The sequence below is a fragment of the Alloyangia pacifica genome, assembly GCF_900116195.1.
Lineage (GTDB): Bacteria > Pseudomonadota > Alphaproteobacteria > Rhodobacterales > Rhodobacteraceae > Salipiger > Salipiger pacificus.
This window is the reverse complement of record NZ_FOZW01000003.1, coordinates 282952-394296: the sequence shown is the minus strand read 5'-3', so window position 1 is coordinate 394296 and position 111345 is coordinate 282952. Positions and strand designations below refer to the sequence as shown.

Sequence of the window (111345 nt, the reverse complement as noted above, 5' to 3'; positions counted from 1 at the left end):
CGAGCGATGAGTCGTAAAAGGTGACGGGCATGCCCGAGGGCACTGCCACGGCGCTCTCCTCCTGCGCCGTGGCCAGGCCCGGCGTCATGGCAAATGCCAGAGCCAGAATCCCGTTGTTCCTCACCCTCGTCCGGTCGACAGCCACAAGGACCTCCCCTTCCTCATCTCGCTCGGCGGATCAGGCCGCCCAAGTCACCCAGCGCGCCCGGTTGGCGCGGTCTTCCAGAACCTCGGCAATGCGCGCCTCGACCGCCTTTCGCGGCAGCGCCCCGGCCACCTCTCCGCCAGCTTCCACGATCACCCCGCCGGCGCAGGGTTTCACCCGCACCACTGGCGCAAAGCCGCGCAGGTCGCGCAGCGCCCGCCACATGTCCTGCCGCACCTGATGCGCAAGCCGCTCCAGTCGGCCCACCGGCGGCAGCAGCGTCTCGACCCGCAGGTCGAAGCGCGCCGGGTTGCGCCGGGCGAGCGTCACCGCCCCGTCCTCGCGCGCCATGTGCCATCCCTTCACCTGCATCGGAGCCTCCGGGTCAGAGCGGAATGTTGTCGTGCTTCTTCCACGGGTTGCTGAGCTGCTTGTTTCTCAGCATCGCGAAAGCCCGGCTGACCCGGCGGCGGGTGGACCGGGGCTGAATCACCTCATCGATGAAGCCACGCTCCGCCGCCACGAAGGGATTGGCGAAGCGGTCTTCGTAATCCGCCGTATGCTTGGCGATCTTCTCCGCGTCGCCGAGGTCGGCACGGTGGATGATCTCGGTCGCCCCCTTGGCCCCCATCACCGCGATCTCGGCGGTGGGCCAGGCGTAGTTCACGTCGCCGCGCAGGTGCTTGGAGCTCATCACGTCATAGGCACCGCCATAGGCCTTGCGGGTGATCACCGTGACTTTGGGCACCGTCGCCTCGCCAAAAGCAAAGAGCAGCTTGGCGCCGTGCTTGATGACGCCGCCGTATTCTTGGCTCGTGCCCGGAAGGAAGCCCGGCACGTCGACGAAGGTCAGGATCGGGATCTCGAAACAGTCGCAGAAGCGCACGAACCGCGCGGCCTTCTTCGAGCTGTCGATGTCGAGGCAGCCCGCCAGCACCATCGGCTGGTTCGCCACCACGCCGACCGTCTGCCCCTCGAGGCGGATGAAGCCGGTGATGATATTCTTCGCGTGCTCTTCCTGGATCTCGTAGAAATCGCCCTCATCGGCGACCTTCACGATCAGCTCCTTCATGTCGTAGGGCTGGTTCGCGTTTTCCGGAATGATCGTATCGAGCGAGCCCTCGACCCGCTCTACATCGTCGAAGAACGGCCGCACCGGCGGCTTCTCACGGTTGTTGAGCGGCAGGAAATCCACCAGCCGGCGCACTTCTGCCAGCGCCTCGACGTCGTTCTCGAAGGCGCCGTCGGCGACCGAGGATTTGCGGGTGTGGGTGGTCGCACCGCCGAGTTCCTCTGCGGTGACCACCTCGTTGGTCACCGTCTTCACCACGTCGGGGCCGGTGACGAACATGTAAGAGGTGTCCTTCACCATGAAGATGAAGTCGGTCATCGCGGGCGAGTAGACCGCACCGCCGGCGCAGGGCCCCATGATGACGGAAATCTGCGGGATCACCCCCGAGGCCATGATGTTGCGCTGGAAGATCTCGGCATAGCCCGCGAGGCTGTCGACCCCCTCTTGGATGCGCGCGCCGCCGGAGTCGTTTAGGCCGATCACCGGCGCGCCGTTCTGCATCGCCATGTCCATGATCTTGCAGATCTTCATCGCGTGGGTGGCGGAGACCGAGCCGCCGAGGACGGTGAAGTCCTGCGAAAAGACATAGACCATGCGACCGTTGATCGTGCCCCAACCGGTGATCACCCCGTCGCCGCTGGGACGGTTGTTCTCCATGCCGAAGTCGGTGCAGCGGTGCGAGACGAACATGTCGTATTCTTCGAAACTGCCCTCGTCGAGCAGCAACTCGATGCGTTCGCGCGCGGTCAGCTTGCCCTTGGCGTGCTGCCCGTCGATCCGTCGCTGGCCGCCTCCGAGGCGTGCGTCGGCGCGGCGCGCCTCCAGTTCGTGAAGAATGTCTTTCATGGCCAATCCTCTCCGTTTGCCCGGGACCATACAGTGGAGGCCCTTTCGCTCAAGTCAAATTCGGCAAATTTGCAAAGTCTGAAAACACCTCGCCCAGCAAATAGCAAATCGGCAAAAATTGTCTCAAAGAAGTGTTACGCGTGGACTTTGAGGTGATCCCGACATACGGGAATTTCATGAGCACATCTTCGCGCGGGCGCTTTCTCGACCCCTCGACTCCACCTCACCTTGTCACGCTTGTCCTGCTTGCGGGACTCTCGGCACTGGCGATGAACGTCTTCCTGCCGTCGCTGCCGCAGATGACCGCGTATTTCGACACCGAGTACCGGCTGATGCAGCTTTCTGTGGCGATCTACCTCGGGGTCAACGCGGCGCTGCAAGTGGTCATCGGACCGATCTCGGACAAGCTCGGCCGCCGGCCGGTGATTCTCTGGGGCATTGCGCTGTTCCTGCTGGCGACGCTGGGCTGCATCTTCGCGACGGACGTCACGATCTTCCTGCTGTTCCGCATGTGCCAGGCGGTGATCGTCACGGCCATGGTGCTGAGCCGCGCGGTGGTGCGCGACATGGTCGGCCAGGAAGAGGCCGCTTCGATGATCGCCTATGTCACCATGGGCGTGGCCGTGGTGCCGATGGTCGGCCCGGTGATCGGCGGCGCGCTCGGCGAGCTGCTGGGCTGGAAGTCGATCTTCTGGATGCTGTTCCTCCTCGGCGGCGCGGTGTTCTGGCTGAGCTGGCGTGATCTGGGCGAGACCTCGACCGCCAGCGGCCTGTCGCTGGCCGCGCAGTTCCGCGAGTACCCCGAACTGCTGAAAAGCCCGCGTTTCTGGGGGTATGCCCTGGCCTGCGCGCTCTCCTCGGGGGCCTTCTTCTCCTATCTCGGCGGGGCGCCCTTCGTCGGCTCCGAAGTCTACGGGTTGAGCCCGGCGTCGCTGGGCGTGCACTTCGGCGCCCCCGCCGTCGGCTATTTCCTCGGCAATTGGATTTCGGGGAAATTCTCGGCCCGCGTCGGGCTCAACCGCATGATCCTCTGGGGTTCGCTGATCCTGGCGACCGGACTCGCGGCGGCGCTGCTCACCTTCGCGCTGACCGACGGCGGCTCGGCGCTGATCTTCTTCGGCTTCATGAGCCTCGTTGGCCTCGGCAACGGCATGACCATCCCCAACGCCACGGCGGGCACCCTGTCGGTGCGCCCGCATCTGGCCGGCACCGCGTCGGGCCTCGGTGGGGCGATCATGATCGGCGGCGGCGCGGCGCTCTCGGCGCTGGCAGGCGCGCTGCTGCAACCCGGCACCGGCGCCTGGCCGCTGCTCTGGCTCATGCTGTCCACTTCCCTGGGTTCGGTGATCTCGATCCTGCTGGTGATCCGGCGCGAGCGCCGCCTCGCGGGGCTGGACGCGGACAACTGAGTTTGCAAAATTGCCTCGACGCGGGGCAAAGGTGCAAACATGGCGACACGCAAACTCTACGCAGGCGCGAAACTGCGCGACCTGCGCGGGCGACTGGGGCTGACGCAGAAGGATTTCGCAGCGAAACTCGGTGTCTCGCTGCCCTATCTGAACCAGATGGAAAACAACAACCGCCCGGTCTCGACCACGGTGGTTCTGGCGCTGGCGCAAGAGTTCGGCTTCGACGTTACCGAGCTGGGACAGGGCGACTCGGAACGGCTGATCTCGGACATGCGCGAAGCGCTGGCCGATCCGGTGTTCGGTGAACACGCGCCGCCGCTGGCGGACCTGCGGCTCACCGCCTCCAACGCCCCTGCCCTCGCCCGGGCCTTTCTCGAACTGCACCGCGCCTACCGGCAGACGCACGAGCGGCTCGCCTCGCTCGACGAGGCGCTGGGGCGCGAGGGCACGCAGATGCAGCCCTCGCCCTGGGAGGAGGTGCGCGACTTCTTCCACTATTGCGACAATTACATCGACGCGGTGGACCGCGCCGCCGAGCATTACGCCCACGGGCTCGGACAGGGCGGCGCCGACCTGCGCGCCGCGGTGATCGCCCATCTGCGCGAGCGAGGGATCACGGTGGAATTCTCGCAATCAGCCCCGCTGCGCAGCTATGACGCCGAGCGCCGGGTGCTGACCATGTCCTCGCTGGCGCAGCCCGAGACGCTGACCTTCCAGATGCTGATCCAGGTGGCGCTGCTGCGGCAGGAGAAGCTGCTCGAGGCGACGCTCGATCTGGCCCGCTTCCAGTCCGACACCGCCCGCGCCATCGCCAAGCTCGGGCTGGCAAACTACTTCGCCGGGGCGGTGATGATGCCCTATATGCGCCTGCTCGAGGCGGCGCAGGAGACCCGGCATGACCTCGAACTGCTGGCGGCGCGCTTCGGCGCCTCGGTCGAGCAGGTGGCGCACCGGCTCTCGACGCTGCAACGGCCGGGGGCCAAGGGCATCCCCTTCTTCTTTGCCCGCGTCGATCAGGCCGGAACGATCACCAAGCGCCATTCGGCCACCCGCCTGCAGTTCGCCCGCTTCGGCGGCGCCTGCCCGCTGTGGAACGTGCACCAGGCCTTCGAGACGCCGAACCAGTTCCTGCGCCAGCTGGCCGAAACTCCCGACGGGGTCCGCTACGTGCTGCTGGCCCGCGACGTGACCAAGCCGGCGGGCCGCTTCGGCGCGCCGGTGCGGCGCTTTGCCATCGCGCTGGGGTGCGAGGTGAAACACGCGGGCGCGCTGGTCTATGCCGACGGACTGGACCTCGGGCGCGACCGCGCCTTCGAGCCGATCGGCATCTCCTGCCGGATCTGCGAGCGCACCGATTGCCACCAGCGCTCTGTCCCGCCGCTCGAGAAGCGGATTTCCATCCACCCCGAGCGCCGGGATATCCTGCCCTACTCGCTGGAGTAGGCCTCAGCCCTCCTGGAGACGCAGCGCGCGTTTGGTGGCGAAGACCTCCTGCCGCTCGACCCAGGGGTACTTGTGGTCATCGACCACCGGCCCCCAGTAGAGCTCGCCGCCGAAGCGCCACGGATCGAGCACGATGCCCTCTTTCATCGTGCCGCCCTTCTGGCTGACGATGACCGAGCTGTGCTCGATGCGGAAGGTCTTCAGCGCGTTGGCAATGCCGCGGTGCAGGTCGAGTGTCTGGAAATTCTCCTGCTCCAGCCGCGCCTGCAGGTCATCGGCCCACTGGTAGCACAAGCCGCGCGGGCGGGTGCCGTTGTTGACCTTGATGTTGTGGATGTAGGCCGGGTCGGTGACGTTCCACGCGACGGCCAGCTCGCGCGGGTAGTCGATCGAGATGCGCGCCATCCGCTGCGCCTCTTCCGGGTCGACGTTCGGGCCGAGGCCCTGGATCGACTGCGCCAGTGCGGCATATTCCGACGGCGGCGGGGCGGGCACATGCGGATCGCGGGCGCCAGCACAGGCCGAGAGAAGCGAGGCGGCCAGCAGCAGCGGCAGCAGCGAGAGACGGGAGAGGATCTTGGGCACGGCTCGGGAGGTCTTGTTGCTGGAAAACGGAACTGAACCTGACCTAGCGCGCGGGAGGGGGGCTGTCGAGCATCGCGTTACAATGCAATGCTCCGCCTGGAATCAACGCGAAGCCGCCGGGCTGGCGCTTTGGGGCACGGAGCGTGACGCTCGAATGCTGTCCGGACTTGGCCGGGATAAAGTGCATTGCTCGAATGTCGAAACGCCATCCCACGGACCGGCGCCCACCCGGCTCGCGTTGGACCATTGCCGTCCCTCCCCCTTACCGCGCCTTGCGGGGCACGGCGCAGGGGGGTAAAGGCAACGGGACTTTGACGGACATTCACGGACAGGGGGAACCCATGTCGATCGACATTCAGACGGCGGCACGTGTCGCCAAGCTGGCACGCATCCGCGTGGAAGACGAGGCGCTCCCGGCGCTGGCACAGGAATTCAGCAATATCCTCGATTTCATCGAGCAGCTGAACGAGGTGGACGTGGAGGGCGTCGAGCCGATGGTCTCGGTGACCCCGATGCGCCTGAAGCGCCGCGCCGACGGCGTGACCGACGGCGGCATGCAGGACAAGATCCTCGCCAACGCCCCCGATGCCCGCGAGGGCTTCTTTGCCGTGCCGAAGGTGGTGGAATGACCGAGCTGACCAAGATGAAACTGGCCGAGGCCCGCGACGCGCTGCGCAAGGGCGACGTGACCTCGGTGGAGCTGACCGAAGCCTGCCTGAAGGCGATCGAGGGCGCGGACGCGCTCGGCGCCTTCGTGCACAAGACACCCGAGATCGCGCTGGAGCAGGCCAAGGCCGCCGACGCACGCATCAAGGCGGGCGACGCGCCGGCCATGTGCGGCCTGCCGATCGGCGTGAAGGATCTCTTCTGCACCAAGGGCGTGCCGTCGCAGGCGGCCTCGGCGATCCTCGAGGGTTTCACCCCCGAGTACGAGTCGACCGTCACCAGCCAGCTCTTCGGTGCCGGCGCGGTCATGCTGGGCAAGCTCAACATGGACGAGTTCGCCATGGGCAGCTCGAACGAGAACACCTGCTACGGCCCCGCGGTGAACCCGTGGAAGCGGACCGGCGATGACGCCAAGCTGACCCCCGGCGGCTCGTCGGGCGGCTCGGCCTCGGCGGTTGCAGCGGACCTCTGCCTTGCAGCGACCGGCACCGACACCGGCGGCTCGATCCGCCAGCCCGCCGCCTTCACCGGCATCACCGGCATCAAGCCGACCTACGGGCGCTGCTCGCGCTGGGGCATCGTTGCCTACGCCAGCTCGCTCGATCAGGCCGGCCCGATGACCAAGGACGTGCGCGACGCGGCGATCATGCTGCAGGCGATGTGCGGCCACGACCCCAAGGATTCGACCTCGGCCGACCTGCCCGTGCCCGACTTCGAGGCGATGCTGACCGGCGACATCCGCGGCAAGACTATCGGCATTCCCAAGGAATATCGCGTCGAGGGCATGCCCGAGGAGATCTCGAAGCTCTGGGACGACGGCGCGAAGATGCTGGCGGATGCAGGCGCGAAGATCGTCGAGATCTCGCTGCCGCACACCAAATACGCGCTGCCGGCCTACTACGTGATCGCCCCGGCGGAAGCCTCGTCGAACCTCGCCCGCTATGACGGGGTGCGCTACGGCCACCGCGCCAAGCTCAGCCAGGGCGAAGGCATCAACGACATGTACGAGAAGACCCGCGCCGAGGGCTTTGGCCTCGAGGTGCAGCGCCGCATCATGGTCGGCACCTACGTGCTGTCGGCAGGCTTCTACGACGCCTACTACAACCGCGCCCGCAAGGTCCGCACGCTGATCAAGAAGGACTTCGAGGATGCCTTCGCCGCAGGGGTCGATGCGATCCTCGCGCCGGCAACCCCCTCGTCGGCCTTCGGCATCGGCGAGATGAAGACCGCGGACCCGGTGCAGATGTACCTGCAGGACGTTTTCACCGTCACGCTGAACCTTGCCGGGCTTCCGGGCGTTGCAGTTCCGACCGGGCTGGACTCCAAGGGCCTGCCGCTCGGTCTGCAGCTGATCGGCCGTCCGTGGGAGGAAGGCGATCTGCTGAACACTGCCTACGCGCTGGAACAAGCCGCCGGGTTTGTGGCAAAACCGGCAAAATGGTGGTAAAGGCCCTTTTAAAAAAGGCGCCAAAAAAGGACTAGGGCAGCGGTTATGACACGCATTCTCCTCGGTGGCGCGGCCTTGCTGGCCCTCGCCGCCTGCACCACGCCGATCCCCGACAGCGGGGCCGGCTTCAACGACTACGACAGCTACCAGGCCGAGCGCGCGCAGCGCGATGCCGTCCTGCAGGGAAGCCCGGCGGTCACCTCTTCGGAACTGCCCGCGGCAGGCGGCAGCGACGATCCCGCGGTGGCCGCGGCAACGTCCGTTCTCGACGGCCCGCAGGCGAGTGAAGGGGCCCCGCTGCCCACCGCAGCCGGGACTCCCGCGCCGCAGTCGGTGAGCGGCTCGGCGGGCCTGTCGGAAGAAAACAGCTTCGACGCGGTTTCGGCCGAACGCACGATCGAAGACGACAAGACGCTGATCCAGCAGAACCGCGCGCAATACGAGGTGGTCGCCCCGACCGACCTGCCGCCGCGCCCGGATTCGGATGCGCCGAACATCGTCGCCTACGCGCTGCAGACCAACAACCCGGTCGGCACGCCGCTCTACGGTCGCTCGGCCTTCGCCTCCGAGGAAAAGGGCCTGCGCAACTGCGCCAAGTACGAGACCAGCGACCGCGCGCAGGAAGCCTTTCTCGCCGGCGGCGGCCCCGAGAAGGACCGCAACGGGCTCGACCCCGATGGCGACGGCTTTGCCTGCAGCTGGGATCCCGCGCCCTTCCGCGCGGTGCGCGGCTACTGATCCGGGCCTTGGATCCGATCTGGCACCCGTCTGACAATTTCGGGCCGCGACGCCTCGGCGCGCGGCCCGATCTCGTTGTGCTGCACTACACCGCCATGAAGAGCGCCGAGGCGGCGCGCGACTGGCTGTGCAACCCTGAGGCCGGCGTCTCCGCCCACTACGTGCTCGGCTACGACGGCACCTGCTGGCAGCTGGTGACCGAGGAGATGCGCGCCTGGCATGCCGGGCTGGGCGCCTGGGGATCGGTGGAGGAGGTCAATTCCCGCTCCATCGGCATCGAGATCGCCAATACTGGCGACGAGCCCTTCCCCGAGGCGCAGATGGCCGCGCTCGAGGTGTTGCTTTCCGGCATCCTCGCGCGCTGGTCGATTCCGCCGGAGCGGGTCATCGGTCATGCCTGCATGGCGCCAGGGCGCAAGATCGACCCCGGCCCGCTGTTCGACTGGCCACGGCTGGTGTCCAAGGGGCTGGCGGTGAGCGCCGAGCCCGCATCCCCTGGCGACTTTCTCGAAGATGCCCATCGCTTCGGCTACCGCACCGGCCCCGAGCAACAGCCAGCGCTTCTGAAATCCTTCCGCGACCGATTCCGCCCCGGCGCCGAGGGTCCGCTCTGTGATGCCGACCGGGCGCTCATGGCCGGTCTCGCGGCGCGCTGGCCCGCCGCCTGACGCCTCACGTCATTCTTTTGCCCCCTGCACGCGATCAGCCCCTGCCGCGCGCTGGGAGAAGGCGCGCGTGTGCAGGGGCGGCGGGTACTTCCCGGTGCAAGTCCGGGCGCACCGTGCCGGTCCGGCGTGGCCCAAAGCATACGTCCTGCCGGAAGCCGGATCGTCCGGGACGGGGACAATCCGGGTGGAGACGAACGACACACCTTGAGAGTACCCCCGTGGCGCCCCGAACGCAGGTCAGGAATACCCGACCTGAGCATTCCCGCCCACGGCGCAGTCCGCGACGCCGCCCCCGCTCCGCGTCCCGGAGCCCAAAAGGCAAGAGGGGGGTGCGACAATTAATTTTGATCTGGATCAAAGGAGATGATTGCCCGGTCGTTGGTCGGCAACTAAAAGGATTGTCAGACGAGGGGCGTGGAGGAGTATGTGCGCGCCCTTGCGAGGGACGTACCTATAAAGACCAACAGGAGGCACGCAATGGCAGATGCAGCCATTCACGGCCACGAGCACGAGGACGACCGCGGGTTCTTTACCCGTTGGTTCATGTCCACGAATCACAAGGATATCGGGATTCTCTACCTGATTACCGCTGCATTCGTGGGCCTCATCTCGGTGGCCTTCACCGTCTACATGCGCCTGGAGCTCATGAGCCCCGGCGTTCAGTTCATGTGCATGGAGGGCGCGCGCCTCTTCCCGACTTCGGTCGAGAATTGTACCCCCAACGGGCACCTGTGGAACGTGATGATCACCGGCCACGGGATCCTCATGATGTTCTTCGTGGTCATCCCGGCCCTGTTCGGCGGCTTCGGCAACTACTTCATGCCGCTGCAGATCGGCGCGCCGGACATGGCCTTCCCGCGAATGAACAACCTCAGCTACTGGCTCTACGTCACCGGCTCGACGCTGGCGGTGTGCTCGGTCTTCGCGCCCGGCGGCAACGGCCAGCTCGGCTCGGGCATCGGCTGGGTGCTCTACCCGCCGCTCTCGACCAGCGAGGCAGGCATGTCGACGGATCTGGCGATCTTCGCGGTGCACGTCTCGGGTGCCAGCTCGATCCTCGGCGCGATCAACATGATCACCACCTTCCTGAACATGCGTGCCCCGGGCATGACCCTGTTCAAGGTGCCGCTGTTCTCCTGGTCGATCTTCGTGACCTCCTGGCTGATCCTGCTGTCGCTGCCGGTTCTGGCCGGCGCGATCACCATGCTGCTGACCGACCGCAACTTCGGGACGACCTTCTTCAACCCGGCAGGCGGCGGCGATCCGATCCTCTACCAGCACATCCTGTGGTTCTTCGGCCACCCGGAAGTGTACATCGTGATCCTGCCCGGCTTCGGCATCATCAGCCACGTCATCGCGACCTTCTCGCGCAAGCCGGTCTTCGGCTACCTGCCGATGGTCTGGGCGATCATCGCGATCGGCGCACTCGGCTTCGTCGTGTGGGCACACCACATGTACACCGTCGGCATGTCGCTGACCCAGCAGAGCTACTTCATGCTGGCCACGATGGTCATCGCGGTGCCGACAGGGGTGAAGGTGTTCAGCTGGATCGCCACGATGTGGGGCGGCTCGCTCGAATTCAAGACGCCGATGCTCTGGGCAATCGGCTTCCTGATCCTCTTCACCATGGGCGGCGTGACCGGCGTGGTGCTGAGCCAGGCGGGCGTCGACCGCGCCTACCACGACACCTACTACGTCGTTGCGCACTTCCACTACGTGATGTCGCTGGGCGCCGTGTTCGCGATCTTCGCGGGGATCTACTTCTACTTCCCCAAGATGACCGGCAAGATGTACCCCGAATGGGCTGGCAAGCTGCACTTCTACGTCATGTTCGTCGGCGCGAACCTGACCTTCTTCCCGCAGCACTTCCTGGGCCGCCAGGGCATGCCGCGCCGCTACATCGACTATCCCGAGGCCTTCGCCCTGTGGAACCACGTGTCGAGCTGGGGCGCGATCATCTCCTTTGCCTCGTTCCTGTTCTTCTTCTGGATCATGTGGCACTCGCTGCGCAAAGGCGCCGCCTGCACCGCCGCAAACCCGTGGAACGAATACGCGGACACGCTGGAGTGGACCCTGCCGTCGCCGCCGCCGGAGCACACCTTCGAGCAGCTGCCGAAGCGCGAGGACTGGGACAAGCATCACGCCCATTGAGCGCCTGACGCTTACGACGGATGATCGTCAGAAGAATTGACAAGCACCGGCCCCGGGGGAACCCTCGGGGCCGGTTCTCTTTTGTGCGGACCGCTGCAAGGAGAGCGCCATGACCCTGCCCGACCGCTTCGCCGCGATCGCCGACATCCACGGCAATGCGGATGCGCTGCGCGCCGTGCTGGCGCGGATCGACGCAATGGGCATCGGCATGGTGGTCAACCTCGGCGACATGTTCAGCGGCCCGCTCGCGGCAGCGGAGACTTGGGAGCTGCTGCGTGACCGCCCCATGCCCACGGTGCGCGGCAACCATGACCGCTACCTGATCTCTCAGCCGCCCGGAGACATGGGCCCCTCGGACCGCGTCGCCCACGACCAGCTGCCGCCCGCGGCGCTGGACTGGCTGCGCTCGCTGCCGATGACCCTGGAACGCGACGGCACGTTTCTCTGCCACGCAACCCCCGGCGCAGACGAGACCTACTGGCTGCACGCCGTCGACCGGCACGGCACGGTGCACCCCGCCGGCGCGGCTGACGTGGCGGCGCATCTCGATAGGGTGGCGCAGGGGCTTGTGCTCTGCGGTCACACCCACCTGCCGCGCGTCGTCTGCTGGAAAGGGCAGACCCTGGTGAACCCGGGCAGCGTCGGCTGCCCCGGCTACACCGACACCCGCCCGGTGCCGCATGTGGTCGAGACCGGCACGCCGGCGGCCTGCTTCGCCGTGATTGCGCGGCACTCTAGTGGTTGGCAGGTGACCCATCACCACGTGCCCTACGATCCCTCGCGCATGGTCGCCCTCGCCCGCAAGCACGGCCGCGACGACTGGGCCGAAGCGCTGGCGACCGGCTGGATCAGTCGCTGAGCACACCCTTCGACACCTGCCGCAGCAATGCTAGAGTTCGCCCCATGCCCTACACCTGGAAGACCGTGACCAAGGATCAAGCCGCCGAGCTTACGCTCTGGCCGCACCAGTCGCTGTCGGCCAAGGGCTTCGTCACCTTCATCGGCATCTTCTTCTTCATGGCGCTGATCCCCTTCTACGGGCTCCTGGGCACGCATCTGCTCTGGGGTCTGCTGCCCTTCATGCTCGCCGCGCTCTGGGGCATCTGGTACGCGCTGCGCCGCAACGAGAGGGACCGGCAAATCGTCGAGGTGCTGACCCTCTCGCCAGACACGACGCATCTGCTTCGGCAGAATCCCCGCGGCCCGGCGCAGGACTGGCAATGCAACACCTATTGGGTCACCGCCCAGATGCACGAGGCGGGCGGGCCGGTGCCCTATTATGTCACGCTCAAGGGCGCGGGACGCGAGGTTGAGATCGGCGCCTTTCTGAGCGAAGAGGAGCGCAAGACGCTCTATCTCGAGCTTTCCGACCGGCTGCGGCTCCTTGCGCGGCCCTGACCGCCCGCGAAAGGTTCCCATGGCCCAGGTCCCTGCCACCAAGAAGATGAAGCGCCGCGCGCTGCGGCTCGCCGCCATGCTGAGCCCGGCGCTGGCCGAGAAGCTTTCCCCCGTCACCTCGGAGCGCGCCGCCCTGGCACTTCGGGCGGCGACCGCGGGCACGCCCCGCCTCCGCGCCGAAGAGGTGATTTTCCTGATCCCGCTGGTCGGCCCGCATCACGTCGGCGACTGGCAGGCGGTGGTCGCACGGCTCGCGCAGACGCTGGAGAGCTTCCGGCGCCAGGAGGGGGCCTGGCGGGCGGTGATCTGCTGCCAGGAGCGCCCACCGCTGCCCGAGGGGCTGGCCGAAGACAAGCGCATCAGCTGGCTGCCCTTCGACGATCCCACCCCCGGCAATGACAAATGGCGCAAACTGGCGGCGCTCTGCGATCACCTCGGCGCCATCGCGAGCCGCCCGGCCTACGTGATGAGCTTCGACGCCGACGACCTGCTGCGCGACGACATGGTCCAAGAGATGCTGGAACGGCAGGAGGCGGGCTATCTCGTCGAGCAGGGCTACGTCATGGATCATGCCACCGGCGACGTCGCCCTGGCTGGCGCGCCAACCGCGGCGATGCCCCTGCGCAAACCCTTCTGGAAGCTCTGCGGCTCCTGCCTCGCGCTGCTCCACGACCCGGCGCTGCCGCAGAGCGCCGCCTTCCTGCGCGCGATGACCCAGCACGAGCACCGGATGTTTCCCTACCTCGCGGCGCTCGCCGGGCGAGCGCCGGCCCGGTTCCGCAAGCCAGCAGTGCTCTACGTGCTCAATCACGGGGAAAACTTCGGCGCGCGGCGCGGGCGCGTGGGGTTCAAGACCCGCTTCGTGCAGCGCTTCCGGATCACCGACCCGGAGGAATTGTCACAGGTGGCGCAGGACTTCCCCGCCCCCTGATGTTCTGCTTCCGAGATCGGACCAACTCTCTTCGAAGAGAGTTGCAAGTTCCTTCGAAGGAACTTGCTGCGCCGTGATCAGCCCGCCGCGGCGAGCCGGTCCTTGACCATCGGACCCACGGCTCCGAAATCCATCTGACCCTGATAGCGCGTCTTCAGCACGCCCATCACCCGGCCCATGTCGCGGATCGAGCTGGCGCCCACTTCCTTGACTGCCGCGTCCACCGCCTTCGTCACGTCCTCGTCGCTCAGCGGCTTGGGCAGGAACTCCTCGATCACCGGAATCTCGGCCAGTTCCGCCTCGGCGAGGTCGAGACGACCACCCTCTTCGTAGGTGCGCGCGCTCTCGCGGCGCTGCTTCACCATCTTGGCGAGGATCGAGAGCAGTTCCGCATCCTCGACCCCGTCATCATTGCCCTCGGCCCGGGCCGCGATGTCGCGATCCTTCACGGCGGCGCTGATCAGCCGCAGCGTCGAGAGCCGCGCGGAGTCCTTGTCTTTCATGGCCTGTTTGGTGGCGGCCTTGATGCGTTCGCGCAATTCCATCGGAAAGGATATCCCCTGACGTTTCCAAACCCTGACACTACAGAAAGGGTCACAAGGGCGCAATCCCGCCCTATACCAATGCAACCCATTGATTTTGCTATATTTCTATATGAAAATCAGCGCTTGACGCTTCCGGCGGCTTCCCTTAGGCATGGCGCGATTTGCTTCCCGCCGAGATCGTACAGGAGTCGCGCCATGTCGCTCGCCACCCCCCAGAAGCCCACTGCATGCCTCGCGCTCGCCGATGGGACACTGTTTTACGGACAGGGGTTCGGAGCTACCGGCGAGGCCCAGGCCGAGCTCTGCTTCAACACCTCGATGTCCGGCTACCAGGAAATCATGACCGACCCGTCCTACGCCGGGCAAATCGTGACCTTCACCTTCCCGCACATCGGCAACACCGGTGTGAACCCCGAGGATGACGAGACCGGCGATCCGGTCGCCGCGGGCATGGTGGTGAAATGGATGCCGACCCAGTCGTCGAACTGGCGTGCCGTGCAGGAACTGTCGGAATGGCTGGCCGCGCGCGGCCGCATCGCCATCGGCGGCATCGACACCCGCCGGCTGACCCGGGCGATCCGCCAGCAGGGCGCGCCGCACGTGGCCATCGCGCACAACCCCGAGGGCGTCTTCGACGTCGAGGCGCTGGTCGCCTCCGCGCGCGCCTTCCCGGGGCTCACCGGGCTCGACCTTGCCAAGGACGTGACCTGCGCGCAGAGCTACCGCTGGGACGAGATGCGGTGGGCCTGGCCCGACGGCTACCAGCCGCAGACCAACCCGCGCAAGAAGGTGGTCGCCATCGACTACGGCGCCAAGCGCAACATCCTGCGCTGCCTGGCCTCGGCCGGCTGCGAGGTGACCGTGCTGCCCGCCACCGCCACGAAAGAAGACGTGCTGGCGCACAGCCCTGACGGCGTGTTCCTGTCGAACGGCCCGGGCGACCCCGCCGCCACCGGCGTCTACGCCGTGCCGATGATCAAGGGCATCCTCGACGAGACCGATCTGCCGATCTTCGGCATCTGCCTCGGCCACCAGATGCTGGCGCTGGCACTTGGCGCCAAGACCATCAAGATGAACCACGGCCACCACGGTGCGAACCACCCGGTCAAGGAACTCGAGACCGGCAAGGTCGAGATCACCTCGATGAACCACGGCTTCGCGGTCGACGGCCAGACCCTGCCCGCCGGCGTCGTCGAAAGCCACGTGAGCCTCTTCGACGGGTCGAACTGCGGGATTCGCATGACCGACCGCCCGGTGTTCTCGGTGCAGCACCACCCCGAGGCCAGCCCCGGCCCGCAGGACAGCTTCTACCTGTTCGAACGGTTCGTGAACAACATGTGATCTTTCCGCGAATTGTTTCGCGGAGGGTCGCAATTTAAGACTCAATTTACCGACTTGCCCTGAACTCCCTGCATTCGCAGAGTTCAGGAGCTTGTCATGTCAGGCGCGCCTCCGACGTTTCAGACCCGCCGGCGCGCCGGCGGGGTGGCCGATTTCGGCCGTCCGCTCGCCACGCTTCTCACGGAAGCGGGCGCGCTCGACCCACCTCAGGCACTGGAGGCGCTGACACGCAGTCGCCACCAACGCAGCCCCTTGTCCCGCTTGCTGCGCTCCGAGGGCCGCGTTTCCCCCGAGCAGCTGCGCAACGCTCTGGCGCGCAGTCACGGCGTCGCTTCTCTTGACCGCCAACTCACCCCGCCCTCACCGACCCTGGACGGGCTTCTGCCTCCGGAAATTTGCCTGCGCCATGCCGCGCTGCCCTGGACGAGGCACGAGGACGGGCTGGTGCTCGCGATGGCGCATCCCGAAGGATTTGACCGGGTCCGTTCCCTGCTGCCCGCGACCGAAACCCGCGTGGTGCTCGCCCTCGCCACCGAGGAGGACATCATCGCCGAGGTCGTCGAGCGGCATGGCGCGACCATGGCCGAACGGGCCGAATCCGAGCTGCCCGCCGACCTCAGCTGCCGCGATCTGAACCAGCTGACCGGCAGCCGCAGGGCGCTGCTGCTCCTCGCGGCCCTGTCACTCCTATGGCTGTTGTTCTCCGCCCCTGCGCTGTTCTTTTCCGGCGCCTTGGCGCTGACCGCCGCCACGCTCGCCTTTGGCCAGATCGCCAAGCTTGCCGCCTTTTTCGCGGGGTTGCCGCCCCTGCCCCCCGGCCCGCGCGGAGGTATCGAGACTCCGCCGGTCTCCTTGCTCATCCCGCTGCACCGCGAGGAGAACATCGCCTCGACGCTGGTCCGGCGGCTGGAGCGGATCGACTACCCGCGCGCGCAGCTGCAGGTGCTGCTGGTGCTCGAGGCCGGTGACAGGATCACCCGTGCCGCGCTGCGGGTCGCCGCGCTGCCGCCCTGGATGCGGATCGTCGAGGTTCCCCCCGGCACGGTCACCACCAAGCCCCGCGCGTTGAATTACGCCCTGAACTTTGCCCGCGGCGAGATCATCGGCATCTACGACGCCGAGGACAGCCCCGCCTCCGACCAACTCCGCCGCCTTGCCGCGCATTTCGGCCGCGCGCCACCGGAGGAGGCCTGCGTGCAGGGCATCCTCGATTTTTACAACCCGCAGGCCAACTGGATGTCCCGCTGCTTCACCATCGAATACGCCTCCTGGTTCCGGGTGCTCCTGCCCGGCTTCGCCCGGCTGGGCTTTGCGATCCCGCTTGGCGGCACGACCGTCTTCTTCCGCCGCGAGGCGCTCGACCGGGTCGGCGGCTGGGACGCGCACAATGTCACAGAGGACGCCGATCTCGGCATACGTCTGGCCCGCTTCGGCTATCGCACCGCCCTGCTGCCGCTGGTCACGCGCGAAGAGGCCAACTGCCATCCCTGGCTCTGGGTGCGCCAGCGCTCGCGATGGCTCAAGGGCTACCTCATCACCTGGCTGGTCCACATGCGGCAACCCCGCCGGCTTTTGCGCGAGCTGGGCGCCTGGCGGGTGCTGGGGCTGCAGGTGATCTTCCTCACCGCGCTGTTGCAGTTCCTGCTGGCACCGCTGCTCTGGTCGCTCTGGCTGATCCCGCTCGGCTTGCCGCATCCGCTGGCCGGCGACGGCGCCGCCCCGTTGCTTTCCCTGGTCACGCTGGCGCTGCTGAGCGCGGAGGCGGTCTCGCTCCTGGTCGGGCTCGGCGGCGTGGCGCGCAGCCCGCATCCGCGGCTGCTGCCCTGGGTGCCGACCCTGTTCCTCTACTTCCCGCTGGCCACCATCGCGCTCTACAAGGCGCTGTGGGAACTGCTGCGCCGCCCGTTCTACTGGGACAAGACCAGCCACGGTCGCTCCGCGCCCGACCACGCGGGGGCGGACATCCCGACCGACGATCTATAGCGGCTCAGGCGGTTTTGCGGCTGTCGAGCTTGAGGCGGGTGACGAAGGCCACCGAGATATGCTCGCGCAGCGCCTTGTCCGCCGCCTCCTCGTCGCGCTTGGCGATCGCGTCGACGATGGCCGCATGCTCGGCCAGCGCATTGGTGCCGCGCCCCTCGGCGGCCAGCGAGGTCGTCGCCATCAACGCCATCGAGCGGTGCACCAGGTCGAGCTGCTGCACGAGATAGCGGTTGTGCGAGGCAAGCTGGATCATCCGGTGGAAGCGGCGGTTCGCCCGGGCCAGCGCCGCTGGATCGTTGAGCAGCGCGCGGTCTTCCTCGATCATGTCGCGCAGCACCTTCACCTCTTCCTCGGTGGCATGGCGCGCCGCCAGTCGCGCCGCCAGCCCCTCGAGCTCGGTGCGCACCACGTAGAGTTCGGCCATCTGGTTGTGATCCAGCGAGGCGACGATCAGCGAGCGCCCGTCGCGGGCCAGAAGCGACTGCGTCTCGAGCCGCTGCAGCGCCTCGCGGATCGGCGTGCGCGAGACGCCGAATCGCTCGGCCAGCTCGCTTTCCACCAGCCGGTCGCCGGGGCGGTAGACCCCTTGGTCGATGGCCTCGAGGATCAGCGTGTAAGCGTCCTTGTTCGGCGTCCGGATCTGGCTCATCTGGGGCGGTCCTTCGTAAGTGATGCAGCAAGATAGCGGTAGCGGGGGGGCGGGATCAACGCCCCGCTTCGTCGTATGCGCCGGGCTGCGTCCCCGAGGCCGCGCCGCCCATTGCCGCCCGCCGCGCTCGGGCGTAGGTTGCGGCCATGGTAAAGCAGCATTTCTCCCACGTACGCCACTGGGTCTTCGACCTCGACAACACGCTGTATCCGCCGGCCGTGCGCCTGTTCGACCAGATCGAACGCAAGATGACCGATGTCGTCATGCGCGTCACCGGCACCGATCACGCCGAGGCCAACACCCTGCGCAAGCGCTGGTGGATGGACCATGGCACGACCCTGGCCGGGCTGATGGCAAACCACCAGCTCGATCCCGACGCCTATCTGACCGAGGTGCACGACATCTCCTTCGATGCGCTCGAGGCGGATCCGCACCTTGCCGAGCTGATCTCGAACCTGCCGGGACGCAAGATCGTCTACACCAACGGCAGCGCACCCTATGCGGCGCGGGTGCTGGAAGCGCGCGGACTGGAGGCCGCCTTCGACGCGATCTACGGCGTCGAACACGCGAACTACCGCCCCAAGCCCGAGCCGCAGGCCTTCGAGACGGTCTTCTCCCTCTCGGGCACCGACGCGGCCACCGCCGCGATGTTCGAGGACGATCCGCGTAATCTTGCCGCACCCCACGCCATGGGGATGCGCACCGTGCACGTGGCTCCGGAGCGCGCAGAAGGTGAGCATATCCAGCATCATACCGATGACCTGACCGAATTCCTCGCGCGGCTCTCCTGAGCCGCCGCGGCCCCCGCAGCCCTGCGGCGCGGGGGCTGCGACACTTTTGGCCATGGGAGCAAAGCCGCTCCCTGCCTATCTCCTGCCCGGCCCCACACAGGAGATTCCGATGACCGCAGCCGATATCACCACCCTTCAGGACACCCACGCCCCCGCCACCCGCAAGATCCGCGGCGAGGCCGTGCTCTTTCTCGTGGCGGCGCTGCTGCTGGTGATCGCCGCGGTCAACACCGTTGCCTTCGGCCTTGCGGGCCTGTCGATGACCGCGCTGGCGCTGGTGCCGGTGTGCTACTTCATGATCCTCTGGATCACCGTCGGCAAGTAAGCCGCATGGTCATGCCCGCCCGCCTGCCCTAGATAGGGGCGCAAAGGAGAGCGGTCATGGACTACGACATTCTCATCTCGGGCGGCGGGATCGCCGGGCTCACCGCGGCCGCCGCCTTTGGCAACGCAGGCTTCTCCGTGCTCTGCGTCGACCCGGCGCCGCCGGTGACCGAGCGCGAGGCGCAGGGCGCCGACCTGCGCAGCACCGCCTTCCTGCAACCCGCGCAAGCGTTTCTCGCCGAGGCGGGCCTCTGGGAGCGCCTCGCCCCGCATGCGATGCCGCTGCAGGTGATGCGCATCGTCGACGCCGGCGGCGAGCTGCCCGAGCCGCGCATCGTCAAGGATTTCGACAGCGCCGAGATCTCCGAGCTGCCCTTCGGCTGGAACCTTCCCAATTGGCTGCTGCGGCGCGAGCTGTCCGCGCATCTGCAAGGGATGGAGCGCGTCACCTTCCTGCCCGGCACCGCCACCACCGCGCTCTTCACTCGCGAGGCCGAGGCCCGCGTGACCCTGAGCGACGGCCGCCGCATCCGCACGCGGCTGGTGATCGCCGCCGACGGGCGCAACTCGCCAATGCGGCAGGCGGCGGGGATCGGCGTGAAGACCACGCGCTTCGGGCAGAAGGCGCTGGCCTTCGCCACCACCCACCCGATTCCTCACGGCAACGTCTCGACGGAAATCCACCGCACCGGCGGGCCCTTCACGCTGGTGCCGCTGCCCGATTTCGAGGGGCGGCCGTCGTCGGCCGTGGTCTGGATGGAAGAAGGGCCGAAGGCCGAAGCGCTGATGGCGCTGGACGAGGAGGCCTTCGAGGCCGCCATGTCCGAACGCTCGTGCCACCACTTCGGGCCGCTGAAGCTGGCCTCGCGCCGCACCATCTGGCCGATCATTGCCCAGCATGCCGAGAGCCTGACCGGCCAGCGCCTGGCGCTGGTGGCCGAGGCAGCGCATGTGGTGCCGCCGATCGGCGCGCAGGGGCTGAACATGTCTCTGGCCGACATGAAGGTGCTGCACGATCTGGCCGTCGCGCGTCCGGAGGCGCTTGGCGAGGCATCCATGCTGGACGCCTACGCCCGCAAGCGGATGCCCGACATCCGCGCCCGGGTCGCCGGGATCACCGCGCTGAACCGCGCCTCGATGCTCTCGACCCCGCTGCTGCGCGATGCCCGCGCAACGGCGCTGGACGCGCTCTATGGGGTGAAGTCGGTGCGCAAGACGCTCATGCAGATGGGCCTCGGCGCAAAGGGCTGAGGCCCGGCAAGGTCGCCGGGCGTCTCCCTTACTGCCGCACCCGCAACGTGTGCCCGGTCAGCTCTTCGCTGAACGGCACCGGATGCGGGTTCAGCCCCAGGCGGGCGCGATAGATCGGCAGGCTCTCGGTCACCCGCATCACGTAGTTGCGGGTCTCGTTGAAGGGGATCATCTCGATCCAGTCGATCATGTCGGTCTCGCCCTTCAGCGGGTTGCCGAAGATCTCCATCCAGCTCACCGGGCGCGACGGCCCCGCGTTGTAGCCCGCCGCCATCATCACCGGATTGCCGTCGAACTGCTCGGACAGGCTCTGCAGGTAGCGCGCGCCGAGCTTGGCGTTGTAGCCCGGGTTGTCCAGCAGGCCTTCGAAACTGTAGGTGACGCCGAGCCAGCCCGCGACTTCCTTGGCGGTGCCGGGCATCAGCTGCATCAACCCGCGCGCACCCGCGCCCGAGACGACGCGCGGATCGAACTCCGACTCGCGCCGCGCAATCGACAGCACCATCTCGCGCGGGACCGGGAAGTCGGTCTTCAGCAGGTCCGGGTGCAGCGCATAATAGGGACCGGCAAGCTCCATGCCGTATTGCGCCGCGCGCTTGCCCACCATGACCTCGACGTGCGGGCGCTGCATCTGAGCCAGCATCTGCCCGAGCTGGCCGACCTGCTGCCGGTCCAGCCCCTCGGAGAGATGGGTCAGAAAGCGCTCACCCAGAGAGATCTCGCCGGAAGCCAGCAACAGGATCGCGGCGCTGTAGACGCTGCTCTTGGTGAAGGGCGCCTCGCGCCAGTCGGGAAAACGCTCGGTGCCGGCCAGCTTGGTGTCGAAGGCGACACCTCCACGCTCCGCCGCCAGCAGCCCGTAGAAGGACGTCTGATAGCGCGCGCCCTGCGCGTAGGCCTGCGCCGCCCCCGCGGGATCGTCCAGCTCTTCCAGAGCCCGGCCCATCCAGTAGCCCGCGCGTCCCTTGGAGATCGGCGAGGTCACCGCGCCGTCGTGGTTGCGGAAGTGGCGCAGGGCCGTCTGCGGGTCGTCGAGGAAACGCAGCGCGATGAAGCCCGACAGCCATTCCAGCGCGGCGTATTGGTCGCCTTCGGTCAGCCCGTGGCGCGAAGCGATGGCATAGGCGGTCTCGGGATCTCCGCGGCGCATCTTCTGATGCGCGAGATCGTCGCGGCGCTCTGCCCAGGCCCAGGGCTCGCCAAGCGACTCGGCGCTGCCGGAGCGCTCCAGCATGAGCGAGATGGCGTCATCGTCGCGGCCCTTGCGGACGCGCCAGAGGTAGCGCTCGTAGGCAAGTCCCGGATCGTTCGCCAGTGCCGCCGGCACCGCCTCGATCCGCGTGTCGACCCCCGGCTCCATTCCGCGCAGCGCCAGCCGCGCCTCCGCCAGCTTCCGCCAGCCGTCCGAGACCAGTGGCAGCAGCGCCCGCGCATTGTCCTCCCAGCCCTGCCAGAGCGCCATGTCGAGCCGCGCCTGATGGTGCGGCTTCAGGATTTCCGACCAGTCGCGCAGGAAGGTCGCGCGCTCCTCGGAGCTGAGCGGCAGGGTGCGCCAGGCCAGCACGATCTCGGCCTCCGCCGCGCCGCGCTCGCCCTGCGCCATATGCGCCCGTGCCAGCGCCAGCGCGCCCGCGCCGGTCTGCGGCATGTAGCCGGTGAAGAACTCGCGGATCGTGCCGAGATCGGATTCGGAAATGGCGATCTCGGACTTCTCGCGCAGGTAGGGCATGCCCGGCCAGTCCGGGTTGCGGCGGATGAACTCCATCACCTGGGCCGCATTGCCCCGGCTGGCGCGCAGATAGTGCCAGAGCACCACGTCGAGCGCGGCCTGGCCATCGCCGCGGGATTCAATGAGGGCGGACGCCCAGTTGCCCGAGCGCATGTCGGCCATCGCCTTGGCGAGCGGACGGTCCTGCGGCAGCGCCGGCGTGGCAATCAGGGCAAGAAGGATGAAGAGAGCGGCGCGGAGGCGCGACATGAGCTTGCAATTTCCTTGACGAAAAGGAATAGACACGCCGCGGAGATTACCGCGTGGCGGGGGGCGATCCAATTCACATTCCCTCCAGCCCGGGGCTCTGCAGCGACGAAGCGAACACATCAACATTCAAGGAGCGTGTCATGTTCAAAGGTTCGATGCCAGCACTGGTCACGCCGTTCAAGGACGGCGTCGTGGATTTCGACGCGCTCAAGAAACTCGTGGACTGGCACGTGGCCGAGGGCAGCTCGGCGCTGGTGCCCGTGGGGACGACCGGCGAGAGCCCGACCCTGAGCTACGAGGAACACGAGGCGGTCATCGACTGCGTGGTGAAGACCGCCGCGGGCCGCATCCCGGTGATCGCCGGCGCGGGCTCGAACTCGACCGCCGAGGCGATCCACTTCATGCAGTTCGCCGAGAAGGTCGGCGCGCAGGCGGCGCTCGTGGTGACGCCCTACTACAACAAGCCGACCCAGGCCGGGCTGATCGCGCATTTCACCGCCGTGCATGATGCCGCGGACCTGCCGATCATCATCTACAACATCCCCGGCCGCTCGGTGGTCGACATGACCCCGGCGACCATGGGCGAGCTGGCCAAGCTGCCGCGCATCGTCGGCGTCAAGGACGCCACCGGCGATCTGGCGCGGGTCTGCCAGCAGCGCATCACCTGCGGGCCGGACTTCCTGCAGATCTCGGGCGAGGACGCCACGGCGCACGGCTTCAACGCCCAGGGCGGCGTTGGCTGCATCTCGGTGACCGCGAACGTCGCCCCGGCGCTCTGCGCGCAAATGCAGGCGGCGACCGCGGCGGGCGACTACGCCAAGGCGCTGGAACTGCAGGACAAGCTCATGCCGCTGCACCAGGCGATCTTTGCCGAGCCCGGCGTCTGCGGCGCCAAATACGCCATGAGCCGCCTCGGCCTCTGCGCCGAGGAAATGCGCCTGCCGCTGCTGCCGGTGACCGAGCAGGTGCGTGCGCGCATCGACGCGGCGCTGCGCCACGCGGGCCTGCCGGCCTGAACCACACGGCGGGACGCCGGTCCCGCCAGTTCGGCCGCACGGGGGCTCTTTCCCTGCACCGCCGGGACATTCCCACCATGTGGAATCAACCATGTGGAAGCCGATGTAACGAGAAAGAGGCGGGTCCTGCATGGACCCGCCTCTTTCTTTTTCCGCCCGGAGAGAAACGCGCGCTCAGCCGGCGTCGTCGCTCTCGACGCCCTCGGGCTGGCCGACCACCACAAAGCGCAGCGCATCGGGCTGCAGCACGCGGGCCGCGACGCGCTTCACGTCGTCCAGGGTCACCGCCTCGATCTTGTCGTTCCGAGTGGCGATGTAATCGGGGGTCAGCCCGTCCATCTGCATGCCCACGAGGATGCCCGCGATCGGCCCGTTGCCGTCAAAGCGCAAGGGGTAGGCGCCGGTCAGGTAGGTCTTGGCCTGCTCGAGCTCCGCCTCGGTGCAGCCATTCTCGGCCAGTTTCGCCCATTCCTCCCGGATGACCTGCATCGCCTCGCCGATCCGGTCATTGGCCGAAGCGACGTGACCAAGGTAGAGCTCGGCATGGTCCATCGGCACGAGGTAGGAGTAGATGCCGTAGGTCAGGCCGCGCTTTTCGCGAACCTCGTTCATCAGCCGCGCCTCGAAGCCGCCACCGCCGAGGATGGTGTTCATCACGTAGGCGGCGAAGAAATCGGGATCGTCCCGCTTCAGGCCCTTATGCCCGAAGAGTGCCACCGACTGCGGCGTGTCAAAGGGCACGACGGTCACGCCCGCCGAGGTCTCGACATCGACATCCTCGGGCATCGGCGCGCCGGTCTCGGGCAGGTCGCCCAGCAGATTGTCGATCAGCGTCGAGAGCTCCTCGGCGGAAATGTCGCCAGTGGCGGCGATATAGACCCGGTCCTTGGCCATCGCGCCCTTCCAGGCGTCGACGATGTCGTCACGGCTCAGCGCGCTGACGCTCTCCACCGTACCCGAGGGATCGGTGCCATAGGGGTGATCGCCGAAGACCTCGGCGTCGAAGGTGGCGCTGGCGATGGAGTCGGGGTCCTTGGCATCGCTGCGGATGCCCGAGAGCACCTGTGCACGCACGCGCTCGATCGCCGTCTCGGAGAAGCTCGGCTCGATCAGGCTCTGGCGCAGCAGTTCGGTGGCCTCATCGCGGTTCTCGGTCAGGAAGCGGGCCGAGACCGACACCATGTCCTGGCTGGAGCTGTAGCCAAAGCTGGCGGCGAGGGATTCGGATTCGGCCGCGAAGCCCTGCGCGTCATAGCCGCCGGCGCCCTCTTCGAGCAGCCCGACCATGAGGTTGGTCGCGCCGCGCTTGCCGGGCGCGTCCAGCGCTTCGCCCCCCTTGAAGCGGATCTCCAGCGCGGTGAAGGGAATCGAGGGTTCTTCGACCAGCCAGGCCTTGAAGCCCATCGGCGTCTCGACCTGCTGGATGTCGACCTCGGCGGCGGCGGGCAGCGCCAACCAGAGCGAGGCCGCGGCGGCGATCAGCGGTCCGGTGAGGAAGCGCCCCGGTGCGAAGTTCAGGGTCATTGGGTCACCTCCTCGGCGGCGGGTTGCGGCAGCGTCATGGCGGCGGGCTCTGCGGCGGCCTCTGCCTCTGCGGGGGCGGTCAGGTAGCCGGTGACCGAATGGCGCTTGTCGAGCACCTTGCGCGCAGCGGCGATGATCTGCTCGCTGGTGACGGTCTGCACCAACCCGGGCCAGGCCTGCACGTCCTCGACCGTCAGGCCGGAGGTCAGCGCATTGCCGTAGCGCTGCGCCACGCTGGCAACATTGTCGCGGTCGTAGGTTTCCGAGGCACGGGCCTGGAACTTGATCCGGTCAAGCTGCTCCTGGTCGCAGCCCCTTTCGATGAAGGCCGCCAGCTCCGCGTCAAGCGCCGCCTCGGCCTCTTCCAGTGTCACACCGGGGGCGGGGACGATGCCGAAGCCGAAGCTGCCGTCGTCGTAGGAGGTGCCATCGTAGAAGGCACCGACGTAGATCGCCTTGTGCTGCTCGAACTGCAGCTTCTGGTTCAGCACCGAGGTCTGGCCGCCGCCGAGGATCTCTGCGAGCAGGGTCAGCGCCGCGGCTTCCTCCTGGTCACCGGGGTTGCGCTCGGGGGCGAGGTAACGGCGCATCACGTAGGGCTGGGCAACGCGCGGATCCTCGAGCCGCAGGCGGCGCTCGGCCATCTGGCGCGGCTCCTGCGGGCGCAGGCGCGGCGCGCCGACCTCGGGGTTGGCGGGCAGCTTGCCGTAGGTCTCTTCGGCCAGCTTGCGCACCTCATCGGGGGTGGTGTCGCCGGCCACGACGAGGATCGCGTTGTTGGGCGCGTAGTTGCGGCGGTAGAACGCCAGCGCATCGTCGAGATCGAGCTGCTCCATCTCCTCGCGCCAGCCGATCACCGGCACGCCGTATCGGCTGTTGAGGTAGAGCGAAGCGCCCATCTGCTCGCGCAGCAGCGCACCGGGATCGTTCTCGACCCGCATGTTGCGCTCTTCGATGATCACGTCGCGCTCGGTGAGGATATCCTCTTCGTCCAGCTGCAGGTTGACCATCCGGTCGGCTTCCATTTCCATCATCAGCCCGAGCCGGTCAGCGGCGACGCGCTGGTGATAGGCGGTCTGGTCGAAGGAGGTGAAGGCATTGTCGGTGCCGCCGTTCTGCGCCACGACCTTGGAGAATTCGCCCGGCTCCAATTTCTCGGTGCCCTTGAACAGCAGGTGCTCGAGGAAGTGGGCCACGCCCGAACTTCCTGCGGTCTCGTCAGCGGAGCCGGCCTTGTACCAGACCATGTGCACGACGACCGGTGCTCGGTGATCCTCGACGACGACCACGTCCATGCCGTTGTCCAGCGAGAAGGTGGTGACCGGTGTCTCATCCGGATTGGGCGGCGTCTCCGCCCGCAGCGGCATCGCCGACAGCACCACCACGGCCAGCGCCGCGCTCCATGACTTCATCTGCAAGCCCCACTCCTCTGGAGAAACGAAAATTGCCCCCAACCTACGGGCCGGGGGCACTCATTCCAAGCTGGGCTTGCGGTATCGTGAACGGTCGCGCGCTCAATCGGCAGCGGGCGGCGCAGAGGGGGTGCGCGCCCCGGCGCCGCGATAGGCGTTCAGCACCGCGTAGGGATCGAGGATCTGCTCGCGGTAGGCCCTGTTGTACTCATCGTTCTTGAAGAGCTTCCAGTTGAACACCGAGCGATCGCGGCGGAACTCCGCGTCCTCGACGGCGAGCTGGGCGCGGATATTGCCGTCCCGCCCGTAGCGCGAAGCGCGGTTCACCAGCGCCGCATCGCGCGACGGCACCTCGCCCACGGCCAGCTGCGCCGGGTTGCCACCAAGCGCGGCCACGGCGTCGGCCATCGGCGTCTGGTCGGTACGGTTCGCGCTGCCCGGCGTCGGCGCCGGCAGCTCGGCAAAGCTCTGTGGCATTTCCAGCGGCTTGTTCGGCACGATGGCGAATTCCTCGGGCGTGCCGCGGTTGTTGCGCAGCTGATGCAGCGATTTCTCGCGCTCGGTGCACGCGGTGATCCCGATCAACCCGATCATCAGCGCGAGATGCGGCAGCTTCATGGCACGTCTCCGGTTCTTGCCTTTCGCCCTGATCTATACGATCCGGACCGCCCCGTCACGGGGCCTTTTTCTTGTGCTTGCCCTGCTCGGTCGAACCGGAAAACAGCACAAGCCCGACGGCACCGGCAAAGATCGCGATATCGGCCACATTGAAGGCGAACGGGTTGTTCAGCCCGCAGCAGGACATATTGAGGAAATCGGCCACCGCGCCGTAGAGCAGCCGGTCGATCACGTTGCCGAGCGCACCGCCGATCAGCAACCCGCCCGAGATCAGCCCCAGCCGGCCCGGCGGATCGCGCCGCAGCCAGACGGCGACGAAGAGCACGATTCCCAGCGCCACGGCAATCAGCGTCCAGCGCGCGGTGGCGGCGTCATCGGCGAAGAGGCCGAAGTTCACGCCGCGGTTCCACGCCATGCGGAAGTTGAGCACCGGCGGCAGCACGTCGATCGCCCCCCGCTGCGCAAGGCCCATCACGTGCACGACGAGCCATTTCGAAAGCTGATCGACCACGAAGGTGATCGCCGCGGTCACCAGTACCAGACGCATGAAGTCTCCTTCCGCCGGGGAGCTGCCCCGGGTCTGTCGCCCGGTCTACAGGCAGCGCGCGGCGAGGAAAAGCCCCGCTCGCCCTGCCCGCTCAGGGTTGTCCGAGCGCGCGGCGCAGCAGCGCGCGGAAGGCACCGGTGGCGGCGGCCTCGTCGATCAGCCCCGGATCGTTGATGGTAAGCGCCGCGCAAACGGGCCGTTCCTCGGCGTCCTGCAACGCCACGGTGAAATTGAGAACGCCGGGTTCCGAGCCCCCCTTGTAGGCAGCCGGGCCCAGTCCGTAGGCGGGGCCGGGATTGAGCTCCAGAATCGGCAGCCCGGTCATCGGCAGGATCAGCTCACACAGCCGTTCGAGCGAGACGTACCATTCCATGCCCGGCACGCTCTGGCCGGAGGCCGCTGCCGGGTCCGGCGGCTGCACCGCGGCCTCGGCGGCGATGGCCGGACGCAGTTCGGGTGCGGCATCGCGCCAGGCCTGCGCGGCGGCCGGGTCGGCCTTGAGGGCAAAGAATTCCCGGGTGGACAGCATATTCTCCGGCGCGATCCCAAGCTCCTCTGCCACGGTGTCGCGACCGAGCAGGTCGAGCAGCAGATCGGTGGCGGTATTGTCGCTCTCTGCAATCATCAGCAGCGCAGCGGTGTGCAGCGTCACCGGTGCCTCTTCGGGAAAGTCCTGCAGCCGCCCGCTTGGCAGCGACCTGTGGCCCTCACCGATCCGCAGCACCCGGTCCCAGTCGGTCTTGCCCGAGCGCACGTCTCGCACCAGCACCGAGAGGATCCCGAGCTTGAAGGCCGAGGCCACCGCCAGAGGATGCGCCGCGTCACCCGCCGCAAGCGCCTCGTCGCCGCGCGTCACCAGCCAGGACACCTCGGTGCCCAGCGCCTGCAACCCGTCAACCGCCTCGCGCAGGTCAGCCACCAGCGGCTCGGGCGTGCCGAAACGCAGTCCTGCCAGCCGCCCCTCGGCATCCAGCACGATCCGTACCGGCACCTGGTAGCCCGCGCTGCGCAGGGTTCCGGCACCGTCTTCGAGCGTGATCTCCTCGATTGGCCCGATTTGCGCGCGCAGGGTCTCCAGAAGCCCGGCGAGCTGAGCTTCGGGCACGGCACGGGCAAACTCCTCCGTCACCTCGTAGTCCGCACGCTCGCCGGCGAGAAGCGCCTCGAGCACCGTGCGTTCGGCCTGTTGCGCCACCACCGGACCCGTCATGCAGGTCATCGCGGCCGCCATTAGGGCGCCCCCCAAGAATGCCTTCACATCAATCACTCCCTCGAAATATGCAGAGACTGCTGCCAGCCCTGAGGCAATCTTTCCACAAATCCGCGCTTGGGTGAATTGGCCGATGCCCAGCGCTCCGCAATAGCGGGATCCAAGTGGCAGCTCCGCTTGGAAACGCACCGCCGAACGTCCCTGCGCACCATCCCGGCCCACAAAAGGTTTCGCGTTTTCAAGGCGTCGACGATTTTTTGCGGCCGCGGCCAATTGCACGGTTGCGGAGGCTGGCACCTTTGAAAATAATCGATCCGAGGTCACCGTTTTCGACCGAACAACTATTTCTGCAGCTGTTGGTGAGCGCATATTGTGGTGAATGCACCTTCCCCGGGGCAGCGGGTCGGCTGGGGCGTGAAGCTCCTTGGATGGACCTGCGTGCTCTTCGGCCTCCTCCTCTTTTCAGGCGGCGCCTGGCTGATCGCACTTGGGGGCAGCTGGTACTACGGGCTTGCGGGGCTCGGTCTCTTTGCCTCGGGCGTTCTGCTGAACCGCGGCCGCATGACCGGCCTTTGGCTCTATCTCATTGTCTGGGGCGGCACCATGGCCTGGGCCTGGTGGGAGAGCGGCAGCGACTGGTGGGCGCAGGTGCCGCGCATGCTCTCTCCGACGATCATCCTACTGCTCATGCTGACCTGCATCCCGGCCCTCTCGCGTGCCGAGCGCGCCCGTGGCTGACGGCGGTCTCCAGTCTTCTGCCGCAGCTTAAGGAATATGCCGATGATCCGTGCCCTCCTCCTGCCAGCCCTGCTCTGCGCGCCACTGACTCTCCCCGCGGGACCTGGCCACGCCGAGGGCAGCGCCGACGACGACGTGCGCCCTGCCGCCATGCCGGTCAATGTCGGCGCAGACTGGCCCTATTACGGTGGTGGCGACCTGTCGCAACGCTTCTCGCCGTTGAGCCAGATCACCCCGGACAACGTCGCCGGTCTCGAACGTGCCTTCGTCTACCACACCGGAGACTTGCCGCCGGGTGAGACCGCGGGAAAATACGCCCCCGAAACCACACCGCTGAAGATCGGCGACAGCCTCGTGCTGTGCAGCGCGATGAACATCCTGATCTCCATCGATGCCGCGAGCGGCGAGGAGAACTGGCGCTACGATCCCCAGGTCCCGCGGGAGGCGATTCCCTACGGCGCGACCTGCCGCGGCGTCGCCGCCTATGCCGACCCCGACCGGGCCGAGGGCGAGGCCTGCAAGATGCGCGTCATCGGCACCACGCTCGACGCGCGGCTTATCGCGGTCGATTTCGCGACCGGCGCGCCCTGCACAGATTTCGGCCGCGGCGGGCAGGTCGACCTCTGGGAGGGGATCGGAGAGAAGATTCCCGCCTTCTACGCGGTCACCGCCGCGCCGACCGTGGTGCGCGGCGTGATTGTCACCGGCGCACAGGTCAAGGACGGCCAGGCCGAGGACGCGCCGTCAGGCGTGGTGCGTGGCTTTGACGCGGTGACCGGCGCCCTGGCCTGGGCCTGGGACCTCGCCGCCCCCGAGGAGATGCGAAATGGCCCCCCCGCGGGCAAGACCTACACCCGCGGCACGCCCAACATGTGGACCACCGCCGCCGCCGACCAGGCGCGCGGCATCGTCTACCTGCCGCTGGGCAATTCCGCGGTGGACTACTACGGCTCGAACCGCTCTGAGGCCGAGAATACCTACGCCACCTCGCTGGTCGCGCTGGACGCAACGACGGGCGAGGAGCTCTGGCATTTCCAGACCGTCCGCCGTGATCTCTGGGACTACGACCTCGGCTCCCAGCCGACCTTGCTGGACTACATGGGGCAGCCCGCGGTGCTGCTGCCGTCGAAGCAGGGCGACCTGTTCATCCTCAACCGCGAAACCGGCGCGCCGCTGAGCCCCGTCGGCGAACTCACCGACCTGCCGCAGGGCGAGATCGAGCCCGGTTTCGTCGCCGACAGCCAGCCCGTGTCGCTCTGGGCCACGCTGCGCAAGCCGCCGCTGACCGAGAAGCGCATGTGGGGTTTCACCCCCCTCGACCAGCTCTACTGCCGCATCCGTTTCCGTCAGGCGGTCTACGAAGGCTACCTGACGCCCCCCTCCACGGAAAACTATATCCAATATCCCGGGTACATCGGCGGCAGCGACTGGGGCTCGGTCGCGGTGGATCCGACGCGCGGACTGCTGATCGCCAATTACAACGACATTCCCAATCTCAACCGCTTGGTGCCGCGCGCGGAGGCCGACGCCGAGGGTATGCGGCCCCCGGACGCGCGGAGTGGCGGCCGGGGGCAGCCGCAAGTCGGCGCACCCTACGGGGCGAAGACGAACGCCGGCTGGCGCTCCGGGCTGACCGATCTGCCTTGTAGCCAGCCCCCCTACGGCGGGATCACCGCGATCGACCTCCAGAGCGGCGAGCCGGTCTGGGACGTGCCGCTCGGCACCGCCCGGCGCAGCGGGCCCTTCGGCATTCCATCGCGCCTGCCCTTCGAGATCGGCACGCCCAACAACGGCGGCGCGGTGGTCACCGCCTCGGGGCTGATCTTCATCGGTGCGGCCGCGGACAACCTCTTTCGCGCCATCGACACCGAGACCGGCGAGACCCTCTGGACCGACGCGCTGCCGGCTGGAGGTCAGGCGAACCCGATCACCTACGAGGTGGACGGCAAGCAATACGTGCTGATCTCGGCCGGGGGACACCACGCGATGGAAACCGGCACCAGTGACGCGATCATCGCCTACCGCCTGCCCGACTGATCCGGGCGCCGTTCTGGGCAACAAGAAAGAGGCGGGCCCGGCCCGCCTCTTTCATATCAATCGTGGTGCCGGGTCAGTGGCGGAAGTGGCGCATCCCGGTGAAGACCATTGCAAGGCCCGCCTCGTCGGCCGCCGCGATCACCTCGTTGTCGCGCATCGAGCCGCCCGGCTGGATCACCGTGGTCGCGCCGGCTGCCGCCGCTTCCATCAAACCGTCGGGGAAGGGGAAGAAGGCGTCGGACGCGACCGCCGAGCCTTCGGTCAGCGGCGTATCGAGGCCAAGCGCCTCGGCCATGCGCTCGGCCTTCTTGGCAGCGATCAGCGCCGAGTCCACGCGGCTCATCTGGCCCGCGCCGACGCCGACGGTGGCACCGTTCTTGACGTAGACGATGGCGTTGGACTTCACGTGCTTGGCGACCTTCCAGGCAAACAGCAGGTCCTGCAGTTCCGCGTCCGAGGGCTGCTTCTTGGTCACGACCTTGAGATCCGCCAGCGTAATCAGGCCGTTGTCCTTGTCCTGCACCAGCATGCCGCCCGACACCTGCCGGTAGGCAAGGCCCGGCTCGGCGGTGTTGGCGAGGCCATTGGTGGTCAGCAGGCGCAGGTTCTTCTTCTTGGCGAAGATTTCCTTGGCCGCGTCATCGGCACCCGGTGCGATCACCACCTCGGTGAAGATCTCGGTGATCGCCTCGGCGGTCTCGGCGTCCAGCGGCTTGTTCAGCGCAACGATGCCGCCAAAAGCCGAGGTGCGGTCGCAATCGAAGGCCTTCTGGTAGGCTTCCAGCAAGGTTGCGCCCTTGGCAACGCCGCAGGGGTTGGCGTGCTTGATGATCGCGCAGGCCGGGCCGTCGGCGGGCAGGAATTCCGACACCAGCTCGAAGGCGGCGTCGGTGTCGTTGATGTTGTTGTAGCTGAGTTCCTTGCCCTGGTGCTGAACGGCAGTCGCCACGCCCGGACGGTCCGAGCCGTCGCGATAGAAGGCCGCCTTCTGGTGCGGGTTCTCGCCGTAGCGCAGTGTCTGGGCGATCTCGCCCGAGAACACCCGGCGGCGCGGGGCATCGTCATTCAGCGCGCCGGCCATCCAGGTCGAGACCGCGGCGTCATAGGCACCGGTGCGGGCATAGGCGACCTGCGCCAGCTTCTGGCGGAACGCATAGGTGGTCGCGCCGTTGTTGGCATCAAGCTCGGCCAGCAGCGCCTCGTAATCGGCGACATCGGTGACGACGTTGACGAAGGCGTGGTTCTTGGCGGCCGCGCGGATCATCGCCGGGCCGCCGATGTCGATGTTCTCGATGCAGGTGTCGTAGTCGGCGCCCTTGGCGACGGTTTCCTCGAACGGGTAGAGGTTCACCACCAGCAGGTCGATCCCGGTGATGCCATGCGCTTTCATCGCCTCGACGTGGGCGGGGTTGTCGCGCAGCGCCAGCAGGCCGCCGTGAACGCGCGGGTGCAGCGTCTTGACGCGGCCGTCCATCATCTCGGGGAACTCGGTCACATCCGACACGTCGCGCACCTTGAGGCCCGCCTCGCGGATCGCCTTGGCGGAGCCGCCGGTCGAGAGCAGCTCGACACCCCTTGCGCTCAGCGCCTTGGCCAGGTCGATGAGACCGGTCTTGTCCGAAACGGAAATGAGGGCGCGGGCGACGGGGGAGAGATCAGGCATGAGGAGAGTCCCAGATGGTTCAGAGCGTCACATCCGGCTCGTCCTGCCCAAGGTCTCGGATCGCGATGGCGGTGTCCTGCGCCTTGGCCAGCGACCAGCGGATGCGGGTCGCATACTCCATCACGCGGCCGGATAAAACGACCTGTTGCGTTGCGCGGGGCCGAAGCCGGCCATTTTCCAGGTAAACCGAGTCTTCCAAGGTCATTTTCGCCCCCGCGTCGGAGCGAAACACCCAGATTTCGCCCGACCGCAGCGCCAGTGAGACCGCTGCGCCAGCCATGTCGAGCTCGGCATCGACGTCGGGATGCAGGTGAAAACGAATCTCGTAGGGGAACCCTTGCAACCCACCCTTGTCGAGCCGCCGGTCAAAGACCTTGCGGTCCTTGGATTCGAGCGCGAAGAGCATGTCCTCGCCTTCCAGCGCCCGACCGTCGAGGCTCAGCTCGAGCCTGCGCGCATGGGTCAACCCGTGGCTGCGCTTGTAGCCGTCATGCGCCGCTTCGAAGCGCCAGCCCGCCGCGTTCTGCTCCAATTCCACCGGCACGTCCTGCGGCCCCTCAGCGATTAGCTCGCGCTCGATGCCGCCGATCCGCCGGCGCGGGCCGAGCTGTGCGCTCGATGTGCCGTCGAGACAGAGCGTCGAATGCGAGGGGGTAGCGCGCCCGGCGCGGCGCCACTCCTCGCCGAAGACGACGCCCGAGCCGCAACTGACGATGAGCGGCCTGCGCCCCGAGGTCAGCTCGAAGGCAAGGGTCGAGGCGTGACCATCGGACGAGGCCCGCCCCGTTGGCGGCGGCGCGGCGTCAACGATCGCCGTGCTGCGCCCCCCCGCCAGCCGCGCGAAGCCCATGGCCAGCCCCTCGACCGGGCGGCGGCGCACTCCGGAGGCCGACAGTGCCTGATCGAGCCGCCCCTCGGCCCCGCGCCCACCGCCATGGAACCGCGCCAAGCCGCCGTCGGCATGGCGCAGCGCGCGCAGCGTCGGCGCAATCCGGGTGATGGCGTTGAGATGTGCCCCCCCGGGTTCGAGATCGGCCTCTTCCAGCGCCGCCCGCGCCCAGGTGAGTAGGGTGAAGACTTCCAGCAATTCCTCGGGGTTGCGCGTCGGCAACCCGCCCGCCACGTCGATCTGGCGGGCGCATTCCGCGTCCAGCGCCTGCCGGGCCGGGTCGAGGTGCGCGCGCATACCCTCAAGCGAAAGGGACGCGTAGATCAGCCCTGTCAGCGCCTCGAACCGCGGCAGCCCGGGCAGGGCCGCACCACGCCGCTTTGCAAGGAACCGCGTTTGCGCCGCCAGCGCGCGGTAGAAGCGCGCCGAGTCCTCGGCGCTCATGCCGCGCAGCAGGAAGAGCGCGTGATGGATCCAGCGGATCAGCCGTCTTCCGGCCAGCTCGGGCACCCAGCCCGGCCCGGTGCCGCGCCCGTAGCGGTCGATCCAGCCCATCAGCCAGTCCTGCGCCAGCCTGCGCGCCTCGGCGTCGCCTACGGCGGCGAGATCGTCGAGCCAGCGGAAGGCATGGATCTCCTCCTGCCAGGCGCTGTCGTCGACCTCGATATTCCAGATCATCGTTTCCGGCGCCTCGGCGAGGTAGCCGGCAAACATCAGGTTTCCGGCACAAAGCTGGCGGCCGCGGGCGAATTGTCCGGTGGTGCGCGGCTCGGGCTGCGAGACGAAGGCGGTGGCGCTGCCCGCCCGCGCGGCGAGCCGCGAATGCACGCGGTTGAGAAACTGCGTGGCGGTGACCGACCAGCTCGCCATATCTACCATGCCCTGCCCTTCTGCCCGCCTCGGGGCTTTTGCGGCAAGGGTAGACCCCGCAGCGGGACAAGTCACCGGGCAAGCGGTGTAAATCGCGGAAACGCGATGCCATGCGGCCCGGTTTGCGACCTGTGCGCAACGGCGAACCGGGGAAAGAGACCGCTGGGCCCGGCGAAGCGGGAGCCGTCAGGCCGCGCCGGGAGCCCGGATCCGCGCCATCGGGATGGCATCGACATATTGCCCGGCACGGAAGGCATAGCCGCGGAACAGGCCCTCGCGCTCGAAGCCGGCCTTCTCGTAGAGCCGGATCGCCGCGAGGTTGTCGGCGTTCACCACCAGTTCGATGCGCGGGACCGCCAGCCAGTTGTCGGCCACGTCAAGAAGCGCCGCCATCAGCGCCGTGCCGATGCCCTTCCCCTGGAAGTCGTCATGCACGCCCATGCCCAGCGTCGCGGCATGCTGCCGCCGCCCGTCGAGCCGTTGCAGGCTGGCGGTGCCGACGATCTTCCCGTCCAGCTCGGCCAAGATGTTGGTCAGTCCCGGCGGGGTCGCCTCGAGTCGCTTGCGCATCCATTCGACCGTCTGAAACGGCATGCGCAGCGTGCCATGGCGATAAAGCGGAAGGTTTGCCATCGCCGTGAGTTGCTCGCAGTCGCGCATTTCGGCGGCGCGGATGATCAGCGTGTCCATGACGGCCTCACTCGGGCTTCTTCAGCACCGCGACGTAGAAACCGTCCATGCCGCCGCGCTCGGGCCAGTAGTCGGGACGCAGCCGGAGCCCGCCCTCCTCCGAGCGCCACTTCGGCTCGATCCACCCCGCCTCAAGCGGCAGCACGGTCAGCTCCTCGTTCCGCGCCAGCGCCTCGTCCACCTGGCACTCGCCCTCGTCCGGCAGCAGCGAGCAGGTGCAGAAGACCAGCCGTCCGCCCGGCTTCAGCAGGCCGAGTGCGTGGTCGATCATCGCCGCCTGCAGGCCGATCAGTTCAGAGATTCCCTCCCCCGCCTTGGCGTGCGGCAGGTCGGGGTGACGGCGGATGGTGCCGGTGGCGGAACAGGGCGCGTCCAGAAGGATGGCGTCATAGCTGCCCTCCGCCTCCAGCGCGTCGCCCACCACCGTCTCGGCCTTCAGCCCGGTGCGCAGCAGGTTCTCGGTGATCCGCGCCATGCGGCCCTCCGACAGGTCGAGCGCGGTGACCTTCGCCCCCGCCGCCGCCAGTTGCATGGTCTTGCCGCCCGGCGCGGCGCACATGTCCAGAACGCTCAGCCCCGTCACGTCACCCAGCAGTTTGGCAGGCATCGCCGCGGCGGCGTCCTGCACCCACCAGGCGCCCTCGTCAAAGCCCGGCAGAGCCGAGACCTGACCCTGCTCCGCCAATCGCAGCGAGCCGGTCGGCAACAGCTCGGCGCCGAGTTTCCCGGCCCAGCCCGCGGCATCCGATGCCACGGTGATGTCGAGCGGCGCCCCTGCCGCATGGGCGAGCTCCATCGCCGAGACCGCCTTGCCGCCCCAGGCCGCCGCCAGCGGCTCGCGCAGCCAGCGCGGCAGACGCGGGGCGCGCAGCTTGGCCCATTGCTCCGGGCCTTCTTCGGACAGGCGGCGCAGGATGGCGTTGACTAGGCCGGACATGGTCTTGGTCTTGCGGTCGGCCGAGATCAGGCTGACGCAGTCGTTGACCACCCCATGCGCCGCGCCGCCGGTGCAGAGCTCGAAGGTGCCAAGCCGCAGGACGTTGCGCACGAAAAGCGGCGGCGCCTTTCGCAGTCGCGACTTCAGCATCTGGTCGCAGCGCCCGAGGTTGCGCAGCACGCCGGTCGCCAGTCGCTGCGCCGCCGCTCGCTCCGCCGCGTCGAGCTTGGCAAAGGGGCCGCCCTGCATCGCCTCGCTGAGCAGACGCCCCTGCCCCAGCACCTGCCCCAGAAGCGCCACCGCCGCCGCCCGTGCCGGGCTCGCAGCCCCCGCCCCGTCCGAGCTCTTTTCCGCGCCTTTGCCTGCCATGGGACCACTCCGCTACCCTGCGGGTCTTGCCCGCGCATGATCCACGGGCCTATATCAAGCCGACCCACGCAAGGAAAGCGCGCCCGAGGAGGGCACTGCCATGAGCGACGAGACCCGCCCCGATCTGCCCACCGACCTGCCGCCCGAGCTTCCTGCGGCCGCGCAGCGCGCGCTGGCCGAAGCCGCCGAGCGCCGCAAGGCCGCCGAAGACGCGCTGGCCAAGGATCCCCGCGCCAAGGAATATGGCGGCCGCGACGGGCTCGACCCCGCCCGCTACGGCGATTGGGAGAAGAAGGGTATCGCGATCGACTTCTGAGCGCAGCCGCAGGGCAGGCGCAGGCGCGGCGGCTCCCGCCTTGCGAGCGTGCCGGTCGGCCCCTCACCTTCGCCGCTCGAACGCGAGCCCGAGGAAGGTGCCCGCGACGATCAGCGCCGCGCCGACCAGCGATGCCGGGGTGAGAGGCTCCGACAAGAGCAGCCACGCCAGCGCGACACCGAAAAGCGGCTCGGTCCCCATCAGGAAGCCGACCCGCGTGGGGCTGCTACGCCGCACCGCCGCGTTCTGCACGTAAAAGGCCCCGACGGTGCAGAAGAGCGACAGGAAGGCCACCGCCATCCAGCCGCCGAAGTCCGCCTGAACTCGGAGCCCTCCAACTCCGGACTGCGCCAGGATCAACGCCATGGTGAGAGCGGCCACGGTGAGCGCCTGAACGGCGGTGAGCGCAGCGGAAGAGAGTCGGCTGCCCCCCATCAGGCGCTTGGTCGACACCACCATCACCGCCCGAAGCACCGCAGCCGCGAGGACCAGCAGGTCTCCGGCCCCGAGCGTCGTCATGCCGCCCGACAGCACGAGGACGCCGAGCACCGCGACCGCAGCGCCCGCGATCACCCCCGCCGGGGGAAGCCTGCGCTGCAGCCCGAACTCGAAGAAGGGCGTGAAGATCGTGCACAGCGAGATGATCAGGGCGGTGTTCGTCGCCGTGGTCAGCGCGACGCCCCGGGTCTCGGCCAGGAAGATCGCACAGAGGATGGTGCCCAGCAGGACGCCCGCCCGGAGATCCCTGCCGCTGGCCGAGCGCAGCTCGCGCCCTGCCACCGTGCCCATCACCGCCGCCGTCAGCGCGAAGCGGTAGAAAATCAGCAAGAGCACCGGCAAATGCACCAGCGCGCCCTTGGCGACGGGGTAGCTCGCGCCCCAGACCAGCGCCACGCCCAGCACGGCGAGATCCGCCCAGAGCGTGGTCCGCCGTGCGATGAAATTGTCCGATGCAGCCATGCTCGCCCCTGTCGTTCCGTTTCGGTCAGGCTGCGGTAGGCGATCCGACCCGGCGCGATATAGAACGAAAACGCGGTGTCAGCCGCGGGCGTAGGCGCGCGGAGTTGTGCCGACGATCGCGCGGAAATGCCGCCCCATGTGGCTCTGGTCGGCAAATCCCGCCTGCGCCGCCGCCTCGGCCGGGGTGAGACCCGCGCGCAGCAGCCGCTTTACCAGAAGCACCTTCTGCTGGAGGTGCCACGCGTGCGGCGGCAGGCCCGTGGCGCGCCGGAAGGCGTCGATGGTCTGGCGGCGTCGCAGCCCGGTGACACGGCAGAGATCGTCGAGCGAGACATCCTCCTCGACGCGATCGCCGAGGTAGTCGACTGCCTCGGCGATCCGGCCCCTGTCCGGGCTCCGGTTGGCGGAGATCTGCGGCGCAAGCTCCCCCAGCAGCGCCCCGAGCAGCCGCTCGAGCGCCACGTCGCGCGCCAGCCGATGCTCCGACGCATGCAGCACTTCATGCAGCGTGGCGATATTCTGCGCGAGGCCCGGCCGCGCGTGAAAGGCCGCGCCGAAATCCAGCGTTCCGTTCAGAGCGCGGCCGCCGAGATCTTCCAGCAGGGCGCGCATCGCGGCCTCGGGGATGTAGAGCATCCGCTGCCGCCAGCCTGTCTCGCTGCCGGCGCCGCCGTGGTGAATGTCGCCCGGGCGCATGGTGACCACCGAGCCGCGCGGCACCCGGTTCATTTCGCCCCGACACCAGACCGAATGCACGCCGCCGTCTATCACGCCGATGAGATATTCGTCATGGGCATGGGGTTTGAAGGTCTGCGTCCGGTAGCGCGCCGAGAGCGTCTCTATTCCGTGGAGTTCCGGGCGGGAGCGCATCGAGACCTCGTCCCGAGGGGACTTCAGCTCCATGGGTTGTCTACCCCGCCCGGCGCAGGACGGCCTCGCAATCAGTCCCCGAGGCCCAGAACGTCGAGCATGTCATACTCGCCCGGTGCCTTGTCCTGCCCCCAGACGGCAGCCTTCAGCGCGCCACGGGCAAAGAGCGCCCGATCCGAGGCGATGTGCTTGAGGGTGATGCGCTCGCCGGCGGCGGCGAAGATCACCTCGTGCTCGCCCACCACGTCGCCGCCACGCAGGGCCGCGAAACCGATGGTGCCGCGCTCGCGTGCGCCGGTGATGCCGTCGCGGCCCCGGTCAGAGGCTTCCGAGAGCGTCACACCCCGGCCCTCGGCCGCCGCTTCACCCAGCATCAGCGCAGTGCCCGAGGGGGCATCGACCTTGCGGTTGTGGTGCATCTCGACGATCTCGATGTCCCAGTCCTCGTCGAGCGCAGCGGCGACCTGCTTGGTCAGCTTGGTCAGCAGGTTGACCCCGAGGCTCATGTTGCCGGCGCGCACGATCACCGCGTGGCGGGCAGCGGCGCGGATCTTCTCGAGATCGCTCTCCTCGAGCCCGGTGGTGCCGATCACGTGCACCGCACGGGCCTGCGCCGCCAGCTCGGCGAACTGCACGGTGGCCGCCGGGGCGGTGAAATCGAGCACGGCCTGCGCCTTGGCGAAAGTCTCCAGCGCGTCGTCGCTGACGGTGAGCCCGAGCTCGGTGCCGCCCATGCAGGTGCCGAGATCGCGGCCGACCCAGTCGTTGCCGGTCCGCTCGACCGCGCCGACGAGTTTCAGCTTGTCGCTGGCCAGCACCTCGCGCACCAGCATCTGGCCCATCCGTCCCGACACGCCCGTGACGACAACACCCGGCAGTTCCGACATTTCGCTCTCCGATCCTTAGCTTCCCGCAGGGCATACTCCGGCGGCGGCGCGATGGCAAAGGCGATGTCGGCACGGCGCCGCCCGAACCGCCCGAAGCCCTCGGCGCTATGCGTTCGCGTTCTTGGCAAACCCCCGCAACGCGCCTATGTCTGCGCCATGGCAAAGAACAGATTCCACGAGGGCTCCGGCCCCAGCCAGAGACAGCTTCGTGTCGGCGAACTCATTCGCCGCACGCTGGCGGACGTGCTCAACCGCGGCGACGTGCACGACCCCGAGCTGAACCGGCTCTCGATCACCGTCGGCGAGGTCCGGGTCTCGCCCGACCTCAAGGTCGCAACCGCCTACGTCGTGCCGCTTGGCGGCAAGCAGGAAGGCAACATGTTCGAGCTGCTCGAGCGCAACAAGTCCGAGCTGCGCCGCGCGGTCTCGAAGGAGCTGACGCTGAAATACGCGCCGGATCTGCGCTTCCGCCTCGACCAGACCTTCGACCGGCTCGACGAGACCCGGCGCCTGTTCTCGCAGGACGCGGTGCGCCGAGACGTCGAGGGACAGGGCGCGGACGAGGACGACGACGCGTGAGTTTCCACGCCGCCCTTGCCGCGCTGACACTTGCGGCGGCGGCGCTCGTGCCGTCCCTGACCCCGTCCCAGGCCGCGGCTGTGAGCTGCGAGGGCGCCAGCCACGAGGGCCGGCGCTACACGCTCTGTACCGTCAGCGCCGAAGAGGACCTGCGCACCTTCCTGCGCGCGCCCGACGGCACCGTCTGGGGGCATTTCTCGACCCTCGACGCGGCGCTGCGGCAAAAGGGCGAAACGCTGGCCTTCGCGATGAACGCGGGCATGTACCACGAGGACCGCGCTCCGGTCGGCCACTACGTCGAGAACGGGCAGGAGGAGATGCGCGTCATCTCCAGCCCCGGTCCGGGCAACTTCGGGATGCTCCCCAATGGCGTGCTCTGCATCGGCACGGGCGAGGCGCAGGTCTACGAGACCCGCGATTTCCTCACCCGCAAGCCCGACTGCCGCTTTGCCACGCAATCGGGGCCGATGCTGGTGATCGACGGCGAGTTGCACCCGCGCTTCCTGCCCGACAGCACCTCGCGCTACATCCGCAACGGGGTCGGCACCTCGGACGACGGCAAGACGCTGGTCTTTGCCATCTCGGAGGAGCCGGTGAGCTTCTACGAATTCGGCACGCTGTTCCGCGACGGGCTGAAGATGCCCAACGCGCTGTTCTTCGACGGCAATGTCTCGCGGCTCTTCGCGCCGCAGATCGGCCGGACCGACATCGGCCGCACGCTGGGTCCGATCATCGGCGTGGTGGTGCCCGCCGAGTGAGCCGCGCGGGCGGGGCGTGATCCGCCTCCGCCCGTCGCCGTGCCAAGGTGACGTGCCAATCCGGGCCCGGACGCTTGCCTTGCCGCGCCCCGCGGCCTACCCAATCAGTCAGAACAATACCGGAGGCGACATGGACGGCACAGAGCGCAACCACCCGGCGGCGAAGGACCTGCAGAGCCTGACCGCGCAGCTGCTCGAGGCCGCGCGCAAGGCTGGCGCCGACTCGGCGGATGCCATCGCGATCGACGGCACCTCGCTCAGCATCGATGTGCGCGCCGGCGCGCTGGAACAGGCGGAACGCTCCGAGGGCACCGACATCGGCCTGCGGGTGCTGATCGGCCAGCGCAGTGCCGTGGTCTCGACCTCGGACGTGAAACCCGCGACGCTGACCGCCATGGCCGAACGCGCCGTGGCCATGGCCCGCGAGGCGCCCGAAGATCCCTATGCCGGGCTCGCCGATCCGTCGCAGCTGGCCACGGACTGGGATCTGGAGGCGCTGGAGCTGGCCGATCCCGCGGCCGATCCCGCCCCGGATGCGCTGCAGCGCGATGCGCTGGAGGCGGAAGCCGCGGCGCTGGCCGTCGAGGGTGTCACGCAGGTGCAATCGGCCTCGGCCTCCTACGATGCGCAGCGGGTGTTCCTTGCCGCCAGCAACGGCTTTGCCGGCGGCTATGCCCGTACCGCCCGCTCGACCTCCTGCGTTGCCATCGCCGGCACCGGGCTGGGGATGGAGCGCGACTATGACGGCGACAGCCGCACCTTCCAGTCGGACCTGCGCAGCCCCGCCGAGATCGGCCACCGCGCCGCGACGCGGGCGCTCGACCGGCTGAACCCGCGCAAGCCCAAGACCGGCGCCTACCCGGTGCTCTTCGACGAACGCATCGCCTCGTCGCTGATCGGCCACCTGGTGGCCGCCGCCAACGGCGGCGCGGTGGCCCGCGGCGGGTCGTGGCTGCGCGACGCGCTCGGCGAACCGGTGCTGCCCGACGGCATCTCGCTGATCGAGGATCCGCACCGCCCGCGCATCTCCGGCTCGCGTCCCTTCGACGCCGAGGGCCTGCCGACCCGCCGCCGCGCGCTGGTCGAGGGTGGTGTGCTGAAGGGCTGGACGCTCGATCTCGCCAATGCCCGCAAGCTCGGCATGGCGCCAACCGGCAACGCCGCGCGCGGAACCTCCTCCGGCCCATCGCCGACGGTCTGGAACCTCGAGCTGACGCAGGGCGACAAATCCCCCCAGCAGCTGATTGCCGAGATGGGCCGCGGGCTGATCGTCACCTCGATGATCGGCGCCACGATCAACCCCAACACCGGCGACTACTCGCGCGGCGCCGCCGGCTGGTGGGTCGAAAACGGCGAGATCGCCTACCCGGTCTCCGGCGTCACCATCGCCGGCAACCTGCGGCAGATGCTGCGCTCCATGGTGCCCTCGAACGACGCCCGGCCGTGGCTGTCGCGCGTGGTGCCCTCGCTGCTGGTCGAGGGGCTGACGCTTGCCGGCGAATGACCCCGAGGCCGGCCACGCCGCCGACCGCGCGCTGCTCGAGCGCGCGGCCCGCGAGGCGGGCCAAGTGGCGCTCGGCTTTGCCGGCGACGCGCTCGACGTGCGCTACAAGGCCGCCGACGGCAGCCCGGTGACCGCCGCCGACCTCGCGGTGAACGCACGGCTCGAGGAGCTGCTGCGCGGCGCGCAGCCGGACTATGGCTGGCTCTCCGAGGAAAGCGTCGACAGCGACGCCCGGCGCGCCGCCGAGAAGGTGTTCATCATCGACCCGATCGACGGCACGCGATCCTTCATCGCGGGCGAGGACACCTGGGCGCATTCGCTGGCCGTGGCCGAGAACGGCGTGGTGACCGCCGCCGCGGTCTACCTGCCGAAACGCGACCTCCTCTACAGCGCCGCGCTGGGTCAGGGCGCGGTGCTGAACGGCCTGCCGATCCGCGCCACCGCCACCGGCAGGCTCGAAGAGGCCGAGGTGCTCGCCCCGCGCCCGGTCATGGACAGCCCCTACTGGCGCGTGCCGCTGCCGCCGATCCGCCGGGCGCACCGGCCGTCGCTGGCCTACCGGCTGGGGCTGGTGGCCGAGGGGCGCTTCGACGCCATGCTGACCTTCCGACCGACCTGGGAATGGGACATCGCCGCCGGAACGCTGCTGCTGCAGGAGGCCGGGGCACAGGTGACCGACCGGCTGGGCCGCCCGCTGCGGTTCAATGCCCGGCATCCGCAGCATCCGGGGGTGGTGGCCGCCAACCCGGCGCTGCACGGCGACATCATGGGCCGGCTGACGCTTGCCCCGTGACATCGCCCGCGGCGGTTCTCGAATAGGTGATCCGGCGAGGTAACGCTGACCCGCGGTAGAATCTTGACGCTGCGGGTGCAGAAAGTAGGTTGCCCGCGTCTGTACGGGAAAGGACCCCCCATGCCTCAACGTCTCCATCTCGTCTTCGGCGGCGAGCTTGTCACCCCCGAGAAGTCTGTCTTCAAGGACGTGAACGACATCCACATCGTCGGCATGTTCCCCGACTACGCCTCCGCCTACGACGCCTGGAAGGCCGAAGCCCAGCGCACCGTGGACAACGCCCACACGCGCTACTTCATCGCCCATATCCACCGCCTGCGGGACGAAGAAGTCGAGGTCTCGCCGACCGAAGAGCTCGGCTGACACCGATGGCGCGCAGGCCGTTCTCGCTTTCGGCCTATATGGCCTATGCGCGCAGTCGCGGAGCGGTGCCGGCCCCGGCGCCCTCCGCCCGGCCCGCGGGTCCTTTGCTGTGGCTGCACGCGGGCGGCCCCGGCTCGGCACGCGCGCTCTGCGCGCTGGCCACGCGGATGAAGATCCAGCGCCCGGAACTGTCGCTGCTGGTCACCGGCGAGGCAGACCACCTGCCCGAGGGGGCGTTGCGCGCGGAACTGCCGGGCGAAAGCCCGTCCGAGGTCGCCGCCTTCGCCGAGCACTGGCGTCCGCAGCTTGGCTTCTGGACCGGGCAGGAGCTGCGCCCCGCCTTGCTGCAAAAGCTGCATGAGGCCGGCACGCGGCTGGTTCTTCTCGACAGCCGGGACGTCCCCTGGACGAGCCCCGCCCCAAGCTGGGTGCCCGATCCCTCGGCCGCCACCCTGCAGTTCTTCGACCGGATCTGCCCGGTGGACGAGCCCGCGCGGCGGCGCCTGCGCCGGGCCGGCGTAGAGGACAGCGTGATGCCAACCCTCGGACCGCTGACTGACAGCGCCCCCCCGCTCGACTGCAGCGATGCCCTCTACGAAGAGATGGCCGGGGTGCTCACAGGGCGCCCGATCTGGCTCGCCGCCAAGCTGCGCAGCGCGCAGGAGGCCGAGGAGGTGCTGCACGCCCACAGGCGCGCCGTGCGGCTCGCCCACAGGCTGATGCTGATCCTGGTGCCCGCAACCCATGAGCTCGCTCCCGATGTGGCCGAGGTGGCGCGCACCTCCGGTATGCGTCTTTCCGCCTGGGAGGCCGGCGAGATGCCCGACGAGAACACGCAGGTGCTGGTCACCGAGGATGCCTCCGAGCTCGGCCTCTGGTACCGGCTTGCACCGGTCGCCTTCCTTGGCGGTTCGCTGGTCAACGGCCACGGAGGCGAGGACCCCATGGAAGCCGCCGCCCATGGCATCGCGCTGCTCTACGGTCCCAACGTCGGGCGCCACCTGCCCGCCTACTCGCGGCTGGCCGAGGCCGGGGCGGCACGGATCGTGCGTGATTTCGACTCTCTGGCGGGCGCGCTCAGCCAGCTCGTCGCGCCCGACCGCGCCGCTGCCATGGCCCATGCCGGCTGGGACGTGATCACCCAGGGCGCCGAGCTGACCGACGAGATGATCGCGCTGGCCTGCGGCTGGCTCGACGAGGCGGAGATCGCCTGATGCGCGCACTGGGATTCTGGCAAACCGCCCCCGACGCTCCGGCCTGGCAGGCCCGCCTGCTGGCGCCGCTCGGCGCGCTCACGGCCCGCGCCACGGCGCGCCGCGTCGCCTCGGGTCCGGGCGAGACTGCCCCGGTTCCGGTGATCTGCGTCGGCAACATCAACGCCGGGGGCACCGGCAAGACCCCCACGGTGATCGCGCTGCTGGAACGGCTGCGCGAGGCCGGGGCGCATGTCGTCTCGCGCGGGCACGGCGGCAGGCTGACCGGCCCGCTGCAGGTCGACCCACGCACCCACACGGCGGCCGATGTCGGTGATGAGCCGCTGCTGCTCGCCGCCTTCGGCCCGGTCTGGGTGTCCCGTGACCGCGCCGCCGGGGCCCACGCCGCCATCGCCGCCGGGGCCAGGGTGATCATTCTCGACGACGGGCTGCAAAACCCGTCGCTGGCCAAGGATCTCTCGATCGTCGTGGCCGATGCGCGCTACGGCTTCGGCAATGGCCGCTGCCTGCCCGCAGGTCCCCTGCGCGAGCCCGTGACAGCGGGGCTGAAGCGCGCCGATCTCGTCCTGTCGATCGGCGACGACGCGGCGCAGCGCGACTTCGACGCGCAATGGGACGCACAAATCTCCCTGCCGCGCCTGCGCGGCGCGCTGGAGCCGCTGCAGACCGGCATGGACTGGCAGGATCTCCCGACGCTGGCCTTCGCCGGCATCGGCCACCCCGAGAAATTCTTCGCCACGCTCAAGGGGCTCGGGGCCAATATCCTCCGCGCCGAGGCGCTGGACGATCACCAGCCCTTCACCGCCGCGCTGCTGACCCGGCTGGAGCGCGAGGCGCAGATGCTGGGCGCGCAGCTGGTGACCACCGAGAAGGACGCCGCCCGCCTGCCAGAGAGCTTCCGCCCCAAGGTGCTGAGCCTGCCGGTGCGCCTGCGCTTCAAAGACCCCGCACCGCTGGACGTTGCGCTGGAGAAGCTCGGGCTCTGAGAGGGCCTTTCATCTTTCCTCAAATACTCCCGCCGGAGGCGCCTTGCTGAAACGACAAGCGCGGCGCCCGTGGAGGGCGCCGCGCTGCGAGTATTTTTAGAAAGATGAAAGGCTTACTCGGCGGCCCAGCCGCTGACCGATTTCACCTCGAGGAAGTCCAGGATGCCGAAGCTGCCGCCCTCGCGGCCATTGCCCGATTGCTTCATGCCGCCGAACGGCGCGCCGGCGGCGCGGCCGGTGCCATTGTTCTGAACCATGCCCGAGCGCAGCTGCCGGGTCAGACGGTTGACCCGTGCCGCATCCGTGCTCTGCACGTAGTTGGTAAGGCCGTAGGGCGTGTCATTGGCAACGCGCACCGCCTCTTCTTCGGTGTCGAACTTCATCACAGAGAGCACCGGGCCGAAGATCTCCTCGCGGGCGATGGTCATCTCGGGGGTGACGTCGGCGAAGACCGTGGGGCGCACGTAGAAGCCCTTGTTCAGCCCCTCGGGGCGACCGAGGCCACCGGCCACCAGCCGTGCGCCCTCGTCGATGCCCTTCTGGATGAGGTCCTGGATCTTGCCCCATTGCACGGCGTTGACCACCGGGCCGATGTGATCGCCTTCCTGCTGCGGGTCGGCGACCTTCACCGCCGCTGCCGCCTGTGCCGCCTGCTCGACCGCCGTGTCGTAGAAGGGCGCCTCGACCATCATGCGCGACGGCGCGTTGCAGCTCTGCCCGGAGTTTTCCATCATGTGCAGCACGCCGCGCGTCACCGCCTCGGGGTCGGCATCGGCGAAGACGAGGTTCGCGCCCTTGCCGCCCAGTTCGAGATGCACGCGCTTGAGCGTGTCGGCGGCAGCCTTGGAGATCGCCCGGCCGGCGCGGGTCGAGCCGGTGAAGCTGACCATGTCCACGTCGACGTGCGACGACAGCTGCGTGCCGACGCCCGCGCCGTCCCCGTTGACGAGGTTGAAGACGCCCTTGGGGAAGCCCGCCTCATGCATCATCTCGGCAAAGAGGATGGCATCGAGCGGGCTTTCCTCTGAGGGTTTCAGCACCATAGTGCAGCCCGCCACGGCGGCGGCGCCGACCTTCAGCGTCACCTGGTTCATCGGCCAGTTCCACGGGGTGATCAGCGCCGCGACGCCCACCGCCTCGTGGATGATCCGATGCGCCGGGAGATCCTCACGCAGGGAATGCTCGAAGGGAAATTCCTTGGCCGCGCGGATGAAATTGGTGAGGTGGAAGGTGCCAGCCCCGACCTGGTCGGAGCGCGACAGCGAGATCGGTGCGCCCATCTCGAGGGTCATCGCCTGGGCCATCTCCTCGGCGCGGGCCTTGTAGACCTCGAGCAGCTTCTCGACGTAGCCGATGCGCTCCGCCACGGGCGTTGCCATCCAGCCCGGCAGCGCGGCCTTGGCGGCGGCGACGGCGGCATCGGTGTCGGCCTGATCGCCCAGCGAGATGACCGCGCAGGGCTCTTCGGTGGCGGGGTTGATCACCGCGTGATCGTGCGGCGTCGCCGGATCAACCCATTGGCCGTCGATGTAGAACTGGCGCTTTTCGATCATGATGGTCTCCGTTCGTCTGTCTTTGAGTCGGAATTTGATCAAATTCTCACTGGCGGCACAGTGTCACTGCCCCGCGATCTCCGCAAGCGGCCTCTTTACATCGCGAGTCGCGCTCGTATCTATTCCGCGAGACCCCAAGCCGATCCCTCGGACAGGAAAGGACTATTCCCATGGCTCTGCGCATCAACGACACCCTCCCGAACCTCCATGTGGTCACCGACCAGGGCGAATACGACCTGCACGACTGGATCGGCGACAGCTGGGCGATCCTCTTCTCGCACCCGAAGGATTTCACCCCGGTCTGCACCACCGAGTTCGGCGCGGTCGCGCAGCTTGCCGACGAGTGGGCCAAGCGCGGCACCAAGGTGATGGGCATCTCGGTCGATGGCGTCGAAGAGCACAAGAAGTGGAAAGGCGACATCGAGGCGGTGGCCGGTTCCGAAGCGGGCTTCCCGATCATCGCCGATGACGGGCTCGAGGTCGCCAAGGCGCTCGACATGCTGCCCGCAGACGCCTACCTGCCCGACGGCCGCACCCCGGCGGACAGCGCAACCGTGCGCTCGGTCTTCATCATTGCGCCGAACAAGAAGGTGCAGCTGATGATGACCTACCCGATGTCGGTGGGCCGCAACTTCGCCGAGGTGCTGCGCGCCCTCGACGGTCTGCAGCGCACCTACGAACAGCCGCTGGCCACCCCGGCCAACTGGCAGACCGGCCAGGACGTGATCGTCGCCCTGTCGCTGAACAACGAGCAGGCTGCCGAGAAATACGGCGAGTTGGACATCAAGCTGCCCTACCTGCGCTTCGCCAAGAACCCGGAGTGATCCGGCCCGCGGCGCAGTGAGCGCCGCCACGTTCGACCTTCAGCCACCCGCCGGCCCCCGGCGGGTGGCTTCGTTTTGCGCATAGGGTTTTGCGCGGACCGCGCATAACCCTCGCGCGTGCGTGCGCCGCGCCTTGCTCGCGTCAGGGTGGTCCCCTTCCCGCGAAGGACCTGCTAAACTCGGGCCTCAGACTTCCGAATACCTTTAGTCCATTGAAAATCCATTTTTAAACGAGGCCTCCATGCCGCGCGCACTCTTGCCGCTTCTTCGTGTATTGCTCCTCTTGCTGATGGTTTCCGCCGCCACCGATCTCGTCGCGCAAGAAACCGCCGAACCCCCTGCGCCCGCCGAAAGCAGTGAGGCCGAGAGCCCGCCGACCCCCGCCGAGGAGGCCATCGAGAGCGCCGAGGAACGCGGCCGCGAGGCGGTCATCTCCAATCAGGACGTGATCGGCGCCAAGGGCGCCTCCGACGCGCCGCTGCCTGCCGAGAGCGATGCGGCGCTGATCGCCGCACTGACCGATCCGGGCATCGCCTCCGAAGAGCTGGCCATCCGCTCGCTGCCGCTGACCGCGGCGGAGATGAGCCAGCTCGCGCAGGCCTGGCAGAACATGGCCAAGGGCATGACCAAGGCGGTGGTCGAGGAACAGCTCGCGGTGCTGGCAAAGGAGACCGCCGGCGAAACCGAGGTTCCGCGCGAACGGCTCACGCAGCTGGTCGAGCTGCGGAACAATGCCTTCGAGAACCTTTCGACCGTGGTCGACGGGCTGGAGGCCAAGGGCGGCGATGCCGCCGAGGTCGCTCAATTCCGCGCCTACCGGGCCGCGATCCACGTCGACGAGACGCAGCGGGCCGACTGGCGCACGCTGCTGGCGCAGGGCGCGAACTGGGCGACGGACGAGGACGGCGGGATCAAGCTGGCGTTGCGCATCGCGGTGATCGTCGGCTCGCTGTTGGCGCTGCTGATCATCGCGCGCGCGGTGCGCGGCGTGGCGCGGCGCGGCCTGTCGCGGGTGCCGGATCTGTCGAAGCTGCTGCAGGCCTTCATCGTCATGGTGATATACTGGCTGACCATCGCCTTCGGGCTGATGATCGTGCTGAGCGCGCTGGGGATCGACGTCACCCCGCTCTTCGCGCTGGTCGGCGGGGCATCGTTCATCATTGCCTTTGCCATGCAGGACACGCTGGGCAACTTGGCGGCCGGGCTGATGATCATGATCAACCGGCCCTTCGACGAGGGCGATTACGTCACCGTGGCGGGCACCGGCGGCACCGTGCAATCGGTGTCCATCGTCTCGACCACGGTGGTCACCCCCGACAACCAGGTGATCGTCATCCCGAACTCCAAGGTCTGGGGCGACGTCATTACCAATGTCACCGCGAGCGACACCCGCCGGGTCGATCTGACCTTCGGCATCGGCTACGGCGACTCGATCGAACAGGCGCAGGAGGTGCTCGAGAAGGTGGTGGCCGAGCACCCGCTGATCCTCGACGATCCGGCCCCGGTGGTCCGGGTCAACGCGCTGGGGGCGAGCTCGGTGGACTTCATCTGCCGCCCCTGGACCAAGGTCGACGATTACTGGACGGTCTACTGGGACCTCACGCGGCAAGTGAAGGAGGCCTTCGACCGAGAGGGCATCTCGATTCCCTTCCCGCAGGCGGACATGCACGTGCACATGGCCGCCCCCGCCGCCCTGCCCTTCGGCGATCCCGGCAACGGGGAGCGCAGCGGGGCGCCAGCCAGGACCAAACCAGAAACTCACGATCCCGCCGAAGGCGAGCCCTATTACGCGCGCGAGGACCGGGTGACTTCGTTCCGCCGCGGCGACGAAGGCCACGAAGAGGACTCGGACAACACCTAGCCCGGCTCAGAGGTTGAAGTCGTAGACCCCGCCCCGGCGGCGGGGAATCGACTGGCGCTCGATCATCCGGCGGGTGTGCGGGCGCTCCTCGCCCCGGTGCAGCGCCATCAACCGCTCGAAGGTGCCGCCGTCGGCCTTGGTGCGGCGTGTGTTGTGGCGAATGTATTCGACCCAAGTGGGGACGTGGTAGGTCTCCTCCCAGATGCGCGGATCCTCGAGGTCGCGCATCAGCACCCAGTTCTGGGCGCCGTCGCGGATGCGCACCCGCCGCCGCTCGGCCATGATCGCGAGGAACTCGGGCACGTCGTCCGGGTCGATCTCGAACTGCGTGACGGCCACGATTGGGCCGCTGCGCAGCTTCAGATCGAGTTGCAGCGCGGGTTCCTTGAAGCGGTCCAGCGGTGAGAGGTCGAGATCGCTGAACTCGGGCAGCGGCATCTTCAGGCCGACCAGCGCCGCCACCGCCAGCAAGCCCGCCGCGCCCGCAAGTGCCGCGAAGAGCCCCCAGCCGTCGGACACCGAGCCCCAGACCCAACTGCCCGCCGCCATGCCGCCGAAACTTGCCGACTGGTAGAGCGCGATGGCCCGGCCGACCACCCAGCGCGGGGTCGAGAGCTGCACCGTGACATTGAGCAGCGAGAGCGCCACGGTCCAGGCCATGCCGTTGAGCAGCAGCGCCGGAAGACAGGCCCAGAGGGTCGGCGCCACCGCCAAGATCGCCGTGCCGACCATCGCTGCGGCGGCGGCGAAGCGCACGAGGTGCTCGTTGTCGAAGTGGTCGCGCAGCCGCGCGTTGTTGAGCGCGCCGATCACCGCCCCGACCCCGAAGCAGCCCAGCATGATGCCGAAGGTCGAGGCGTCGCCCCCAAGCCGCTCGTGGGCGATCAGCGGCAGCAGCGACAGCACCGCCACCGAGCCGAAACCGAAGAGGAAGGCCCGAGCCATGACGTTCATCAGGTTCGGCGACATGGCGACATAGCGCAGGCCCGAGCCGACCGCGAGCCGCATCGGCTCGGGCGGCAGGGTGCTGTCGGGCGGCGGCGACTTCCAGCGCCAGAGCACGGCGATCATCGGCAGATAGCTGACCGCGTTGAGCGCAAAAGCGGCGGCCGCCCCGGCAATGGCGACGATGATGCCGCCGATCGCCGGGCCAATCGAGCGCATGGCGTTGAACGCCATGGAGTTGAGTGTCACCGCCGAGGGCAGGTCGGTACGCGGCACGATATCCCCAAGCGAGGCCTGCCAGGACGGGTTGAAGAAGGTCGAGCCGGTGCCGATCAGGAAGGTGAGCACCAGCAGTAGCCAGGGCGTCAGCAGGTCGAACCAGGCCAGCGCGCAGAGCAGCGAGGCCGAGGCCATCATGAACAGCTGCGCCCCGATCATCACCCGCCGGCGGTCGAAATTGTCCGCGAGGGTTCCGGCAAAGACCGCGAAGAGCATGGTCGGCACCGTCACCCCGGCCTGCACCAGCGCCACCATGGCGTCGCTGTCGGAGATCTGCGTCATCATCCAGCCCGCGCCGACCGATTGCACCAGAGTGCCGAGGTTAGAGGCCATGGAGGCGGTCCAGCGCGCCCTGAAGGCGGGAATGCGCAGGACGGTGAGGGGTGACGCGGATTTGGTGGGCATGCGGCTCGAGGGCTGGTCGCCGGCCCGGGGGAGCGACAGGTATACGGGCCTGCCGCCAAGGTAGAGCGGGTTTTTGCAGTGTCGCCAAGGGGGCGGCGGAAAAATAGATGCCGGGCGCATGTATTTGCCGAGGGTGCCGCGCACCACACCTTGAGCCGGACCGCCAGACTGCGGTGAAAAATAGGAAAGGGCGGGCCTTGCGGCCCGCCCCCTCAATCTCTCACCGAACCGAAGCTCAGAGCGTCGGGTAGATCGGGAAGCCCTTGAGGAACTCCTCGACTTCACCCTTCACCTTGGCTTCGACCTCGGCGTTGCCATCCTCACCGTTGGCCGCCAGACCGTCGACGACTTCGATGATCCAGTCGGCGATCTTGCGGAACTCCGCCTCGCCGAAGCCGCGGGTGGTGCCGGCGGGCGAGCCCAGACGGATGCCCGAGGTCACGGTCGGCTTTTCCGGGTCGAACGGCACGCCGTTCTTGTTGCAGGTGATATGCGCGCGGCCGAGCGCCTTCTCGGTGGCGTTGCCCTTCACGCCCTTGGGGCGCAGGTCGACCAGCACCACGTGGGTGTCGGTGCCATGGGTCACCGTGTCGAGCCCGCCCTTGATCAGCTGGTCCGACAGCGCCTGAGCGTTGGCGATCACCTGCTTGGCATAGGCCTTGAACTCGGGGCGCAGCGCCTCGCCGAAGGCCACGGCCTTACCGGCAATGACATGCATCAGCGGGCCGCCCTGAATGCCGGGGAAGATCGCCGAGTTGACCTTCTTGGCGATGGTCTCGTCGTTGGTCAGGATCATGCCGCCGCGCGGGCCGCGCAGGGTCTTGTGCGTGGTGGTGGTGGCCACATGCGCGTGCGGGAAGGGCGAGGGATGCTCGCCGCCGGCCACGAGGCCCGCGAAGTGCGCCATGTCGACCATCAGGTAGGCACCGACGCTGTCGGCGATCTCGCGCATCTTGGCGAAATCGATCTGGCGCGGGATGGCCGAGCCGCCGGCGACGATCAGCTTGGGCTTGTGCTCGTTGGCGAGCTCCTGAACCTGATCGTAGTCCAGACGGTTGTCCTGCTTGCGCACGCCGTACTGAATGGCGTTGAACCACTTGCCCGACTGGTTGGGCTTGGCACCGTGGGTCAGGTGACCGCCGGCGTCGAGGCTCATGCCGAGGATGGTGTCGCCGGGCTGGATCAGCGCCTGGTAGACGCCCTGGTTGGCCTGCGAACCGGAGTTCGGCTGCACGTTGACGAACTCGCAGCCGAAGAGCTGCTTGGCGCGGTCGATGGCCAGGTTCTCGGCCACGTCGACCCAGTCACAGCCGCCGTAGTAGCGCTTGCCCGGGTAACCTTCGGCGTATTTGTTGGTGAGCACCGAGCCCTGCGCCTGCATGACGGCACGGGAGACGATGTTCTCGGAAGCGATCAGCTCGATCTCGTCGCGCTGGCGGCCGAGCTCGCCGGTGATGGACGCGAAGAGTTCGGGATCGCGGGAGGAAAGCTCTTCGGTGAAAAAGCCGGTGTCGCTGGGCGCGGCGGTCATGGGCAGTCTCCGGGTGTCAAGGATTCGAGTTCCGGCGCCTGAGTACTGGAAACCGCGCGTAACGCAAAGATGTCAAAGCGACAGCTTGTGTTTCTCTTCCGGCGTGTCTGGCCGCCGGGGAAAACTTGTGATTGTTTCGGAACATCCCGGAGGGGACAGGAAACCGCAGGACCACCGAAAGCCCGATGTCTCTGAGAATTGCCTTCTGCGCCTCGCGCGCGCCGATCGCCCAGGCGGCCCATGCCGCGCTGTCGCGCCGCTACGGTGATCACGCCGAGCGCGGTGCCGACGTGATCGTGGCACTTGGGGGCGACGGCTTCATGCTGCAGACCCTGCACCGCACGCAGGAACTGAACGTGCCGGTCTACGGCATGAACCGGGGCACCGTGGGTTTCCTGATGAACGCCTACTCCGAGCACCGGCTGGAAGAGCGGCTGGAGGAGGCCGAGGAAGCGGTGATCAATCCGCTGTCGATGTCCGCCACCACGGTCGACGGCACGGTACACGAGGCACTGGCGATCAACGAGGTCTCGCTGCTGCGCACCGGCCCGCAGGCCGCGCGGCTGGCGATCCATGTCGACGGCAAGCTGCGCCTGCCTGAACTGGTCTGCGATGGCGCGCTGCTGGCCACGCCAGCCGGATCGACCGCCTACAACTACTCGGCCCACGGGCCGATCCTGCCCATCGGCTCCGAGGTGCTGGCGCTGACCGCCGTCGCCGCTTTCCGCCCGCGGCGCTGGCGCGGCGCGCTGCTGCCCAAGGCTGCCGAGGTCAGTTTCGAGGTGCTCGAACACGAGAAGCGCCCGGTGATGGCCGAGGCCGACAGCGAGTCGGTGCGGGACGTGGTGCGGGTGGACATCCGCTCGGCCCCCGACGTGGCACACCGGGTGATGTTCGATCCGGGGCACGGGCTGGAAGAGCGGCTGATCCGAGAGCAGTTCGTCTAGGCGCGCCACGCGCGCGCCACGCGCTGCGGTCAGCCGACACCGGTCACGCCACCTCGGCCCGGGCCAATCCACATACGCCTATCCGGGCAGCAGTGCCGGTCACGCCGCCCCAGACACACAATCCCAGACACACCGTCCCGATCACCTCGAAAGGATCATGCCACCGCGTCGAGCGGCACCTGCGCGTGCAGCAGCTCGACCTCCGGGTCATCCGTGCGGGTGATGCCGATCGCGATGCTGGCGCCCACGCCCTCGAAACGGATCGATCCCTCGCCGATCTGCAGCAACAGCGTGTCCCCTTCCTGCGTGACCGACCAGTCGGCGACATCCGCGCCCAGTTGCACCAGAACCTCCGCGCCGGGAGCAAGCGAAACGATGTCGTTCCCGTCGCCGAGACCGTAGCGCAGCGCCACGGTTCCGCCGTTGAGCGTGATCGCGTCGTCGCCCCGACCCGCTTCGAGAGCGATTGCCTCCGTCACCTTCAAGGAAATCGCGTCGTCCCCTGCCCCCGCGTTGATGTCCGCGACAGTGCTCCGCGCGGCCTGCAGGCGGTCTTCTACGGTCTCACCCTCGGTCGGCGGCACGTCGCCCGACGTCAGGGCCTGCGACCGGCCGGATGTGGCATCGACGCTGATCGCATCGCGCCCGGCACCCGTGTAGAGGCCGCCCACGCGCCCGGCGGAGATTGTCACCGCATCCGCCCCTTTGCCGGTGTACAGGCGATCAACGCTCTCGGCGGCAATCGTGACCGCATCGTCCCCGCCGCCCGTATGGACCGAGCTGACCTGCCGCCCCTGCAGCGTCACCGTGTCGTCGCCCCCTGCGCGGCGCGCGCGCGGGCCCGGATCGGTGTAGATGTCGTGCACGATCTCGGCGGCGATGCTGACCGCGTCGCTGCCGGAGCCGCTGTAGATACCCCGCACGCTCTGCGCCGCGATGGCCAGCGCGTCATTGCCGCCACCGGTGAAGACCGAGGCCACCTCGCCCGCGCGGATCGCCACCGCATCGTTTCCGCCGCCACCACGCCCCCAGGGCGACACGTCGGTATAGACCCCCTCGACCCGCTGCGCCGAGAGCGCGAGGGCGTCGTGACCGGTGCCCGTGTAGACCCCCGACAGCGACCGGGCGGAGACCGAGAGCGCATCATTGCCGCCGTAGCTGGCGAAGCTCGCCTGCGCCTCGGCGCTGGAATAGCTCGCGGCAGTGGCGCCCGAGCGGATCGCCACCCCCCTGTCCAGCCGCGCCAAGGCCCGGGCGAGATGCCGCATCCGCGACCGGATCCGATGGAGCCCGCGCTCGCGCGCCTCGCCGAGGCTCCGGTCCTCGGGTTCGGCGGCCCCGGCCTGCGCCGAAACCCTGCCCTCCGCCGCAAGCAGCAGCCCATCCGCGCCGCGCGCATCCGGTGCCCCCGGTTCCGCCCCCGCGGCGCCCTGTGCGAGGCCCAGCGACGCAGAGCCGATCTCGGCGCTCGCGCCGCCGGGCCCCGCGCTGGCGCGCAACAGCGAGAGGGACAGGCTGCCAAACAGCGTCGGCAGCATCTGGGGCGGGTTGGGCTGGATGGGCAGGGTCATGGCGGATCTCCTTTGCCAAGAGCCTGCGCGCCGGATCTGAATGGAAGGTAAACTCCCCCGCTCCACCTGTTTCGCATTGGACCGACCGGCGCAACACGCCATAAGTAGGGCAGCAAACCGAAGGGACGCCTGATGCTGCAAGGCCTGCACCACGTGGCGCTGATCTGTGGCGACTACGCCCGCAGCCGCGCCTTCTACGTCGATCTTCTGGGGCTGGAGGTCATCGCCGAAACCCACCGCACCGAGCGGGACAGCTGGAAGCTCGATCTCGCGGTGCCCGGCGGCGGCCAGCTCGAATTGTTCAGCTTCCCCGAACCGCCTGACCGCCCCTCGCGGCCCGAGGCCAAGGGGCTGCGCCACCTGGCCTTCCGCGTCGCCGATGTGGCCGGGGCCATGCGCTGGCTGGAAGACGCGGGCGTCGAGGTCGAGCCGGTGCGGGTCGATCCGCTGACCGGCAAGCGGTTCACCTTCTTCGCGGATCCCGACGGGCTGCCACTGGAGCTCTACGAGATCTGACGCGGGCGCGGCTCTGCGCATGACCCGAAAAGTTGACGTTTCGGGAATTTTTCGCCAGCGTCCTTGCACTCACGACGACGTTACCGGCCATGCATCTTTCGAAATTCACAGATTACGCACTGCGCGTCTGCCTCTACCTCGGCGCCCGGCAGGACCGGCTGGTCTCGATCTCCGAGATCGCCCAGGCGCACGGGCTTTCGCATGGCAATCTGATGAAGGTGGTCAAGAACCTCGTTGACGGCGGCTTCCTGAAGACGACCCGCGGGCGTGCGGGTGGGGTCGAGCTGGCCCGGGCGGCGGAGGAGATCCATGTCGGCGAGATCGCCCGCTACATGGAGGGCGACACCTCGATGGTGGATTGCTCGAGCTGCATTCTCAAGGGGGCCTGCGGGCTGACCCGCGCGCTCCGCGAGGCGAAGCTGGCCTTCTACGCGCATCTCAACCAGTACAGCCTCGCCGATGCGCTCCACGCGCATCCAAAGACTCTGTCACTTCTGCTTGCTTCGGTGCCGTCGGAGCCGCTGGACGAAGGCCGCGACTGAGCGCGAATCCGGACTGATCCGGGACCGCCGGAGCGGTTCCAGCGCCGGGTTCCCCCCTTGCTCGCGCGGCATTCCCCGGTCAATCACCGTCTAGGTCGCGTCATTTCTCTGCTGAAATTGCACGCAGGCGGCGCGCTTTTCGCCCGCGGCGCGCGCAGAATCCGGGTCTGGCGGCGCAATTTTCGAAAAATTCGCCTCTACACCCGAGAGATCTCTTGCGCGAAAATAACATTCGGTCGTAACGAATGATTAATCCGGGTCGCGACAGTCCGCGACCCCCGCCGCAACGGCGCGGCAATTTCCGTCAAGAGCCCCAAGTGGGCAGGCAGCAATGGCGCTGCATCTTCGCTCCGACACATGTCGGTCCGTGGGTTTACGCAAGCGCCAACCTTACGTTTTCCCTGACAGAAATCGCCGCGGCCCGGGATCTCCCGTTCCGCTTCTCGCTGAAACCGGAGTCCCCTCATGTCCAAACAGCGCCTCGTCATCATCGGCAACGGCATGGCCCCCGGCCGCCTTCTGGAGCACCTCTTCGAGGCCGCCCCCGATGCCTATGACGTCACCATCTTCAACGCCGAACCGCGGGTGAACTACGACCGCATCATGCTCTCGCCGGTGCTCTCGGGCGAGAAGACCTTTGAAGACATCATCATCCACGGCGACGACTGGTATGCCGAGCGCGGCATCACCCTGCACCGCGGCGAGAAGGTCACCGGCATCGACCGTGCGGCCCGCGTGGTCACCGGCGCGAGCGGCATCACCGCCGCCTACGACAAGCTGGTGATCGCCACCGGCTCCTCGCCCTTCATCATCCCCGTGCCGGGGCACAAGCTGCCCGGCGTGCTGGCGTACCGCGATCTCGACGACGTGGACGGAATGCTGCGGGCGGCCAATAGGGGTGGCCGCGCCGTGGTGATCGGCGGCGGCCTGCTTGGTCTCGAGGCCGCCGCCGGTCTGAAATCGCGCGGCATGGAGGTGACCGTGCTGCACCTCATGCCGACCCTCATGGAGCGCCAGCTCGACCCCGCCGCCGGTTACCTGCTGCAGAAGGAGCTGGAAAGCCGCGGCATCGAGGTGCGCTGCGGTGCCAACACCAAGATGATCCTCGGCGACAGCGAGGTCGAAGGCGTCGAGCTGGAGGACGGCACCGTTATCGATGCCTCGCTGGTGGTCATGGCCGTGGGCATCCGCCCCTCGGTGGATCTCGCCCGCGACGCCGGGCTCGACGTGGGGCGCGGTATCCAGACCGATCTGGCCATGTGCACCTCCGATCCCGACATCTTCTCCGTCGGCGAATGCGCCGAGGTGGACGGCCGTGTCTACGGGCTGGTCGCGCCGCTCTACCAGATGGCCAAGGTCGCCGCCGGGCATCTCGCCGGTGTCTCCGAGGCTGCCTTCGCCCATGCCGAGACGCCGACCAAGCTGAAGGTCACCGGCATCAACCTCTATTCGGTGGGCGACTTCGGCGATGGGCCGGACCGCGAGGACGTGGTGCTGCGCGACGCCGCCCGCGGCAGCTACCGCCGGGTGATCCTGCAGGGCAACCGGGTGATCGGCGCCGTGCTCTACGGCGATGTCGCCGACGGCATGTGGTACAACGAACTGCTGAAGTCCGGCGAGGATGTGTCCGACATACGGGACACGCTGATCTTCGGGCAGGCGCATCAGGGCGGCGGGATGGCCGCCGATCCTCTCGCCGCCGTCGCCAACCTCTCTGACGACGCGGAGATCTGCGGCTGCAACGGCATCTGCAAGGGCAAGATCGTACAGGCAATCAACGACAAGGGGCTGACGTCGCTCGCAGAAGTGCGCGCCCACACCAAGGCCAGCGCCTCCTGCGGCACCTGCACCGGGCTCGTGGAGTCGGTCATGGCACTGACGCTTGGCGACACATTCTCCAAGAAGGCCGAAGGCATGTGCGGCTGCACCGACCTCGGCCATGGCGAGGTGCGCCGCCTGATCAAGGCGCAGGGGCTGAAGAGCATCCCCGCCGTGATGCAGGAGCTGGAGTGGAAGAGCTCGCACGGCTGCGCCAAGTGCCGCCCCGCGCTGAACTACTATCTGCTGAGCGACTGGCCGGGCGAATACAAGGACGACCAGCAGAGCCGCTTCATCAACGAACGCGTGCACGCCAACATCCAGAAGGACGGCACCTATTCCGTCGTGCCGCGGATGTGGGGCGGGATGACCTCCTCGGACGAGCTGCGCGCCATCGCGGATGTGGTCGACAAGTTCGCCATCCCCGACGTGAAGGTGACCGGCGGCCAGCGCATCGACCTCTTGGGCGTGAAGAAGGAAGACCTTCCGGCGGTCTGGGCCGACCTCAACGCGGCGGGGCTGGTCTCGGGCCACGCCTATGCCAAGGGTCTGCGCACGGTGAAGACCTGCGTCGGCTCCACCTGGTGCCGCTTCGGCACGCAGGACAGCACCGGCCTCGGCATCAAGCTCGAGAAGTTCCTATGGGGCTCCTGGACGCCGGCCAAGGTCAAGCTCGCCGTGACCGGATGCCCGCGCAACTGCGCCGAGGCGACCTGCAAGGACATCGGGGTGATCTGCGTCGATAGCGGCTACGAGATCGTTTACGGCGGCGCCGCGGGCCTGCACATCCAGGGCACCACCAAGCTCGGCACGGTGAAGACCGAGGAGGAGGTGATCGAGGTCGCCGCCGCCATGACCCAGATGTACCGCGAGCAGGGTTTCTACCTCGAGCGCATCTACAAATGGGCCGAGCGCGTCGGCTACGACACCGTCAAGGCCGCGATCCTCGACGATACAGGCAGCCGCCGCGCCTATTACGAGCGCTTCGTCTTCAGCCAGCAGTTTGCCCAGACCGATCCGTGGTCGGAGCGCGTCTCGGGCGTCGACAAGCACGAATTCAAGCCGCTTGCCGTCTTCGGCGAAGAGGCTGCCCCCGCAACCGCCAAGGTGGAGCCTGCAGAATGAACGCCCTCACCCGCGACACGAACGCATGGCGCCTCATCGGCTCCATCGACGACATCCCCAGCCAAGGCGCGCGCTGCGTCGAGAACGGGGAGACCAAGATTGCCGTCTTCCGCACCGCGGATGACCGGATCTTCGCGCTCGAAGACAAGTGCCCGCACAAGAACGGGCCTCTCAGCCAGGGCATCGTGCACGGCGGCTGCGTCACATGCCCCCTGCACAACTGGGTGATCTCGCTCGAGACCGGTGCCGCCACAGGCGCCGACGACGGCCGCACCGCCTCCTTCCCCGTCCGTCTCGACGGTCGGGACATCTACCTGAACCTCGAATCGAACCTGCAACAGGGCGCCTGACCTCAGGCTCCGAACCCTTAGAAAAGGATACGCAAAATGTCGTATATCGCTCCCAAGGAATTCGCGGCCAAGATGGTCGACGCCGGCGAATCCAAGATCTTCATGTCCACCAAGGACACGCTCATCCGCGCCTATATGGCCGGGGCCATCCTCGCGCTTGCCGCCGCCTTCGCGGTGACCATCGCGGTCAACACCGGCAACTTCCTCGTCGCCTCGCTGCTCTTCCCGGTCGGCTTCTGCATGCTCTACCTGATGGGCTTCGATCTGCTGACCGGCGTCTTCACCCTCGCGCCGCTGGCGGTGATCGCCAAGCGTCCGGGCTGCACCTGGGGCGGCGTCTTCCGCAACTGGGGCCTGGTGTTCTGCGGCAACTTCGCGGGCGCCATGACAACCGCGGTCATGATGGCGGTGATCTTCACCATGGGCTTCTCGACCGAACCAAATGCCGTCGGTCAGAAAATCGGCACCATCGGCGAAGCCCGGACACTCGGCTATGCCGCCGCCGGCGGCGCAGGCCTGCTGACCGTCTTCGTCCGCGCCGTGATGTGCAACTGGATGGTCTCGACCGGCGTGGTCGCCGCGATGATGTCCTCCTCCACCGGCGGCAAGATCATGGCCATGTGGATGCCGATCCTGGTGTTCTTCTACCTCGGCTTCGAGCACTCGATCGTCAACATGTTCCTCTTCCCCTCGGGCATCATGCTGGGCGGTCAGTTCACCTGGGTTGACTACTTCGTCTACAACGAGATCCCCGTGGTTCTGGGCAACCTCGTCGGCGGTCTGACCTTCGTGGGCGGGATGATCTACGCCACCCACTTCCGTGAATCGCCGAAGCGCAACGCGGTCCGCAACGACGACACCGCAGGCTTCCCGGCCGAATAAGAGTTGACCTCGACTTGGGCCCCGCCACCGTGCGGGGCCTCTTTTCTTTTTTCCTTTTCCCGCTCCAGAGCCCGCCATGCCCCGAGACAGCGCCATGACCCAGAGCCTGCACCTCTCGCTCGGCCAGCACGCCCGGCAGGGTATGAAGCCGCAGATGCAGGATTTCCACGGCGCGCTACTCCCCGAAGGCGGCCAGCTGGCACTGAAGGGCGCGGTGGTCGCGCTGGCAGATGGCATCTCCACCAGCCCGCACGCCCGCACCGCCGCCGAGATGGCCGTGGGTGCGCTGGTCACCGACTATTACGACACCCCCGAGAGCTGGACCGTGCAGACCGCCGCCGGGCGGGTGATCGCGGCCACCAACCGCTGGCTCTACGGGCAGAGCCGCGCCGTCGCGCCGGGCGATCCCGACCGAGGCTTTGTCTGCACCCTCTCGGCCATGGTGCTGAAGGGGTGCGAGGCGCATCTCTTCCACATCGGCGACAGCCGCATTGCGCGTCTCGCCGGGGACAGCCTCGAGCCGCTGACCGAGAACCACGTGAGCGGCGGGCTGCTGTCGCGCGCCATGGGCATCTCTGCCGAGCTGCGCATCAACCACCGCCGGATCCCGCTGCAGGCGGGCGATGTCTTCCTGCTGACCACGGACGGAGTGCACGCGCATGTCACCGGCCGCGACCTGCGCGCGGCGCTGGAGCGGACTGCTGATCTCGACGCGGTGGCCGAACATCTCGTCGGCCTCGCCCTACAGCGCGGCTCGCGCGACAATCTTACGGCGCAGGTGCTGCGAGTCGATGCCTTACCCGACCCCGGGACCGCAGCGCTCGGCGACGAGGCGGCGGTATTGCCGGTCCCGCCCCTGCCGAAACCGGGACAGGAGATCGACGGCTTCCGCGTCCTGCGCCCCCTGCACCACTCCGCGCGCAGCCATGTCTTCCTCGCCGAAGCGCCGGACGGCAGCAAGGTGGCGCTGAAGATCCCCGCCTCCGAAATCGTCGAGGATCCCGAGGCGCGCCGCCGCTTCCTGCTCGAGGATTGGGTCGCCCGCCGCATCGACAGCCCGCACGTGCTGCGCGCCGCGCCCCTGCCCGGCCCGCGCAGCGCGCTCTACGGGGTCACCGAGTTCGTCGAGGGCGTCACCCTGCGCCAGTGGATGACCGACCACCCGAAACCCTCGCTCGACGAGGCGCGCGGCATCGTCACCCAGGTCGCGGACGGCCTACGCGCGCTCCACCGCCGCGAGATGATCCATCAGGACATCCGTCCAGAGAACATCCTGATCGACGCAAGCGGCACGGTGCGGATCATCGACTTCGGCTCGGTCGCCGTCGCAGGGGTCGAGGAGGCTACCCCCGGCCTCATGGGCGCTCTGCCCGGCACCTACCAGTACACCGCGCCCGAGTATCTCTCGGGCGACGTGGTCAGCTGGCGGTCGGACATGTTCGCGCTGGCGGTGATCGCCTATGAAATGCTGACCGGCCTTCTGCCCTATGGCACGCAAGTGGCCCGCGTCGCCTCGCGCCGGGACCAGATGCGGCTCGTCTATCGTTCCGCCTGCGACGAGAAGAGTGCCGTGCCCCTGTGGATGGACGAGGCGCTGGCGCGCGCGCTGCATCCCGATCCCCTGCGCCGCCCCGACGCTCTCTCGGAATTCCTCGCCAGCCTGCGCCGGCCCTCGCCGGGCTGGCAGGCGGCGCACCGCCGCCCGCTGGCGGCCCGCAATCCGCTCCGTTTCTGGCAAGGCGTCTCGGCGATCCTCGCAGCGCTCTGCCTCATCCTCGCCGCCCAGCTGGGCGGCTGATTTCACGACCCACCCCAAGCCAAGGAGAACTGCCATGAAGGACGCCCTCATCCCGCAGAACTTGACCAAGGACGACGTCGCCGCGCTGATCCTCGCCGCCAAGAAGCGCGCGGGCCTGAGCTGGGACGGCATCGCCAGCGCCATCGGCATGTCGCCGGTCTGGACCCATTCCGCCTGCGTGGGCATGAACGCGATGCCGCCGGAGAAAGCCTCCGCACTGGTAGCAGTTCTGGAACTTCCCGCCGAGGCCGCCGAGGTGCTCTCGGAAAGCCCCACCAAGGTCTGGAGCCAGACCGTGCCGACCGATCCCTGTATCTACCGCCTTTACGAGATCGTCGGCGTCTACGGGCCGACCATCAAGGCGCTGATCCACGAGGAGTTCGGCGACGGCATCATGTCGGCGATCGACTTTGACATGGAGGTGACCCGCGTGCCGCACGAGAAAGGCGACCGGGTGAAGATCGAGATGTCGGGCAAGTACCTCGGCTACAACGCCTGGTGAGGGCCGCCTCGGGCGGAGATATTGCCGAAGCGCGGCGATAGTCGTGCGGGCGCGTGCCGATGGAATGGGCCGCTCACGCCCGAAGTCTGTGCTTTATCCAGACAAATCCGGGCACCTTCCGACCGATGGGCAACCGCGACAAAGCGACAGCCTGATCCGCCTTAGCTTCGCGCGAATGCAGCACCACGCCAAAGAAAAAAGGGGGGCCGAAGCCCCCCTTTTCGAATTCTGCAGGCCAGATCAGCCGCCGAAGTCGTCGAGCATGATGTCCTCGCGGTCGACGCCCAGATCCAGCAGCATGTTGATCACCGACTGGTTCATGATGGGCGGGCCGCACATGTAGAACTCGCAGTCCTCGGGGTTCGGGTGGTTCTTCAGATACTCTTCGAAGAGCACGTTGTGAATGAAGCCGGTGTAGCCCTTCCACTCGTCCTCGGGCAGCGCGTCCGACAGGGCGACGTGCCATTCGAAGTTGTCGAACTCCTTGGCCAGCTCGTCGAAATCCTCGACGAAGAACATCTCGCGCTTGGAGCGGGCGCCGTACCAGAAGGAGATCTTCCGGTCGCGGTTCTCGAGACGCTTGAGCTGGTCGAAGATGTGCGAGCGCATGGGGGCCATGCCCGCGCCGCCGCCGATGAAGACCATTTCCTTCTTCGTGTCGCGGGCGAAGAACTCGCCGAACGGTCCGGAGATGGTGACCTTGTCGCCGGGCTTGAGGTTGAAGATGTAGGAAGACATCTGACCTGCAGGGATGCCGGTGGAGCCCGGCGGCGGCGAAGCCACGCGGACGTTGAGCATGATGATGCCCTTTTCATCCGGGTAGTTGGCCATCGAATAGGCCCGCTCGATCGGCTCGGTCACCGTCGACTCGTACTGCCAGAGGTTAAACTTGTCCCAGTCGCTCCGGTATTCCTCGGCGACGTCGAAGTCCTTGTACGACAGCTTGTGCGCGGGTGCTTCGATCTGAATGTAGCCACCGGCGCGGAAGTTGACGTCCTCGCCTTCCGGCAGTTTCAGGACCAGCGCCTTGATGAAGGTGGCGACGTTCTCGTTCGAGATAACCTCGCATTCCCACTTCTTGACGCCGAAGACCTCTTCGGGGACCTCGATCTCCATGTCCTGCTTGACCGCGACCTGACAGGACAGGCGGTCGCCGCAGGCGGCCTCGCGCTTGGTGATGTGGCTCTCTTCGGTGGGCAGGATCGACCCGCCACCCGAATGCACCCGCACCCGGCACTGCGCGCAGGTGCCGCCGCCGCCGCAGGCGGAGGGGACAAAGAGCTTCTGACCGGCCAGGGTCTGCAGCAGCTTGCCGCCGGCGGGGACCGAGATGGTCTTCTCGCCGTTGATGGTGATGTTGACGTTGCCCGTCGACACCAGCCGCGAGCGCGCCAGCAGGATGATGGTCACCAGCGCGATCACGATCAGGGTGAAGAGGATGACGCCGAGGCTGAAAGTTTCCATGAGTTCCTAGTCCTCCTGCCTCAGAGTTTCACGCCGCTGAAGGACATGAAGGCCATGGCCATCAGACCCGCGGTGATGAAGGTGATGCCGAGACCCTGAAGCCCGTCGGGAATGTCCGAATACTTCAGCTTCTCGCGCACACCGGCCATCGCGGTGATCGCCAGCGCCCAGCCGAAGCCGGACGACACGCCGTAGGTGAGGCTTTCGGCAAAGTCGTAGTTCCGCTCGACCATGAACAGCGAGCCACCAAGGATGGCGCAGTTCACGGTGATCAGCGGCAGGTAGACACCGAGTGCGTTGTAGAGCGGCGGGAAGTACTTATCGAGCACCATCTCGAGGATCTGCACCAGCGCGGCGATCACCCCGATGTAGGAGATCAGGCCGAGGAAGGTCAGGTCGATGTCGGGAAAGCCCGCCCAGGCCAGCGCGCCGGGCGCCAGCAGGTAGCTCAGGATCAGGTTGTTGGCCGGCACGGTGATCGCCTGCACGACCATCACCGAGACGCCGAGACCGATTGCGGTCGAGATCTTCTTCGACACGGCGATGAAGGTACACATCCCGAGGAAGAAGGACAGGGCGAGGTTCTCGACGAAGACCGCCTTGACCGCGAGAGAGATGAGACCTTCCATCAGTGCGCCTCCACGCTCTGGATCTTGTATTCACGCTCTTCGACCTGACCCGGCTTCCAGGTGCGGATCGCCCAGATCAGCAGGCCGATGACGAAGAAGGCCGAGGGCGGCAGCAGCAGCAGGCCGTTCGGCACGTACCAGCCACCGTTGTTGACCGTCGGCAGGATGGTGATGCCGAACAGCGAGCCCGAGCCGAAGAGCTCGCGGATCACGCCGACGACCATCAGGATCAGACCGTAGCCCGCGCCGTTGCCGATGCCGTCGACGAAGCTGGCCACCGGCGGGTTGCTCATGGCGAAGGCTTCGGCGCGGCCCATCACGATGCAGTTGGTGATGATCAGGCCGACGAAGACCGACAGGGTCTTGGAGATCTCGTAGGCATAGGCCTTGAGCAGCTGGTCGACCACGATCACGAGGCTGGCGATGATGACCATCTGCACGATGATCCGGATCGAGCTGGGGATCTGGTTGCGCAGCATCGAGATGAACATCGACGAGAAGGCGGTCACCAGCGTCACGGCGATGGCCATGACCAGCGCGACCTTCAGCGAGGAGGTCACCGCGAGCGCCGAGCAGATGCCCAGCACCTGCAGGGTGATCGGGTTGTTGTCGATCAGCGGATCGACGAGCTGCGATTTGCGGGTCTGGGCCATCAGATCTCTCCTGCCTTAAGCCGCTCGAGGAACGGGCCGTAGCCCTGTTCACCCATCCAGAAGCGGACAAGGTTGTCGACACCGCGCGAGGTCAGGGTCGCCCCGGCCAGCGCGTCGATATAGTAGTCCTGGCCGGCGGCCGGCGGCTGCTTGGCGACGGTGATCTGCAGCGCGCCGTCTTCGTCACGCAGCTTCTTGCCGTTCCAGAGCGCCTTCCAGCGCGGGTTGTCGACCTCGGCACCAAGGCCGGGGGTCTCGCCCTGCTGATAGAACTGCAGGCCATAGATGTCGTTGCCGTTCTCTTCCAGCGCGATGAAGCCGTAGAGCGTCGACCACAGGCCGTAGCCTTCGATGGGCAGCACCACCTTGTCGATCGCGCCCGCATCGTCGCGCAGGATGTAGACCATCTGGAAGATCTGCTGCGTGCCGCCAAGACCCGCGGGGTCTTCGTCGAGCGCGCGCACCAGTGCCGGATCGCCCGAGGTCGCGAGTTCCTCGAAGGTGTCGATCTCATATTGGTCGGTGAACTCGCCGGTGGCGAGTTCCAGCACGTGCGGCTCGAAGTCGCTGAAGGCCTCGGCGATATCCATGCCCGGCTCGTAGACGCCGGCAACTTCCAGAACGTTGCGCTGCTTGTCGCGCAGGCGGTTCAGGTCCTGCACCGGACGCAGCGACACGGCCGCCGCCGACACCACCATCGAGGCGACGAGGCAGAGCACCACCGCCACGGTCACCGTCTTGACGGTGGAATCCGGCGGCATGTCGAGGAAGCGGCGGATGAAGCCCTTGTTTGCGTTGGTGTCAGACATTGCGCTTGGCCCTCCGCTTGATGTTGGCCTGGACGACGAAGTAGTCGATCAGCGGCGCGAAGACGTTGCCGAAGAGGATCGCAAGCATCATGCCTTCTGGGAAGGCCGGGTTGATGACACGGATCATCACAACCATGAAACCGATCAGCGCGCCGTAGATGTAGCGGCCCACGTTGGTGTGCGAGGCCGAAACCGGCTCGGTCACCATGAACACGAGGCCAAAGGCGTAACCGCCGACCACCAGGTGCCAGTACCAGGGCATGGCGAACATCGGGTTGCTGTCGGAGCCGATAACGTTCAGCAGCGAAGAGAAGGCGATCATGCCGCCGAGGCAGCCGACGATCAGGCGCCAGTTGGCGATCTTCGTGGCGAGCAGGAAGGCAAGGCCGAGCAGACAGGCGATGGTCGAGGTCTCGCCGAAGGAGCCTTGGATGGTGCCGACGAAGGCGTCCATCCAGCTGATGCCATGCTCGGGCAGCGATGCGACGCCGTCGCTGGCGCTGACCGACAGCGCGGTGGCGCCGGAGAAGCCGTCGACCGGGGTCCAGATGCGGTCACCCGACATCTGCGCGGGGTAGGCGAAATAGAGGAACGCCCGCCCGACCAGCGCCGGGTTGAGGAAGTTCTTGCCGGTGCCGCCAAAGACTTCCTTGCCGATCACCACGCCGAAGATGATGCCGAGCGCGACCTGCCAGAGCGGCGCGGAGGCGGGCATGATCAGCGTGTAGAGCATCGAGGTCACGAGGAAGCCCTCGTTCACCTCGTGGCCCCGGACCACGGCGAAGATCACTTCGAAGATGCCGCCCGCGATCAGCGTCACGATGTAGATCGGCAGGAAATACAGCAGCCCGTGCAGGATGTTCGCCAGCGGGTTGGCCGGGTTGAAGCCGATGCCGAGCGCCTCGATGATCGCCGCGCGCCAGCCCGACGCACCGTATTCGGCGATCGCCATGTTGGTCTGCAGGCCGGTGTTGTACATGCCGAAGAGAATGCAGGGGATCGTCGCGATGACCACATAGGTCATGATCCGCTTCATATCGATGTACGAGCGGGCGTGCGGCGCGACGGTGGTCACCGTCTTCGGCGTGTAGATGAAGCTCTCCACCATCTCGTAGACGGGGAAATATTTCTCGAACCTGCCGCCCTTCAGGAATTGGGGCTCGATCCGATCGAAGAAACTGCGCAGACCCAAGGTCTTAGCCCTCCTTTTCGATCTTGCTGAGGCTGTCGCGAAGGGCGATGCCGTATTCGTATTTGGCCGGGCAGGCGAAGCCCACGAGCCCGAGGTCTTCCTCGTCCAGTTCCAGCGCACCAAGCGCCTGTGCCTGGTCGGTGTCCATCACCAGCAGCGCGCGCAGCAGCTGCGTCGGCAGGAAGTCCTGCGGCATCAGCTCCTCGAAGGTGCCGATCGGCACCATGGCGCGGCGGCCGCCGTTGAGGTTCGAGGTCAGCGCGTAGAGCTTCTTGGTGAAGGCCGAGCCGAGCACCGGCTGCACCGCGAATTTCGACCCCATCGGGCGAATCCAGCCCATCGGAATCTGCTTCTTGTCTTCCTCGATCAGGGTGATCTGCCGCGCGTAGCGGCCAAGGAAGGCATCTGGTCCCGCGCCCATGCGGCCGCTGAGGATCGAGCCGGAGATCACCCGCACCGGTGCGGAGCCGTTCAGGTCCTCGGCGCAGAGTTCCAGCATCGAAGCCCCTGCAAGGGTGCGCACCAGCCGCGGACGGCTGCACATCGGGCCGGACAGGGCGATGATGCGCGACCCGTCGACACGGCCGGTCTCGAGCAGTTTCCCGATGGCGATCACGTCATGGTAGCCGATGGTCCAGACGGTCTTGGAGGCCGAGGGCGGCTCGAGGAAATGCATGTGCGTGCCGGCAAGGCCGGCCGGGTGCGGACCGGAGAAGCCCGCAGCGGTAATGCCGGGCAGGTCCGCACCGGGGACGTCCGCGCCGATTTCCTGGCACAGGTAGACGTTGCCCTCGGTCAGCAGCGGCAGCGCCTGCAGACCGCGGGCAAAGGCCCCGGCATCCTCGGCAATGATCGTCGCGGCGTCGCCGCTGAGCGGCTCGCTGTCCATCGCCGTCACGTAGATGGCGGCGGGGCGGGCGTCGGCGGTGGGTACCTTCGAGTAGGGACGGGTGCGGAAGGAGGTCCAGAGACCGGCGGCGCAGAGCTTCGCGGCCAGACCTTCGCCGGTGGTGGCATCGCCGACGGCAGAGAAGTCCACCGGTTCGGCAGCGCTGGGATCGACCTCGATCTCGACCGAGATCAGCACCCGGCGGGCGCCACGGTTGATCGCCTTGATTCGGCCTGAAACCGGTGCGGTGACCTGAACCTCGGGCGTGTCCTTATGGGCCAGAATCGGCGCGCCGGCGGCGATCACATCGCCCTCCTGAACCGCCAGTCTCGGCTTCAAACCGATGTAATCCTGCCCCAGAACTGCAACGGTCCGGACCGCTGCACCGTCTTCGATTCCGCCTTCGGGTGTCCCCAGCACCGGGACATCGAGACCTTTTCTCAACGTATATTGCTGCACGTCGCTTCGTCCTGTCCATTTTCCGGCAGCCTTATGCGCCGCAACGCCGCAGTTTGGAAGGGTTTGACGAGAAAGTTTCCAATTTAATGTTGAATCACCCGCCAAAACGGCTCAGAAGCCCTTTGTCTCATCGTCGACCCTACAGCTCTTGCGGAGATACCGGATGAACCCTCTTACCTTTTCTCGCCGTAGCTTCCTCGTGATGCCCTTTGCACTGGCAGCTTGCAAGAAAGGGTGGTCCGTCCTGGAGCTCACCGGGCTGACCATGGGCACGAGCTACTCGATCGCCGCCATCGACCACAGCAACAAGATCGAAAAGGCCGATCTGCAGAAGGCCGTGGACGCCAGCCTGGCGCAAGTGAACGCGCAGATGTCGAACTGGGATGCCAGCTCGGAGATCTCGCGCTTCAACGCCGCCGGCGCAACCGATCACTTCGCCGTGTCTCCGGAAGTTGCCCAAGTGATGAGCGCCGCGCATGAGATCAACGCCGCCACCGAAGGCCGCTTCGACGTCACCGTCGGCCCGCTGATCGACCTCTGGGGCTTCGGCGCCGGCAAGACCCGCAGCGACATGCCCTCCGAAGCAGAGATCGCGCAGGCGCTGGCCTGCTGCGGCCAGTCGCAGTCGGTGGCAGTCGGCAACGGCGCTTTGCAGAAAATGCGCCCCGAGGCAGAGGTGTACCTCTCGGCCATCGGCAAGGGCTTCGGCATCGACCAGGTCGCCCGCACCCTCGCCAGCTTCGGCATCACCGACTACATGGTCGAAGTCGGCGGCGATCTCTACACCGCGGGCAAGAACCCCGACGGCCAGCCCTGGCACATCGGCATCGAGACGCCGGAAGCCTTCAACCGCGGCGTCCAGCAGGTCGTGGCCGTGTCGGACATGGGCATGGCGACCTCGGGCGACTACCGCAACTTCTTCGACTTCGAAGGCAAGCGCTACTCGCACATCATCGACGCCACCACCGGCCGCCCGGTGACCCACAACACCGCCTCGGTGACCGTGATGGCCGAGAACACCATGCTGGCTGACGCCTGGGCGACTGCGCTGCTGGTGATGGGCCGCGAGCGCGGTCTCGAGATCGCAAATCAGCGTGATATGGCGGCTCTGTTCATTGATCGCTCGGGCAAGGCGGGCGACAAGGGCTTCGAGATCACCGCCAGCGACCGCTTCACCGCGCTGCAGGCCTGATCGCCAACCGCCGCACCCGCTGAAAGGGGGACGCCATGTCGACCTTCATTCTTGCTTTCGGACTGCTGATGATCGTGATGCTGGGCATGGCGCTCGGCGTCATTCTCAACGGGCGCACGATCAAGGGCAGTTGCGGCGGGCTCAACGCCATCGCGGGCGCCGACCGCTGCGTGGTCTGCAAGCAGGAAGTCGATCCCGACAGCCCCCTGCGCGACCGCCTGCACTGCCCCAAGGCGCGCAAGATGCTCGAGGACATGGAGCGCGAGGAGCGCGCGGCGACCTGAGCGGCAAGCCTCATCCAAATACGAAACGCCGGCCCTTGGGCCGGCGTTTTCGCTTTTCGCGGAAAGGTTTTTGTAGCGGGAGCCGGTCAAGCGACTGCCCTTGGGCTGGCGCTGCAACGACTGATGTCGGCACCTTATCTCGGTCAGGCCCGGACGACCTCGGATCGGCGCGCAGGCGCTTGCCCAGCGGCTTCGCCTAGTTTTCGGGCAGCTTCAGCCCCCGGTGAGCGGAGTCAGTCCCAGTACCAGCAGCACCACCGCGGCGATCAGCCCGAACACCCAGAGCTGCCAGCGCGGGCCCTCGGCCTTCCACACGCTGCGGTAGCGATACCCGGCAAGGCACGCAATCACGAAGAGCACAGTGGCGCTGGCGGGAGTCAGCGTAAGCTCGGGCAAGATTCAGACCTCAGTGATGGAATTCGTTTACTCGTGCGCTGATTGCACTAACCTGAAAGAGGTTCAAGGGAGGGTAACGCGATGCCAGCTTCATACAAACCTCATACCCGCGACGACGACGACCCGCACAAGACCCATAGTCAATCGGTCGAAACCAACCTTTCGGCGGCCGAGGCGACGGTGCGCCACGTGCTAGACAGCAAGAGCGGTGATCTCTTCTGGATCCAGCCGCAGGAAACCATCGGCAGGGCCGTCGAGGTGCTGCGCGACCAGCGCATCGGGGCGCTTCTGGTGAAGGACGCGCAGGGGGAATTGGTCGGGATCCTGTCCGAGCGCGACATCGTCCGCCGACTCGCCGACACACCGGGCCGCACCCTGCCGCAGACGGTGGCCGAGCTGATGACCTCGGAGCTCGAGACCTGCACCCCCGATGAGACGCTGGTGCGCACCCTGCGCCGGATGACCGACGGGCGCTTCCGCCACATGCCGGTTCTCGAGGACGGGCAGCTCATCGGCATGATCTCGATCGGCGACGTGGTGAACTACCGGCTGACCGCGCTGGAATACGAGGCGCTGAAGCTCAAGCAGCTCATCGTCGGCTGAGACCCGGCGGCCAATGAAAAAGGGCCGCGTCCAAGGTGGACGCGGCCCTATAGTCTCTTGGCCCTGCGCTCACTCGTCGCCCGGCACCCCGTAGGAGGGCGCCTCGCGCGGGTCGAGCGCGCGCTGCACGTAGGCCTCAAGCTGCGGCTTGTAGACCTCCCAGGCGGTGGCCACTGCCTCGATCGGGCAATCCTCGGTCCAGTCGCAGCGCAGGTCGGCGACGGGCCAGCTGACCTTGTCGACGATCTTCAGCCCCGCCGAATGCACCGGCCCTGCCTCGCCACCTGCCGCGAGCGCGCCACGCAGCGCCGCGACCAGCCGGTCGCCGATATGGCCCGTCGCCCCGAGATAGGCATCGACCATCGCCTGCGGCACGCCGTCATTGGCCAGCAGGTTGCCGCCCGAGGCGGCGTTCTCGGCCTGCGCCTGCGTCCAGATGCCCAGCGAGTTCGGCCCAGAATGAATCGCCGTGCGTCCTGCGGCATCCACCGCCAGCACCTGCCGGTACTCGATGAACTTGCCGCGCTTCTGCACTGCCGCGATGGCCTCTGGCGCTGAAAGCCCCGCTTCCATCAGATCGAGCGCCAGCGGACCCAGCGAAGGGTCCGTGACGTTCTGCGAGGCCACAGCCCCCACCCCGGCGCGCGCGAAGGAACAGCGCGCCGCGACAGCGGGCGAGGAGGACGAGATCACCAGACCGAACATGCCGGTCTCGGGGCAGCGGGCGACAAGCGAGAAGGTCATCCGGGATCAGGCCTTGTAGTCGTGCGGAATGACGGCGGTCGCCTCGATCTCGACCAGCCAGTCGGGACGCGCCAGCGCGGTCACCACGAGCCCGGTGGACACCGGGTGCACGCCCTTGATGTATTCGCCCATTGTCCGGTAGACCGCCTCGCGGTTGCGCACGTCGGTCAGGAAGACCTGCACGCGGCAGACATGCTCCATCGCGCCGCCGCATTCCTCCATCAGCTGCCGGATGTTCTGCATGACCTTGTGGGTCTGCTCGACCGGGTCGTGGCTCTCGATGTTCTTGGCATCGTCGAGGTTCTGCGGGCACTGGCCGCGCAGGAACACCATCTTGCCCTCGGCAACCACGGCCTGACACAGGTCGTTGTCGAGCTTCTGCTCGGGGTAGGTGTCCTTGGTGTTGAACTTGCGGATGCGGGTATGGGCCATCTGGCGCTCCGTTGGGGTCATTCTGCGGCCCGCGCGGTCGTCGCGCGGCGGGCCTCGTCGTCGTAAGTGCTGTAGCTGCGCTGAATCACGATCTGATCGGCGATGTAGCGGGCGTCGTGCCAGACGCCCCAGATGAAGCTCGACCCGCGGCGCGACAGCCACGGCAAGCCGAGGAAGTAGAAGCCGCGCTCGGGCGACACGCCGCGCTCATGCTGCGGTCGGCCGTTTTCATCGAGGACATCCAGATCGAGCCAGCCATAGTCGAGCGCGTAACCGGTGGCCCAGAGGATGGTTTTCACCCCGGCCTCGTCGAGGTCAAGCTCGCGCAGCGGATCGATCATGCAGTCCGGGTCCGGCAGCATCTGGCGCGCCTCGGGCTCCTCGGGCAGATCCAGCCCGTTGCGGGTCACGTAGGCGTCTGCCTGATCGAGCATCGCGAGGTAATCCGTGTCGCCCCGGCGGATATTGCGCGCAAGGTCATCTTCGAAGCTTAGCCGGCCATCGGCGTAGCTTTCGGTGCGCCCGACCAGCGTGATGCCCTCCGCCGCGAGCTGGCGGAATTCCACGGTACGGCCGCCCTGCGCGCCGCTCACCGCGATGGTCACATGCTCGGTGCCCGGCGCCGGAGCGGGAATGTCCCAGAGCCCCAGCACCCCCAGCCACCAGCAGTAGTCGCGCCCGCGATAGGTGCGCGGCGGTCGCCCGTGCGGCCCGACCGAGAGGTAGACCTTGCGCCCGGCCCGGTTCAGCTCGTCGGCGATCTGCGCGCCCGACGAGCCTGCACCGACCACCAGAACCGCCCCCTCGGGCAGCTGCTCCGGATTGCGGTAATCGGCCGAATGCAGCTGTGTCACAGGCGCGTCTTGCGGCACCACGTGCGGAATCACCGGGGTCTGGAACGGGCCGGTGGCCGAAACCACATTGCGCGCCTCGATCACACCCGCCGAGGTCTCCACCCGGAACCCCGACCGCCCCTCGAGACGCTGCACGCGGGTCGCCTCCACGCCGCAGCGGATCGGTGCGCCGAACTTCGCCGCGTAGCGTTCGAAGTAGTCTGCCATCTCGTCCTTCGCAGGGAAGGCCTCGCCGTCGCCGTCGAACTCCAGGCCGGGGAAGCGGTCGTGCCAGGCGGGGCCATTGGCGACCAGAGAATCCCAGCGGCCGGTTCGCCAGCGTTCGGCGATGCGGCTCTTCTCCAACACGATGTGGGGAACGCCCTCGCGGCCCAGATGCTCACTCATGGCAACCCCGGCCTGGCCTGCGCCGATCACAAGCGTGTCGATGGTTTCAACGGGCATGGCGAGTCCTTCTCCGGCCAAGGCGTACGCGACCTATCTACCGCAACGACAGCTTTGGGCGAATTACGAAATTCATCGCCCTTGCTTCGGGCAGGCCTAAGCCATGCCTGTGCTCGGCGCACGGGCACCCGTGCGGCAGGCAACATGTGCTAGGCTTCCAGCATGACCGGGCGAGGCCCGCCCTCGCCGAGACATGGGCGATGCGGAGGTACGGATGATCCCGAGGAAACAGAGCTTTGCCGACCGCTACCAGTCGGTGCTGGTGCCGGTGATCTTCGAGCCATGGGCGCGCGAGCTGATCGGCCGCGCCCACCCCGAGCCGGGCGAGCATGTCCTCGACCTCGGCTGCGGCACCGGCGTCGTCACGCGCGAACTGGCGCGGCAGCAGCCTGCGGTTGGCAGCCTGACAGCAGTGGACCACAGCGCCGGCATGCTGGAGGTCGCGCGGGGCGTCGCGCTCGACCATGGCCTCGAGGCGAATTGGGTAGAGGCCGATGCCGCGGCGCTGCCCTTCGAGGCGGACCGCTTCGATCTCGCCCTCTGCCAGCAGGCGCTGCAGTTCTTCCCCGACCGCCCCGCGGCGCTTCGCGACTTGCGGCGGGTGCTGAGACCCGGCGGGCGGGTCGTCGCCTGCGTCCAACGCGGTCTGGACGAGAACCCGATGCTGAAGGCGCAAGCCGCGGCGCTCGATGCCTGCGCCGGCCCCGCTGCGGGCGATGCGGTGCGCGCGATCTGCGGTCTGCCCGACGCCGACGCGCTCGAGGCTCTCTTTCTCGACGCGGGCTTCACCGAGGTCGCGGTGCTTCCGGTAACGCTGACCCTGCACCATCCCGACGCGCGCGCCTTCGCGGCAGGCGCGATGGGCGGAATGCACACCGGAGACAAGCTGTCGGCGCTGGCGGAGGACACCGCACGGCGTGCCATCGACCTCTTCCTTCAGAGGCTGGGGGATTGCTTCGACGGCACAGCCATGACCTTCCCACATGCTTCGAACGTGGTGACCGCCCGCGCCTGAGCCCTGCCCCGAACGGCAAAAGGCCCGGCATATGCCGGGCCTTCCTGACTCTGGCAGAGCCCGCGCTTCAACTAGCGGGTACGATGCCGCTCTCAACCCGCCGCGCCGCTTTCTGAGAGACGAAGGCGCAAACCAGAAGCTGGCTCATGTGGTAGATCATCACCGGCAGCACGATTGCACCGACCTGATCCGGAGCAAAGAGTGCCGTGGCGATCGGCAGGCCCGAGGCGAGGCTCTTGGTCGAGCCGCAGTAGAACAGCACCGCCCGGTCCGGATACGGCAGGCCGAAGAGCTTGCCCGCGCCAACCATCAGCAGCATGACGATGGCGAGGAAGACCAGCACCACCAGACCCAGCATGATCAGGCTCGCCGCCGGGATCTTCGACCACAGGCCCGAGACCGTACCTGCGCTGAAGGCCGAGTAGACGATCAAAAGGATCGAGCCGCGGTCGACGACCATGGTCAGAACCTTGTGCTTCTTCACGAAAGCGCCGACCCAGCGCCTTACCAGCTGACCGAGCACGAAGGGCAGCAGAATCTGCGTGCCGATCTTGATCACCGCGTCGAAGCTCACGCCGCCATCGCCCTGATGCAGCAGCAGCGCCACCAGTGCAGGGGTCAGCACCACGCCGATGATGTTCGACAGCGAGGCCGCGCAGATCGCCGCCGGGACGTTGCCTCCGGCGATGGAGGTGAAGGCAATGGAGGACTGCACCGTCGAGGGCAGCACCGCGAGGAACAGCAGCCCCAGCGTGACCATCGGGCCGAGTGCCGGCGCAAAGACCGCCGCCAACGCGAGCCCGATCAGCGGGAACATCACGTAGGTCGCGGCAAAGGTCAGCCCCTGCAGCCGCCAGTTCATCAGCCCGGCACGGACCGAACTCGGGTCGAGCTTGGCACCGTAGAGGAAGAACAGCAGCGCGACGGCCCAGAAGGTCACGTGCTTGAGCCCCACCGCAGCGACACCCTGCGCGGGCAGCAGCAATCCAAGGCCGACCGTTGCGATCAGCAGCAGCATGTAGGTGTCGATGCCGATGCGTTTTAGAAACTTCATTTCGTCTCCTGCTCCATTCCCTCTCCAGCGCGCGCGCCGCTCCCCGTGGAGGCTTGGGCGCGGAGAACCGCCGCGCCCAAGCCCAGTGTATCGGACAGGCTCAGAAGCCGGCGGCCTGGCCATCCTTACGCGGATCGGAGCCCGCCGCAAAGCCACCCTCGGGCAGGCGATGGACAAGCTGCGCCCCGCCGAAGCCGAAGGCATTGTCCGGCGCTTCGACCTGCACCTTGTGACCGAGGGTCTTCAGACCCTCCAGCAGCGCGGGTGCCATGCTCGGCTCGCAAGCGACGTCGAGCCCCTCGATCATCCGCCAGCGCGGCGCGTCGGCGGCGGTCTGCACGTCCTGGTCCCAGAGCTCGGTGCGCAGCAGCAGCTGCATGTGGCCCTGCGCCTGGATCGGACCGCCCATCATGCCGAAGGCCATGAGCGGCTGGCCGTTCTTCATGGCAAAGCCCGGGATGATCGTGTGGAACGGACGCTTGCCGCCCGCCACCTGATTGGGGTGGCCCTCTTCGGTGGTGAAGCCGAAACCGCGGTTCTGCATCGACACGCCGGTGCCCGGCACCACCACGCCCGAGCCGAAGCCCGCGTAGTTGGACTGGATGAAGCTGATCATCATGCCCGAGGCATCGGCCACGTTCAGCAGCACCGTGCCGCCGCGCTTGGGCGCGCCGGGACCGAAGTCCTGCGCCTTGTCCTCCGAGATGAGTGCCGCGCGGGACTTGAGGTACTCCGGGTCCAGCAGCGCGGTCTCGTCGACCTCGGTCATGTGGTCGCGGTCGGCGACAAAGGCGTGCAGGTCGGCATAGGCCAGCTTGATCGCCTCGATCTGCAGGTGCACGGCGGTCAGGTCATCCGGGCCATGCTCGCGGATCGAGGTGTGCTGCAGCATCCCCAGCGCCATGAGCGCGGCGATGCCCTGCCCGTTCGGCGGGATCTCGTGCAGCTCCACGTCGTCGAAGGACTGGCTGACGGTGCCGCACCAGTCGGGCTTCTGCGCCGCGAGGTCCGCCATCGTCATCGCGCCGCCGTGGGCCTTGGCAAAGGCGACGATTTCCTCGGCGATCTCGCCCTCGTAGAAGGCGCGGCCCTTGGTCTCGGCGATCGCCTTCAGCGTCCGCGCCGCACCGGGGTTGCGGAAGCGTTCACCCGCCTTCGGCGCACGGCCGCCGGGCATGAAGGTCTCGGCAAAACCGGGCTGCTTGCCCAGCGTCTCGGCTCCCTTGGCCCAGAGCGCGGCGATCACCGGCGAGACGATGAAGCCTTCTTCGGCGTAGCGGATCGCCGGCGCGAGCACGGTGGCCAGCCCCAGCTTGCCGAACCGCTCCGACAGCTCGACCCAGGCGCTGACCGCGCCGGGCACGGTCACCGCATCCCAGCCGTGCTGGACCATGCCATCGGGGAAGCGCTCGGGCGACCAGGCTGCGGGCGCGCGGCCCGAGGCGTTGAGCCCGTGCAACTGCTTGCCGTCCCAGAGGATGCAGAAGGCGTCCGAGCCGAGGCCGTTGCCCGTGGGTTCCACCACGGTCAGCGCGGCGGCGGTGGCAATCGCGGCATCCACCGCATTGCCGCCCTGCTGCAGGATGGTCAGCCCGGCCTGCGTGGCCAGCGGCTGCGAGGTCGCCACGACGTTCTCGGCCAGGACGGGCGAGCGGCGCGACGGGTAGACGGGATCATGACGCAGACGCATCGGTACTCCTCCCGGAAGTTTTTCGGTGTTTGAGGTGGCCGCGGATTGCCCAGGCAATCGAAAGCACGGCCGCGATGAGGAAGATCAGGCTGATCGGACGGGTGACGAACAGTGACGGATCGGCGTCGGTCATCAGGGCACGGCGCAGGTTTGTTTCCGCGATCGGGCCGAGGATCACCCCCAGCACCAGCGGTGCCAGCGAGTAGCCGAGCGCGCGCAGCGCATAGCCCGCCACCCCGATGAAGCCGAGCAGGTAGAGGTCGGTTACCCGGTTGTTCAGCGCGAAGGAGCCGACAACGCAGCAAACCATGACCACCGGCACGATCAGCCATTTCGGCACCTCGGCGACGCGCAGGAAGAGCCGCATCGACAGCACCGAGACCACAAGCATCATCAGCGAGGCGACGGCCATGGCGACGAACATGCCGTAAACGAGATCGGCATGGTCCATGATCAGCCGCGGGCCGACGGAAATGCCGTGCACCATCAGCGAGGCCATGAGGATAGCGTCCACCGCCGAGCCCGGGATGCCGAGCCCGATCAGCGGGATCAGGCCGCCACCGGCGGTGGCCGAGTTGCCCGCCTCAGAGGCGACGACGCCGTCCGGGTTGCCCTTGCCGAAGCTGTCCGGGTCCTTGGAGTTGCGCTTGGCCTGGTCATAGGCGACGAGGTTGGCGATCGACCCCCCTGCCCCCGGCAGCGCGCCGATCAGCACGCCGACGATGGACGAGCGGATCAGGTTCACCGGGCGCAGCAGCACCTCTTTCATCACCTTCCAGGTCTGGAAGTCGATGGCACCGGTCACCAGCGCATTGCCGGAGCGGACGGATTTCGCATCCTCGACTTCCGAGGTCAGCTGCGAGATCGCGAAGATGCCGATCAGCACCACGAGGAACGGCAGGCCGGAGACCAGCATCTCGATGCCGAAGTCGAAGCGCGGGCGGCCCATGATCGGGTCGGCGCCGACGGTCGAGATGGCGAGGCCGATGAGACCCGCCAGCATGCCGCGTATGACGCTGTCGCCGACAAGCGAGGCGACGATGGTCAGCGCAAAGACGATCAGCGAGAAATATTCCCACGGGCCGAGCTTCACCGCGAACATCGCGAGCGGCGGCGCGGCGACGATCAGCACCACGGTCGAGATGACCGTACCGAAGAACGACGCCCAGACGCCGAGCGACAGCGCCCGTCCGGGCTCGCCGCGGCGGGCCATGGGGAAGGCGTCGAATGTGGTGGCCACCGAGGAGGGCGTGCCGGGAATACCCAGCAGCGCCGCCGAGATCAGGCCGCCGGTGTAGCCGCCGACGTAGACCGAGAGCATCACCGCGATGCCCTGCAGCGGCTCCATGGTGAAGGTCAGCGGCAGCGTCAGCACGATGGCCATGGTGACGGTGAAGCCGGGGATCGCCGCGGCGACAATGCCGGCAACCGAGCCGGCGAGCATGTAGATCAGCGTGGCGAGCGTGAAGATCTGCGCGACGCCGGAGAGGAAGCTGTCCATGTCAGAGCACCCCGCGCGGCAGGAAGACGGTGAAGACCTCGGCAAAGAGCCAGTTCAGCCCGAAGGAGAAGACCGCGGCCACGATCACCGCGATCAGCAGCGTCGCGGGGCGGCGCGGCATCAGAACCAGTTCCAGCGCGAGGATGAAGAGAAAGCTGGCGATGGAGAAGCCGAGCACCGGGATCAGGATCAGGTAGACCGCCAACGCGGCCAGCGTGACGAAAACGAGGTAGCGGCGGCGCGCCCATGCGCAGGTCTGCGCGGCAAAGCGGCCGTAGGCGCCCGCGGGGATCTTCCGCAGCGCGTCGATGATGGCGATCACCGCGACCAGCGCGATGCCGGCGAAGACGATCTTTGGAAAGGCGCCCGCGCCGAGCTTCTCGAAGCGCGATGTCGGGATACCGGCCGCTGAAAGAAACAGACCGACCGAGGCGAAAAGGATCAGCACGTAGCTCAGGAGACGGGCAATCTCGCCCGCCTCCCTTGCCAGCTTCTTGTCGTAGCCGGTCTCGCTCACGGTGCGAGAACCTCGGAGAGCGACTTCACCGTCTCGTCGAGCTTGGCGAGATAGGCGCTGTAAGCCTCCTGTCCGCGGAACATGACGGCGGCGCCAGCATTGTTGGTCTGCTCGATGTAGGTCTCGTCTTTCGACAGCTCTTCAAGCGCCGCTTCCATTTTGTCGCGCGCCTCCTGCGGCGCGTCCTTGGGCATGACGATGCCGCGGGTCACCTGCAGCTCGAGGTCTGCGCCCAGTTCGGCGAAGGTCGGAACGTCCGGAGCCTCGGCGGCACGCTCGGTGGAGCCCACGGCAAGGAACTGCAGGTCGCCGTTGTCGACGAACTGCTTGGACGAGGAAATGTCGCCGATCGCCGCGTCGAGGTTGCCGCCCACGAGGGCACGCACGCGCTCGCCGGTGCCTTCGTAGCCGACGTATTGGAACTGCAGGCCATAGGCCTGTTCGATCATCGCCGCGTGCAGGTGCGGCACGCCGCCCAGGGTCACGCCCATGGTAATCTCGCCCGGGTGCGCCTTGGCGTAGGTGACGAATTCCTCGAAATCGGAATAGTCCTCGGTCGGGTGCACCACGAGGTATTGCGGCGAGGAGGTCATCAGCGCGATCGGCTCGAAGTCGTCCCACGCCAGATCGGTGATGCCGGTCTCGGTCGCGACCAGCAGGCCCTCGTGGACCTGGCTGATGGTGTAGCCATCGTTGGCGCGGCGCGAGGCTTCGCGCAGGCCGACGGTGCCGCCGACGCCGGGCATGTTGATGATCGGCATCTCGGTGCCGAGGTAGGGCGCGATGTTGCCTGCGATGAGACGCATCAGCGTGTCTGACCCGCCGCCCGGCGACCAGGGCACGATGAACTCGACCGGGTGATCGGGGTAATCCTGCGCGCTGGCAGGGGCGGCAATCATGGTGGCCGCGGCAAGAAGGGCGGCAAAGCCCGTGCGAAGTTTCATTGGGAGGCTCCCTGTGTTGAGGCCAGCGGTTTCTCCGCCGGCGTTCTGGTTGGGTAAGCCTGAAGTAACACAAGGATGAGCCACACAAAGCGCGTAATTATTGCCATTATTTTTAGTTTTGCTTACTTTGCGGCCATGGACACGCGTCAGCTTCAAACTCTTCTCGCCATCGAACAGCACGGCGGCTTCGCCGCGGCGGCGCAGGCGATCAACCTCACCGCCTCGGCGGTGAGCCAGCAGGTCTCGGCGCTGGAGGTGGAACTGGGCGTGCAGCTCTACGACCGCACCCGCCGCCCGCCGGTGCTGACCGCCAAAGGGGCCGAGATGCTGCGCTCGGCCCGGCAGATCCTGCGCATCGTCACCGAGACAAAGGCCTCGGTCACCGGCGGCGATGTCGGCGGTACGCTGGCCTTCGGCACGTTGCGCACCGGGGCGAATTCGCTGGTGCCGCAGGCGCTGGCGTCCCTGCAGCGACAGTATCCCGATCTGAATTACCGGCTGCGCATCGGCATGTCCGAGGAGCTGATGGCCGAGGTGGTCTCGGGCCAGCTCGACGCCGCGCTGGTCGCCGAACATGTGGCGGTGCCACCGAGCCTGCGCTGGACAGAGGTGCTGAGCGAGCCGCTGGTGGTGATCACCCCGCCGGGCACCGGCGGGCTGGCGATCCATGACCTGATCCGCCGCATCCCCTACATCCGCTACCGCACGCAGGTGCCGCTGGCGCGGCAGATCGACACCGAGATCGCGCGCCTCGGCGTCGCGCCGCGGCAGGTGGTCTCGGTGAACACGATGACGGCGGTGGTGGGCTGCGTGCGGGCCGGGCTGGGCTTTGCCATCATCCCCTACGTGGCGCTGCAGGACTCGATCACCGCCGCGCTCGATTGGTTTCCCTTCGGCGCCCCACCGATCCACCGCCGGCTGGGACTCGTGCAGCGCCCGACCACCAGCCGGGCCGAGGTGCTGTCAGCCTTGACCGCCGCGCTGATCGAGCATGGACGCCCGCGCGACGATCACGACTGATCAGGGTGTGATATCAGCTGCGGTCCTCGATCACCCGCGCCAGCGCCGGGTCGTCGCCGAAGAAGGGCTCCGCCGACACGCCCATGGCGTCCCACTGATCGGGCTGGACCATGAGCCGGGTGCGCAACTCGTTCTGGAACGGGCTGATCTTCCCCGAGCGCCGCGCGCGGGCCTTCAGCAGCTCGCCCTCGATCGCCGCTCCGATGTCACGGTATTCACCGCGGGCCACGAGCCCTTCCGCATAGGAAAGAATCTCGCCGCTGATGGTGACTGTCTCTGTCTTGCGCATGAACCGACCCCCCTCATACTCGCGTGGCAGCGGAACGAGTGTAGCCTGAGTCGGCCTGTGGACAATGCGCTAAGTTAATCTTGCGTTAAGACTTTTGACGAAAGTGAGACGCAAACGCCGCGCCGGATCTCCCCGGCGCGGCGTGGGCGCTTTCAACTCATCCGAGTACGCGTTCTCAGGCCCACTCGCCCTTGCGGAACACCGGCACGCGGGTGCCATCCTCGCGGATGCCGTCGATGTCCGTCTCGGCGCCGCCGATCATCCAGTCGACGTGGATCATCGAACTGTTGCCGCCCTGCGCGGCCACCTGCTCGGCGCTCAGCGACGCCCCGTCGAGGAAGCACTTCGAGTAGCACTGGCCAAGCGCGATGTGGCAGGCGGCGTTCTCGTCGAAGAGCGTGTTGTAGAACAGCAGGCCCGACTGCGAGATCGGCGAGCCGTGCGGCACCAGCGCCACCTCGCCGAGACGCGCCGCACCCTCGTCGGTGGCCAGCAGCTCCTTCAGCACCGCCTCGCCGGTCTCGGCCTTCGCCTCGACGATGCGGCCGCCCTCAAAGCGCACCTCGATGCCGTCGATCAGGCTGCCTTGATGCGACAGCGGCTTGGTCGAGCGCACCGTGCCCTCGACGCGCTGCGCGTGCGGCGTGGTGAACACCTCCTCGGTGGGGATGTTCGGATTGCACTGCACGCCGTTCTGCGCGGTGCTCGCGCCGCCGTGCCATTCGTGCCCATCCGCCAGACCGATGGTCAGGTCGGTGCCCGGCCCGGTGAAATGCAGCGCCGAGAACCGCTCGGCATTCAGCCACTCGGTGCGCGAGCGCAGCGCGGCGTTGTGCTCGGCCCAGGCGGCGACGGGATCGGCGGTGTCGACACGCGCGGCGGCAAAGATCGCCTCGGCCAGCTTCGCCTGCGCCTCGGGCTCGCTGAGCTCGGGGAACATGCGCTTGGCCCAAGCCATCCCCGGCCAGGCGCAGATCGACCAGTTGATCTTGAAGTTGGTGATCTCCTCCATCGCCGGCTTGTAGGCCTTGGAGTTCGCCTTGCCCACGCGCGACACCTTGGCGGGGTCCTGTTCGGCCAGCAGCATCGGATCCTCGCCGACGATCGCCATGCGCGCCGCGCCGTCGCCGAAGGCCTCGGCCATGCCATTGTAGAGCCAGCCTGCGGCGGCATCAAAACTGTCGTCCTGACCTTCCTCGAAACGCGCCAGAGCCACGTCGGAGTCGGACAGCAGCGGAGTCACCAGCGAGGCACCGGCACGATAGGCGGCACGGGTCACCGCGCGCACCAGCGGCAGCGCCGAGACCGGCGCCGTCAGCACGAGCTGCTGTCCGGGCTGGATGTTCACACCGGTGCGCACCGCCACTTCGGCAAGCCGGTCGATCAGCGTCGGGTCGATGGGGGTCGACGTCATGAAAAGCTCCTGAGTCTGTCTGGTTGCGGCAAAGCTGGGGCCGCGGGGTAGGACAGTCAAGCCGCCCCACGCCAGCCTGACCTCGCGTGAAAGCGCCACAGTCGGCGGTGATTTCGCCAATATAGATTGAAGATCTCCCGATTTTGGTGCTACGAGGCCCGCCATGCTTCGAAACTTCTGGCATAGGTTCATCGGCCCGGCATTCCGGCGGCCGCCGCGATTTCAGGTCGCGGCGATGTGCTTTCGCCATGCCGAGGGCCCGGACGGGCTGGAGATCCTGCTGATCACGTCGCGCGATACCGGCCGCTGGGTGCTGCCCAAGGGCTGGCCGAAGGCCGGGCTCGACTCGCCGGGCACCGCGATGGAGGAAGCCTGGGAAGAAGCCGGGGTCGTCGCTCCGGACGCGCAGACCTCCGAGATCGGCAGCTATCGCTATGACAAGCGGCTCGACAGCGGCCTGCCCATGGACACGCTTGTCTTCGTCTATGCTGCCGAGGTGACCGAGCCGCTGCGCGACGACTACCCCGAGGCCGGTCAGCGCGAACGCCGCTGGGTGCCGCCCAGCGAAGCTGCTACCATGGTCGACGAGCCCGGCCTGCAGGAGCTGCTCTCCCGGGTGCCGACCATGATGCCGCAGCACGAGACCAGCTGATCCGATGACCGAGTCCAAGCCCCGCGCGGCGCGGTCCGCGTCTCAGCACGACTCCGGTCAGGACTGGCCGACGCTGGACAAGGATCTCGGGCGCATGTCCCTGATCGAGTCCGCGGCCCTGCATACCGCCCGCCCGCTCATCGGCGTCGGGGTGTCGCTGCTGTTCGTCGCCATCGTCACCGCGATCGTCGCGCTTGCCACCGGCGAGTTGCAGGGCACGCTGATGATCGCCATCGCCGCCGCCTTCGCGGCCTATATGGCGCTCAACATCGGCGCCAACGACGTGGCCAACAACATGGGCCCGGCGGTGGGGGCCAACGCCCTGTCGATGGCCGGAGCCATCGCCATCGCCGCGCTCTGCGAGACCGCCGGAGCGCTGCTGGCCGGCGGCGAGGTCGTCTCGACCATCTCCAGCGGGATCCTCGCGCAGGGCGAGATCACCGACGGCGCGCATTTCGTGCAGGCGATGATGTCCGCCATGCTCGCCGCCGCCGTCTGGATCAACACCGCCACCGTGCTGCGTGCGCCGGTCTCCACCACCCATGCGGTGGTCGGCGGCGTCATGGGCGCCGGCATCGCCGCGGCGGGCTTCGGCACGGTGAACTGGCCTACGATGAGCGCCATCGCCGCAAGCTGGGTGATCTCGCCGATCATGGGCGGGGTGATCGCGGCCGGCGTGCTGGCCTTCATCAAGTGGAAGATCATGTACGTGCCCGACAGGATTGCGGCGGCGCGCATCTGGCTGCCGGTGCTGATCGGGGTCATGGCCGGGACCTTCGCCTGCTACCTCGCGCTGAAGGCGCTGCGGCAGGTCGTCCACCTGGACCTGCACGAGGCGGCGCTGGTCGGCTTCGGCGTCGGGCTGCTGTCGTGGCGGGTCTCGGTGCCGCTGGTGCGGCGGCGCTCGGAGGGGATGGAGAACCGCAACGCCTCGCTCAAGGTGCTGTTCCGCATGCCGCTGGTGATCTCTGCGGCGCTGCTCTCCTTTGCCCATGGTGCCAACGACGTGGCCAATGCCGTCGGACCGCTCGGCGCGATCGTTCGGGCGCTGCAATCGCGGGAAGTCGCCGCCGAGATGACGGTCATCCCCTACTGGGTGCTGATGATCGGGGCGCTCGGCATCTCCTGCGGCCTCATCTTCTTCGGGCCGCGGATGATCCGGCTCGTCGGCAGCCAGATCACCAAGCTCAACCCGATGCGCGCCTATTGCGTCGCGCTCTCGGCGGCGCTGACGGTGATCCTCGCCTCCTGGCTGGGGCTGCCCGTCAGCTCGACCCACATCGCCGTCGGCGGCGTCTTCGGCGTCGGCTTCTACCGCGAATGGTACATGGCCCGGCGCGCCCGCACCGAGGGCGCCACCCGCAGCACCAAGCTGCTGCCGATCGAGGAGCGCCAGCGCCGCAAGCTGGTGCGCCGCTCGCACCTTACGACAATCATCGCCGCCTGGCTGGTCACCGTTCCGGCCTCGGCGCTGCTGTCGGCGCTTTGCTTCCTACTCATCACCACGCTGTTCGGCTGACCTTAATCGGCGCTTTACGGACCGGGGTGCAGGGTATATAGCGCACCCTTTCCCGGCGCCCTGACTCGGTCTGACTCCTCGTACCGACATCCTTCGCCGACAGTCCTTGGAACGGATCTCAGACCTTGAAACAGACCCTCGCCGCCGCTCTGCAAGCCCGCGGATACGAAACCCTCACCCCTGTGCAGGAAGCCGTGACCGACCCGGCCATCGCCGGCGCCGACCTGCTTGTGTCCGCACAGACCGGCTCGGGCAAGACCGTGGGCTTCGGCCTCGCCATTGCCCCCGCCATCCTCGGCGACGCCGAGAGCTTCGGCGCCGCCGGCGCGCCGGAAGCGCTGATCATCGCCCCGACCCGCGAGCTGGCCCTGCAGGTCCGCCGCGAGCTGTCGTGGCTCTACGCCGAGGCGGGTGCCGTCATGGCCTCCTGCGTTGGCGGCATGGACGCGCGCACCGAGCGCCGGGCGCTCGAGCGCGGCGCGCATATCGTCGTCGCCACCCCGGGCCGTCTCTGCGACCACCTGCGCCGCGGCGCGCTGGATCTTTCGCAGGTCAAGGCCGTGGTGCTCGACGAGGCCGACGAGATGCTCGACCTCGGCTTCCGCGAAGACCTCGAGACCATTCTCGAGGCCTCCAACCCCGAGCGTCAGACGCTGCTCTTCTCGGCCACCGTCTCGCCGCAGATCGCCCAGCTGGCGCAGCGCTACCAGCGCGACTCGCAGCGCATCCAGGTGCAGGGCGGTGCCAAGCAGCACTCCGACATCGAATACCGCGCGGTGATCGTCGCCCAGGGCGACCAGGAGAACGCGATCACCAACCTGCTGCGCTTCCACGAGGCACCCAATGCCATCGTCTTCGCCAACACCCGCGCCACCGTGTCGCGCCTGGTGTCGCGCCTGACCAACCGCGGCTTCGCCGTAGTGGGTCTGTCGGGCGAGCTGAGCCAGGACGAGCGCAGCCACGCGCTGCAGGCGATGCGCGATGGCCGCGCCCGCGTCTGCGTCGCGACCGACGTCGCCGCCCGCGGCATCGACCTGCCGAACCTCGACCTTGTGGTCCACGCCGAGCTGCCGCAGAGCAACGAGGCGCTGCTGCACCGGTCGGGCCGCACCGGCCGCGCCGGGCGCAAGGGCATCTCGGCCCTGATCGTGCCGCTGCGCGACCGCAAGAAGGCAGAGCGCATCATGCGCTTCGCCAAGGTCGAGGCCGAGTGGGGTGAAGCCCCCACCGCCGACGCCGTGCTGGAACGTGACGAAGCGCGGATGCTGGCCGATCCCATGTGGACCGATCCCTCGCCCGAGAGCGATGCCGCGCTGGTGACCCAGATCACCGAGAAATACAGCGCCGAGGAAATCGCCCAGGCGATGGTGCGCCAGTGGCGCAGCCTGCGCTCGGCCCCCGAGGAGCTGCTGCCCGTGGATGCCCGCGCCGAGAAGGCGCCGCGCAGCGAGCCCTTCGGCCCGAGCCGCTGGTTCACTGTCACCGTCGGCCGTGAAGGCAATGCCAACCCGCGCTGGCTGCTGCCGAAGATCTGCCGCGCCGGCAACATCACCCGCGAGTCGCTCGGGGCCATCCGCATCGCTGACGAGCTGACCTACGTCGAGATCGCCGACAATGCGGTCGCAGGCTTCCTCGAGGCGCTCGGCCCCGACATGGAAGTGGCGCAGGGCCTGGTGATGGAAGAGGTCGACGGCCTCCCCGAGGAGCTGAAGAGCGCCCCGCGCGGCCCCAAGAAGCCCGGCGGCTTCAAGAAGGACGGCGGCTTCCGCAAGGAAGGTGGCTTCAAGAAAGAGGGCGGGTTCCGCAAGGAAGGCGGCTTCAAGAAGAAAGAGGGCTTCGGCGGACCCGGCAAGGGCGGCTTCAAGCGCAAGTCCGAGGACGGCGACTTCGACCGCCCGCGCCGCGACGGCGACAAGCCCAAGGGCAAGTTCGGTGCCAAGAAGACCTTCCGCGACACCGACGGCGCCCACAAGAAGGCCGGCCCCAAGAAGCCGCACCGCAAGGGCTGAGGCCTCGAGCTTCGATCGCTGAATGAAGAAAAGGCCGCCGGATAATCCGGCGGCCTTTTTCTTTGTCGCTCTGTTTGCTTTCGGTCCGTCCCGTGTACTGGGTTCCGCTCAGTGCGCCGCCGCCCCTGCCCCCTTCGCCGGGGGCTTCATCGCCAGCGCCATGATCGCCAGCCCCGCGAAGAGCACGGTGATCAGCAGGAAGACGTCGATGAAGGACATCACCGTCGCCTGCTCGGCGATCCGTCCGGCCATCTGCTGCAGCGCGCCGCGCTCGCCGTCGATGCCCTGCGCCGAAAGGTTCTGGCCCATCATCTCGAGCTGCCGCAGCGCCTCGGGATTGTTCCAGTTCACCGCCTCGTGGAGACGCGCCGTATGCAGCGCGCCGCGGTCGGTCAGCAATGTGTTGATCACCGCCAGCCCCACCGCGCCGCCAAGGTTGCGCATCAGGTTGTAGAGCCCCGAGGCGCTTTTCATCTTGTCCGGCGGCAGCGTGCCGAGCGCGAGGTTGTTGATCGGCACCATGCAGATCATCAACGACAGCCCGCGCAGCACCTGCGGCCAGAGCAGCTCCTGGAAGTCCCAGTCGGCAGTCATGCCCGTCAGCATCCACGACGAGATGCCGAAGCCGATGAAGCCCATCATCAGCATCAGCCGCAGGTCCATCTTGGACGAGAGGACGCCAGCCAGCGGTGCCGAGACGAACATCGCGAGCCCCGAGACAAACACCGTCTCGCCGGTCATCAGGCTGTCATAGCCACGGATCGAGCTCAGGTAGAGCGGGTAGAGATAGGTCATCCCGTAGAGCCCGATGCCCATCACGAAGCTGAACAGCGAGCCGACCGCAAAGTTGGTGTCGCGGAAGGCCGAGAAATCCACCACCGGGTTCTTCAGCGTGAAGGCCCGCCAGAAGGTGACGATGCCGCCCACCACCATGACCACGAAGAGCACGGCGACGATCTCGTCCTGAAACCAGTCGTTGCCCGGACCTTCTTCCAGCACGTATTCCATCGCACCGAGAAAGCAGGCCAGCGCCCCGAGACCGATCCAGTCGAAGCTGTCGAAGAGCTTCCAGTCGGGCTTGTCGAAATCGACCAGTGTCAGCACGCCAACGGTCACTGCAATGCCCGCGGGCACGTTGACGATGAACAGCCAGTGCCAGCTCATCGCATGGCTGAGATAGCCCCCGACCGTCGGCCCGACGGTCGGCGCGAGCGTCGCGACAAGCCCGATCAGCGGCGAGACGATCGCCCGCTTCGACGGCGGGAAGAGCGTGAAGGCCGCGGCAAAGACCGAGGGGATCATGCCGCCGCCCAGAAAGCCCTGCACCGCGCGCCACAGGATCATCTCGTTGATCGAGCCGGAGGTGGCGCACATGAAGGAGGCGGCGGTGAAGCCCGCTGCCGAGACCGCAAAGAGATAGCGCGTCGACATCATCCGCCCGAGCAGGCCCGAGAGCGGGATCATGATCACCTCGGCGATCAGGTAGGAGGTCTGCACCCAGCTGATCTCGTCCGAGGACGCTCCGAGACCGGCCTGGATCTCCGGCAGCGAAGCCGAGACGATCTGGATGTCGAGGATCGCCATGAACATGCCGAAGACCATGACGAAAAACGCCGCGACCCTGCGCGGCGTAAGTTCGGGCTCTGCGGCCGGTGTTTGGGCTGCGGTGCTCATTTCGAGACCTCCGCCAGCTCCGTGCCCTCGGGCGCGGTGCGCTCGTCGATCTCGACCACCACCGACAGGCCCGCACGCAGGCCGGGCGTGCCCTCGGGCAGCTCGATGCGCACCGGCACCCGCTGCACGATCTTTGTAAAGTTGCCGGTGGCGTTGTCCGCCGGCAGAAGCGAGAAGACCGAGCCCGTGGCCGGCGCGACCGAGACCACGCGGCCCTCGACCTCATGGCCTTCCATGGCGTCGATGCTGATCTTGGCGGTCTCGCCCGGGAGGATTCCGGCCAGCTGGGTTTCCTTGAAGTTCGCCTCGACGTAGAGCCCGTGATCCGGGACCACGGCAGCGAGCCGCGCGCCGATGCTGACCAGCTCGCCCTCTTCGATGGCGATATTCGCAACGGTGCCATCAAACGGCGCGCGCAGCACGGTGTGATCGAGGTCGCGCTGCGCCTGCGCGATGTCCAGCTCCATCTCGCGGCGGCTCGACTCGGTCTCGGCCCGCTCGGCCTTCAGCACCTCGACCTGCGCCTCGGCGCCCTTGATAGCGGCGGCGGCAGCGGCGCGGTTGGCCTTGGCCGTCTCGAGCGCCTCGGTGGCATCGTCGAGATCGGCCTGCGAGGTCACTTTGCGCGCGGCCAGCCCCTGCGCCCGGGTCAGCGCAGTCTGCGCGCTGCGCAGCGCGGCCTCGGCGGCGGAGAGCTCGGCCTCGGATTGCGTCACCGTTGCCTGCGCCGCGGCGGTCTGCGCGTCGATCCGCGACAGGGTGCGTTCCAGCGTCGGCAGCTGCGCCTGCGCCTGTTCCAGCGCGATGCGATAATCGCCATCCTCGATCCGAACCAGCACCTCACCCTTGCTCACGTGCTGGTTCGCCTGCACCGGGATCTCCTCCACATATCCCTGCAGCTTCGACGACACGAGCGAGAGATCCGCCTGAACATAGGCGTCATCGGTCTCGATCATGTAGCGCCCGGTCGTCCACCAGCCGTAACCCTCGTATCCGCCCGCGAGCAGCGCAAGAAGCGCGATCCCGCCAAGGATGCGCTTCTTGCGGCCGCTCTTGGGCGGCGTCTCCGCGGTTTCGTGAGTGGTGGCTTGCGGAGCCGTCGCGGGGCGGGTCTCGGGATCGGTGGGTTCGATGCGGTCGTGGCGGGACATGGAGGTCACCTTCGGGTGTCGAATGCAAATGGGAGGAGGGATTCGCTGATCGAACCGCTCGGTTCGACTGGACATAGGCGGGTGCCGCTGCGAAATCAAGACTTCATCGAACCGCACGGTTCGATTATATGAGCGTCATGAAACTCGACACACTCACGGAGCGGGCCAAGGCCTGCGCGCAGAAGCGCCGCCATGCTGCGGGCGAAGACCCTGAAAAACGCCGTCAAATCCTCGACGGCGCATGGCAGGTCTTTGTCGATCAGGGATTCGACGCCGCCTCGATGAACAGCATCTGCAAGGCGGCCGGCGTCTCGAAGGGCACGCTCTACGTCTACTTCGAGAACAAGGAGGATCTCTTCGTCGCGCTGGTCGAGGAGAAACGGAAGGATTTCTTCGACGGAATCTTCGCGCGGCTGGCCGAGGCGGGCACGATCGAGGAGCGGCTGCTGGCCTATGCCATGGGTCTGTCGACGCAGCTCAACTCCGAAGACGTGATCCGCGCGCAGCGCATCGTCATCAGCGTCGTCGAGCGGATGCCCGAACTGGGCACGCGCTTTTACGATGCGGGGGCCAAGCACTTCCTGACCTGTCTGCAGGACTTCCTGCGGCGCGAAACTGAAGCGGGCAACCTGAACGTGACCGATCCCGAGCTGGCGGCGGGCCAGTTCGTCGAGCTGTCGACGACGCTGACGTGGCGCCCGCGACTCTTCGGTCGCCGCCCCGATGCGCCCACCGAGGAAGAGATCGCCCGTGTCGCGAAGGACGCGGTGCGGGTCTTCATGGCCGCCTACAAGACATAAGGCGCCCCGAGGGGCGCCTTTGGTTCGAAGCGGATTGCGCTTCAGCCTGCGCGGGTGAGCATCCCGAAGAGATCACGGGGGTCATCCGGATCGGCCAGCAGGTCAAGCTGTTCACAGAACTGCCCGTTTGCCACCAGCGCGTGCACGTAGCGCAGCGCCGAGAAATCCTCGATGGCAAAGCCCACGGAATCGAACAGCGTGATCTGCTTGGCATCGCGCCGGCCGGCCACCTCGCCGCGCATCACCTGCCAGAGCTCGGTCACCGGATGGTCGTCTTCGAGCTGCTGGATCTCGCCCTCGATGCGGGTCTGCTCGGGGTATTCGACAAAGATGTCCGAGCGCAGCAGGATGTCGCGATGCAGCTCGGTCTTGCCCGGGCAGTCACCGCCGATGGCGTTGATGTGCACGCCGCTGCCGACCATGTTGTCGGTCAGGATCGTCGCGTACTGCTTGTCCGCGGTGCAGGTGGTGATCACCTGCGCCCCCTCGACCGCCGCTTCCGGGCTCGAGCAGCGCACAACGTCAAAGCCCTGCGCCTTGAGGTTGCGCTCGGCCTTGTCGGTCGCCGCAGGATCGACGTCGTAGAGCCGCAGCCTCTTGATCCCGCAAAGCGCGCGGAAGGCCATGGCCTGAAACTCGCATTGCGCGCCGTTGCCGATCATCGCCATGACCTCGGCGCCCTCGGGCGCGAGGTACTTGCCAACCAGCGCCGAGGTGGCGGCGGTGCGCAGCGCCGTCAGCAGCGTCATCTCGGTCAGCAGGATCGGGTAGCCATTGGCCACCGAAGACAGCACGCCGAAGGCGGTCACGGTCTGGTAGCCCTCGCGCATGTTCTTGGGGTGGCCGTTGACGTATTTGAAGCCGTAGTTCTCGGCGTCCGCAGTCGGCATCAGCTCGATGACCCCGTCGCGCGAGTGGCTGGCGACGCGCGGCGTCTTGTCGAACTCGGGCCAGCGCTTGAAGTCGGCCTCGATCTCCGAGGCAAGCCCGGTGAGAAAGGCTTCGACGCCATGGGCGTGCACGAGCTTCATCATGTTGTCGACCGACACGAAGGGCACAAATGCCAGTGCCGAGGGTTTCAGGTCGGAAGGGTTCACGGCCATCATCAGAAGCTCCGGGTCATACGGTCGAGCACGCGGCGGCCGAAAAGGCTCGCCGTCAGGTCGCACAGCAGTTTCGCCGTGCGCCCGCGCTCATCGAGGAAGGGGTTAAGTTCGACGAGGTCGAGCGAGCGCACCAGCCCGGAGTCCCCGAGGGTCTCCATGATCAGATGCGCCTCGCGGAAGGTCGCGCCGCCGGGCACGGTGGTGCCCACGGCGGGGGCGATGCCGGGCTCGAGGAAATCGACGTCGAAGCTGACGTGCAGCAGGCCATTGGCGGCGCGCACCTTCTCGAGGAAGGTCTTCAGCGGGGCCAGCACGCCGGTCTCGTCGATCGCGCGCATGTCGTGCACCTCGATCCCCTGCTCCGAGATCAGCTTGTGCTCGGCCCGGTCGACCGAGCGGATGCCCATCATGCAGATGTTCTGGGTCGGCACGGCGGCGGCGAGCGGCGGGTAGGCGTCATTGCCCGGCTGGCCGGTGAAGTAGTTCACCGGGGTGCCATGCAGGTTGCCGCTGGTGGTGGTTTCCAGCGAGTGCAGGTCCGGATGCGCGTCGAGCCAGAGCACGAAGAGCGGACGCCCCTGCCCCTGCGCGTAGCGTGCCATCCCGGCGACGGTGCCGGCGCTCATCGAATGATCGCCGCCCATGAAGATCGGCAGATCGTGCGCCTTGGCCGCGTCAAACGCTGCGGCTTCCAGCACCTCGATCCAGGCGATGGTTTCGGCAAGGTTGTGGATCGCCGCGTTGTGGTGTCCCCGCGGGGACAGCGCCGGGATGCTCAGGTCGCCAAGGTCGCTCACCTGCCAGTCGAGCTCGGACAGGATCGGCTCGAGCCCGGCGGTGCGCAGCGCGGCGGGGCCCATCAGGCAGCCCGGTTGCGACGCGCCGGTCTGGATCGGGGCGCCGAGAAGGGAACAGGTTCTGGGCATGGTCTCTCCGTTATGCTTGCACGCATGATGCCGCGAGTTGCTGACAAATGTGATCGTCAATGTGATCAAAACGCATTAGTATCTACTCACTTTGATCAGCACATGAGTCAAACCGTACAGCATGAGCCTACTTTCGAAAACCGACCGTGCGATCATCGCCGCGCTGCGCGGCGACGCGCGCATGCCGATCACGCAGCTTGCCCAGACCGTTGGCATCTCGCGCACGACCGCGCGCGCCCGGCTCGAAGCGCTGGTTGCCGAAGGGCGGATCCGGCGGTTCACCATCGAGACCGATCAGGATGTGGAAGGCGAGGTGCGCGCGATCACCATGGTAGAGCTTCAGGGGCGGCTGTCGCGCAACGTGATCCGCACGCTGACGCGCATCCCCGAGGTCTCGACCATCCACGCCACCAACGGGGCGTGGGATCTGGTGGTGGAAATCCGGACGGACTCGCTGGTGAATTTCGACCGCGTGCTGCGCGAGATCCGCGACGTGCCGGGGGTCCTCAACTCCGAAAGCAGCCTGCTTTTGGCGCATGTGTCAGGGTGAAGCCAGCCCGAGACAAGGCGCGCAGCGCCGCCGGGCGAGCGCCGGCCCGTCCTGGCGGGCTGGCGCTTTGTCATTCATTTGCAGGTGAACGAGGTCACGCGGGCTTGGCTGGCATAAAGCGCGGACCTCAACCGTTGCAGCGCCAACCCAACGGGCCGACGCTCGCCCGGCTTCACCCTTCAGAATCTTCCGACAGCGCCTTGAGACGGCGCAGCAGTGCCGCGTCGCGGAAGGCGACGTCCTTGGCAAAGCTTTCCTCGGTCGGCGTTCCATAGGCCTCGGTCAGCATGGCGCGGGTCTCGCTGTCGAGCCGCGCATCGCCGAGGTCATCCCACCATGTCTCCACCGCCTCGCCGAGGTGATCGAGGAAATGCGCCATGCCGCCGACGCCGCCGGCCAGCGCAAAGATCTTGCCCTGTCCGATGAAGGCCCACCTCTGGCCCGGCCCCATCGAGGCGGCAAGGTCGATGTCGGCCATCGAGGCCACGCCCTCGCGCGCCAGATAGACGCTTTCACGCAGCACGGCAGCCTGCAGGCGGTTGGCGATGTGGCCAATCATCTCACGGTTCAGCTTGATCGGCACCTTGCCGACCGACTTGTAGAAGACCATCGCGGCCTCGACCGCCTCTGCCGAGGTCAGCTTGCCCGGCACCACCTCGACCAGCGGCACGAGGTGCGGTGGGTTGAACGGGTGGCCGACGACCAGCCGCTCGGGATGTTTCATCTCGGCCTGCAGCTCGCTGGGCATGATGCCGCTGGTGGACGAGGCGATGACGACCTCGGGAGCCAACGCGGATTCCAGCTTGGCGTAGGTCTCGCGCTTGATTTCGATGCGCTCGGGGGCGTTCTCCTGCACCAGCTCGGCGCCGATCGCGGCCTCTTCGGGCGTGGCGAAGAAGCTGAGCGCGGCGAGCGCGTCCTCGGCGCTGCGGCCCGACGTCTGCCCGAGCGCCTCCATCGACGGCCATGCGGCGGTGACGAAGGCGCGCAGCTTCGCCTCGGCCCCCTCTCCGGGATCGCTGGCGCGGACACTCAGTCCGGCACCGAGGAACAGCGTCGCCCAGCTGGCGCCGATGGTGCCCGTGCCGATGACGGCGACGGTCTGGGGGTTGGACGGGAAGGGCATGGGAAAACCTCTCGGATTCGGGAAATCGCGCATGGCTGGGCGGAAACCGCCTCGCTTGCGCGCACCCTAGCCGTTTGCGCGGCGGGGGAAAGACCCCTCGGAGGGATCGCCCCGCACCGCCACGCGCCATGCCGCCGCGTAACGGTCAAGCGCGCCTCGGTCCAAGGTCACCTCATGCGCCTGCACCGCGCTCGCCGCAGCCTCGCCTGCCGCCAGAAGCGCCGCGCCGATGCTGGTGCCGGTGGCCGAGGCAGAGCAAACCACGTCGCGCCCCGTCGCCGCGGCCAGCATGTCGAGCAGCAGCGCGTTGCGCGCAAATGGCCCCTCGACGACCACCGGCCCCTCGGCGCCGATCAGCGACAGGCACTCGGCGGTCATCAGCCCGAGGTAGAAGGCCAGCGCGGCCGACTTCTCGCCGGGCGACAACGCCTCGGACCAGTCGCCGTGTCGTCCGGGGAACGGGCCGGATGAGGTTTCGACCGAGGGCAGCAGCATCGCCTGCCTTTGCAGAACGGCGCGCACGTCGCGTTCGGAGTGTGGGCCCGTCTCGGGTTTCAGCATCTCGTACTCGCGCCCCCCCATGAAACGGGCCGAGGGTGTCGGCCCGCCAAGCGCGTTGACGTTGATCAGCAGGTCGCGCGCCGGATCGAGCGGAACCTGCGCGCCGCCCACCGCCATTGAGATCACCCAGGTGCCCGTCGAGACCACGGCAAAGGGCTGCGGCAGCGCCTTGAGATGCGGCAGCAGCGAGGCGTTGGAATCGTGGATGCCCGAAAGCACGGGCGTATCGGGCGCGATCCCGGTGCGCGCGGCGACCTCGGGCAGCAACGTGCCGGCCACGTCACCCGCATGGGCGAGCGGGGCCATCTTCCCCTCCAGCCCCAGCGCGGCGACCAGCGGTGAGAAGCTGCGCCCGCGCGGCTGCCAGAGATCGGTGTGGCAACCCAGCGAGGTATACTCGCAGCCAAAACGCCCGGTCAGCCGCCCCGACCAGTACTGCGGATAGGTCACCACCTGCGCGAGGCGCTCGCGCAGACCCGGCTGGGTTTCCAGCAGCCAGTGCAGCTGCGCGCCGGCGTTCAGTCCCATCGGCAGTCGCGGCGATCCGGTCACCGGGAAATCCGGGCGGATCGCGTCGTATTGCGCCGCCAGCGCGTCCGGCCCGCCGTGCTCGTAGTCCAGCATCGGGCAGGCCAGCGCCCCAGTCCCGTCGAGCAGTACCAGCGAGGCGCCATGAGTGGTGATGCTGATCGCGTCGATGCCATGTTCGGCTTGGAGCTCGCTCAACCCGTCCAGCAGGAAGGCCCAGAGCCCCTCGATGTCGTAGTGCGGATAGGGCCCGCCCGTCAGCACCCTGTTGGGGCGGGTCCGCACGCCGATCTCGGACATGCTGTGCACGTCAACCACGGCGATCTTGGCGTTGGTCTTGCCGATGTCCCAGACGGCAACATGGCGGGGGCTCGGACGGGGCGGCTTGGTCATCTCGGCCTCATTTCATGTGAAACATCGGCACGAGCGGCACGGCCACCGGCTCGTTGTCGGGGTGGGTGCGCATGATGTCTGCCATATGCGCCCACCAGCGCTGCATGACCTCGGTCCGCGGCAGCGCGTCCATGCCGTGGTCCTCACGCCGCCAGAGCACGCCGAAGAGGTGGCCCGTCTCGGGATCGAGGTGGATCGAGTAATCCTCGACCCCGGCCTGCTTAAGCAGCGCCTCCAGCTCGGGCCAGATCGCGTCGTGCCGGCGCTTGTACTCCTCGGCGCAGCCGGGGTTCAGCTCCATGCGGAAGGCGTATTTCTCCATCAGCGCCTCCACATCGCCCAGAGCCGCGGCAGGGCGATGACCCCGATGAGCAGCAGCCCGATGAAGATCGACATGACGATGCCCGGCACGTTCAGCAGGCCCAGCCCGAAGGTCACCAGCCCCATGACGAAGGCGGCGATCACCACGCCGGGGATCGAGCCCGAGCCGCCGAGGATCGACACGCCGCCCAGCACCACCATGGTCACCACCTCGAGCTCCCAGCCGAAGGCGATGGAGGGCCGCGTCGAGCCGAGCCGCGAAGTCAGGCAGATCGCCGCCACCCCCGACATGAGCCCGGTGAGCAGGAAGAGGATGAACTTCACCCGCGCCACGCGAATGCCCGAGAAGCTGGCGGCGGTGGCATTGTTGCCGATGGCATAGACCATGCGGCCGAAGTTGGTCCGGTGCAGCAGGACGTAATAGAGCACGGCGAGCAGCGCGAAGAGCACGAACTCGAAGGAAATCACCCAGAAGACGTAGCCCTGCCCGAAGTAGGCGAACTCCGCCGGGTAGCCGCGGTAGGCGCCGTCGCCGAGCACGATGTAGGAAATGCCCCGGAAGAGGCTCATCGTGCCGATGGTCACCACGATGGACGGCAGGCCCATCTTGGTCACGAGCACGGCGTTGAAAGCACCGCAGGCAAGGCCGGTGGCAAGGCCGATCAGCACGATCTCGGGCGTGCCCGCGCCGTATTGCACGGCCGCCCCCATGGCGGTGGAGCACAGCGCGATGATCGAGGCGACCGAGAGGTCGATCTCGCCGCTGATGATCAGCAGCGCCATGGCAAAGGCGATCATCGCCTTTTCGGTGAAGTTGAAAGTGGCGTCGCTGAGGTTCCAGGCGTTGAGGAAATAGGGCGAGGCGAAGCTGTTGGCGACGAAGATCGCCACCGCGACGGCAAAGAGCAGCAGTTCCCAGCTCTTCAGCAGCCGCGCGCCGGGGCCCTGCAAACGGTCGCGAATATGGCGGGGCGCCTGCCCGTGAGATGCGGTCTCGGTCATGCGTGGCCCTCCGCGCGCTTGAGGATGATGCGGCCCTTGGAGCGGGCCGAGCGGCTGTTGAAGGCCACCGCGACGATGATCGCCGTGCCGGAGATGGCGAGCTGCCAGAAGGGCGAGATATCGACCACCGGCAGGGCGTTCTTGACGATGCCGAGGAAGAGCGCGCCCAGGAGCGTGCCGAGGATCGTCCCTGCCCCGCCGGCGATGGAGATGCCGCCGATGACGCAGGCCGCCACGACCTCCAGCTCGAAGCCGCCGGCAATGTCGACATAGGCCACCGAGTAGCGCGCGACCCAGAGATAGCCGGTCAGCCCCGCGAGCATGCCGGAGAGGGTGAAGGCCATGAACTGGGTCTTCCCGACATCGATGCCGGTATAGACAGCCGCATGCGGGTTGCCGCCCACGGCGTAGAAGGCCCTGCCAAGCGGCGTGCGCGCGATGCCGAGGAAGAAGAGGCCGGTAACGAAGATGGCGATCCAGGCCAGCACCGGAAGGCCGAGCAACTCGGCGCGCGGGAAGCCGGTGAAGGCGTGGCTCATCTCATGCGCGTTGACCCAGGCGCCACCGGAGATCACGAAAATGATGCCGCGGTAGATGGTCATCGTGCCCAGCGTCACCACGATGGGCGGGATGTTCAGCTTCCAGACCATCAGCCCGTTGATCATCCCCATCACCGCGCCCATGGCCAGCGCCAGCACCAGGATCACCGCCACCGGCACGCCCGGATAGGCCGCGTTGAGCATGGCGCAGACCATGCCTGTGAGCGCGAGGTTGGCGGCGACCGAGAGGTCGATGCAGCGGGTAAGGATCACCACCGTCTGCCCCAGCGCCAGCAGGATCAGCGGCGAGGTGTCGGTGAAGACACGGGCGAGGTTGCCGGGCTCGACAAAGGCCGGGAAGCGGCTGGCGATCAGCACCAGCAGCGCGAGGATCGCCAGCGACAGGATCGCCTCGCGGGATTTCAGGAAGATTTTCATCGGACGGCTCCCTCTGCCGGAGGGGTGTTGGGGGCCCTGCCCCCTCTTCGCTGCGCGAATTCACCCCCGGAGTATTTTCGGAAAGATGAAAGCGGCCGGGTCATGGCTGCGCCCCGATGCCGGCGGCATGGCGCACGAGGTTCTCGGGGGTGAGGTCCTCGCCGTCGAGCTCGGCGGCAATGAGCCCCTCGCGCATGACGATGACCCGGTCGGACATGCCCAGCACCTCGGGGATCTCGGAGCTGACCATGATCACCGAGAGGCCCTGCGCCGCGAGCTCGGCCATGAAGCCGTGGACGGCGGCCTTGGAGCCGATGTCGATACCCTTGGTGGGCTCGTCGAGGATGATCACCTTGGGTTTCGTCGCCAGCCACTTGGCGATCACCACCTTCTGCTGGTTGCCGCCCGAGAGATTGCCGACATCCTGATCCAGCGCCGCGGCGCGCAGGTCGAGCCGTTCCGTATATTCGCGCGCGAGGGCAAACTCCTCGGAGAGCCGCAGGAAGCCGCGGCGCGAGGTCTGCGCCAGCGAGGGCAGCGTGACGTTCTGGAAGATCGGCAGGCCGATCACCGCGCCCTGCCGGCCGCGGTCCTCGGGGACATAGACGATGCCGTTCTCCACCGCCTCGGCGGGCGAGCGGATCACCCGTACCTGCCCGTCGATGCGCACCGCGCCCTTGGAGGGCTTCGTGACCCCGAAGAGCGCCTGCATGACCTCGGAGCGCCCTGCCCCGACCAGCCCGTAGAAGCCGAGGATCTCGCCGCGGCGCAGGGTGAAGTTGATGTCGTCGAACTCGGTGGGATGGGCGTAGCCCACCACCTTCAGCACCTCATCCCCGACATTGTGGGCACGCTGCGGGAAGATCTGGTCAACCGAGCGGCCCACCATCAGGCGCACCAGCTCGGCCTCGTCCACGTCAGCGATCAGGCCCGAGCCCACGTGCTGCCCGTCACGGAAGACGGTGTAGCGGTCGGCGATGCGGAAGATCTCGTCGAACTTGTGGGAGATGAAGAGGATGGCCCGGCCCTCGGCGCGCAGCCGCTCGACCAGTTCATACAGCTCCTCGATCTCCTTGTGCGACAGCGCGGCGGTGGGCTCGTCCATGATGACGACGCGAGCGTCGACGGAAAGCGCGCGTGCGATGGCCACGAGGTGCTTCGAGGCGATCCCGAGCTCGCGCAGCGGCATGTCGGGATCGAGGTCGGCGTCGATGCGCGACAGGATCTCTTGCGCGTCCTTGCGCATCTTTGGCCAGTCGATGAGCCCGAAGCGACCGCGCGGGGCATGGCCGATGAAGATGTTCTCGGCGACGGAAAGCTCGTCGAAGAGCACCGTCTCCTGGTGGATCGCGGTGATCCCGGCGGCGGTGGCGTCCTGCGCGGTGGCGAAGTGCACCGGCGCGCCAGCAAGGCTAATGGTGCCTGCGTCGGGCTGGTAGATGCCGGTGAGCGTCTTGACGATGGTCGACTTGCCCGCGCCGTTCTCGCCGACCAGCGCGGTGACCTGGCCGGGGTAAAGCTCGAGCGTGACGCCATCGAGGGCCTTCACCCCCGGGAATGTCTTGGTGATCCCCTCGAGCCGCAGCACGGGGGCAGCATCGGCCGTCGCGCCACTGGATGAAGCGGCAACGGGCGGGGTGGTGAGGCTGACTTGCATCGAGGCCCCCGAAGTTGGGTTTGGGTGGGACCCCGGCGCAGGCGCGCGCCGGGGCCTTAGTCAGAGCCGGATCAGAAGATGCTCTTGAATTCGTCGATATTGCTGCTGTCGTAGACGAACGGGTCGGCCATCGCCCCCTCGTTGTTGTCGTCGAGCGTCAGCGCGCCCATGCGGCCCATGGGGATCTCGGCGCCCGGGGCGGCCTCGGCATCGCCGGTCGCCAGCTCGTAGGCGAGATAGGTCGCCGAGTAGCCGAGGTCGATCGGGTTCCAGATGGCGAAGCTCTTCGACGCACCGCTCTCGATCGCGCCGGCCATCTCGGACGGCAGGCCGAGCCCGGTGACGTTCACCTGCCCGACCTTGCCGGCATCCTCGACAGCACGGGCGGCGGCGACGATACCCACCGAGGTCGGCGCGATGATCGCGTCAAGATCGGGATAGGTCTGCATCAGCCCCTGCGCCTCGCGGTAGGACTTGTCGGCGAGATCGTCGCCGTAGACCGTGGTGACCACCTCGATGCCCGGGTAGTCGCCCATCACCTTGTTCATCTCGTCGATCCAGATGTTCTGGTTCGTCGAAGTGGTGGTGGCCGAGAGCACCGCGACCTCGCCGCCGTCGGGCAGGTTGTCGGCGGCAAGCTTGATGATCATGTTGCCGATGAGCGGGTTCGACGAGGGGTTGAGGTGCAGCTGCCGGCCCTCGGGTGCGACACCGCTGTCCCAGGAGATCACCGTGATGCCGCGCTGCATCGCCTTCTTCAGGGCGGGCACCAGCGCGTCGGTGTCATTGGCCGAGACGGCGATCGCATCGACGTTCTGCGCGATCAGCGAATTGATCACCTCGATCTGGCCCTCGGCGGTGGTGTCGGTGGGGCCGGTGTAGATCACCTCGACGTTGCCCAGCTCGGCGGCGGCCTCCTCGGCGCCCTTGGCGGCGGCCTCGAAGAAGCCGATGCCGAGCGCCTTCACCACCAGCGCGATGCGCACGTTGTCTTGTGCCTGCGCGGCGCCGCCGGCCAGCATCATCGCGGCGAGCGCGGTTCCTCCGAAAAGTCGTCTCGAAATGCCCATGGTATCCTCCCTGAATGATGAGCTTTCACGTATCGCGCGGTGCCGTCACCCGGCCCCGGCGTTTCTCGCCCGTCCCGTCTGCGCCACGATCAGCCGGATCTCGGCTGCCTCCAACATCGAGGCGGTGCGGTCGGAAATCCCGTCATCTGTAATGACGATGTCGATGCGTTCGAGCGGGCAGAGCACCAGGCTCGAGCGATTGTCGAATTTCGTGCTGTCGACCAGCACGACCAACTCGTCGGCCTGGTCGATGAGCTTTTCCTCTGCCTGGATCAGCAGCGGGTCGGCCTCCATCAGCCCGATCGGCCCGAGCGCATGGGCGCCCATGAACATGCGCTTGGCGTAATAGTGCCGGGTCATGTCATTGGCGAAGGGCGACAGGATGATGTTCTGCTCGCGGTAGAGCGCACCGCCGGGCAGCATCACCGTGTTCTTGGAATTCTTCAGCAGGTGCTCGGCGATCGGGAAACTGTTGGTCAGCACCTGCAACCGGCGGTTGGCCAGCGGGTGGACCATCTGGAAGGTCGTCGTCCCGCCGTTGATGATGATCGCCTCGCCGTCATCGCAGAGCGCCACGGCCTCGCGAGCGATGGCCTGCTTCTGGTCGATGTTGATCGCCTGGTTCACCGAGAACGGCCGCCCGGCCAGCCCCGGCAGCGGCGGCGGGGTCAGCGCCTCGGCGCCGCCGCGCACCCGGCGCAGGCGCTTGGCGGCATGCAGCGTGGCAATGTCGCGCCGGATCGTCGCTTCGGAGGTGCCGGTCAGCGCGACGAGTTCGGAAACCGTCACGATCGGCCGCTCCTGAACGGCGGAAAGAATGATCCTGTGGCGTTCCGTTTCGTGCATCTGGTCCTCCCGTTCACGTCAGATTGGACGAATCCCCGATCAAGTCAATCATGTTTTTTCAGTTTCAATCATGCTGCGCCGCCGCATGATTGGTTCTGATCGTTTCTGGTTGACAGATCGCGGGTCCGGTCGCAGCTTTCAGGGCGAGGAGGCGGCCAATCCGGACCGCGACAATGGAGGATCACCATGCTGACAAAGGCCAAGGACCGCCTGCAAAATCTGTGGGATAGCGGCAAGGCCGCGGGGATGAGCGAGCCCGAGAAGCTGCTCTACCGGTCCAACCTTCTGGGGTCGGACAAGCGAATCACCAACTACGGCGGCGGCAACACCTCGGCCAAGGTCATGGAGCGCGATCCGCTCACCGGCGATGAGACCGAGGTGCTCTGGGTCAAGGGCTCGGGCGGTGACGTCGGCTCGATGAAGCTGGACGGGTTTTCGACCCTCTACATGGACAAGCTCCGGGCGCTGAAGGGTGTCTACCGCGGTCTCGAGTTCGAGGACGAGATGGTCGGCTACCTGCCGCATTGCACCTTCAACCTGAACCCGCGTGCTGCCTCGATCGACACGCCGCTGCACGCCTATGTGCCGCGCGTGCATGTGGACCACATGCACGCCGACGCGATCATCGCCATTGCCGCTTCGAAGGACTCAAAGGCTCTGACTCGGGAGATTTTCGGGGACCGCATCGGCTGGCTGCCCTGGAAGCGCCCCGGCTACGAGCTGGGTCTCTGGCTCGAGAAGTACTGCCTCGAGAACCCCGAGGCCGACGGCGTGGTTCTCGAAAGCCACGGGCTCTTCACATGGGGCGACACGGCCGAGAGCTGCTATGCCACCACCATCGAGATCATCAACGAGGCCATCGCCTGGCTCGAGGCCAAGACCGAGGACAAGCCGGCCTTCGGCGGTGCCAGGCTGCAGAGCCTCGCCCCCGAAGCGCGCCGCGAGGTGGCGGCGGCGCTGATGCCGGCGATCCGCGGCATGGTCTCGGGCAACCAGCACATGGTCGGCCACTTCGACGACCAGGACGCGGTGCTGGATTTCGTGAACTCGAACGCGTTGCTGACGCTGGCCCCCATGGGCACTTCCTGCCCGGACCACTTCCTGCGCACCAAGATCGCGCCGCTGGTGGTGGATTTCGACCCTAACAAGCCGGATCTCGGCGCCGTGCTGGCCAGCCTGCCCGCACAGGTCGAGGCCTACCGCGACAGCTACGCCGCCTATTACGAGCGCTGCAAGCACGCCGACTCCCCTGCCCTGCGCGACCCTAACGCGGTGGTTTATCTGGTCCCCGGCGTCGGCATGATCACCTTCGCCAAGGACAAGGCGACGGCCCGCATCTCGGGCGAATTCTACGTGAACGCAATCAACGTGATGCGCGGGGCCTCGGCGGTCAGCGAGTACCAGGGCCTGCCCGAACAGGAGGCCTTCGACATCGAGTACTGGCTTCTGGAAGAGGCCAAGCTCCAGCGCATGCCGAAACCGAAGTCGCTGGCCGGCCGCGTGGCGTTGGTCACCGGCGGCGGCGGCGGCATCGGCGCGGCCACGGCCGAGCGCCTGCTGCGCGAGGGCGCCTGCGTGGTGCTGGCCGACATCGATCTCGCGGCGGCGGAGAAGGTTCAGGAGCAGCTTTCCAGTGTCTATTCAAGCGACGTGGTGCGCTCGGTCGCCGTCGATGTGACACGCGAAGACGCCGTTGCCAGAGCCTATGCAGAGACGGCCGTGGAGTACGGCGGCGTCGACATTTTGGTGTCGAACGCGGGCATCGCCTCCTCCGCGCCGGTCGAGGAAACCTCGCTGGCGCTCTGGAGCCGGAACATGGACATCCTGTCCACCGGCTACTTCCTAGTCTCGCGCGAGGCCTTCGGCCTGCTGCGCAGACAGGGCATGGGCGGCTCTATCGTTTTCATAGGGTCGAAAAACGGCCTCGCGGCCTCGCCCAATGCCTCGGCCTATTGCACCGCCAAGGCGTCGGAGCTGCACCTCGCCCGCTGCCTTGCGCTGGAAGGCGCCGAGCTCGGCATCCGGGTCAATGTGGTGAACCCCGATGCGGTGCTGCGTGGCTCGCGCATCTGGGAAGGCGAATGGCTCGACCAGCGCGCCGCGACCTACGGCACCGACAAGGAAGGGCTTGAGGAGATGTACCGCAATCGCTCGATGCTGAAGCGTTCGGTGCTGCCCGAAGACATCGCCGAGGCCACCTACTTCCTGGCTTCAGACCTTTCTGCCAAGTCCACCGGCAACATCCTCAACGTCGATGCGGGCAACAAGGAAGCCTTCACGCGATAAGACCCTGTTCCGGCGGTGCGGGCCCCTCGCGCCGCCCTTTTCACGCCGCCGCACAAGGGCGGCACGGGAGGATTTCATGATCGACAGCGATCTGATCGCCGCTGAAAATGCGGCGCGCGCCGAGGCGCTCAAGTTCGACTACGAGATGCTGGGCACGCAGCTTGCCCGCCGCGGCATCGATATCGACACTATCAAGAAGAAAGTCGGCTCTTATGGCGTGGCTGTGCCGAGTTGGGGCGTGGGCACCGGCGGCACCCGCTTCGCCCGCTTTCCCGGTGGCGGCGAGCCTCGGGGCATCTTCGACAAGCTCGACGATTGCGGCGTGATCCACCAGCTGACCGCGGCGACGCCCACTGTCTCGCTGCATATCCCCTGGGACAAGGAAGACCCGGACGCACTGCTTGAAAAGGCCGCCTCGCTTGGGCTGGGGTTCGACGCGATGAACTCCAACACCTTCCAGGACCAACCCGGCCAGAAGCTGAGCTACAAGTACGGTTCGCTGTCGCACACCGATCCTGCGGTGCGGGCGCAGGCGGTCGAGCACAACCTCGAATGCATCGAAATCGGCTCGAAACTTGGTTCCAAGGCTCTGACTGTATGGATCGGGGATGGCTCCAACTTCCCCGGCCAGACCGACCTGACGGCGCAGTTCGAGCGCTATCTCTCGGCCATGCAAGACATCTACAAGAGCCTGCCCGACGACTGGCGGCTGTTCTCCGAGCACAAGATGTTCGAGCCGGCCTTCTATTCCACCGTCGTGCAGGACTGGGGCACGAACTACCTGATCGCCAAGGAACTGGGAGAGCGCGCCTTCTGTCTCGTCGATCTCGGCCACCACGCGCCGAACACCAATATCGAGATGATCGTGGCGCGGCTGATCCAGTTCGGAAAGCTCGGGGGCTTCCATTTCAACGACAGCAAATATGGCGATGATGACCTCGACACGGGCAGCATCGATCCGTTCCGGCTGTTCCTCGTGTTCAACGAACTGGTTGCGGCTGAGGGCAAGGACGGGTTCGCCCCGGCCCATATGCTTGACCAGTCACACAATGTGACCGACCCGATCGAGAGCCTGATTTCCTCGGCCAACGAGGTGCGGCGCGCCTATGCGCAGGCTCTTCTGGTGGACCGGCAGGCGCTGAAAGGCTTCCAGCAGGAGAACGACGCGCTGATGGGCGCAGCAACGCTGAAGGCGGCCTACCGTGTCGATGTCGAGCCCATCCTCGCCATGGCGCGCCAGGAGGCCGGCGCCGCCATCGATCCCGTGGCAGCCTATCGGGCCTCGAACTACCGGGCCAAGGTCTCTGCGGAACGGCCCGAGGTCAGCGGTGCGGGCGGCGGGATCGTCTGATTTCGCTCCAAAATCGGCCCCGAGAGGCAAATTCCCATCCCGGCAGCGAAATCTGCCGGGATTTCTTATTCTTTCTCATACATTTAGCGCCGATTCGGGGCTTGAATTAGCCTCTAAGGCCCTGATTCGCAGCTGTTTTGACGCGAATCACCCTGGTTTTGTGTGGTTTTGCGGAGTCGCGCTTCCCTGATACGTCCGATTCAAGTCTTGGGACTTCCGCTCGTCGATGTTGAGCACCCACCCCCATCGCGGTGCCAATCCGCTCTTCCACCTTTGCCTTCGGTTCTTTCTTCGGAGCAGGCTTTTGCGCCCTCCCAATTCCCCGCTCCGGCAGCTTCCGCGAGATTAACTTTGGGTGCCGCGAAACTCCCCGCTTGCTGTTGCCCCAGGCAGGAGCCGCGGCGACTCTGGGTAACCCGTGGGTTACCCAGAGTCCGGACACGCCTTCCCTGCCCTACCCAGCCCCAGCGTTGGTCAATCATCTTTGCGGAGGCCTTTCGGGACCACCCACGCACCGCAGGTGGACTGAGCACTGCTCGCATATTGCGTTAGTCCTTCGTCGGCGCACGTGCGCCCCCTTGGGCGCGGCCGAGCAAAAGGCCGGTAACCCATGGGTTACCGGCCTCACATGCCCTTTGTTTACAGGTCGGGTTACCGTCACCCGACTCCGTAACCCATGGGTTACCCGTCGCGCAGCGCCGCCTCGAATGCTTCCACGGCGCGCTGCAGGCGCTTGCGGTCCACCGAGGAGAAATCGATCTCGGAGAGGATGCGGCACTCGCCCTTGCGCGCTGTCACCTTGGACAGGCCGACGTGGAATTCGTATTTCACGCTGCGCTGGCGCGGCGTGTCCTGCGCCTTGCTTTCGGCCCGCTCGGCGGTCTGGACGAACTTCTTCAGAAGTTCAGCCTGCTCTTCGGCGGTGCTAACCGTGGTCAGAGCCGACGTCAGCGCCGCCGCGCGTTCCGGAGCGGCCTGAAGCTTGCGCGCAACGTCGACGCCAAGGTTCCGCGACACCGATTTCGGATACGGCAGCCCCTCCCCCAGAGTCTCGAGAAGGAAAACGAAGCTGCGGATATAAGAGCGCTTCATCTTGTGCAGCGAGGCATAGATGCGACCGACGAGCTCCTCTGCGCCCATCCCGTCGAGCCCGGAGTCCTGCGCCGCGGTGATCGCCACCTGCGCCATCTCGGCGAAGCTCAGGTCCTCGCGGATCACATTCTCCTCGACCATGTCGATATAGAGGTCGATCCGAGTCCCCGCTTCTTCCGCAACCCGTGCGATCGCCTTGCCGAAGCGCGGATCTCCGGTTTCGGTCAGCAGCTGCTCCAGCGCAGTGATCCGGCGCCAGCCCTTTTTCAGCTGGTAGCCGGTATCGGTGCGGTAGACCTCGATCGGCTCTTTCTGGCCGCGCTCACGGATCGAGGCTTTGAGCTCCTCCATCTCGTCCGAGGTGGCGACGCTGCTCAGGTCGAGACGGTCGCGCGGCAGATCATCGGTGCGGATCTCGTCGAGCGGGATGGCGACCAGCACACGGCCCTCTTCCTGTGCCTGGCGAAACGCCTTGGCGTCGGTGGCGTTCTGACGGCGCTGTTCGACGAGGTTTTCGGTGCTCTCGGTCATGCTGCTGGCCGCCTCGCGCACCGCGGTGCCCATCGGGCCAGGATCGCGGCGGCGCGGCTTGACCTCTGCAGGCTCGATCGGGCCGAAGCCGAACTTGTTCTTGCTGCTCATGCCTCAACCTCCTCTTTGGTGTTCTTCGCTTCCCAGGCGCGCAGCACCACCTCCTTGAACTCGTCGTAGGCGGAGTCGAAGCTCTGGCGCGCGCGCTTCCAGGTCTCGCGCGTCATTTGTCGGTAGTCCTGTTCGTAGACCGACTGCTGGAAGCGGCCGGACTGTTCGACCGCGCGGGTCATCTCGATGGCGTGCTTGCAGACGTCGGCGCCAAAGACATTGCGGAAGGCATCCATCATCGCGACGTGCAGCGGGTTGGACTGCTCGAAACGGGTCATAAGGAGCCGCACGTCGTCGAAGCGCTTCGGCAGACGGATGCCGGCATCTTCGGCGACCTTGGCGAAACCATCCGAGATATCCTCGAGCGCGTCACCGAGCTGGCCGAGGAAGCTGGTGGTCGAGTCATACTCCCAGTAGCCGGGGCCCGAGGGGATATAGAGGATGTCCGCCGCGAAGGCCGCGTTCAGCGACTGGTAGCCGATGGCCGGCGGGCAGTCGAAGATGATGAGGTCGTATTGGTCCTCGGGCAGCTCGTCGAGATAGCGCGACACGCAGCCGAAGAAGCTCCACGCTTTATGCATGGCGCGGTACTGGGCCGAGGCGAACTCGACGAAGGCGGCGTTGGCGCAGGACGGGATGATGTCGATGGTCGGCCAAGCGGTCTTCTGGATGAAGTCCTGGATGCGCTGCGCGCCGATCGACTGCACGTCCTCGGGCAGCTCGTCGGCGGTGGGGTAGGGGCAGTCGGCCGGGTCATCGTAGGCGGCGGCGATCCGATCGGCCTCGCGGCAGAGGTCGCGGCACATGATGCCCCAGACGGTGTTCCACTCCTTCACCTCGGTCAGACCCATGGAGTGGGTCATCGTCGCCTGCGGGTCGAAGTCGATCACGAGAACGCGATAGCCGTCGAGCGCCGCGGCATTGGCGAGGTGCTGGGCCACGACGGTCTTGCCAACGCCGCCCTTGAAGTTGGAGACCGCCACGCGCATCGCGCGGCCGGTCGGGCGGTGGGGCAACAGCGACTTGCCGCGGAACCGCAGCCGGCGGCGCAGTTCGTTGATCTCCTGCAGCGAGAACCAGCGTTGACGCCCGTCCTCTTCAACGGAGCCCTGCGGCAGCGAGGGATCGTCGGCCAGCTTCTTGCGCAGCGTGTCCGCGGGCACGTCGAACATGAAGTGGCTGATCTCCCAGATGGAGAAGGGGCGCAGGATCTTTTCCTCTGCCGGGGAGAAGGTCGCGCGGCGCACCGCAGCCTGCTGTGCAAGGCTGCGTTCGTTCATCGATTGAAGGTCGGAATGGTCTCTCATGAGCCTGCTCGTGTTTTCTGCTACTGTCCTTTCAATAACGCGAATAGCGGAAAGGGCAAAACCCAGAGTTTGCGATTCTCGCATTTCAGCGCAGTTTTTCGGGATTACGGGATTTTTGCAGCGGGCCAGGCACAGTTTTCGTGACACCCCTGGGGCCAAAACGGTGGATAAGGTGACAAACACCCCCTAAATTGGTGTCACCATGTCTGTCACCCATTACCAATGAACCGATTTTTTCCAAATAAATTTGGATAAGGGGTCCGTTCCCGTATTTTTGTGCTCGTTGACAAACGACGGGAAAATCGAGCAGTGTCGAAGCCAACGGGGAATCGGCCAATGAAGCCGAACCCAAATCGGCGGCAGAGCAGACGGACATGGACTTCAAACGATTTACGGGACCTCAGGCAGGCTCCCAGAAATATGACCTGTTGACGGCCCTGGCCCTTGCCGGGCTGAACGGATCGCCCGGATTCCAGACCTCGATGCTGCGGCTCGTGGCGTTGGTGACGGCGAGGTACAACTGGCGCAACGACGAGTTGACCGTCGGCCAGCGCGAGATGGCCCGGCTCTGGTCGGTCGACGAACGCACGGTCAAACGCGAGATCAAACGTCTGACGAAAACCGAGATTCTCTTGCAACTCCGGCCCGGGGTGCGGGGCAGGGTGGCAGCCTATCGGCTCAACTATTCCGAGGTCTTCAAGCTCAGCGCACCCCACTGGGGCAACGTTGGCCCGGATTTTTCGGCGCGGATGGAGGTGCAGACCCCCGTGCCGGAAAACACCGGCGAAAAGGTCGTTCGCGTCGATTTCGGTGCCCGTGCGGCCGAGGCGGTGCCAGGAACGCCCGCGATTGCCGAGACCGGCCCCTGGAGCCGGACGCTGGCGCGGCTGTCGCAGACCGATCCGGGCCTGCACCGCAGCTGGTTCTCGGGGCTGAGTTTCGACAGCTATGAGCAGGGTTTGCTGCTTCTCAAGGCCCCCTCGGCCTTTGCCGCGCAATACGTGCTGACGCACCACTTGCGCCCGCTGCAGGGCATGGCGGCTCAGGAATTCCACGGTCTGCGGCGGATCGAAATCACCGGGTGACCGTCCTGCCGGGGCGTTTCCCGGTAGGGCTTCCGGCGGGCGAGCGGGCGCCGAATCCTTGACCGCGATCAGATGATCGCCATATTGGTGTCAGCTGACTTACTCTCCCTGCGGAGGCCCACCATGCAAGTTCTGAAGGATCGCCCGACCGAAGCTCTGCGCATTGCCGATCTTCTCGGCCTTGCGAATGGCGTGACCGACCGCATCTCGCTGGCCGACCAGGTTGCGCATGGGCTGCCAGCGGACAGCGCCCGGCGGGTACATGACCGCCTCGGCGCGGCGCGGTTCTTTCGCATCCTGCCAGAGGCGACCTACCGGCGCGTGCGCCGCCACGGAAAACCGCTGACCCGAGAAACCAGTGAAAAGCTTTACGAATTCGCCCGCGTCTACGAGTTGGCGCTGCGGCTCTACCGGGGCGATCACGAGCGGTGCATGGCCTTTCTCGAAGCGCCGCACCCGATGCTAGGCGGGCGTGCGGCGCTGGATCTGGCAACCTCCAGTTCGGCCGGGGCGGATGCGGTGATCGACCTGCTGCACCGGGCCGAGGCGGGCTTCGCCGCCTGATGACTCACCGCCGCTTCGACGCCGAGCGCCGGGCCTGGCGCATCGGCGATCCCGAGGGGCGCTACCCGATCTGGTCCGAGGGCGGCGCGCTGCGCTACGGTG

At 67.2% G+C, this 111345-nt stretch carries 105 protein-coding genes (2 of these 105 cut by a window edge); 51 read left to right on the top strand and 54 right to left on the bottom strand.

Annotated elements, in window-relative coordinates; genetic code table 11:
* The 3 genes in view from BM397_RS09110 to BM397_RS09100 are tightly spaced (at most 33 nt apart) and all read right to left on the bottom strand, a layout consistent with a single transcriptional unit that may run on beyond the window.
* Positions 1–145: the beginning of a DUF6497 family protein gene (locus BM397_RS09110; protein WP_245696028.1), read on the bottom strand. It extends 272 nt beyond the left edge of the window; only the first 145 of its 417 coding nucleotides appear in the window; it begins with the start codon at positions 143–145; its stop codon lies beyond the left edge, outside the window.
* 33 nt (positions 146–178) lie between these two features.
* Entirely contained in the window at positions 179–517 is a 339-nt protein-coding gene (locus BM397_RS09105; RefSeq protein WP_092423122.1) for a hypothetical protein, read from the bottom strand.
* A gap of 13 nt (positions 518–530) precedes the next feature.
* A complete protein-coding gene (locus tag BM397_RS09100; RefSeq protein ID WP_092423120.1) occupies positions 531–2063 on the bottom strand; it encodes an acyl-CoA carboxylase subunit beta in 1533 nt (510 codons plus the stop codon).
* A gap of 176 nt (positions 2064–2239) precedes the next feature.
* Between BM397_RS09100 and BM397_RS09095 the strand changes: the two genes are divergently transcribed.
* Together BM397_RS09095 and BM397_RS09090 are read left to right on the top strand one after the other, a co-directional pair.
* Positions 2240–3472, top strand: coding sequence for a multidrug effflux MFS transporter (locus BM397_RS09095; protein ID WP_092423283.1), 1233 nt, complete (start codon positions 2240–2242; stop codon positions 3470–3472).
* Positions 3473–3511: 39 nt separating this feature from the next.
* Positions 3512–4915: a helix-turn-helix domain-containing protein gene (locus BM397_RS09090; RefSeq protein ID WP_092423118.1), complete on the top strand. Its 1404-nt coding sequence runs from the start codon at positions 3512–3514 to the stop codon at positions 4913–4915.
* Positions 4916–4918: 3 nt separating this feature from the next.
* Here the strand turns inward: BM397_RS09090 and BM397_RS09085 are convergent, their stop codons facing one another.
* Positions 4919–5500, bottom strand: coding sequence for a hypothetical protein (locus BM397_RS09085; RefSeq protein ID WP_092423116.1), 582 nt, complete (start codon positions 5498–5500; stop codon positions 4919–4921).
* Between the two features lie 341 nt (positions 5501–5841).
* Here BM397_RS09085 and gatC point away from each other — a divergent pair, with 341 nt between their 5' ends.
* The 8 genes from gatC to BM397_RS09045 all read left to right on the top strand — a co-directional run bounded on the left by gatC (position 5842) and on the right by BM397_RS09045 (position 13499).
* Positions 5842–6129: an Asp-tRNA(Asn)/Glu-tRNA(Gln) amidotransferase subunit GatC gene (gatC, locus tag BM397_RS09080; protein WP_092423114.1), complete on the top strand. Its 288-nt coding sequence runs from the start codon at positions 5842–5844 to the stop codon at positions 6127–6129.
* Positions 6126–7613 carry an Asp-tRNA(Asn)/Glu-tRNA(Gln) amidotransferase subunit GatA gene (gatA, locus tag BM397_RS09075; protein ID WP_092423112.1) on the top strand — a complete coding sequence of 496 codons (1488 nt, stop codon included), beginning with the start codon at positions 6126–6128 and terminating at the stop codon, positions 7611–7613. Before gatC ends, gatA begins: the two co-directional genes overlap by 4 nt.
* Positions 7614–7658: 45 nt before the next feature.
* A complete protein-coding gene (locus BM397_RS09070) occupies positions 7659–8351 on the top strand; it encodes a hypothetical protein (protein ID WP_092423110.1) in 693 nt (230 codons plus the stop codon).
* Between the two features lie 8 nt (positions 8352–8359).
* Positions 8360–9019, top strand: coding sequence for an N-acetylmuramoyl-L-alanine amidase (locus BM397_RS09065; RefSeq protein WP_483860480.1), 660 nt, complete (start codon positions 8360–8362; stop codon positions 9017–9019).
* Between the two features lie 477 nt (positions 9020–9496).
* Positions 9497–11170 (top strand): cytochrome c oxidase subunit I, encoded by a 1674-nt coding sequence (gene ctaD, locus BM397_RS09060; protein ID WP_092423106.1) that lies wholly within the window; start codon positions 9497–9499, stop codon positions 11168–11170.
* Between the two features lie 109 nt (positions 11171–11279).
* Complete coding sequence (locus tag BM397_RS09055; protein ID WP_092423104.1) at positions 11280–12029, top strand: metallophosphoesterase family protein; 750 nt, start codon at positions 11280–11282, stop codon at positions 12027–12029.
* 44 nt (positions 12030–12073) lie between these two features.
* A complete protein-coding gene (locus BM397_RS09050) occupies positions 12074–12568 on the top strand; it encodes a DUF2244 domain-containing protein (protein ID WP_092423102.1) in 495 nt (164 codons plus the stop codon).
* A gap of 19 nt (positions 12569–12587) precedes the next feature.
* Positions 12588–13499, top strand: a complete 912-nt coding sequence (locus BM397_RS09045; RefSeq protein WP_092423100.1) for a hypothetical protein — start codon at positions 12588–12590, stop codon at positions 13497–13499.
* 77 nt (positions 13500–13576) lie between these two features.
* Here BM397_RS09045 and BM397_RS09040 read toward each other — a convergent pair whose 3' ends face one another.
* Entirely contained in the window at positions 13577–14044 is a 468-nt protein-coding gene (locus tag BM397_RS09040) for a GatB/YqeY domain-containing protein (RefSeq protein WP_092423098.1), read from the bottom strand.
* Positions 14045–14239: 195 nt separating this feature from the next.
* Between BM397_RS09040 and carA the strand changes: the two genes are divergently transcribed.
* Together carA and BM397_RS09030 are read left to right on the top strand one after the other, a co-directional pair.
* Entirely contained in the window at positions 14240–15385 is a 1146-nt protein-coding gene (gene carA, locus BM397_RS09035) for a glutamine-hydrolyzing carbamoyl-phosphate synthase small subunit (protein ID WP_092423096.1), read from the top strand.
* A 96-nt stretch (positions 15386–15481) separates the two neighbouring features.
* On the top strand, positions 15482–17368 hold the full coding sequence (locus tag BM397_RS09030; RefSeq protein ID WP_092423094.1) for a glycosyltransferase family 2 protein: 1887 nt from the start codon (positions 15482–15484) through the stop codon (positions 17366–17368).
* 4 nt (positions 17369–17372) lie between these two features.
* Here the strand turns inward: BM397_RS09030 and BM397_RS09025 are convergent, their stop codons facing one another.
* Positions 17373–18017: a GntR family transcriptional regulator gene (locus BM397_RS09025; protein WP_092423092.1), complete on the bottom strand. Its 645-nt coding sequence runs from the start codon at positions 18015–18017 to the stop codon at positions 17373–17375.
* A gap of 146 nt (positions 18018–18163) precedes the next feature.
* Between BM397_RS09025 and BM397_RS09020 the strand changes: the two genes are divergently transcribed.
* The 3 genes from BM397_RS09020 to BM397_RS09010 all read left to right on the top strand — a co-directional run bounded on the left by BM397_RS09020 (position 18164) and on the right by BM397_RS09010 (position 20383).
* Positions 18164–18808 carry a pyrimidine 5'-nucleotidase gene (locus tag BM397_RS09020; RefSeq protein WP_092423090.1) on the top strand — a complete coding sequence of 215 codons (645 nt, stop codon included), beginning with the start codon at positions 18164–18166 and terminating at the stop codon, positions 18806–18808.
* Between the two features lie 109 nt (positions 18809–18917).
* On the top strand, positions 18918–19133 hold the full coding sequence (locus BM397_RS09015; RefSeq protein ID WP_092423088.1) for a hypothetical protein: 216 nt from the start codon (positions 18918–18920) through the stop codon (positions 19131–19133).
* Positions 19134–19189: 56 nt separating this feature from the next.
* On the top strand, positions 19190–20383 hold the full coding sequence (locus BM397_RS09010) for a UbiH/UbiF family hydroxylase (protein ID WP_092423086.1): 1194 nt from the start codon (positions 19190–19192) through the stop codon (positions 20381–20383).
* A 28-nt stretch (positions 20384–20411) separates the two neighbouring features.
* Here the strand turns inward: BM397_RS09010 and BM397_RS09005 are convergent, their stop codons facing one another.
* A complete protein-coding gene (locus BM397_RS09005; RefSeq protein ID WP_092423084.1) occupies positions 20412–22361 on the bottom strand; it encodes a lytic transglycosylase domain-containing protein in 1950 nt (649 codons plus the stop codon).
* 140 nt (positions 22362–22501) lie between these two features.
* On the opposite strand from BM397_RS09005, the gene dapA reads away from it, so the two are divergent.
* The gene (dapA, locus tag BM397_RS09000; protein WP_092423082.1) at positions 22502–23377 is read left to right on the top strand and encodes a 4-hydroxy-tetrahydrodipicolinate synthase; all 876 of its coding nucleotides are present in this window, start codon (positions 22502–22504) and stop codon (positions 23375–23377) included.
* A gap of 174 nt (positions 23378–23551) precedes the next feature.
* Here the strand turns inward: dapA and BM397_RS08995 are convergent, their stop codons facing one another.
* The 5 genes from BM397_RS08995 to BM397_RS08975 all read right to left on the bottom strand — a co-directional run bounded on the left by BM397_RS08995 (position 23552) and on the right by BM397_RS08975 (position 28697).
* Positions 23552–24901, bottom strand: coding sequence for a M16 family metallopeptidase (locus BM397_RS08995; protein ID WP_092423080.1), 1350 nt, complete (start codon positions 24899–24901; stop codon positions 23552–23554).
* Positions 24898–26313, bottom strand: coding sequence for a M16 family metallopeptidase (locus BM397_RS08990; protein ID WP_092423078.1), 1416 nt, complete (start codon positions 26311–26313; stop codon positions 24898–24900). The genes BM397_RS08995 and BM397_RS08990 overlap by 4 nt, the downstream gene beginning before the upstream one ends.
* Before the next feature lie 102 nt (positions 26314–26415).
* Positions 26416–26931, bottom strand: a complete 516-nt coding sequence (locus tag BM397_RS08985) for a DUF3035 domain-containing protein (RefSeq protein WP_092423076.1) — start codon at positions 26929–26931, stop codon at positions 26416–26418.
* Between the two features lie 55 nt (positions 26932–26986).
* Positions 26987–27478: a signal peptidase II gene (lspA, locus tag BM397_RS08980; protein WP_092423074.1), complete on the bottom strand. Its 492-nt coding sequence runs from the start codon at positions 27476–27478 to the stop codon at positions 26987–26989.
* A gap of 91 nt (positions 27479–27569) precedes the next feature.
* The gene (locus BM397_RS08975) at positions 27570–28697 is read right to left on the bottom strand and encodes a serine hydrolase (protein ID WP_176806567.1); all 1128 of its coding nucleotides are present in this window, start codon (positions 28695–28697) and stop codon (positions 27570–27572) included.
* Between the two features lie 366 nt (positions 28698–29063).
* On the opposite strand from BM397_RS08975, the gene BM397_RS08970 reads away from it, so the two are divergent.
* Complete coding sequence (locus tag BM397_RS08970) at positions 29064–29426, top strand: glucose dehydrogenase (protein WP_245696027.1); 363 nt, start codon at positions 29064–29066, stop codon at positions 29424–29426.
* Between the two features lie 42 nt (positions 29427–29468).
* Positions 29469–31463 carry a pyrroloquinoline quinone-dependent dehydrogenase gene (locus BM397_RS08965; protein WP_245696026.1) on the top strand — a complete coding sequence of 665 codons (1995 nt, stop codon included), beginning with the start codon at positions 29469–29471 and terminating at the stop codon, positions 31461–31463.
* A gap of 73 nt (positions 31464–31536) precedes the next feature.
* Here BM397_RS08965 and purH read toward each other — a convergent pair whose 3' ends face one another.
* The 4 genes from purH to BM397_RS08945 form a co-directional block, all read right to left on the bottom strand.
* On the bottom strand, positions 31537–33126 hold the full coding sequence (gene purH, locus BM397_RS08960) for a bifunctional phosphoribosylaminoimidazolecarboxamide formyltransferase/IMP cyclohydrolase (protein WP_092423066.1): 1590 nt from the start codon (positions 33124–33126) through the stop codon (positions 31537–31539).
* 19 nt (positions 33127–33145) lie between these two features.
* Positions 33146–34894 (bottom strand): heparinase II/III family protein, encoded by a 1749-nt coding sequence (locus BM397_RS08955; protein ID WP_092423064.1) that lies wholly within the window; start codon positions 34892–34894, stop codon positions 33146–33148.
* A 177-nt stretch (positions 34895–35071) separates the two neighbouring features.
* Positions 35072–35575, bottom strand: coding sequence for a GNAT family N-acetyltransferase (locus BM397_RS08950; RefSeq protein WP_092423063.1), 504 nt, complete (start codon positions 35573–35575; stop codon positions 35072–35074).
* A 7-nt stretch (positions 35576–35582) separates the two neighbouring features.
* Positions 35583–36881 carry an RsmB/NOP family class I SAM-dependent RNA methyltransferase gene (locus BM397_RS08945; protein ID WP_092423061.1) on the bottom strand — a complete coding sequence of 433 codons (1299 nt, stop codon included), beginning with the start codon at positions 36879–36881 and terminating at the stop codon, positions 35583–35585.
* 100 nt (positions 36882–36981) lie between these two features.
* Between BM397_RS08945 and BM397_RS08940 the strand changes: the two genes are divergently transcribed.
* Positions 36982–37197 carry a DUF1674 domain-containing protein gene (locus BM397_RS08940; protein ID WP_092423059.1) on the top strand — a complete coding sequence of 72 codons (216 nt, stop codon included), beginning with the start codon at positions 36982–36984 and terminating at the stop codon, positions 37195–37197.
* A gap of 63 nt (positions 37198–37260) precedes the next feature.
* Here the strand turns inward: BM397_RS08940 and BM397_RS08935 are convergent, their stop codons facing one another.
* The 3 genes from BM397_RS08935 to dapB form a co-directional block, all read right to left on the bottom strand.
* Positions 37261–38157: a DMT family transporter gene (locus tag BM397_RS08935; RefSeq protein WP_092423057.1), complete on the bottom strand. Its 897-nt coding sequence runs from the start codon at positions 38155–38157 to the stop codon at positions 37261–37263.
* Between the two features lie 78 nt (positions 38158–38235).
* The gene (locus tag BM397_RS08930; protein ID WP_218124858.1) at positions 38236–39060 is read right to left on the bottom strand and encodes an AraC family transcriptional regulator; all 825 of its coding nucleotides are present in this window, start codon (positions 39058–39060) and stop codon (positions 38236–38238) included.
* A gap of 38 nt (positions 39061–39098) precedes the next feature.
* On the bottom strand, positions 39099–39914 hold the full coding sequence (gene dapB / locus BM397_RS08925) for a 4-hydroxy-tetrahydrodipicolinate reductase (RefSeq protein WP_092423055.1): 816 nt from the start codon (positions 39912–39914) through the stop codon (positions 39099–39101).
* Positions 39915–40070: 156 nt separating this feature from the next.
* Between dapB and rbfA the strand changes: the two genes are divergently transcribed.
* The 7 genes from rbfA (at position 40071) to lpxK (ending at position 46111) form a co-directional block, all read left to right on the top strand.
* Positions 40071–40493 (top strand): 30S ribosome-binding factor RbfA, encoded by a 423-nt coding sequence (gene rbfA / locus BM397_RS08920; protein WP_092423053.1) that lies wholly within the window; start codon positions 40071–40073, stop codon positions 40491–40493.
* Positions 40490–41251 carry a phosphodiester glycosidase family protein gene (locus tag BM397_RS08915; RefSeq protein WP_425425925.1) on the top strand — a complete coding sequence of 254 codons (762 nt, stop codon included), beginning with the start codon at positions 40490–40492 and terminating at the stop codon, positions 41249–41251. Before rbfA ends, BM397_RS08915 begins: the two co-directional genes overlap by 4 nt.
* A 130-nt stretch (positions 41252–41381) precedes the next feature.
* The gene (locus BM397_RS08910; RefSeq protein ID WP_092423051.1) at positions 41382–42755 is read left to right on the top strand and encodes a TldD/PmbA family protein; all 1374 of its coding nucleotides are present in this window, start codon (positions 41382–41384) and stop codon (positions 42753–42755) included.
* A complete protein-coding gene (locus BM397_RS08905) occupies positions 42742–43548 on the top strand; it encodes an inositol monophosphatase family protein (RefSeq protein WP_092423049.1) in 807 nt (268 codons plus the stop codon). Before BM397_RS08910 ends, BM397_RS08905 begins: the two co-directional genes overlap by 14 nt.
* A gap of 120 nt (positions 43549–43668) precedes the next feature.
* Positions 43669–43911 (top strand): DUF4170 domain-containing protein, encoded by a 243-nt coding sequence (locus BM397_RS08900; protein WP_092423046.1) that lies wholly within the window; start codon positions 43669–43671, stop codon positions 43909–43911.
* Between the two features lie 5 nt (positions 43912–43916).
* The gene (locus tag BM397_RS08895) at positions 43917–45125 is read left to right on the top strand and encodes a 3-deoxy-D-manno-octulosonic acid transferase (protein ID WP_092423044.1); all 1209 of its coding nucleotides are present in this window, start codon (positions 43917–43919) and stop codon (positions 45123–45125) included.
* Positions 45125–46111, top strand: coding sequence for a tetraacyldisaccharide 4'-kinase (gene lpxK, locus BM397_RS08890; RefSeq protein WP_092423042.1), 987 nt, complete (start codon positions 45125–45127; stop codon positions 46109–46111). Before BM397_RS08895 ends, lpxK begins: the two co-directional genes overlap by 1 nt.
* Before the next feature lie 113 nt (positions 46112–46224).
* Here the strand turns inward: lpxK and BM397_RS08885 are convergent, their stop codons facing one another.
* Positions 46225–47664, bottom strand: coding sequence for an aldehyde dehydrogenase family protein (locus tag BM397_RS08885; protein ID WP_092423040.1), 1440 nt, complete (start codon positions 47662–47664; stop codon positions 46225–46227).
* A 170-nt stretch (positions 47665–47834) separates the two neighbouring features.
* Here BM397_RS08885 and BM397_RS08880 point away from each other — a divergent pair, with 170 nt between their 5' ends.
* Together BM397_RS08880 and BM397_RS08875 are read left to right on the top strand one after the other, a co-directional pair.
* On the top strand, positions 47835–48488 hold the full coding sequence (locus BM397_RS08880; protein WP_092423038.1) for a peroxiredoxin: 654 nt from the start codon (positions 47835–47837) through the stop codon (positions 48486–48488).
* Positions 48489–48729: 241 nt separating this feature from the next.
* The gene (locus BM397_RS08875; RefSeq protein ID WP_245696025.1) at positions 48730–50349 is read left to right on the top strand and encodes a mechanosensitive ion channel family protein; all 1620 of its coding nucleotides are present in this window, start codon (positions 48730–48732) and stop codon (positions 50347–50349) included.
* A gap of 6 nt (positions 50350–50355) precedes the next feature.
* Here BM397_RS08875 and BM397_RS08870 read toward each other — a convergent pair whose 3' ends face one another.
* Both BM397_RS08870 and glyA read right to left on the bottom strand, forming a co-directional pair.
* The gene (locus BM397_RS08870; protein ID WP_092423036.1) at positions 50356–51978 is read right to left on the bottom strand and encodes an MFS transporter; all 1623 of its coding nucleotides are present in this window, start codon (positions 51976–51978) and stop codon (positions 50356–50358) included.
* Positions 51979–52213: 235 nt separating this feature from the next.
* Entirely contained in the window at positions 52214–53509 is a 1296-nt protein-coding gene (gene glyA, locus BM397_RS08865; RefSeq protein WP_092423034.1) for a serine hydroxymethyltransferase, read from the bottom strand.
* Between the two features lie 185 nt (positions 53510–53694).
* Between glyA and BM397_RS08860 the strand changes: the two genes are divergently transcribed.
* Positions 53695–54456: an NAD kinase gene (locus tag BM397_RS08860; RefSeq protein WP_092423032.1), complete on the top strand. Its 762-nt coding sequence runs from the start codon at positions 53695–53697 to the stop codon at positions 54454–54456.
* A gap of 155 nt (positions 54457–54611) precedes the next feature.
* Here the strand turns inward: BM397_RS08860 and BM397_RS08855 are convergent, their stop codons facing one another.
* The gene (locus tag BM397_RS08855; RefSeq protein WP_092423030.1) at positions 54612–56027 is read right to left on the bottom strand and encodes a hypothetical protein; all 1416 of its coding nucleotides are present in this window, start codon (positions 56025–56027) and stop codon (positions 54612–54614) included.
* Between the two features lie 132 nt (positions 56028–56159).
* Between BM397_RS08855 and gloA2 the strand changes: the two genes are divergently transcribed.
* The 7 genes from gloA2 to cynS all read left to right on the top strand — a co-directional run bounded on the left by gloA2 (position 56160) and on the right by cynS (position 63560).
* The gene (gloA2, locus tag BM397_RS08850) at positions 56160–56543 is read left to right on the top strand and encodes an SMU1112c/YaeR family gloxylase I-like metalloprotein (RefSeq protein ID WP_092423029.1); all 384 of its coding nucleotides are present in this window, start codon (positions 56160–56162) and stop codon (positions 56541–56543) included.
* Positions 56544–56632: 89 nt separating this feature from the next.
* Positions 56633–57085, top strand: a complete 453-nt coding sequence (locus BM397_RS08845) for an RrF2 family transcriptional regulator (protein WP_092423027.1) — start codon at positions 56633–56635, stop codon at positions 57083–57085.
* Between the two features lie 465 nt (positions 57086–57550).
* Entirely contained in the window at positions 57551–60028 is a 2478-nt protein-coding gene (gene nirB / locus BM397_RS08840) for a nitrite reductase large subunit NirB (RefSeq protein ID WP_092423025.1), read from the top strand.
* Positions 60025–60378 carry a nitrite reductase small subunit NirD gene (gene nirD, locus BM397_RS08835; RefSeq protein ID WP_092423023.1) on the top strand — a complete coding sequence of 118 codons (354 nt, stop codon included), beginning with the start codon at positions 60025–60027 and terminating at the stop codon, positions 60376–60378. The genes nirB and nirD overlap by 4 nt, the downstream gene beginning before the upstream one ends.
* Positions 60379–60414: 36 nt before the next feature.
* Positions 60415–61260, top strand: coding sequence for a formate/nitrite transporter family protein (locus BM397_RS08830; protein WP_092423021.1), 846 nt, complete (start codon positions 60415–60417; stop codon positions 61258–61260).
* A gap of 76 nt (positions 61261–61336) precedes the next feature.
* Positions 61337–63058, top strand: coding sequence for a bifunctional protein-serine/threonine kinase/phosphatase (locus tag BM397_RS08825; RefSeq protein ID WP_176806565.1), 1722 nt, complete (start codon positions 61337–61339; stop codon positions 63056–63058).
* Positions 63059–63092: 34 nt separating this feature from the next.
* Positions 63093–63560 (top strand): cyanase, encoded by a 468-nt coding sequence (gene cynS / locus BM397_RS08820; protein ID WP_092423017.1) that lies wholly within the window; start codon positions 63093–63095, stop codon positions 63558–63560.
* 240 nt (positions 63561–63800) lie between these two features.
* Here cynS and nqrF read toward each other — a convergent pair whose 3' ends face one another.
* The 6 genes from nqrF to BM397_RS08790 are packed head-to-tail and all read right to left on the bottom strand — an operon-like array spanning position 63801 to position 69655.
* Positions 63801–65024, bottom strand: a complete 1224-nt coding sequence (gene nqrF, locus BM397_RS08815) for an NADH:ubiquinone reductase (Na(+)-transporting) subunit F (RefSeq protein ID WP_092423015.1) — start codon at positions 65022–65024, stop codon at positions 63801–63803.
* A gap of 20 nt (positions 65025–65044) precedes the next feature.
* Positions 65045–65653 (bottom strand): NADH:ubiquinone reductase (Na(+)-transporting) subunit E, encoded by a 609-nt coding sequence (nqrE, locus tag BM397_RS08810; protein ID WP_092423013.1) that lies wholly within the window; start codon positions 65651–65653, stop codon positions 65045–65047.
* The gene (locus BM397_RS08805; protein ID WP_092423011.1) at positions 65653–66306 is read right to left on the bottom strand and encodes an NADH:ubiquinone reductase (Na(+)-transporting) subunit D; all 654 of its coding nucleotides are present in this window, start codon (positions 66304–66306) and stop codon (positions 65653–65655) included. Before BM397_RS08805 ends, nqrE begins: the two co-directional genes overlap by 1 nt.
* Positions 66306–67115, bottom strand: a complete 810-nt coding sequence (locus BM397_RS08800) for a Na(+)-translocating NADH-quinone reductase subunit C (RefSeq protein ID WP_092423009.1) — start codon at positions 67113–67115, stop codon at positions 66306–66308. Before BM397_RS08800 ends, BM397_RS08805 begins: the two co-directional genes overlap by 1 nt.
* Positions 67108–68307 (bottom strand): NADH:ubiquinone reductase (Na(+)-transporting) subunit B, encoded by a 1200-nt coding sequence (locus BM397_RS08795; RefSeq protein WP_092423007.1) that lies wholly within the window; start codon positions 68305–68307, stop codon positions 67108–67110. Before BM397_RS08795 ends, BM397_RS08800 begins: the two co-directional genes overlap by 8 nt.
* 4 nt (positions 68308–68311) lie before the next feature.
* Positions 68312–69655 carry a Na(+)-translocating NADH-quinone reductase subunit A gene (locus tag BM397_RS08790; RefSeq protein WP_092423005.1) on the bottom strand — a complete coding sequence of 448 codons (1344 nt, stop codon included), beginning with the start codon at positions 69653–69655 and terminating at the stop codon, positions 68312–68314.
* Positions 69656–69818: 163 nt separating this feature from the next.
* Here BM397_RS08790 and BM397_RS08785 point away from each other — a divergent pair, with 163 nt between their 5' ends.
* A complete protein-coding gene (locus BM397_RS08785) occupies positions 69819–70847 on the top strand; it encodes an FAD:protein FMN transferase (RefSeq protein WP_245696024.1) in 1029 nt (342 codons plus the stop codon).
* Positions 70848–70882: 35 nt separating this feature from the next.
* Positions 70883–71131 carry a (Na+)-NQR maturation NqrM gene (gene nqrM / locus BM397_RS08780; protein ID WP_092423003.1) on the top strand — a complete coding sequence of 83 codons (249 nt, stop codon included), beginning with the start codon at positions 70883–70885 and terminating at the stop codon, positions 71129–71131.
* Positions 71132–71344: 213 nt separating this feature from the next.
* On the opposite strand, the gene BM397_RS08775 is transcribed toward nqrM, so the two are convergent.
* Positions 71345–71527, bottom strand: coding sequence for a hypothetical protein (locus BM397_RS08775; protein ID WP_092423001.1), 183 nt, complete (start codon positions 71525–71527; stop codon positions 71345–71347).
* 81 nt (positions 71528–71608) lie between these two features.
* On the opposite strand from BM397_RS08775, the gene BM397_RS08770 reads away from it, so the two are divergent.
* Complete coding sequence (locus BM397_RS08770) at positions 71609–72130, top strand: CBS domain-containing protein (protein ID WP_092422999.1); 522 nt, start codon at positions 71609–71611, stop codon at positions 72128–72130.
* A 69-nt stretch (positions 72131–72199) separates the two neighbouring features.
* Here the strand turns inward: BM397_RS08770 and BM397_RS08765 are convergent, their stop codons facing one another.
* From BM397_RS08765 to BM397_RS08755, 3 genes are read right to left on the bottom strand one after another with little or no spacing between them, the layout of a single operon-like run.
* Positions 72200–72874 carry a DUF1028 domain-containing protein gene (locus BM397_RS08765; protein WP_092422997.1) on the bottom strand — a complete coding sequence of 225 codons (675 nt, stop codon included), beginning with the start codon at positions 72872–72874 and terminating at the stop codon, positions 72200–72202.
* Positions 72875–72880: 6 nt separating this feature from the next.
* Positions 72881–73306 (bottom strand): RidA family protein, encoded by a 426-nt coding sequence (locus BM397_RS08760; RefSeq protein ID WP_092422995.1) that lies wholly within the window; start codon positions 73304–73306, stop codon positions 72881–72883.
* A gap of 17 nt (positions 73307–73323) precedes the next feature.
* Positions 73324–74604: a flavin-containing monooxygenase gene (locus BM397_RS08755; protein WP_092422993.1), complete on the bottom strand. Its 1281-nt coding sequence runs from the start codon at positions 74602–74604 to the stop codon at positions 73324–73326.
* Positions 74605–74818: 214 nt separating this feature from the next.
* Between BM397_RS08755 and BM397_RS08750 the strand changes: the two genes are divergently transcribed.
* Positions 74819–75619 carry a methyltransferase domain-containing protein gene (locus tag BM397_RS08750; protein ID WP_176806563.1) on the top strand — a complete coding sequence of 267 codons (801 nt, stop codon included), beginning with the start codon at positions 74819–74821 and terminating at the stop codon, positions 75617–75619.
* A 67-nt stretch (positions 75620–75686) separates the two neighbouring features.
* On the opposite strand, the gene BM397_RS08745 is transcribed toward BM397_RS08750, so the two are convergent.
* From BM397_RS08745 to BM397_RS08725, 5 genes are all read right to left on the bottom strand, one after another.
* Positions 75687–76673 carry a bile acid:sodium symporter family protein gene (locus BM397_RS08745; protein ID WP_092422990.1) on the bottom strand — a complete coding sequence of 329 codons (987 nt, stop codon included), beginning with the start codon at positions 76671–76673 and terminating at the stop codon, positions 75687–75689.
* Positions 76674–76773: 100 nt separating this feature from the next.
* A complete protein-coding gene (locus tag BM397_RS08740) occupies positions 76774–78363 on the bottom strand; it encodes a gamma-glutamyltransferase family protein (RefSeq protein ID WP_092567381.1) in 1590 nt (529 codons plus the stop codon).
* Positions 78347–79864 carry a tripartite tricarboxylate transporter permease gene (locus tag BM397_RS08735; protein WP_092422988.1) on the bottom strand — a complete coding sequence of 506 codons (1518 nt, stop codon included), beginning with the start codon at positions 79862–79864 and terminating at the stop codon, positions 78347–78349. Before BM397_RS08735 ends, BM397_RS08740 begins: the two co-directional genes overlap by 17 nt.
* Position 79865: 1 nt before the next feature.
* Entirely contained in the window at positions 79866–80381 is a 516-nt protein-coding gene (locus tag BM397_RS08730) for a tripartite tricarboxylate transporter TctB family protein (protein WP_092422986.1), read from the bottom strand.
* Positions 80378–81325, bottom strand: coding sequence for a Bug family tripartite tricarboxylate transporter substrate binding protein (locus BM397_RS08725; protein WP_092422984.1), 948 nt, complete (start codon positions 81323–81325; stop codon positions 80378–80380). The genes BM397_RS08730 and BM397_RS08725 overlap by 4 nt, the downstream gene beginning before the upstream one ends.
* A 135-nt stretch (positions 81326–81460) precedes the next feature.
* Between BM397_RS08725 and BM397_RS08720 the strand changes: the two genes are divergently transcribed.
* The gene (locus tag BM397_RS08720) at positions 81461–82345 is read left to right on the top strand and encodes a LysR substrate-binding domain-containing protein (RefSeq protein WP_092422982.1); all 885 of its coding nucleotides are present in this window, start codon (positions 81461–81463) and stop codon (positions 82343–82345) included.
* A 13-nt stretch (positions 82346–82358) separates the two neighbouring features.
* On the opposite strand, the gene BM397_RS08715 is transcribed toward BM397_RS08720, so the two are convergent.
* Positions 82359–82634, bottom strand: a complete 276-nt coding sequence (locus BM397_RS08715) for a hypothetical protein (protein WP_092422980.1) — start codon at positions 82632–82634, stop codon at positions 82359–82361.
* A gap of 175 nt (positions 82635–82809) precedes the next feature.
* A complete protein-coding gene (locus BM397_RS08710; RefSeq protein WP_092422978.1) occupies positions 82810–84048 on the bottom strand; it encodes an aminopeptidase in 1239 nt (412 codons plus the stop codon).
* Positions 84049–84283: 235 nt separating this feature from the next.
* Here BM397_RS08710 and BM397_RS08705 point away from each other — a divergent pair, with 235 nt between their 5' ends.
* From BM397_RS08705 to BM397_RS08695, 3 genes are all read left to right on the top strand, one after another.
* Positions 84284–84700, top strand: a complete 417-nt coding sequence (locus tag BM397_RS08705) for an NUDIX hydrolase (RefSeq protein ID WP_342707610.1) — start codon at positions 84284–84286, stop codon at positions 84698–84700.
* 4 nt (positions 84701–84704) lie between these two features.
* Positions 84705–86219 (top strand): inorganic phosphate transporter, encoded by a 1515-nt coding sequence (locus tag BM397_RS08700; RefSeq protein ID WP_092422974.1) that lies wholly within the window; start codon positions 84705–84707, stop codon positions 86217–86219.
* A gap of 125 nt (positions 86220–86344) precedes the next feature.
* Positions 86345–88228, top strand: coding sequence for a DEAD/DEAH box helicase (locus tag BM397_RS08695; protein WP_092422972.1), 1884 nt, complete (start codon positions 86345–86347; stop codon positions 88226–88228).
* A gap of 108 nt (positions 88229–88336) precedes the next feature.
* Here BM397_RS08695 and BM397_RS08690 read toward each other — a convergent pair whose 3' ends face one another.
* Entirely contained in the window at positions 88337–89902 is a 1566-nt protein-coding gene (locus BM397_RS08690) for a DHA2 family efflux MFS transporter permease subunit (RefSeq protein WP_092422970.1), read from the bottom strand.
* Complete coding sequence (locus BM397_RS08685; protein ID WP_092422968.1) at positions 89899–91053, bottom strand: HlyD family secretion protein; 1155 nt, start codon at positions 91051–91053, stop codon at positions 89899–89901. Before BM397_RS08685 ends, BM397_RS08690 begins: the two co-directional genes overlap by 4 nt.
* A gap of 137 nt (positions 91054–91190) precedes the next feature.
* Here BM397_RS08685 and BM397_RS08680 point away from each other — a divergent pair, with 137 nt between their 5' ends.
* Positions 91191–91853, top strand: a complete 663-nt coding sequence (locus tag BM397_RS08680) for a TetR/AcrR family transcriptional regulator (RefSeq protein WP_092423273.1) — start codon at positions 91191–91193, stop codon at positions 91851–91853.
* Between the two features lie 41 nt (positions 91854–91894).
* Here the strand turns inward: BM397_RS08680 and ocd are convergent, their stop codons facing one another.
* Together ocd and rocF are read right to left on the bottom strand one after the other, a co-directional pair.
* Positions 91895–92959, bottom strand: a complete 1065-nt coding sequence (ocd, locus tag BM397_RS08675; protein WP_425425924.1) for an ornithine cyclodeaminase — start codon at positions 92957–92959, stop codon at positions 91895–91897.
* Positions 92959–93885, bottom strand: coding sequence for an arginase (gene rocF / locus BM397_RS08670; protein WP_092422966.1), 927 nt, complete (start codon positions 93883–93885; stop codon positions 92959–92961). Before rocF ends, ocd begins: the two co-directional genes overlap by 1 nt.
* 121 nt (positions 93886–94006) lie before the next feature.
* On the opposite strand from rocF, the gene BM397_RS08665 reads away from it, so the two are divergent.
* Entirely contained in the window at positions 94007–94435 is a 429-nt protein-coding gene (locus tag BM397_RS08665; RefSeq protein ID WP_092422964.1) for an Lrp/AsnC family transcriptional regulator, read from the top strand.
* A gap of 172 nt (positions 94436–94607) precedes the next feature.
* On the opposite strand, the gene BM397_RS08660 is transcribed toward BM397_RS08665, so the two are convergent.
* From BM397_RS08660 to BM397_RS08625, 8 genes are all read right to left on the bottom strand, one after another.
* Positions 94608–95561, bottom strand: coding sequence for a 3-hydroxyacyl-CoA dehydrogenase NAD-binding domain-containing protein (locus tag BM397_RS08660; RefSeq protein WP_092422962.1), 954 nt, complete (start codon positions 95559–95561; stop codon positions 94608–94610).
* Between the two features lie 66 nt (positions 95562–95627).
* Positions 95628–97043 carry an FGGY-family carbohydrate kinase gene (locus BM397_RS08655; protein WP_092422960.1) on the bottom strand — a complete coding sequence of 472 codons (1416 nt, stop codon included), beginning with the start codon at positions 97041–97043 and terminating at the stop codon, positions 95628–95630.
* A 7-nt stretch (positions 97044–97050) separates the two neighbouring features.
* Positions 97051–97365 (bottom strand): L-rhamnose mutarotase, encoded by a 315-nt coding sequence (gene rhaM, locus BM397_RS08650; RefSeq protein ID WP_092422958.1) that lies wholly within the window; start codon positions 97363–97365, stop codon positions 97051–97053.
* A complete protein-coding gene (locus BM397_RS08645; RefSeq protein WP_092422957.1) occupies positions 97365–98366 on the bottom strand; it encodes an ABC transporter permease in 1002 nt (333 codons plus the stop codon). The genes rhaM and BM397_RS08645 overlap by 1 nt, the downstream gene beginning before the upstream one ends.
* Complete coding sequence (locus BM397_RS08640) at positions 98363–99343, bottom strand: ABC transporter permease (protein ID WP_092422955.1); 981 nt, start codon at positions 99341–99343, stop codon at positions 98363–98365. The genes BM397_RS08645 and BM397_RS08640 overlap by 4 nt, the downstream gene beginning before the upstream one ends.
* A gap of 100 nt (positions 99344–99443) precedes the next feature.
* Entirely contained in the window at positions 99444–101000 is a 1557-nt protein-coding gene (locus BM397_RS08635) for a sugar ABC transporter ATP-binding protein (RefSeq protein WP_092422953.1), read from the bottom strand.
* 71 nt (positions 101001–101071) lie between these two features.
* Positions 101072–102070, bottom strand: a complete 999-nt coding sequence (gene rhaS, locus BM397_RS08630) for a rhamnose ABC transporter substrate-binding protein (protein WP_092422951.1) — start codon at positions 102068–102070, stop codon at positions 101072–101074.
* Between the two features lie 45 nt (positions 102071–102115).
* A complete protein-coding gene (locus BM397_RS08625; RefSeq protein ID WP_092422949.1) occupies positions 102116–102916 on the bottom strand; it encodes a DeoR/GlpR family DNA-binding transcription regulator in 801 nt (266 codons plus the stop codon).
* Between the two features lie 186 nt (positions 102917–103102).
* Between BM397_RS08625 and BM397_RS08620 the strand changes: the two genes are divergently transcribed.
* Entirely contained in the window at positions 103103–105202 is a 2100-nt protein-coding gene (locus BM397_RS08620; protein ID WP_092422947.1) for a bifunctional rhamnulose-1-phosphate aldolase/short-chain dehydrogenase, read from the top strand.
* Between the two features lie 76 nt (positions 105203–105278).
* Positions 105279–106553 (top strand): L-rhamnose catabolism isomerase, encoded by a 1275-nt coding sequence (gene rhaI, locus BM397_RS08615; RefSeq protein WP_092422945.1) that lies wholly within the window; start codon positions 105279–105281, stop codon positions 106551–106553.
* Positions 106554–107234: 681 nt separating this feature from the next.
* Here the strand turns inward: rhaI and BM397_RS08610 are convergent.
* On the bottom strand, positions 107235–108287 hold the full coding sequence (locus BM397_RS08610) for a ParB/RepB/Spo0J family partition protein (RefSeq protein ID WP_092422943.1): 1053 nt from the start codon (positions 108285–108287) through the stop codon (positions 107235–107237).
* Positions 108284–109594, bottom strand: a complete 1311-nt coding sequence (locus tag BM397_RS08605; RefSeq protein WP_092422941.1) for an AAA family ATPase — start codon at positions 109592–109594, stop codon at positions 108284–108286. Before BM397_RS08605 ends, BM397_RS08610 begins: the two co-directional genes overlap by 4 nt.
* Before the next feature lie 374 nt (positions 109595–109968).
* Here BM397_RS08605 and BM397_RS08600 point away from each other — a divergent pair, with 374 nt between their 5' ends.
* The 3 genes from BM397_RS08600 to BM397_RS08590 form a co-directional block, all read left to right on the top strand.
* A complete protein-coding gene (locus BM397_RS08600; RefSeq protein ID WP_092422939.1) occupies positions 109969–110679 on the top strand; it encodes a hypothetical protein in 711 nt (236 codons plus the stop codon).
* 123 nt (positions 110680–110802) lie between these two features.
* Complete coding sequence (locus tag BM397_RS08595) at positions 110803–111243, top strand: Xre family toxin-antitoxin system antitoxin (RefSeq protein ID WP_176806561.1); 441 nt, start codon at positions 110803–110805, stop codon at positions 111241–111243.
* On the top strand, positions 111243–111345 hold the start of the coding sequence (locus tag BM397_RS08590) for an RES family NAD+ phosphorylase (protein ID WP_092422935.1). Its footprint extends 380 nt past the window's final position; only the first 103 of its 483 coding nucleotides appear in the window; the start codon lies at positions 111243–111245; its stop codon lies off the right edge, out of view. Before BM397_RS08595 ends, BM397_RS08590 begins: the two co-directional genes overlap by 1 nt.

What these genes read in the sequence shown, in the direction of transcription:
- BM397_RS09105 (WP_092423122.1), bottom strand. Translation starts at nt 517, where the DNA reads ATGCAGGTGAAGGGATGGCACATGGCGCGCGAGGACGGGGCGGTGACG.
- BM397_RS09100 (WP_092423120.1), bottom strand. Translation starts at nt 2,063, where the DNA reads ATGAAAGACATTCTTCACGAACTGGAGGCGCGCCGCGCCGACGCACGC.
- BM397_RS09095 (WP_092423283.1), top strand. Translation starts at nt 2,240, where the DNA reads ATGAGCACATCTTCGCGCGGGCGCTTTCTCGACCCCTCGACTCCACCT.
- BM397_RS09090 (WP_092423118.1), top strand. Translation starts at nt 3,512, where the DNA reads ATGGCGACACGCAAACTCTACGCAGGCGCGAAACTGCGCGACCTGCGC.
- gatC (WP_092423114.1), top strand. Translation starts at nt 5,842, where the DNA reads ATGTCGATCGACATTCAGACGGCGGCACGTGTCGCCAAGCTGGCACGC.
- gatA (WP_092423112.1), top strand. Translation starts at nt 6,126, where the DNA reads ATGACCGAGCTGACCAAGATGAAACTGGCCGAGGCCCGCGACGCGCTG.
- BM397_RS09070 (WP_092423110.1), top strand. Translation starts at nt 7,659, where the DNA reads ATGACACGCATTCTCCTCGGTGGCGCGGCCTTGCTGGCCCTCGCCGCC.
- ctaD (WP_092423106.1), top strand. Translation starts at nt 9,497, where the DNA reads ATGGCAGATGCAGCCATTCACGGCCACGAGCACGAGGACGACCGCGGG.
- BM397_RS09055 (WP_092423104.1), top strand. Translation starts at nt 11,280, where the DNA reads ATGACCCTGCCCGACCGCTTCGCCGCGATCGCCGACATCCACGGCAAT.
- BM397_RS09050 (WP_092423102.1), top strand. Translation starts at nt 12,074, where the DNA reads ATGCCCTACACCTGGAAGACCGTGACCAAGGATCAAGCCGCCGAGCTT.
- BM397_RS09045 (WP_092423100.1), top strand. Translation starts at nt 12,588, where the DNA reads ATGGCCCAGGTCCCTGCCACCAAGAAGATGAAGCGCCGCGCGCTGCGG.
- BM397_RS09040 (WP_092423098.1), bottom strand. Translation starts at nt 14,044, where the DNA reads ATGGAATTGCGCGAACGCATCAAGGCCGCCACCAAACAGGCCATGAAA.
- carA (WP_092423096.1), top strand. Translation starts at nt 14,240, where the DNA reads ATGTCGCTCGCCACCCCCCAGAAGCCCACTGCATGCCTCGCGCTCGCC.
- BM397_RS09030 (WP_092423094.1), top strand. Translation starts at nt 15,482, where the DNA reads ATGTCAGGCGCGCCTCCGACGTTTCAGACCCGCCGGCGCGCCGGCGGG.
- BM397_RS09025 (WP_092423092.1), bottom strand. Translation starts at nt 18,017, where the DNA reads ATGAGCCAGATCCGGACGCCGAACAAGGACGCTTACACGCTGATCCTC.
- BM397_RS09020 (WP_092423090.1), top strand. Translation starts at nt 18,164, where the DNA reads ATGGTAAAGCAGCATTTCTCCCACGTACGCCACTGGGTCTTCGACCTC.
- BM397_RS09015 (WP_092423088.1), top strand. Translation starts at nt 18,918, where the DNA reads ATGACCGCAGCCGATATCACCACCCTTCAGGACACCCACGCCCCCGCC.
- BM397_RS09010 (WP_092423086.1), top strand. Translation starts at nt 19,190, where the DNA reads ATGGACTACGACATTCTCATCTCGGGCGGCGGGATCGCCGGGCTCACC.
- BM397_RS09005 (WP_092423084.1), bottom strand. Translation starts at nt 22,361, where the DNA reads ATGTCGCGCCTCCGCGCCGCTCTCTTCATCCTTCTTGCCCTGATTGCC.
- dapA (WP_092423082.1), top strand. Translation starts at nt 22,502, where the DNA reads ATGTTCAAAGGTTCGATGCCAGCACTGGTCACGCCGTTCAAGGACGGC.
- BM397_RS08995 (WP_092423080.1), bottom strand. Translation starts at nt 24,901, where the DNA reads ATGACCCTGAACTTCGCACCGGGGCGCTTCCTCACCGGACCGCTGATC.
- BM397_RS08990 (WP_092423078.1), bottom strand. Translation starts at nt 26,313, where the DNA reads ATGAAGTCATGGAGCGCGGCGCTGGCCGTGGTGGTGCTGTCGGCGATG.
- BM397_RS08985 (WP_092423076.1), bottom strand. Translation starts at nt 26,931, where the DNA reads ATGAAGCTGCCGCATCTCGCGCTGATGATCGGGTTGATCGGGATCACC.
- lspA (WP_092423074.1), bottom strand. Translation starts at nt 27,478, where the DNA reads ATGCGTCTGGTACTGGTGACCGCGGCGATCACCTTCGTGGTCGATCAG.
- BM397_RS08975 (WP_176806567.1), bottom strand. Translation starts at nt 28,697, where the DNA reads ATGACCTGCATGACGGGTCCGGTGGTGGCGCAACAGGCCGAACGCACG.
- BM397_RS08965 (WP_245696026.1), top strand. Translation starts at nt 29,469, where the DNA reads ATGATCCGTGCCCTCCTCCTGCCAGCCCTGCTCTGCGCGCCACTGACT.
- purH (WP_092423066.1), bottom strand. Translation starts at nt 33,126, where the DNA reads ATGCCTGATCTCTCCCCCGTCGCCCGCGCCCTCATTTCCGTTTCGGAC.
- BM397_RS08955 (WP_092423064.1), bottom strand. Translation starts at nt 34,894, where the DNA reads ATGGTAGATATGGCGAGCTGGTCGGTCACCGCCACGCAGTTTCTCAAC.
- BM397_RS08950 (WP_092423063.1), bottom strand. Translation starts at nt 35,575, where the DNA reads ATGGACACGCTGATCATCCGCGCCGCCGAAATGCGCGACTGCGAGCAA.
- BM397_RS08945 (WP_092423061.1), bottom strand. Translation starts at nt 36,881, where the DNA reads ATGGCAGGCAAAGGCGCGGAAAAGAGCTCGGACGGGGCGGGGGCTGCG.
- BM397_RS08940 (WP_092423059.1), top strand. Translation starts at nt 36,982, where the DNA reads ATGAGCGACGAGACCCGCCCCGATCTGCCCACCGACCTGCCGCCCGAG.
- BM397_RS08935 (WP_092423057.1), bottom strand. Translation starts at nt 38,157, where the DNA reads ATGGCTGCATCGGACAATTTCATCGCACGGCGGACCACGCTCTGGGCG.
- BM397_RS08930 (WP_218124858.1), bottom strand. Translation starts at nt 39,060, where the DNA reads ATGGAGCTGAAGTCCCCTCGGGACGAGGTCTCGATGCGCTCCCGCCCG.
- dapB (WP_092423055.1), bottom strand. Translation starts at nt 39,914, where the DNA reads ATGTCGGAACTGCCGGGTGTTGTCGTCACGGGCGTGTCGGGACGGATG.
- rbfA (WP_092423053.1), top strand. Translation starts at nt 40,071, where the DNA reads ATGGCAAAGAACAGATTCCACGAGGGCTCCGGCCCCAGCCAGAGACAG.
- BM397_RS08910 (WP_092423051.1), top strand. Translation starts at nt 41,382, where the DNA reads ATGGACGGCACAGAGCGCAACCACCCGGCGGCGAAGGACCTGCAGAGC.
- BM397_RS08900 (WP_092423046.1), top strand. Translation starts at nt 43,669, where the DNA reads ATGCCTCAACGTCTCCATCTCGTCTTCGGCGGCGAGCTTGTCACCCCC.
- BM397_RS08895 (WP_092423044.1), top strand. Translation starts at nt 43,917, where the DNA reads ATGGCGCGCAGGCCGTTCTCGCTTTCGGCCTATATGGCCTATGCGCGC.
- lpxK (WP_092423042.1), top strand. Translation starts at nt 45,125, where the DNA reads ATGCGCGCACTGGGATTCTGGCAAACCGCCCCCGACGCTCCGGCCTGG.
- BM397_RS08885 (WP_092423040.1), bottom strand. Translation starts at nt 47,664, where the DNA reads ATGATCGAAAAGCGCCAGTTCTACATCGACGGCCAATGGGTTGATCCG.
- BM397_RS08880 (WP_092423038.1), top strand. Translation starts at nt 47,835, where the DNA reads ATGGCTCTGCGCATCAACGACACCCTCCCGAACCTCCATGTGGTCACC.
- BM397_RS08875 (WP_245696025.1), top strand. Translation starts at nt 48,730, where the DNA reads ATGCCGCGCGCACTCTTGCCGCTTCTTCGTGTATTGCTCCTCTTGCTG.
- BM397_RS08870 (WP_092423036.1), bottom strand. Translation starts at nt 51,978, where the DNA reads ATGCCCACCAAATCCGCGTCACCCCTCACCGTCCTGCGCATTCCCGCC.
- glyA (WP_092423034.1), bottom strand. Translation starts at nt 53,509, where the DNA reads ATGACCGCCGCGCCCAGCGACACCGGCTTTTTCACCGAAGAGCTTTCC.
- BM397_RS08860 (WP_092423032.1), top strand. Translation starts at nt 53,695, where the DNA reads ATGTCTCTGAGAATTGCCTTCTGCGCCTCGCGCGCGCCGATCGCCCAG.
- BM397_RS08855 (WP_092423030.1), bottom strand. Translation starts at nt 56,027, where the DNA reads ATGACCCTGCCCATCCAGCCCAACCCGCCCCAGATGCTGCCGACGCTG.
- gloA2 (WP_092423029.1), top strand. Translation starts at nt 56,160, where the DNA reads ATGCTGCAAGGCCTGCACCACGTGGCGCTGATCTGTGGCGACTACGCC.
- BM397_RS08845 (WP_092423027.1), top strand. Translation starts at nt 56,633, where the DNA reads ATGCATCTTTCGAAATTCACAGATTACGCACTGCGCGTCTGCCTCTAC.
- nirB (WP_092423025.1), top strand. Translation starts at nt 57,551, where the DNA reads ATGTCCAAACAGCGCCTCGTCATCATCGGCAACGGCATGGCCCCCGGC.
- nirD (WP_092423023.1), top strand. Translation starts at nt 60,025, where the DNA reads ATGAACGCCCTCACCCGCGACACGAACGCATGGCGCCTCATCGGCTCC.
- BM397_RS08830 (WP_092423021.1), top strand. Translation starts at nt 60,415, where the DNA reads ATGTCGTATATCGCTCCCAAGGAATTCGCGGCCAAGATGGTCGACGCC.
- BM397_RS08825 (WP_176806565.1), top strand. Translation starts at nt 61,337, where the DNA reads ATGCCCCGAGACAGCGCCATGACCCAGAGCCTGCACCTCTCGCTCGGC.
- cynS (WP_092423017.1), top strand. Translation starts at nt 63,093, where the DNA reads ATGAAGGACGCCCTCATCCCGCAGAACTTGACCAAGGACGACGTCGCC.
- nqrF (WP_092423015.1), bottom strand. Translation starts at nt 65,024, where the DNA reads ATGGAAACTTTCAGCCTCGGCGTCATCCTCTTCACCCTGATCGTGATC.
- nqrE (WP_092423013.1), bottom strand. Translation starts at nt 65,653, where the DNA reads ATGGAAGGTCTCATCTCTCTCGCGGTCAAGGCGGTCTTCGTCGAGAAC.
- BM397_RS08805 (WP_092423011.1), bottom strand. Translation starts at nt 66,306, where the DNA reads ATGGCCCAGACCCGCAAATCGCAGCTCGTCGATCCGCTGATCGACAAC.
- BM397_RS08800 (WP_092423009.1), bottom strand. Translation starts at nt 67,115, where the DNA reads ATGTCTGACACCAACGCAAACAAGGGCTTCATCCGCCGCTTCCTCGAC.
- BM397_RS08785 (WP_245696024.1), top strand. Translation starts at nt 69,819, where the DNA reads ATGAACCCTCTTACCTTTTCTCGCCGTAGCTTCCTCGTGATGCCCTTT.
- nqrM (WP_092423003.1), top strand. Translation starts at nt 70,883, where the DNA reads ATGTCGACCTTCATTCTTGCTTTCGGACTGCTGATGATCGTGATGCTG.
- BM397_RS08770 (WP_092422999.1), top strand. Translation starts at nt 71,609, where the DNA reads ATGCCAGCTTCATACAAACCTCATACCCGCGACGACGACGACCCGCAC.
- BM397_RS08765 (WP_092422997.1), bottom strand. Translation starts at nt 72,874, where the DNA reads ATGACCTTCTCGCTTGTCGCCCGCTGCCCCGAGACCGGCATGTTCGGT.
- BM397_RS08760 (WP_092422995.1), bottom strand. Translation starts at nt 73,306, where the DNA reads ATGGCCCATACCCGCATCCGCAAGTTCAACACCAAGGACACCTACCCC.
- BM397_RS08755 (WP_092422993.1), bottom strand. Translation starts at nt 74,604, where the DNA reads ATGCCCGTTGAAACCATCGACACGCTTGTGATCGGCGCAGGCCAGGCC.
- BM397_RS08750 (WP_176806563.1), top strand. Translation starts at nt 74,819, where the DNA reads ATGATCCCGAGGAAACAGAGCTTTGCCGACCGCTACCAGTCGGTGCTG.
- BM397_RS08745 (WP_092422990.1), bottom strand. Translation starts at nt 76,673, where the DNA reads ATGAAGTTTCTAAAACGCATCGGCATCGACACCTACATGCTGCTGCTG.
- BM397_RS08740 (WP_092567381.1), bottom strand. Translation starts at nt 78,363, where the DNA reads ATGCGTCTGCGTCATGATCCCGTCTACCCGTCGCGCCGCTCGCCCGTC.
- BM397_RS08735 (WP_092422988.1), bottom strand. Translation starts at nt 79,864, where the DNA reads ATGGACAGCTTCCTCTCCGGCGTCGCGCAGATCTTCACGCTCGCCACG.
- BM397_RS08725 (WP_092422984.1), bottom strand. Translation starts at nt 81,325, where the DNA reads ATGAAACTTCGCACGGGCTTTGCCGCCCTTCTTGCCGCGGCCACCATG.
- BM397_RS08720 (WP_092422982.1), top strand. Translation starts at nt 81,461, where the DNA reads ATGGACACGCGTCAGCTTCAAACTCTTCTCGCCATCGAACAGCACGGC.
- BM397_RS08715 (WP_092422980.1), bottom strand. Translation starts at nt 82,634, where the DNA reads ATGCGCAAGACAGAGACAGTCACCATCAGCGGCGAGATTCTTTCCTAT.
- BM397_RS08710 (WP_092422978.1), bottom strand. Translation starts at nt 84,048, where the DNA reads ATGACGTCGACCCCCATCGACCCGACGCTGATCGACCGGCTTGCCGAA.
- BM397_RS08705 (WP_342707610.1), top strand. Translation starts at nt 84,284, where the DNA reads ATGTGCTTTCGCCATGCCGAGGGCCCGGACGGGCTGGAGATCCTGCTG.
- BM397_RS08700 (WP_092422974.1), top strand. Translation starts at nt 84,705, where the DNA reads ATGACCGAGTCCAAGCCCCGCGCGGCGCGGTCCGCGTCTCAGCACGAC.
- BM397_RS08690 (WP_092422970.1), bottom strand. Translation starts at nt 89,902, where the DNA reads ATGAGCACCGCAGCCCAAACACCGGCCGCAGAGCCCGAACTTACGCCG.
- BM397_RS08685 (WP_092422968.1), bottom strand. Translation starts at nt 91,053, where the DNA reads ATGTCCCGCCACGACCGCATCGAACCCACCGATCCCGAGACCCGCCCC.
- BM397_RS08680 (WP_092423273.1), top strand. Translation starts at nt 91,191, where the DNA reads ATGAAACTCGACACACTCACGGAGCGGGCCAAGGCCTGCGCGCAGAAG.
- ocd (WP_425425924.1), bottom strand. Translation starts at nt 92,959, where the DNA reads ATGATGGCCGTGAACCCTTCCGACCTGAAACCCTCGGCACTGGCATTT.
- rocF (WP_092422966.1), bottom strand. Translation starts at nt 93,885, where the DNA reads ATGCCCAGAACCTGTTCCCTTCTCGGCGCCCCGATCCAGACCGGCGCG.
- BM397_RS08665 (WP_092422964.1), top strand. Translation starts at nt 94,007, where the DNA reads ATGAGCCTACTTTCGAAAACCGACCGTGCGATCATCGCCGCGCTGCGC.
- BM397_RS08660 (WP_092422962.1), bottom strand. Translation starts at nt 95,561, where the DNA reads ATGCCCTTCCCGTCCAACCCCCAGACCGTCGCCGTCATCGGCACGGGC.
- BM397_RS08655 (WP_092422960.1), bottom strand. Translation starts at nt 97,043, where the DNA reads ATGACCAAGCCGCCCCGTCCGAGCCCCCGCCATGTTGCCGTCTGGGAC.
- rhaM (WP_092422958.1), bottom strand. Translation starts at nt 97,365, where the DNA reads ATGGAGAAATACGCCTTCCGCATGGAGCTGAACCCCGGCTGCGCCGAG.
- BM397_RS08645 (WP_092422957.1), bottom strand. Translation starts at nt 98,366, where the DNA reads ATGACCGAGACCGCATCTCACGGGCAGGCGCCCCGCCATATTCGCGAC.
- BM397_RS08640 (WP_092422955.1), bottom strand. Translation starts at nt 99,343, where the DNA reads ATGAAAATCTTCCTGAAATCCCGCGAGGCGATCCTGTCGCTGGCGATC.
- BM397_RS08635 (WP_092422953.1), bottom strand. Translation starts at nt 101,000, where the DNA reads ATGCAAGTCAGCCTCACCACCCCGCCCGTTGCCGCTTCATCCAGTGGC.
- rhaS (WP_092422951.1), bottom strand. Translation starts at nt 102,070, where the DNA reads ATGGGCATTTCGAGACGACTTTTCGGAGGAACCGCGCTCGCCGCGATG.
- BM397_RS08625 (WP_092422949.1), bottom strand. Translation starts at nt 102,916, where the DNA reads ATGCACGAAACGGAACGCCACAGGATCATTCTTTCCGCCGTTCAGGAG.
- BM397_RS08620 (WP_092422947.1), top strand. Translation starts at nt 103,103, where the DNA reads ATGCTGACAAAGGCCAAGGACCGCCTGCAAAATCTGTGGGATAGCGGC.
- rhaI (WP_092422945.1), top strand. Translation starts at nt 105,279, where the DNA reads ATGATCGACAGCGATCTGATCGCCGCTGAAAATGCGGCGCGCGCCGAG.
- BM397_RS08610 (WP_092422943.1), bottom strand. Translation starts at nt 108,287, where the DNA reads ATGAGCAGCAAGAACAAGTTCGGCTTCGGCCCGATCGAGCCTGCAGAG.
- BM397_RS08605 (WP_092422941.1), bottom strand. Translation starts at nt 109,594, where the DNA reads ATGAGAGACCATTCCGACCTTCAATCGATGAACGAACGCAGCCTTGCA.
- BM397_RS08600 (WP_092422939.1), top strand. Translation starts at nt 109,969, where the DNA reads ATGGACTTCAAACGATTTACGGGACCTCAGGCAGGCTCCCAGAAATAT.
- BM397_RS08595 (WP_176806561.1), top strand. Translation starts at nt 110,803, where the DNA reads ATGCAAGTTCTGAAGGATCGCCCGACCGAAGCTCTGCGCATTGCCGAT.